General features: G+C 65.7%; 105 protein-coding genes and 1 other RNA gene (2 of these 106 running past the window's edge). 65 read left to right on the forward strand and 41 right to left on the reverse strand.

From position 1 onward, the window contains the following. The 4 genes from VFB33_10710 to VFB33_10725 all read right to left on the reverse strand — a co-directional run. Positions 1–535 carry the 5' portion of an LLM class flavin-dependent oxidoreductase gene (locus tag VFB33_10710; GenBank protein ID HZO82151.1) on the reverse strand. The gene continues 503 nt to the left of window position 1, outside the view, so only the first 535 of its 1,038 coding nucleotides appear in the window; its start codon is at positions 533–535; the stop codon falls past the left edge of the window. An 87-nt stretch (positions 536–622) separates the two neighbouring features. Continuing rightward, positions 623–2,437 (reverse strand): hydantoinase B/oxoprolinase family protein, encoded by a 1,815-nt coding sequence (locus VFB33_10715; protein HZO82152.1) that lies wholly within the window; start codon positions 2,435–2,437, stop codon positions 623–625. A gap of 36 nt (positions 2,438–2,473) precedes the next feature. Further along, complete coding sequence (locus VFB33_10720) at positions 2,474–4,516, reverse strand: hydantoinase/oxoprolinase family protein (GenBank protein ID HZO82153.1); 2,043 nt, start codon at positions 4,514–4,516, stop codon at positions 2,474–2,476. A 101-nt stretch (positions 4,517–4,617) separates the two neighbouring features. Then, positions 4,618–6,648, reverse strand: coding sequence for a molybdopterin-dependent oxidoreductase (locus tag VFB33_10725; protein ID HZO82154.1), 2,031 nt, complete (start codon positions 6,646–6,648; stop codon positions 4,618–4,620). A gap of 107 nt (positions 6,649–6,755) precedes the next feature. Here VFB33_10725 and VFB33_10730 point away from each other — a divergent pair, with 107 nt between their 5' ends. From VFB33_10730 to VFB33_10745, 4 genes are all read left to right on the forward strand, one after another. Then, entirely contained in the window at positions 6,756–7,727 is a 972-nt protein-coding gene (locus tag VFB33_10730) for a DUF3445 domain-containing protein (GenBank protein ID HZO82155.1), read from the forward strand. Positions 7,728–7,933: 206 nt separating this feature from the next. Further along, entirely contained in the window at positions 7,934–9,394 is a 1,461-nt protein-coding gene (locus VFB33_10735) for an AAA family ATPase (GenBank protein HZO82156.1), read from the forward strand. A gap of 222 nt (positions 9,395–9,616) precedes the next feature. After that, positions 9,617–10,399, forward strand: a complete 783-nt coding sequence (locus VFB33_10740; GenBank protein HZO82157.1) for an alpha/beta hydrolase — start codon at positions 9,617–9,619, stop codon at positions 10,397–10,399. Between the two features lie 26 nt (positions 10,400–10,425). Then, complete coding sequence (locus VFB33_10745; protein HZO82158.1) at positions 10,426–11,754, forward strand: LLM class flavin-dependent oxidoreductase; 1,329 nt, start codon at positions 10,426–10,428, stop codon at positions 11,752–11,754. A 112-nt stretch (positions 11,755–11,866) separates the two neighbouring features. On the opposite strand, the gene VFB33_10750 is transcribed toward VFB33_10745, so the two are convergent. Further along, positions 11,867–13,093, reverse strand: coding sequence for an LLM class flavin-dependent oxidoreductase (locus VFB33_10750; protein ID HZO82159.1), 1,227 nt, complete (start codon positions 13,091–13,093; stop codon positions 11,867–11,869). A gap of 115 nt (positions 13,094–13,208) precedes the next feature. Between VFB33_10750 and VFB33_10755 the strand changes: the two genes are divergently transcribed. The 21 genes from VFB33_10755 (at position 13,209) to VFB33_10855 (ending at position 36,708) form a co-directional block, all read left to right on the forward strand. After that, on the forward strand, positions 13,209–13,700 hold the full coding sequence (locus VFB33_10755; protein HZO82160.1) for a phosphate-starvation-inducible PsiE family protein: 492 nt from the start codon (positions 13,209–13,211) through the stop codon (positions 13,698–13,700). 110 nt (positions 13,701–13,810) lie between these two features. Next, positions 13,811–14,410 (forward strand): hypothetical protein, encoded by a 600-nt coding sequence (locus tag VFB33_10760; protein HZO82161.1) that lies wholly within the window; start codon positions 13,811–13,813, stop codon positions 14,408–14,410. 1,114 nt (positions 14,411–15,524) lie between these two features. After that, positions 15,525–16,346 carry a polysaccharide biosynthesis/export family protein gene (locus VFB33_10765; protein HZO82162.1) on the forward strand — a complete coding sequence of 274 codons (822 nt, stop codon included), beginning with the start codon at positions 15,525–15,527 and terminating at the stop codon, positions 16,344–16,346. Positions 16,347–16,377: 31 nt separating this feature from the next. Then, positions 16,378–17,892: a hypothetical protein gene (locus VFB33_10770; protein HZO82163.1), complete on the forward strand. Its 1,515-nt coding sequence runs from the start codon at positions 16,378–16,380 to the stop codon at positions 17,890–17,892. 37 nt (positions 17,893–17,929) lie between these two features. Continuing rightward, the gene (locus VFB33_10775; protein ID HZO82164.1) at positions 17,930–19,387 is read left to right on the forward strand and encodes an AAA family ATPase; all 1,458 of its coding nucleotides are present in this window, start codon (positions 17,930–17,932) and stop codon (positions 19,385–19,387) included. Next, entirely contained in the window at positions 19,363–20,118 is a 756-nt protein-coding gene (locus VFB33_10780; protein HZO82165.1) for a hypothetical protein, read from the forward strand. Before VFB33_10775 ends, VFB33_10780 begins: the two co-directional genes overlap by 25 nt. Then, positions 20,115–21,251, forward strand: a complete 1,137-nt coding sequence (locus VFB33_10785; protein HZO82166.1) for a Gfo/Idh/MocA family oxidoreductase — start codon at positions 20,115–20,117, stop codon at positions 21,249–21,251. Before VFB33_10780 ends, VFB33_10785 begins: the two co-directional genes overlap by 4 nt. 31 nt (positions 21,252–21,282) lie before the next feature. Then, on the forward strand, positions 21,283–21,759 hold the full coding sequence (locus tag VFB33_10790; GenBank protein HZO82167.1) for an acyltransferase: 477 nt from the start codon (positions 21,283–21,285) through the stop codon (positions 21,757–21,759). Then, entirely contained in the window at positions 21,752–22,945 is a 1,194-nt protein-coding gene (locus tag VFB33_10795) for a DegT/DnrJ/EryC1/StrS family aminotransferase (GenBank protein HZO82168.1), read from the forward strand. Before VFB33_10790 ends, VFB33_10795 begins: the two co-directional genes overlap by 8 nt. Before the next feature lie 5 nt (positions 22,946–22,950). Continuing rightward, positions 22,951–24,384 (forward strand): exopolysaccharide biosynthesis polyprenyl glycosylphosphotransferase, encoded by a 1,434-nt coding sequence (locus tag VFB33_10800; protein HZO82169.1) that lies wholly within the window; start codon positions 22,951–22,953, stop codon positions 24,382–24,384. A gap of 44 nt (positions 24,385–24,428) precedes the next feature. Continuing rightward, on the forward strand, positions 24,429–25,883 hold the full coding sequence (locus VFB33_10805; protein ID HZO82170.1) for an oligosaccharide flippase family protein: 1,455 nt from the start codon (positions 24,429–24,431) through the stop codon (positions 25,881–25,883). Between the two features lie 275 nt (positions 25,884–26,158). Further along, positions 26,159–26,968 (forward strand): GNAT family N-acetyltransferase, encoded by an 810-nt coding sequence (locus VFB33_10810; protein ID HZO82171.1) that lies wholly within the window; start codon positions 26,159–26,161, stop codon positions 26,966–26,968. Continuing rightward, complete coding sequence (locus VFB33_10815; protein HZO82172.1) at positions 26,965–27,822, forward strand: glycosyltransferase family A protein; 858 nt, start codon at positions 26,965–26,967, stop codon at positions 27,820–27,822. Before VFB33_10810 ends, VFB33_10815 begins: the two co-directional genes overlap by 4 nt. Further along, entirely contained in the window at positions 27,819–29,030 is a 1,212-nt protein-coding gene (locus tag VFB33_10820) for a hypothetical protein (GenBank protein HZO82173.1), read from the forward strand. The genes VFB33_10815 and VFB33_10820 overlap by 4 nt, the downstream gene beginning before the upstream one ends. 13 nt (positions 29,031–29,043) lie before the next feature. After that, the gene (locus VFB33_10825; GenBank protein HZO82174.1) at positions 29,044–30,279 is read left to right on the forward strand and encodes a glycosyltransferase family 4 protein; all 1,236 of its coding nucleotides are present in this window, start codon (positions 29,044–29,046) and stop codon (positions 30,277–30,279) included. Beyond that, entirely contained in the window at positions 30,263–31,018 is a 756-nt protein-coding gene (locus VFB33_10830) for a DUF262 domain-containing protein (GenBank protein HZO82175.1), read from the forward strand. The genes VFB33_10825 and VFB33_10830 overlap by 17 nt, the downstream gene beginning before the upstream one ends. A gap of 149 nt (positions 31,019–31,167) precedes the next feature. After that, positions 31,168–31,992, forward strand: coding sequence for a methyltransferase domain-containing protein (locus VFB33_10835; GenBank protein HZO82176.1), 825 nt, complete (start codon positions 31,168–31,170; stop codon positions 31,990–31,992). A gap of 7 nt (positions 31,993–31,999) precedes the next feature. Then, a complete protein-coding gene (locus VFB33_10840; GenBank protein HZO82177.1) occupies positions 32,000–32,797 on the forward strand; it encodes a hypothetical protein in 798 nt (265 codons plus the stop codon). 151 nt (positions 32,798–32,948) lie between these two features. Beyond that, positions 32,949–34,160 carry a hypothetical protein gene (locus VFB33_10845; protein HZO82178.1) on the forward strand — a complete coding sequence of 404 codons (1,212 nt, stop codon included), beginning with the start codon at positions 32,949–32,951 and terminating at the stop codon, positions 34,158–34,160. A 7-nt stretch (positions 34,161–34,167) separates the two neighbouring features. Further along, positions 34,168–35,571 carry a hypothetical protein gene (locus tag VFB33_10850; protein HZO82179.1) on the forward strand — a complete coding sequence of 468 codons (1,404 nt, stop codon included), beginning with the start codon at positions 34,168–34,170 and terminating at the stop codon, positions 35,569–35,571. A gap of 21 nt (positions 35,572–35,592) precedes the next feature. After that, complete coding sequence (locus VFB33_10855) at positions 35,593–36,708, forward strand: ATP-grasp domain-containing protein (GenBank protein HZO82180.1); 1,116 nt, start codon at positions 35,593–35,595, stop codon at positions 36,706–36,708. Here VFB33_10855 and VFB33_10860 read toward each other — a convergent pair. The 3 genes from VFB33_10860 to VFB33_10870 all read right to left on the reverse strand — a co-directional run bounded on the left by VFB33_10860 (position 36,679) and on the right by VFB33_10870 (position 41,654). Continuing rightward, entirely contained in the window at positions 36,679–38,061 is a 1,383-nt protein-coding gene (locus tag VFB33_10860) for a right-handed parallel beta-helix repeat-containing protein (protein HZO82181.1), read from the reverse strand. The two genes, VFB33_10855 and VFB33_10860, sit on opposite strands and share 30 nt — an antisense overlap. 98 nt (positions 38,062–38,159) lie before the next feature. Further along, positions 38,160–39,602, reverse strand: coding sequence for an O-antigen ligase family protein (locus VFB33_10865; protein HZO82182.1), 1,443 nt, complete (start codon positions 39,600–39,602; stop codon positions 38,160–38,162). 15 nt (positions 39,603–39,617) lie between these two features. Continuing rightward, entirely contained in the window at positions 39,618–41,654 is a 2,037-nt protein-coding gene (locus VFB33_10870; GenBank protein ID HZO82183.1) for an alkaline phosphatase family protein, read from the reverse strand. Between VFB33_10870 and VFB33_10875 the strand changes: the two genes are divergently transcribed. Together VFB33_10875 and VFB33_10880 are read left to right on the forward strand one after the other, a co-directional pair. Beyond that, positions 41,647–41,976: a hypothetical protein gene (locus VFB33_10875; protein ID HZO82184.1), complete on the forward strand. Its 330-nt coding sequence runs from the start codon at positions 41,647–41,649 to the stop codon at positions 41,974–41,976. The genes VFB33_10870 and VFB33_10875 overlap by 8 nt on opposite strands. Before the next feature lie 102 nt (positions 41,977–42,078). Next, entirely contained in the window at positions 42,079–42,561 is a 483-nt protein-coding gene (locus VFB33_10880) for a hypothetical protein (GenBank protein ID HZO82185.1), read from the forward strand. A 688-nt stretch (positions 42,562–43,249) separates the two neighbouring features. Here VFB33_10880 and VFB33_10885 read toward each other — a convergent pair. Beyond that, on the reverse strand, positions 43,250–44,029 hold the full coding sequence (locus VFB33_10885) for a Crp/Fnr family transcriptional regulator (protein ID HZO82186.1): 780 nt from the start codon (positions 44,027–44,029) through the stop codon (positions 43,250–43,252). A 780-nt stretch (positions 44,030–44,809) separates the two neighbouring features. Here VFB33_10885 and VFB33_10890 point away from each other — a divergent pair. After that, positions 44,810–47,902, forward strand: a complete 3,093-nt coding sequence (locus VFB33_10890) for an alkaline phosphatase family protein (GenBank protein HZO82187.1) — start codon at positions 44,810–44,812, stop codon at positions 47,900–47,902. A 214-nt stretch (positions 47,903–48,116) separates the two neighbouring features. Here the strand turns inward: VFB33_10890 and VFB33_10895 are convergent, their stop codons facing one another. From VFB33_10895 to polX, 3 genes are all read right to left on the reverse strand, one after another. Beyond that, positions 48,117–49,124, reverse strand: coding sequence for an alpha/beta fold hydrolase (locus VFB33_10895; protein HZO82188.1), 1,008 nt, complete (start codon positions 49,122–49,124; stop codon positions 48,117–48,119). Then, positions 49,121–50,245, reverse strand: a complete 1,125-nt coding sequence (locus tag VFB33_10900; GenBank protein HZO82189.1) for an LLM class flavin-dependent oxidoreductase — start codon at positions 50,243–50,245, stop codon at positions 49,121–49,123. Before VFB33_10900 ends, VFB33_10895 begins: the two co-directional genes overlap by 4 nt. A gap of 120 nt (positions 50,246–50,365) precedes the next feature. After that, complete coding sequence (polX, locus tag VFB33_10905) at positions 50,366–52,081, reverse strand: DNA polymerase/3'-5' exonuclease PolX (GenBank protein HZO82190.1); 1,716 nt, start codon at positions 52,079–52,081, stop codon at positions 50,366–50,368. Positions 52,082–52,452: 371 nt separating this feature from the next. On the opposite strand from polX, the gene VFB33_10910 reads away from it, so the two are divergent. Continuing rightward, positions 52,453–52,938: a CBS domain-containing protein gene (locus VFB33_10910; protein ID HZO82191.1), complete on the forward strand. Its 486-nt coding sequence runs from the start codon at positions 52,453–52,455 to the stop codon at positions 52,936–52,938. 68 nt (positions 52,939–53,006) lie between these two features. Further along, the gene (locus VFB33_10915) at positions 53,007–54,380 is read left to right on the forward strand and encodes an NAD(P)/FAD-dependent oxidoreductase (GenBank protein ID HZO82192.1); all 1,374 of its coding nucleotides are present in this window, start codon (positions 53,007–53,009) and stop codon (positions 54,378–54,380) included. Positions 54,381–54,588: 208 nt separating this feature from the next. Here the strand turns inward: VFB33_10915 and dnaJ are convergent, their stop codons facing one another. From dnaJ to VFB33_10935, 4 genes are all read right to left on the reverse strand, one after another. Further along, positions 54,589–55,719: a molecular chaperone DnaJ gene (gene dnaJ / locus VFB33_10920; GenBank protein HZO82193.1), complete on the reverse strand. Its 1,131-nt coding sequence runs from the start codon at positions 55,717–55,719 to the stop codon at positions 54,589–54,591. Between the two features lie 107 nt (positions 55,720–55,826). After that, positions 55,827–57,752, reverse strand: a complete 1,926-nt coding sequence (gene dnaK / locus VFB33_10925; GenBank protein HZO82194.1) for a molecular chaperone DnaK — start codon at positions 57,750–57,752, stop codon at positions 55,827–55,829. A gap of 38 nt (positions 57,753–57,790) precedes the next feature. Then, complete coding sequence (gene grpE, locus VFB33_10930; protein ID HZO82195.1) at positions 57,791–58,489, reverse strand: nucleotide exchange factor GrpE; 699 nt, start codon at positions 58,487–58,489, stop codon at positions 57,791–57,793. 114 nt (positions 58,490–58,603) lie between these two features. Beyond that, the gene (locus VFB33_10935; protein ID HZO82196.1) at positions 58,604–58,921 is read right to left on the reverse strand and encodes a hypothetical protein; all 318 of its coding nucleotides are present in this window, start codon (positions 58,919–58,921) and stop codon (positions 58,604–58,606) included. 72 nt (positions 58,922–58,993) lie between these two features. On the opposite strand from VFB33_10935, the gene VFB33_10940 reads away from it, so the two are divergent. The 3 genes from VFB33_10940 (at position 58,994) to VFB33_10950 (ending at position 61,973) form a co-directional block, all read left to right on the forward strand. After that, positions 58,994–60,169 (forward strand): thiolase family protein, encoded by a 1,176-nt coding sequence (locus VFB33_10940; protein ID HZO82197.1) that lies wholly within the window; start codon positions 58,994–58,996, stop codon positions 60,167–60,169. Positions 60,170–60,194: 25 nt separating this feature from the next. Then, entirely contained in the window at positions 60,195–60,617 is a 423-nt protein-coding gene (locus VFB33_10945) for an OB-fold domain-containing protein (GenBank protein ID HZO82198.1), read from the forward strand. Positions 60,618–60,701: 84 nt separating this feature from the next. Continuing rightward, positions 60,702–61,973, forward strand: coding sequence for a CoA transferase (locus tag VFB33_10950; protein HZO82199.1), 1,272 nt, complete (start codon positions 60,702–60,704; stop codon positions 61,971–61,973). Between the two features lie 100 nt (positions 61,974–62,073). On the opposite strand, the gene VFB33_10955 is transcribed toward VFB33_10950, so the two are convergent. Continuing rightward, positions 62,074–62,733, reverse strand: a complete 660-nt coding sequence (locus VFB33_10955; GenBank protein ID HZO82200.1) for a DUF1329 domain-containing protein — start codon at positions 62,731–62,733, stop codon at positions 62,074–62,076. A 189-nt stretch (positions 62,734–62,922) separates the two neighbouring features. Between VFB33_10955 and VFB33_10960 the strand changes: the two genes are divergently transcribed. Continuing rightward, positions 62,923–63,591 carry a cupin domain-containing protein gene (locus VFB33_10960; protein ID HZO82201.1) on the forward strand — a complete coding sequence of 223 codons (669 nt, stop codon included), beginning with the start codon at positions 62,923–62,925 and terminating at the stop codon, positions 63,589–63,591. A 28-nt stretch (positions 63,592–63,619) separates the two neighbouring features. On the opposite strand, the gene fsa is transcribed toward VFB33_10960, so the two are convergent. From fsa to VFB33_10975, 3 genes are read right to left on the reverse strand one after another with little or no spacing between them, the layout of a single operon-like run. Then, positions 63,620–64,270: a fructose-6-phosphate aldolase gene (gene fsa / locus VFB33_10965; GenBank protein ID HZO82202.1), complete on the reverse strand. Its 651-nt coding sequence runs from the start codon at positions 64,268–64,270 to the stop codon at positions 63,620–63,622. Then, positions 64,267–64,824, reverse strand: coding sequence for a 2-amino-4-hydroxy-6-hydroxymethyldihydropteridine diphosphokinase (gene folK, locus VFB33_10970; protein ID HZO82203.1), 558 nt, complete (start codon positions 64,822–64,824; stop codon positions 64,267–64,269). The genes fsa and folK overlap by 4 nt, the downstream gene beginning before the upstream one ends. Positions 64,825–64,832: 8 nt before the next feature. Continuing rightward, a complete protein-coding gene (locus tag VFB33_10975; protein HZO82204.1) occupies positions 64,833–65,999 on the reverse strand; it encodes an LL-diaminopimelate aminotransferase in 1,167 nt (388 codons plus the stop codon). A gap of 466 nt (positions 66,000–66,465) precedes the next feature. Between VFB33_10975 and VFB33_10980 the strand changes: the two genes are divergently transcribed. From VFB33_10980 to VFB33_11025, 10 genes are all read left to right on the forward strand, one after another. Next, complete coding sequence (locus tag VFB33_10980; protein ID HZO82205.1) at positions 66,466–66,990, forward strand: cytochrome c3 family protein; 525 nt, start codon at positions 66,466–66,468, stop codon at positions 66,988–66,990. A 20-nt stretch (positions 66,991–67,010) separates the two neighbouring features. After that, positions 67,011–69,926 (forward strand): molybdopterin-dependent oxidoreductase, encoded by a 2,916-nt coding sequence (locus VFB33_10985; GenBank protein ID HZO82206.1) that lies wholly within the window; start codon positions 67,011–67,013, stop codon positions 69,924–69,926. Then, on the forward strand, positions 69,927–71,285 hold the full coding sequence (gene nrfD / locus VFB33_10990) for an NrfD/PsrC family molybdoenzyme membrane anchor subunit (protein HZO82207.1): 1,359 nt from the start codon (positions 69,927–69,929) through the stop codon (positions 71,283–71,285). Next, the gene (locus VFB33_10995) at positions 71,282–71,791 is read left to right on the forward strand and encodes a DUF3341 domain-containing protein (protein HZO82208.1); all 510 of its coding nucleotides are present in this window, start codon (positions 71,282–71,284) and stop codon (positions 71,789–71,791) included. Before nrfD ends, VFB33_10995 begins: the two co-directional genes overlap by 4 nt. Positions 71,792–71,836: 45 nt before the next feature. After that, positions 71,837–73,039: a hypothetical protein gene (locus VFB33_11000; GenBank protein ID HZO82209.1), complete on the forward strand. Its 1,203-nt coding sequence runs from the start codon at positions 71,837–71,839 to the stop codon at positions 73,037–73,039. Next, positions 73,039–74,085 (forward strand): cytochrome c oxidase subunit II, encoded by a 1,047-nt coding sequence (gene coxB / locus VFB33_11005; protein HZO82210.1) that lies wholly within the window; start codon positions 73,039–73,041, stop codon positions 74,083–74,085. Before VFB33_11000 ends, coxB begins: the two co-directional genes overlap by 1 nt. A 10-nt stretch (positions 74,086–74,095) precedes the next feature. Continuing rightward, positions 74,096–76,585, forward strand: a complete 2,490-nt coding sequence (gene ctaD / locus VFB33_11010; GenBank protein ID HZO82211.1) for a cytochrome c oxidase subunit I — start codon at positions 74,096–74,098, stop codon at positions 76,583–76,585. Continuing rightward, positions 76,582–76,923 (forward strand): cytochrome C oxidase subunit IV family protein, encoded by a 342-nt coding sequence (locus VFB33_11015; GenBank protein ID HZO82212.1) that lies wholly within the window; start codon positions 76,582–76,584, stop codon positions 76,921–76,923. Before ctaD ends, VFB33_11015 begins: the two co-directional genes overlap by 4 nt. A 48-nt stretch (positions 76,924–76,971) precedes the next feature. Further along, the gene (locus VFB33_11020) at positions 76,972–77,784 is read left to right on the forward strand and encodes a cytochrome c oxidase assembly protein (GenBank protein HZO82213.1); all 813 of its coding nucleotides are present in this window, start codon (positions 76,972–76,974) and stop codon (positions 77,782–77,784) included. A 257-nt stretch (positions 77,785–78,041) separates the two neighbouring features. Beyond that, a complete protein-coding gene (locus VFB33_11025; protein HZO82214.1) occupies positions 78,042–79,010 on the forward strand; it encodes a hypothetical protein in 969 nt (322 codons plus the stop codon). Positions 79,011–79,178: 168 nt separating this feature from the next. On the opposite strand, the gene dapB is transcribed toward VFB33_11025, so the two are convergent. The 9 genes from dapB to VFB33_11070 all read right to left on the reverse strand — a co-directional run bounded on the left by dapB (position 79,179) and on the right by VFB33_11070 (position 86,113). After that, a complete protein-coding gene (gene dapB / locus VFB33_11030; GenBank protein ID HZO82215.1) occupies positions 79,179–79,976 on the reverse strand; it encodes a 4-hydroxy-tetrahydrodipicolinate reductase in 798 nt (265 codons plus the stop codon). Positions 79,977–80,082: 106 nt separating this feature from the next. Then, complete coding sequence (locus tag VFB33_11035; GenBank protein HZO82216.1) at positions 80,083–80,334, reverse strand: hypothetical protein; 252 nt, start codon at positions 80,332–80,334, stop codon at positions 80,083–80,085. A gap of 24 nt (positions 80,335–80,358) precedes the next feature. Next, a complete protein-coding gene (locus VFB33_11040; protein HZO82217.1) occupies positions 80,359–81,372 on the reverse strand; it encodes an NAD(P)H-dependent glycerol-3-phosphate dehydrogenase in 1,014 nt (337 codons plus the stop codon). A gap of 32 nt (positions 81,373–81,404) precedes the next feature. Continuing rightward, complete coding sequence (locus tag VFB33_11045; protein HZO82218.1) at positions 81,405–82,025, reverse strand: DUF1054 family protein; 621 nt, start codon at positions 82,023–82,025, stop codon at positions 81,405–81,407. 50 nt (positions 82,026–82,075) lie between these two features. Further along, positions 82,076–82,462 carry a GFA family protein gene (locus VFB33_11050; protein HZO82219.1) on the reverse strand — a complete coding sequence of 129 codons (387 nt, stop codon included), beginning with the start codon at positions 82,460–82,462 and terminating at the stop codon, positions 82,076–82,078. A gap of 85 nt (positions 82,463–82,547) precedes the next feature. After that, the gene (locus VFB33_11055) at positions 82,548–83,168 is read right to left on the reverse strand and encodes a CDP-alcohol phosphatidyltransferase family protein (protein ID HZO82220.1); all 621 of its coding nucleotides are present in this window, start codon (positions 83,166–83,168) and stop codon (positions 82,548–82,550) included. A 32-nt stretch (positions 83,169–83,200) separates the two neighbouring features. Beyond that, positions 83,201–84,493 (reverse strand): GTPase HflX, encoded by a 1,293-nt coding sequence (hflX, locus tag VFB33_11060; protein HZO82221.1) that lies wholly within the window; start codon positions 84,491–84,493, stop codon positions 83,201–83,203. 71 nt (positions 84,494–84,564) lie between these two features. Next, positions 84,565–85,716, reverse strand: coding sequence for a (E)-4-hydroxy-3-methylbut-2-enyl-diphosphate synthase (gene ispG, locus VFB33_11065; protein ID HZO82222.1), 1,152 nt, complete (start codon positions 85,714–85,716; stop codon positions 84,565–84,567). 25 nt (positions 85,717–85,741) lie between these two features. Continuing rightward, entirely contained in the window at positions 85,742–86,113 is a 372-nt protein-coding gene (locus tag VFB33_11070) for a carboxymuconolactone decarboxylase family protein (GenBank protein HZO82223.1), read from the reverse strand. Positions 86,114–86,478: 365 nt separating this feature from the next. Here VFB33_11070 and VFB33_11075 point away from each other — a divergent pair, with 365 nt between their 5' ends. From VFB33_11075 to VFB33_11085, 3 genes are all read left to right on the forward strand, one after another. Then, on the forward strand, positions 86,479–86,940 hold the full coding sequence (locus VFB33_11075) for a hypothetical protein (protein HZO82224.1): 462 nt from the start codon (positions 86,479–86,481) through the stop codon (positions 86,938–86,940). A 253-nt stretch (positions 86,941–87,193) separates the two neighbouring features. Continuing rightward, positions 87,194–87,802, forward strand: coding sequence for a hypothetical protein (locus tag VFB33_11080; protein HZO82225.1), 609 nt, complete (start codon positions 87,194–87,196; stop codon positions 87,800–87,802). A gap of 150 nt (positions 87,803–87,952) precedes the next feature. Continuing rightward, entirely contained in the window at positions 87,953–88,531 is a 579-nt protein-coding gene (locus VFB33_11085; GenBank protein HZO82226.1) for a hypothetical protein, read from the forward strand. Positions 88,532–88,619: 88 nt separating this feature from the next. Here the strand turns inward: VFB33_11085 and VFB33_11090 are convergent, their stop codons facing one another. The 8 genes from VFB33_11090 to VFB33_11125 form a co-directional block, all read right to left on the reverse strand. Beyond that, entirely contained in the window at positions 88,620–89,693 is a 1,074-nt protein-coding gene (locus VFB33_11090) for a hypothetical protein (GenBank protein HZO82227.1), read from the reverse strand. Between the two features lie 562 nt (positions 89,694–90,255). Beyond that, positions 90,256–90,678, reverse strand: coding sequence for a MaoC/PaaZ C-terminal domain-containing protein (locus VFB33_11095; GenBank protein ID HZO82228.1), 423 nt, complete (start codon positions 90,676–90,678; stop codon positions 90,256–90,258). A 14-nt stretch (positions 90,679–90,692) separates the two neighbouring features. Continuing rightward, positions 90,693–91,136 carry a MaoC family dehydratase N-terminal domain-containing protein gene (locus tag VFB33_11100; protein ID HZO82229.1) on the reverse strand — a complete coding sequence of 148 codons (444 nt, stop codon included), beginning with the start codon at positions 91,134–91,136 and terminating at the stop codon, positions 90,693–90,695. After that, entirely contained in the window at positions 91,129–91,821 is a 693-nt protein-coding gene (locus VFB33_11105; protein HZO82230.1) for a PHP-associated domain-containing protein, read from the reverse strand. Before VFB33_11105 ends, VFB33_11100 begins: the two co-directional genes overlap by 8 nt. A 16-nt stretch (positions 91,822–91,837) precedes the next feature. Then, positions 91,838–92,266: a Zn-ribbon domain-containing OB-fold protein gene (locus VFB33_11110; GenBank protein HZO82231.1), complete on the reverse strand. Its 429-nt coding sequence runs from the start codon at positions 92,264–92,266 to the stop codon at positions 91,838–91,840. 15 nt (positions 92,267–92,281) lie between these two features. Next, positions 92,282–93,442 carry an acetyl-CoA acetyltransferase gene (locus VFB33_11115; protein ID HZO82232.1) on the reverse strand — a complete coding sequence of 387 codons (1,161 nt, stop codon included), beginning with the start codon at positions 93,440–93,442 and terminating at the stop codon, positions 92,282–92,284. A gap of 14 nt (positions 93,443–93,456) precedes the next feature. Continuing rightward, on the reverse strand, positions 93,457–94,266 hold the full coding sequence (locus VFB33_11120) for an alpha/beta fold hydrolase (GenBank protein HZO82233.1): 810 nt from the start codon (positions 94,264–94,266) through the stop codon (positions 93,457–93,459). Between the two features lie 189 nt (positions 94,267–94,455). Beyond that, complete coding sequence (locus tag VFB33_11125) at positions 94,456–94,692, reverse strand: helix-turn-helix domain-containing protein (GenBank protein ID HZO82234.1); 237 nt, start codon at positions 94,690–94,692, stop codon at positions 94,456–94,458. A 357-nt stretch (positions 94,693–95,049) separates the two neighbouring features. Here VFB33_11125 and VFB33_11130 point away from each other — a divergent pair, with 357 nt between their 5' ends. From VFB33_11130 to pfp, 7 genes are all read left to right on the forward strand, one after another. Continuing rightward, complete coding sequence (locus VFB33_11130; protein ID HZO82235.1) at positions 95,050–95,865, forward strand: enoyl-CoA hydratase-related protein; 816 nt, start codon at positions 95,050–95,052, stop codon at positions 95,863–95,865. Positions 95,866–96,004: 139 nt separating this feature from the next. Further along, positions 96,005–96,670, forward strand: coding sequence for a dienelactone hydrolase family protein (locus tag VFB33_11135; GenBank protein HZO82236.1), 666 nt, complete (start codon positions 96,005–96,007; stop codon positions 96,668–96,670). A 53-nt stretch (positions 96,671–96,723) separates the two neighbouring features. After that, positions 96,724–97,686, forward strand: a complete 963-nt coding sequence (locus VFB33_11140) for an MBL fold metallo-hydrolase (GenBank protein ID HZO82237.1) — start codon at positions 96,724–96,726, stop codon at positions 97,684–97,686. A 195-nt stretch (positions 97,687–97,881) separates the two neighbouring features. Then, positions 97,882–99,399: a glucose-6-phosphate dehydrogenase gene (gene zwf / locus VFB33_11145; protein HZO82238.1), complete on the forward strand. Its 1,518-nt coding sequence runs from the start codon at positions 97,882–97,884 to the stop codon at positions 99,397–99,399. 41 nt (positions 99,400–99,440) lie between these two features. Continuing rightward, on the forward strand, positions 99,441–100,451 hold the full coding sequence (glk, locus tag VFB33_11150; protein HZO82239.1) for a glucokinase: 1,011 nt from the start codon (positions 99,441–99,443) through the stop codon (positions 100,449–100,451). Between the two features lie 45 nt (positions 100,452–100,496). After that, entirely contained in the window at positions 100,497–101,420 is a 924-nt protein-coding gene (locus tag VFB33_11155) for a class I fructose-bisphosphate aldolase (GenBank protein HZO82240.1), read from the forward strand. Between the two features lie 113 nt (positions 101,421–101,533). After that, positions 101,534–102,802 (forward strand): diphosphate--fructose-6-phosphate 1-phosphotransferase, encoded by a 1,269-nt coding sequence (gene pfp, locus VFB33_11160; GenBank protein ID HZO82241.1) that lies wholly within the window; start codon positions 101,534–101,536, stop codon positions 102,800–102,802. Positions 102,803–102,957: 155 nt separating this feature from the next. Here pfp and VFB33_11165 read toward each other — a convergent pair whose 3' ends face one another. Then, the gene (locus tag VFB33_11165) at positions 102,958–103,344 is read right to left on the reverse strand and encodes a VOC family protein (GenBank protein HZO82242.1); all 387 of its coding nucleotides are present in this window, start codon (positions 103,342–103,344) and stop codon (positions 102,958–102,960) included. A 101-nt stretch (positions 103,345–103,445) separates the two neighbouring features. Between VFB33_11165 and VFB33_11170 the strand changes: the two genes are divergently transcribed. The 7 genes from VFB33_11170 to VFB33_11200 all read left to right on the forward strand — a co-directional run bounded on the left by VFB33_11170 (position 103,446) and on the right by VFB33_11200 (position 110,525). Next, positions 103,446–105,479 carry a carbon starvation CstA family protein gene (locus VFB33_11170; GenBank protein HZO82243.1) on the forward strand — a complete coding sequence of 678 codons (2,034 nt, stop codon included), beginning with the start codon at positions 103,446–103,448 and terminating at the stop codon, positions 105,477–105,479. A gap of 165 nt (positions 105,480–105,644) precedes the next feature. Then, an RNA gene (ffs, locus tag VFB33_11175) (signal recognition particle sRNA small type) lies at positions 105,645–105,743 on the forward strand. 38 nt (positions 105,744–105,781) lie between these two features. Then, positions 105,782–107,812 carry a DNA polymerase III subunit gamma/tau gene (gene dnaX, locus VFB33_11180; GenBank protein HZO82244.1) on the forward strand — a complete coding sequence of 677 codons (2,031 nt, stop codon included), beginning with the start codon at positions 105,782–105,784 and terminating at the stop codon, positions 107,810–107,812. Positions 107,813–107,816: 4 nt separating this feature from the next. After that, on the forward strand, positions 107,817–108,152 hold the full coding sequence (locus tag VFB33_11185; protein ID HZO82245.1) for a YbaB/EbfC family nucleoid-associated protein: 336 nt from the start codon (positions 107,817–107,819) through the stop codon (positions 108,150–108,152). A 17-nt stretch (positions 108,153–108,169) separates the two neighbouring features. After that, positions 108,170–108,796 (forward strand): recombination mediator RecR, encoded by a 627-nt coding sequence (recR, locus tag VFB33_11190; GenBank protein ID HZO82246.1) that lies wholly within the window; start codon positions 108,170–108,172, stop codon positions 108,794–108,796. 326 nt (positions 108,797–109,122) lie between these two features. Continuing rightward, complete coding sequence (locus tag VFB33_11195) at positions 109,123–109,704, forward strand: superoxide dismutase (protein ID HZO82247.1); 582 nt, start codon at positions 109,123–109,125, stop codon at positions 109,702–109,704. 98 nt (positions 109,705–109,802) lie between these two features. Continuing rightward, positions 109,803–110,525, forward strand: coding sequence for an SDR family NAD(P)-dependent oxidoreductase (locus tag VFB33_11200; protein HZO82248.1), 723 nt, complete (start codon positions 109,803–109,805; stop codon positions 110,523–110,525). Between the two features lie 138 nt (positions 110,526–110,663). Here the strand turns inward: VFB33_11200 and VFB33_11205 are convergent, their stop codons facing one another. Further along, the gene (locus VFB33_11205; protein HZO82249.1) at positions 110,664–111,101 is read right to left on the reverse strand and encodes an Rrf2 family transcriptional regulator; all 438 of its coding nucleotides are present in this window, start codon (positions 111,099–111,101) and stop codon (positions 110,664–110,666) included. A gap of 131 nt (positions 111,102–111,232) precedes the next feature. Here VFB33_11205 and VFB33_11210 point away from each other — a divergent pair, with 131 nt between their 5' ends. The 3 genes from VFB33_11210 to VFB33_11220 all read left to right on the forward strand — a co-directional run bounded on the left by VFB33_11210 (position 111,233) and on the right by VFB33_11220 (position 114,291). Beyond that, positions 111,233–112,873 (forward strand): nitrite/sulfite reductase, encoded by a 1,641-nt coding sequence (locus tag VFB33_11210; GenBank protein HZO82250.1) that lies wholly within the window; start codon positions 111,233–111,235, stop codon positions 112,871–112,873. A gap of 64 nt (positions 112,874–112,937) precedes the next feature. Beyond that, positions 112,938–113,807: a phosphoadenylyl-sulfate reductase gene (locus VFB33_11215; protein ID HZO82251.1), complete on the forward strand. Its 870-nt coding sequence runs from the start codon at positions 112,938–112,940 to the stop codon at positions 113,805–113,807. After that, positions 113,800–114,291: a hypothetical protein gene (locus VFB33_11220; GenBank protein HZO82252.1), complete on the forward strand. Its 492-nt coding sequence runs from the start codon at positions 113,800–113,802 to the stop codon at positions 114,289–114,291. Before VFB33_11215 ends, VFB33_11220 begins: the two co-directional genes overlap by 8 nt. A 21-nt stretch (positions 114,292–114,312) precedes the next feature. On the opposite strand, the gene VFB33_11225 is transcribed toward VFB33_11220, so the two are convergent. After that, positions 114,313–114,675, reverse strand: coding sequence for a DUF4870 domain-containing protein (locus tag VFB33_11225; protein ID HZO82253.1), 363 nt, complete (start codon positions 114,673–114,675; stop codon positions 114,313–114,315). Between the two features lie 217 nt (positions 114,676–114,892). Between VFB33_11225 and VFB33_11230 the strand changes: the two genes are divergently transcribed. Then, positions 114,893–115,078, forward strand: coding sequence for a (4Fe-4S)-binding protein (locus VFB33_11230; GenBank protein ID HZO82254.1), 186 nt, complete (start codon positions 114,893–114,895; stop codon positions 115,076–115,078). Positions 115,079–115,098: 20 nt separating this feature from the next. Here VFB33_11230 and VFB33_11235 read toward each other — a convergent pair whose 3' ends face one another. Then, a protein-coding gene (locus VFB33_11235) for a response regulator (protein HZO82255.1) crosses the window boundary here: on the reverse strand, positions 115,099–115,343 show its 3' portion. The gene runs 199 nt beyond the window's last position; 245 of the gene's 444 nt are visible here — the last part of the coding sequence; the start codon falls outside the window, past its right edge — the gene reads right to left on this strand; it ends in the stop codon at positions 115,099–115,101.

Genomic DNA, 115,343 nt, shown 5'->3' on the forward strand with positions numbered 1-115,343 from the left:
CCGCCATGGCAGCAATCCAGATCGGCGGATGCGGCTTTTGGACGGGCTTTGGCGTCAGATTCACATGTTCGAGTTGGAAGTGCCTTCCCGCAAATGAGAAATTTTCCTCGACGAAGCAGCGGCGGATCAGATCTACCCCCTCCTCGAGTCTGCTGCCGCGCTCGTTGCGGGGAATTTTGAAGCTTTCGAATTCGCTGACAACGTATCCTTGACCGACGCCCAGGTCCAGCCTTCCTTTCGACAGAATATCGACCGTTGCTGCGTCTTCCGCGACCCGCGCCGGATGATGAAACGGAAGAATTATAATGAAGGTGCCCAGGCGGATGCGGCTGGTTCGCTGCGCGATCGCGGCAAGTATGGGCAACAATGAAGGAGACCAGGCGTCGTCGTAAAAGTGATGCTCGGTGGTCCACACATGATCGTAGCCGAGCTCCTCAGCCAAGACGGCTTCCGCGATATGTTCGTCATAAAGTGTGGTTATCGGAGCGGCCCACTGAGCTGGATTTCGAAAAGGAAGAAGAATGCCGAAGTCCATGGGCCTGGCCTCCTCCGCATAGCGCTGAGAAGAAATCGACGGTCCACAGATCGCCTGACTCGCGGCGGCTTTCTTCGCTCGCTGGCGTCAGCGGCCGGCGGCGGCGAGTCCTTCGACTCGCGCCTCTCGGCGGCGCCGCGCGCGCTCGCGCGCGGTCGCTTCCTGGTCCACCGTCTTTGATACCGGGTCGATTACCACTCCGTATAGCTCGTGAGCCTGGATGACGCTTACATAGTCGTCGAGGAAATCCTCCAGCACGCGCGCCGGTTCGCGCAGCAGCGGGTCGCCCCATCCACCGCCGCCGGTGGTAAGGACTTCGAAACGGTCGCCCGCTTCGAGCCGCTTGCCGCGCAGCGGATTGTGCCACTGGCCGTCGGGCGAGATGCCGCCGATTACGTCGAGGCTGCCGTCGGCGGCGACCCGAGCGACTCTTTGCGCAACGCTCTCGCGGCCCCCGTTGACCCCTGGGCTGCCGGTCCGCGTGCGTGCGGTTTCGATCGACACCTCCGCTTGACCGAGCATCGTGATCGCCAGGCGCGAGCCGAGCCCACCGCGATGGCGGCCGGCGCCCGCCGAGTCGGCCCGCAGGTCGAAGGCTTCATAGCGGATCGGGAAGAGCAACTCGGCGACCTCGGCTGATAGATTGGCGCAATTGCCGAGCGGATCCTGTGTGACGCTCATGCCGTCATGGCGCGGCGTACCGCCCCATCCGCCCGCGGGCAGATCAGAAAATACGAAATTCTCGCCGTTGAGCGGGTCCTTGACCGAGCATACGAACCAGTTGCATTCGGCGAAGGTCGGTGCGACAGCGCGCTCGGGAATCGCGTCGGAGAGCGCTTTCCAGATCGCCGCGGTTATCTTGGAGGACGTGAGGGTGGTGCAGCCGATCGTTGGCGACGGCCACTTGGCATTGAGCCAGCTCCGTTCGGGCAGCCGAATCTCGATCGGACGGAAGCTGCCCGAGTTCGCCGGCGCGTCGGGCGAGAGGAAAAATTTCAGCGAGTAGTAAACTGCCGAATAGGTATTCGCCATCGGCGAGTTTATTCCGCCGGCGACCGGCGGGTCGCTGCCCTCGAAGTCGACTATAATGCGGTCGTCGTCCACGCTGAGCGCGACTTCGATCCGCACCGGATCGTCGGAGATTCCGTCGGTGTCAGCGTAATCGACGGCCCGATAGGTGCCGTCGGGAATCTCGCGAATCGCCCTGCGGGTCAACCGCTCGGTGTAGTCGAGCACTTCGCGCATCCCCTCTCGCACGGTTTCCAGCCCGTAGCGCGCGGCGATTCGCTGGAGCTCCGTTTCGGCCACGCGCAGGGCGGCGAAGTGCGCCTGGAGGTCGCCTTTGATATATTGCGGGGTGCGAGTGTTGTTGACGATGATACGCAGCAAATCCTCGTTGACGCGGTAGTTCTCGTACATCCTCAGCGGCGGCAGCCTGAGACCCTCGCCTGCGATATGGGTTCCGAAGGCCTGCCCACCCGCGGCGCCGCCGCCGACGTCGGTCCAGTGCCCGCGGGAAACTGCAAAGCCGAGGATATCGCCGTCATGGAAGACCGGCATCGTGAAGGTCATGTCGTTGAGATGCGTGCCGCCGCTGTAGGGATCGTTGAGCACGAAGATGTCGCCCGGGCGGAGGCTCTCGAAGCCGAAGTGCGCCACTGAAGCCTGCGCGGAGAAGTGCATCGCGGCAATATGCACTGGACAGTTAGCGGTCTGGCCGAGCAACTCAAGGCGTTCGTTGTATATCGCGTTGGAAAAATCGACCATGTCGTAGATGATCGGGGAGAAGCTGGCCTTCTGGAGCACCGTACTCATTCGGCCGCAGATGTATTCGAAAGAGCTGCGCAGGACTTCGAACGTCACCGGGTCCAGTCGCTTGTGGGTTTCCTTCGCGTTGCTCATCGGCGCCTCCCCTTGTTCACCGTAATAGAGATTCGGCTACACGCTGATTAACAGATTGCCCTGGTCGTCTACTTCGGCCGCGCTACCCGGCGGAAGCACGGTACAGGAGTGCTCGTGCTCGATGATCGCCGGGCCCGTGATACGGTCGGCCGGGCGCAGCGCCGCCGCGTCGTAAAGCGGCGTCGACACCGCCTTGCCCTCGAATACAACTTCGCGCTCGCCCTTGATTGTTTTGCCCGCGCCCTTGGCCTTTGCGTCGGAGGTTGCGGCCGACTTCGCGCCGTCCGCCGAGCGCCCGGAGACCAGGCCGATGGCGGTTACGCCGAGACTCACGAAGGCCGGTTCGAAGTCGTCGGAGGCGACGCCGTATTCACGCAGATGTGCGGAGTGAAAATTCGCCCGCACTTCATCGAGCCGCGGCCCGATTCGGTCGGGAATGGGCGTCAGCACTTCGTAGCTCTGACCGACGTAGCGCATCTGCGCGGTGCGCCGCAGCCGGATCGCCGAAAGCGCGAGGCCTTCGCGCGAGAGCAGCGCGCGTGCCTCGTCCTCCAGCGCGCGGTAGCGCTGCTCGATTTGCTCGGGATCGGCGCCGGCCAGCGGCGCGTAAAAAAAGCGCTCGAGGTCGTAGCGCAGATCCATCCGGGTCGCCCCATAGGCCGAGGCGACGCCGGCGTAGGCGGGCACGATCACGGTGGGAATGCCGAGCGAGCGCGCGATCCAGCAGGCATGCATCGCGCCCGCGCCACCCGCGCTTACCAGCGCGAAGTCGCGCGGGTCGCGTCCGCGCTCGGCCAGCGCGAGGCGGATCGCCTGCGCCATATTCTCTGTGCAGATCGAGACGATACCCTCGGCGGCCGCGACCGGGTCAAGCCCGACCCGCCTGCCGATCTCGGCGAGCGTGCGACGCGCCGCATCGCGATCAAGCAGCATCTTCCCGCCCAGCGTCGGCTCGAGCCGGCCAAGCAGCAAATTGGCGTCGGTGACGGTGGCCTGTTCACCGCCCCGCGCATAGCACGCCGGCCCGGGATCCGAGCCCGCACTGCGCGGCCCTACGCGCAAGGAGCCACCGTCGTCGATCCACGCGATCGATCCACCGCCGGCGCCGATGCTGCGGATGTCGAGCATAGGAGTGATTATTGGCATCTCCCAGCGCAGCTCATAGGAGCTGGTGACCAGCCCTTCGCCGTCCTCGACGATCGCGACGTCGAACGACGTGCCGCCCATGTCGGTATGAATTACCCTGGGCCGGCCGCGTGTCGTGCGCGAGAGGGCGCCGGCGTACGCCACGCCGCCGGCCGGTCCCGATTCGATGAGCTCTTCGGGCCGTTCGATAGCTGCGCGCACGCCCATCACGCCGCCGTTGGACTTGATGATGAGCAGCGAGCCCTTAAAGCCCCACCTCGTCAGTTCCCGCTCGAGGTCGCTCAGGTAGCCGGCCATCACCGGTAACAGCACGGCGCGCACGACCGTGGTCATGAAACGGCCGAGCTCGCGGAACTGCGGCCGCGTCTCGCTCGAGAGCGCGACCGCGACCTGCGGCGCCATCTCGCGTATCAACTCGCGCACCCGCCGCTCGTGGCGCCCGTCAACGTATGCGTTGATGAAGCATACGGCGATGCTCTTTGCGCCGGCCGCGAGCGCCTTCGCTATAACCGCGCGCGCCTCGCCCTCGTCCAGCGCGCGCACGGTTTCGCCGCTGGCCGACAGCCGCTCGCTGAGCGTGAAGCGCAAGCGGCGCGGGATCAGCGGCCGCTCCTTTACCTGGTAAGGGTCGTACAGCCGCTCGCGACGCTGGCGGCCGATCTCGATCGTGTCTCGAAAGCCTTCGGTGGTGATCAGAGCAGCGGTGGGGAAGGTGCGTTCGATAAGAGCATTGGTGGCGGTCGTGCTACCGTGGATTATCTCGGCGACGGAGGCCGGCTCAACTCCGGTGCGCGCGAGCGCCGCCAGCACGCTCTCGACCAGGCGATGGCGGGTTCCCAGGACCTTGGCGGTGCGCGTTTCGCCGCTGTCGTCGTTGACCGCGAAAAGGTCAGTAAAGGTTCCCCCGACGTCGATTCCGATACGCCAGCTCACGGCGCGATCCTAGTCGGCAACCCTCCGGGAGAAAAGCCTAACTCGCCCCCGTGGCTCACGATGCCCGGGCCGCACTCCCGACCGAGGGGCCCGCGCCGGTGTTAGCCGGCAAGCGGGCCGACCGTCACTTCGATCCCGTGCACGCTGGTGCTCTCGCCCATGTCGGCCTTGCGCCCGGGGTTGAGGACGTTGACGTTGCGCCGCCCTTTTTCCTGCTTGGGCCAGCGCCCCTTATGCGAGAGCGCCACGCCGCGCGGCACCGCGTCGGTCAACGCGACCCGCAGCACCAGGCGTCCTGCTTCGTTAGCGACCAGCGCCTCGCCGCCCTCGACCAGGCCGCGCTCGGCGGCGTCGTCCGGATGAAGCGCGATAGTTGCCGGACCGACGTGCGCGGCAATCTTGGCCACGTTGGAGAAACTGTCGTTCAGGCTCCATGACGAGGACGGTGAGAGCAGACGCAGGCGGCCGCCGGCCGGGCGCTGGTCGGCGAGCGGCTGGGGAACACGCGGATGGCCGTCGGCGGCGGCGCGCGCGGAGGCGATTTCGATTCTCCCGCTGGGCGTGGCGAAGGTCAGATTGCGAAACTGGATAACGGGCTCGGGCGGGACATGAACCGGAGCCTTCGCGGCGAATTCGTCGAAGCTCTCGGCCAGGCGCGCGCGCTTAAGCAGCGCCGTCAGGATCTCGCTGTCGCTTTCGTAGAGCTCGGGCTCGGTGTAGCCCATCGCACGCGCCAGCCGGCGGAAGATTTCCTGGTTGGGCAGCGACTCGCCCATCGGTTCAGCAGCCCCGACCTGCGCACCCAGCGTCAGATGAAAGTAACTTGCCACGAGGTCGTCGAACTCTAGGAAGCTCGCCGCTGGCAGCACGAAATCGGCAAAGTCGGTGGTGTCGGTCGGAAAGAGGTCGAGCACGACCGTCAACAGGTCCTCGCGCGCGAGCGCTTGGCGCAGCCGTTCCTGGCGCGGGCTCGAGGCAGCGATATTGATGTTCCAGCACAGCAGCGCGCGCGAGCGCGCGCTGTCTTCGAGGCATCCCGCCAAATCCATCTGGCTGATGCCGCTGGGGGTGCCGGCACACAGATGCGGTGCCATGAGGTATTCGGCGTCGATGCCGCGCTGCGCGAGGTCGAAGTTCAGGTATACGAAGCCCGCGCCCGGCTTGCCCAGGTTGCCGGTGACCGCCGGGAGCAGCGAGCACGCGCGCATCACGTTGCCGCCGGTGGGCTGGCGCTGCAGCGCTTGCCCCATCCACAGCAGCGAAGGCCCGCGCCCGTACAGGCGCGCGGCCTGTTCGATTAGCCGCCCGGGTACCCCGGTCTTCGCCTCGCCCCACGCCGGAGTGCATCCTGCGAGCAGCGGCTCGACTTCGTCCCACCCCACCGTGTGTCGTTCGATGAAGCCGCGATCGACAAGCCCTTCGCGGCGCATCACGTGCATCATCGCGAACGCCAGCGCGGCGTCGCTGCCCGGGAACGGCTGAAGATGAAGATCGGCGGTCGCGGCGGTCGCCGTTCGGACCGGGTCGATCACAATGACCTTGCCCGGCAGCGTCGCCAGCCAATGCTCGTGGACGTGCGGACCGGAGGCTGAAGGATTCGCTCCCCAGACTATGATGCAGGCGGCGTCGGTGCCGGTGCGCGGATCGAAGCCGTTGACCGAGGTCCCGTAAACATAGCCGAGCGCGACGTGCCCGGCCATGTTGCAGATCGTGTCGGGAATGACCTCGGTGGCGCCCAGGCGGTTGAAGAAGCGCGTGGGGAAGAGGTAGGCGAGGAGCGAGATCGTGCCGCTGTAGTGCGCATTGAGAATCGCTTGCGGGCCCTTCGATGCGACAATCTCCTTGAGCTTGCGCGCGATCTCGGTCAATGCGGCGTCCCATGACACCTGCTCGAAGCGGCCATCTCCCTTGGGTCCGACGCGGCGCAGCGGCCGAGTCAGGCGCACGCGCGGGTCCAGCCATTCGCGGTTGTAACCGATCGAGCACTTGACGCAGAGCTGGCCGCGGCTTACGAAGTGCGCGGGGTCGCCGCGGACGTGACGGATCGCCCCGTTGCGCCGGACCACGGCGACTCCGCAGGTGTCGTAACAGTCGCGCGGACAGGTCGTTCGAATGACTTCGTCGGCGTTCACAGTCGCGCCTCCTGTGAGACCCGAGTGTTATCGTTCGGCGCGCACGAGGGAAGGGCAGCCAGATACTCGACGAGTGCGCGGAATGGCTCTAGACTCGGACTCCACCGATGAGCGAAACCACAAAGGCGCCGCGCTCCGCGCTGCTCGGCAAGCACATGGGTTATCCGTTTGCCGACGGCAACTATAGCCTCGCCCTCGGCCTGGTGCCGATGAGCGAGGAGACCTGGCTGGATATCGATGACGACTACGCGACCGAGATGCGCGAAAAGGCGCGCCGCCTGCGTGAAGAATACGCCGACGTGTTCATCGCGCTGCCCGGCAGTGAACGCGGCCAGGCCGAGACGCTGGAGATTCTGCTGGAGCACTTGATCGCCTACTATCCGAATTTCTTTCGCATCTCCGGGCGAAAGAGCGCCTCGGGTACCGATAATGGCCTCGATCCCTCAGGGAGGGTCGAGAATCTCATCAACGGCGAGACCTGGCGCGTCGACGACTTCGCTCATGCTCCTTTGGATCTGGCGGCGCGGCTGGTCCAGGAAGACCTCTGTTTGATGAGCCCCGACGGCACCGGCACCTATGTGCTGACTGCCGGTTCCGTTTGCTTTCCGCTCCGATGGGAACTGCGCGACAAGATCGGGCTGCCGATGGCAGCCATCCACCATCCGGTCCCCGGTTACGACGCCAAGCTTGCCGCGCCTGCCGACCGCTACATGGCCGGGCTCAAGCCACACAAGCCGTCGTGGCGATGCAACTGGAGCATCGTTGACGCTCCCGACCTCTATCTCAAGCAGCGGCGCCACAAGCAGGGGCTCGACACCAGCATCACCGCCGACAACGCGGGCGCCAAACTATGGATCAGGTCCGAGCGCCAGACCCTGCGCAAGCTGCCGCGCTCGGGCGACGTCCTGTTTACGATTCGCACCTACATCAGGCCGCTGTCGGTACTCGAAGGCCTGCCCACGGTCGCCGCAGGGCTGGCGCAGGCGCTGGACAAGCTGCCATCCGAGATGCGGAGCTACAAGAACCAGCTGCCCATCCGCGACGCCTTGCTCGGCTACCTCAGCCGCATTGCCGGCTGACGCCTTCCGCCGGCGATCCGGGGAAATCCACTATCTATTGCGGGGTTAGCCGCTTCGGCATGATCTTTTGGCCGCCGCTTCTCCGGTTTCCCTACCAAGGGGTTCCTCCGGCCAAGGGGAACTCAGCGTCGTCCTGCGCCGGAATCGACGCCGGTGCGGTTTACTTTTGGTCGTTTTTGACCAAAAATATGACGGCTGGGGGGAGTATGACCTACTATCAGTGGTTCCGCCTCAAGGGCCCGCCGTTCCAGCCCGCCTCACCCGACGCCGCCGTGTACTTCAGCCCGACCCATCTCGCGGGTCTGACGACCCTCGAAGCGGGACTGTCCGGGGAACTGACCGGCCTGACCATGCTGACCGGCGAAGCGGGAACCGGCAAAACGACCCTCATCTACGCACTGCTCCAGCGCGACTACAAGCGGGTCCGGATCGCGCACATCGATGATCCCTCGTTGTCGTTCCTTGAGATCATGCGGCTGATCCTGACCCAGCTGAATCTCTACTCCATCGGCTCGACCAAGCTGGATTACCTCGAGGCCCTCGACAAGTTCCTGAGAGCCCACGGCCAAGAGGAGCGGATCGCGGTCGTGGTCGACGAGGCCCAGATGTTAAGCGACGAGGTCCTGGAGGAACTCCGGCTTCTGTCGGGCCACAACCAGCGTCACAATCGCAACCTCCAGCTCATCCTGGTCGGCCAGCCGGAGTTGGCCGAGCGGCTTAAGAAGCCCGAACTGCGCGCCCTCAATCAGCGAATCTCCACCCGCGGAGTGCTCAAGCAGCTCAACCTCGACCAGGGTGTCAAGTACGTTGAGTGCAAACTGAGCGCTCAAGGCGGCAAGTGCGCGACGGTCTTCGAGAATGGCGCGCTCAAGCGTCTGCTCAAGCGTAGCGACGGAATTCCCCGCAAGATCAATATGTTGTGCCACACCGCGATGCAGGCGGCGTTTGAGGCGGGGGAAAAGAAGGTCAGCGTCAAGACTGCAAAGAAAATCGCCGAGGCGTATCACGAGTCAGTCGCCACTCCAAAGAGCGGCCTGCGCGCGCGGCTCATCCAAGCACTGCCGCCGCTCGTCGTGGGCGCGTCGCTGGTACTGCTAATCGGCCTCATTTTCCCGAACTTCTGGTCGAGCCTGACTCGTTCGGGATCGTCAGGCCCGTCCGTCGAGCGGTCGGCGCAGCAGACGCGAGTGAGCAAACAAACCAAGGTCGCCGAGGCATCAAAGGCAGTCGAGCAGTCCAGGCCGGTCCGGCAGGCGAGCATTGAGAGTGTTGCTGCGAAGCCCAAAGCCGACCCGTCCTCCGCTTTCACGCAGCCAGCGGCGTCAGCCGCCCGCGCGGCCGCGGAGCCTGCGGCGGCCGGCAGCAAGGCGGTGAAGTCACCGGCGACCAGTGATATGGGGCTGATCCCGAGCGCACATGCGGAGGCCAATCTCGGCGCCGCGACCCAGAAGCCCGCCGTGACGCCGGCTGCTGCATCGCAGCGCAGCCAGGTTACCGTCCAATATGGCGACACGCTGGAGAAAATCGCGATTCGCTACCTGGGATCCAGCTCGGGAATCAATGCGCTCGTCAAGGCCAATCCGCAAGTGACCGACATAAATCAGCTCAATGTCGGTGAGGTCATTTACCTTCCGCCCGGCGTCGCTGCCAAGGCCAAGCACGATTAGACGGCACGGTCGGCGGCGAGCGCCGACGACTTCTGCAGCGACCGATAGCGCGCGCGAATCGGGCACCGCATCCTGTTTCTTTCCCGGCCTCCTTGAACGGAGCCGGCTGAGCGAGCTCGTGAGCGCGGCGCGTTGACACTAGCGCTCGATTCCTGCGAAAGAAAACTTGGAACGGCGTCCGGACGGCCCGGGCATCCGCTGACGAGCCCGAGGAGGACGATCTTGGCAGAGTACATCGAAGAAACCCTTATCACTCCCGACGGCGAACTGGTCGTGGTGCGCGGCGGCGCAGGCAAGCCGCTGCTTATCCTGCACGACGAGCTCGGCTATCCGGGGTGGATGACGTGGAACGAGCGGCTCGCGCAGGAGCGCACGCTTTTGATTCCACTTCAGCCCGGCTTCGGCAAGACTTCCCGCATCGAGTGGATTCGCAGCTACCGTGACCTGGCGGGGTTCTATTCGCAGGTTATGCGCGAGCAGCGGTTGCAACCGATCGACGTGATCGCGTTTTCGGCTGGCGGCTTTATCGCGGCCGAGATGGCGGCCGCCGATCCGGCGATATTCTCGCGTATGGTGCTGGTCGCCCCAATGGGAATAAAGCCGGCCGAAGGCGAGATCATGGACTTCTTCGCGCTGACCGTGATCCAGCATCTGCTGGCCACTGTCGAGGACCCCGGCACCCCCGAGTACGGCAAGATTTATGGTGGCCAGATGACGGCCGAGCGATTCGAGGCCTTCGAGGACGCGCGCAGCGAGACGGCGCGGCTCGGATGGGAGCCGTTCATGCACAACCCGAGCCTCCCGTACCTGTTGCGCGGCGTCAAAATTCCGACCTTGCTCGTCTGGGGGACACGCGACCGGGTGGTCCCGCGCGGATGTATTGAGGCTTATCGCGCCGCGATCGCGGGCGCGCAAGTGCTCGAAATCGAGGGAGTCGGCCATCGGCCGGAGATCGAGAACTTCGGCGAGTTCGAGCGCGCGGTCAGAAAATTCCTCGCCGCCTAAGGCCGAAAAATCCAGAGGTATCGGAAATGCAGGTAGGTTATTTCACCGAACGTCCTTATCGATGGTTACCGGAGGAAGAGGTTCTGCGGAATCGCGCCTTCTTCGCGGTCTCCAATCGCTACTACGACCGCGAAAAGGCATCCGACGATTACCACTACTATCTCGACGAATATTGCTACGCTGAGGAACTCGGCTTCGATTTGCTCGCTCTCAACGAGCATCACGGCAACCCCATCTGCATGGGCTCGGTGATGAACGTCGAGGCGGCGATTCTCGCCTGGCGCACGCGACGCGCGCGGCTGGTGCTGATCGGCAACCCCCTGCCGGTCATCAAACATCCGTTGCGGATGGCCGAGGAGCTGGCCGAGATCGACCTGATCTCGCGCGGGCGGCTGGTCACCGGATGGGTGCGCGGCGCCGGTTCCGAGCAGTACTTCAACAACGCCAACCCGGCGTACAACCGTGAGCTGTTCAACGAGGCTCACGACTTCATCGTGCAGGCCTGGACGCGCCCCGGCCCGTGGCGCTACGAGGGCAAGCACTTCCATTATCGCCACGTCAATCCGTGGGCGCTGCCCTATCAAAAGCCGCATCCGCCAATGTGGATTCCGGGTGTCCTCAGCCCGGAGACCGTGCAGTGGTGCGCCGCGCATCGCTATCCATACATCGCGCTCGGCACCCAGCTCGGTCCGACCTGCGACCTGTGGGACTACTACGCTGACGAGGCGGCGAAGCACGGCTATCAGGCGGGCCCGGAAAACTTCGGCTATCTGATCGCGACCGTGGTTGCCGAGACCGAAGCCAAGGCGCAGGAGCTGGCGGAGGGATTCGTGTGGGGAGGCGGGCAGAATGCGTTCTCGGCTCCGCAATACACGGTGCCACCCGGATATAATTCCAAGAACGCGATCCGATTGATGGCGAAGCAACAGACCAGCGCGTGGCTCGGCGTCAGCGGAGCGAAACTGCGCGAACAGATGAAGACCGAAGACGGCGAAATCGACTACGCTGAGATCCGGCGCAAACTGCACGGGGCGCTCTTGCGCGGGCAACAGAGCCTGCAAGTGCTCGCCGGCACGCCAGGTTCGCTGATCCCGAAAATCAAGACCATCCTGAGTGTGCTGCGCCCTGGCATCTTCATCATACTTAGTATTCAGGGGCCGGTCGGCAATGACGATCGCCGTGCCAGCATGCGCCTGTTCGCCGAGGAGATAATTCCCGCGATCAAGGAGCACGCGCAGGCGATCGACCTGCGTGACCCCTTCGAGCGCACGCCCGGCTCGGTCAAACTGACGGCGGGAACCTCGCGAATACCGGTCGCCGATCGCGGCCCCATCGCAGCGCTCGGGCTGCGCTAGTCTTCCGAGCCCTCTTCCACGGATGACGCATGCGAGGGCTCGGGGGCCTTGCGAGAGACGCTTCGCGCAACCACACGCACGCGCCTCGTCGGCTGCTCGCGCGCGCCGCTCACTACTTGTAGCGCGTCAGCAGGTGTTTGCCGAAAGTTTCGATCTGCCTCCTGACGACGTCGGTGGGCAGCAATCCCTGGTCGCCCTGCCAGACGAACCACTCGGGATGGACGTTCTCCACCATCGCGTCGAGCTTGCGCCGCACGTCGTCCACCGTGCCCATGTAAGCGAAGTCCGCCCTCTCCATCCGCGCCGTGGTCGCCTCCTCGACCGGCAGCATATTCTTGCCATAGCGCGCCTCGTCCTCCGCCTCACGCCAGGCCTCGAAGAAGCCGAAGTGGTAGAAGAACCTGCGGAAGGCGAGTCCGCATACGCCGTCCTCGGCTAGCTTCTGGGCCTGCGCATGGCTGTCAGCGAGATACACCGCGCGCAGGACGCCCACGCTTTCGCCCAGATTCAGTTGGCGGCCAGCCTTGGCCGCCTCGTCGCGGTAGGCCTCGACCAGCTTGCGCAGCAGTGGCGGCTGCGAGATCAGGATGGTCGGCGTGATTCCCTCGCGTGCGCACCAGCGCACGGTTTCCTCGCTGATCGAGAAGGCCTGGAACAGCGGCGGATGCGGGCGCTGATAAGGCTTGGGCACGACGTTGATCTTCTGGATTCGCCCGAGCTCGTCGACTTCGCCCGGGAAGCCGAACTCGCGCGTCCATTGGTGCGGCGGCCACTGAATCCCTTCCTGGGGCGAGGGATACTCGTAGTACTTGCCCTTGAAGCGGAAGGGCTCATCGCCCCACGCGAGCTTTAGGAAGCGAAAGACCTCCTCGAAAGCCTCGCGGTTGATGCGGTCGGTTTCGCTCTTGTCGCTGGCAGTGGCGGTGACATGGATCTTCTGCGCCATCTGGTTAAGCCAGCGCGCCTGGTAGCCGCGCGCGAAGCCGACGAAGGTTCGTCCCTTGGTGAGCTGGTCAAGCCACGCGATTTCCAGCGCCAATCTGAGCGGATTCCATCCGGGCAGCACGTAGCCGATGGGGCCGACTTTGATTCGCTTGGTGTTGTGAATCACGTGCTGGGTGAGCACCGGCAGGCTACCCATCTCCAACCCCTCGCTGTGGAGATGGTGTTCGGGGAAGCACACCGCGTCAAAACCGACGTCCTCGGCGAGCTGCGAGATCTCGACCACCTCGTCGATCATCCGCTGCCAGCGCTCGGTGCGGCCGGCGATCGGACGCAGTGCACGCCGCTCCTCGATAGTGGCGGGAATGGTGGGCAGAAAGAAGAACATGAACTTCATCGCAGCTTGCCTCCGGTTAAAGGTCTCGCGGCCGGGCTGAGAATACCGCCTTTGCCCCGAAATGCCACCCCCCGCGGCGCTTTAGTTGCGCCGGGCGACGAGTATGATGCACCGGATGGGGCGCTCCATCGACGAACCGCAGCCGACCGGTACGCGGCACGTTCATCAGACGCTGCTGCCTGCACTCGAAGCGGCCGACGCGATCGTTTACGCCCTGGTCGGCGTGGTGTTTCTGCTCGCCGCGCTGGGGATGCTCGGCTACAGCCTGCTCGCCTTTCCGGCGAGCCTGCGCGCGAGCGGGTTTGCCCTGGCGGTGGTGACGCTGGTCAACGATCTGCTGCTGGTGATGATCATCATGGAGGTGCTGCGGACGGTGCTCTCCTACCTCCAGGAGCGCGCCTCATCGCTCCAGCCGTTCCTCTTCATCGCAGCGATCTCCGCGACCCGGCGCATCCTGGCGATCGGCGCGCAGATGAGCGTGACCGGGGAAAATCTCTCGCCCGACAAATTCCGCGAGATCATGATTGATCTCGGCGCCAATGCCGGAGCGATTCTGGCGATCGCCGTCGCGCTTTACCTGCTCAACCGCCGTCCCGCCGAGCCCTGAGCGGGCCGCGGCGCGCCGCTTTCGCGACGGATCTTCGCGCCACGAACTGCTCTGGCCCTCCCGCGAAATCTCTTTGACGCAGGCGCGCCGCCGCTGTATGGAAAAGCGGCTTGGTCCCCGACGACGACATTGCGCAGCGCTTCGCGGCCGCCGTCAAGCTCGCGCTCGATCACCTGCCCGCGTGCGCCGCGGCGGCGGCTGCGATTCCAGTCGGCCTTGTCGCCGAGATAGCCGCGGTCGCGGCGAGCCTTTCGAAGGCGCGCGCAGCGCAACGTGCGGTGATGGTGGCGGCGCCTGACCACCGCGCGTTCTGGGTCTTTCAGGATTCGGGCGTAATTCATCATTCGAGCGACCGCAGAATTTGGGTTTGTCAGCCGAGTGGGACCGAGCACGATCTCCTGGCCGGTGCCGCGTTGTCGAGTCGGGTATGCTGGGCGGTGGGACGCGCGGGGACGATCTTACTTACCATCGACGGTATCTCCTGGGCTCAGGTCGCATCGCCGACCGAGACGGATCTTATCGGCGTAGTCGCCTCCGGCGCGGATATGGTGACGGTTGTCGCCAGGGACGGCCGGCGCTACACCACCTGCAATGGCGGTCGTAGCTGGCGGATGTGCGCGGGCGCCAGCGGCGGATGGCAGCAGTTGGGAAATGGTCGGCGCGCAATCCTTATCGGCGGCCGCCTCGTCAAAGAGGACAGCGGCGGTTGAATGTCACGCCTGGGCCGGCCCCGGGTCTGAAGTGATTGTAACCGCCGACCGCCAAATTCGTCTTTGTCCAGCCGAGGGCCGATGATTCGCCGAAGGGCCGAGCCTTTGCAGGGAGATATCGAATGATGAAAACCGCGATCACATTCGCAGCGGCCATTCTTTCGTTCGCATTCCTCGCATCTGCAGCAATCGCACAGGACGCGGGCGCGGGCCTCGCCGGCCGCCGTGCGGGCTGGCGCGCGATGCGGCAGGAGAGGATCGCCGTCTGCGCAAACAAGTCGGCCGGGACGCCGTGCTCGTTCGAGCGCCGGGGCAAAAAGGAGAGCGGCGTCTGCCAGACGACGCGACGCGGAGAGCTGATCTGCCACAGCGCGACGGGTCGCCGCCGACGAATGCGCGGCATGGGCGGGCCAAGTCCGGCGCCTTCGGTCGCTGGCCCGGCGGCGCCGGGCGTATCCCGACCATGACACTCGCACCGTCGCCGACGCCATCTTAGAACTCCTCGCCACCAGATGACCAAGGCGAGACGCGACGAAACCCCAGGCGCGATCCGACTCGCCGGCATCGCGCGCGCTTTCACGATCCTATAGAACACGCTACGCATCCGTTGGCGGCAGGCGACAGGGCGGAGACCGACACCATTGGCGTCGTCAGCCCGGCCGCAGACGCTTTCAGAATCTCCCGCTCCTGACGCAATTAGCCCCGCGCCGGCAGCGCGGCGCTCCAAAGGCGCTTCTTTTATCTGCTCGTCAACGAGATCGGGCAGGCGCTCGACGATGCCATAGGCGTGGCCATGCAATGGGCAGCTCCGCGGATAATCCTGACCAAGGGTACGCCGGCAGCTCCCTGAGCGTGCGGCTGCTAATTCCGCAGCTATCGTGGACCGCCGCGGCGGCCGCTGGCGCGCAGTTCTGTCGTTTCGCTGTTCCTAATAACTGGCGCGCGCCGTCCACGCGATATCATTGCCGACTCAATGCTCGTTCCTAGTTATGCATCGCGCCGTCTCCATAGTCTGTGCTTAAGCCCATGGATATCGTTGATGGCGAAGCGAAGATGAACAGGACGGCATATACCGGCCTCTGGATATGTTTCGACGCATCGGCGGCGACGACAGATGTTTAACCAAGTGATGATTGCTGGATGGACGGCGGAGCGGCGGGTGGCAGCCGGAATTCTGAACCCGAGCAAGTGTGCATGGGATCTTCGGACAACCCTGTGCATCGCCATCACCGCTTTGGTCGCCGGTTGCAGCGCGTCTGCCGCCCGGGGCGATCTCGCAGGAATAAACCGCCCGCAGTTGTCGGCACAGCAATGTGCGGCACAAGCCGACATCGAGAACGCCGCTCTCAACGCGGCAGCCGCCGACAGTGCCTACATCATCCAGCCGGGTGACGACCTCGTGATCAGTTTCTATCTCAATTCCGAGTTCAATGACTCCGTGGTGGTGCGGCCAGACGGGCAGATCAACCTCCAGCTCGTGGGTGATGTGCGGGCGGCCGGACTCACTCCGCAGGCCCTCGCGGCGCGCCTTAATGAAGCCTATTCCAGCGAGCTGCGCTCACCTGACGCCTCAGTCCACGTGAAGAACATGCCGAGCCGCCAAGTGTATGTCGAGGGCGAGGTATCGAAGCCCAAGGCGATCGTACTCGAGCCGGGAATGACGCTGCTTCAGGCGATTGCAGATGCCGGCGGCCTTACCGACAACGCCAGCAGCGACGCAGTAGTGATCCGACGCGACGCGTGCGGCACGCCACAGGGATCAGTAGTCAACTTGAGCCAGGCGATGGAACAGCCGTCGAGCGGCGAGGACGTGGCGCTGCTGCCGCGCGATATCGTCGTGGTCCCGCGCAGCACGATCGCCAATATCAACCTGTTCATCAAACACTACATCCGCAACAACCTGCCGATCCAGCCGTACGCGAGTTTTCCGCTGTGATGGCGCCGCGACGGCGGAGGAGAATGCATTGATGGATTCCGGCAAGTTGCAGACCTGGATCGAGATAATCATCCGGCGGCAAAAGACGGCGCTGTGGGTGGCCTGCGCCGTCTTCGCGACGGTGCTGGTCGTCACAATTCTGTGGCCGCCGATCTACCAGTCGAGCGCCGAGATCCTCGTCCAGGACAATCGGGCTCAGTTGCTGGTATCGCCGGACCTGCGCGGAAGCGCCGATCCCAGAGCCGTGGTTGCGAATCCGGTCAACGAAGAGGACATGAATTCGGAGCTCGAGATTTTGACCAGCCAGCATCTGATACTGAAGGCGCTGGATGGTTTGCAACCAACTCAGCAATACGCGGGGTTCGGCGCGGCTTTGATAAGTGCGGTCGGCACCGTCGCTAAACTGCCGGGCACCGGTTATCGCGCCCTGCATCAGATGCCAGAACTTACCACGAGGGAGCAGTGGGCCCTTCAAGTGGCTGGCGCGCTTAGCGCAAACGTCGTCAATCGTTCCGACATAATTGAAATCGATTTTCGAGCAAACGATGCGCAGTGGTCAAAGGACTTCCTGTCCCGATTGCTTAATCAGTACCTCGAATATCACGCCCACATATCTCACGACCCGGTGGCGCGGAAGGTGTTCGCGGCACAGGCACGGCTGCTCAAGTCCCGGCTTCATCATTCCGAGGATCAACTCAAGGCGTTCGAAGTCGCGACAGGGATCGGAAGTCTGCCCGATCAGAAGACCGAGCTCGTCAAGCAGTTGTCGCAGATGTCGATTCAGTATGCCACCGGAGCCGCACAGCTCGCCTCGGCCGAACAGCAGGTGAGCGCTCTCCAGGCGCTGCGCAGGCAAACGCCGGAGCGGATTGGCAAGGAGACGCGCTCGGTGCAGAACGCCGCACTGCAGCAGCTCAAGCCGCAGGTCATGCAACTGCGCGCCGAGCGCGCCGAGCTGTTGAGCCGCTACAAGCCGAACTCCAAGCGGATCAAGGAAATCGACGCCAAGCTCGAAGCGGCGCAACAAATCCTCGACCGCGAAAACAAACTCGAAGTTGAGGAAGTCAGCACGGATCTGAATCCACTGTGGGTGTCGCTGGGCTCGAGCCTCTCCGAGAGCGAGGCCAACGCCGCCGCACTGCGCGCCGGACAGCAGGCGCTGCAACAACAGATCGCGCAGGCGCAGGAGAGCCTCAGGCTGCTGGTTACCAACGGCGTGCAGGTCGATCGGCTCCAGCGCCAGGTAGAGGCCGACAAGGAAGCCTACATGTCCTACCTGCGCAAGGCCGAAGAGGCGCGCGTCGCGCAGGCGCTCAACCAGAGCAAACTGCTCAGCGTCAGCGTCGTGCGGCCGCCGGCGATGCCGCTCAAGCCGGCATTCCCGATTCTCTGGCTCAACCTGCTGGCCGGGCTTGTGATGGGCACTGGTGCGGGTCTTGCCGCCGTGCTCTGGGACGAGCAGAACGATCCGAAAATCTACTCGGCGGCATCGATCGCGGCGGTCGGCGGTATCAGGACAATCGCCGTAGTTCAGACCGAGCAGTAAGCGGGCGATGTACGCTAAGCACTTCAGATTGCACGGGATGCCGTTTGAGTTCACACCGTCGCCCGCGGCGTTCTTCGCCGGCGCCTCTCATCGAGAGGCCCTCGCCGCGCTCGAGTGGGGCCTGCTGCACGAGCCGAGCGGATTCACCCTGCTGGTCGGCCGGACCGGGATGGGCAAGAGCACCCTCATCGCCGCCCTTCTCGAACGCCATCGCAACCACCTCCGCATCGTACACCTGAGCAACCCGCAGATCGGCGCCGGACAGATGCTTCCATTCATCGCGCAGCAGCTCGGCATCAAAACCGCCGGCGGAGCCTCGCGGCGCGAATTGCTTGACGCCCTGCAAAAGTTTCTGGGCGCGCTCAAGCCGGGCGAACGGGTCGCGGTGCTCATCGACGAGGCGCAGGCGCTCAGCGAGGAATCGCTCGAAGAACTTCGCCTGCTCTCGAATTGCGGTCGCGTCGAAGAGCAGCAGCTCTGCTTCATCTTGGTGGGGCAGCCGGAGCTGCTGCGGCGGTTGGCGGAGGAACCGATGCGGTCCCTGAACGAGCGCATCGGTGCACGAGCGATACTCACTCCGCTGGGCGACGCAGAAGCTCGTGATTATGTCGCGTATCGGCTCGCTGTCCAAGGCGGACGTGTCGAAGCGATATTCGCCAGGCGTGCACTCAGGCATCTGATTACTCAAAGCCTCGGAGTGCCTCGACTGATAAATGTGCTTTGCCATAACGCGATGCTGTTCGCATATTCGCGCGATGCCAAAAGGATCACGTTGGGCATGGCGCGCAGGTCGGTCAGGGAGCGTGAGGAGTCCTTCGTCGCCGCCGCAGCGGCGGGGCGCGCGCCAGCTGGCCGCGCGGCGGCGAAGGTCATGCGCCCGGCGGCCGCACTTGCGGCGCTGTGCCTGGCGGGCGGGCTGGTCGTCTACGGATGGCCGCCCGCCCGCCAACCGGCCGGGGCCGTAGTCGGCGATGCGCCGCAGGCGCGCCCGGCCCACGCGATCGGATATCTCGAGCCGCCGGCGGTCGCCACTGAGACCTCGGTAGCTGTCGCCCCGGCTGCGACGCAGGCGCAAACGATCGTACCTGGCGCAGACGATCCGCGCCGCGATAACTTCCCGGTCGCTTTGACTGAGCGGCTCGAGGAGCCACGACTTGCAACGACGTCAAACGCCGCGGCTAAGCCTGGTGACGCGGGCGTGCCGCATGAAACAGGCGCGTTCCATGGGACAGCAAGCGATATTCAGCCGGCGGAGGCTACAGCGAAGCGCCGCCAGGATTCAACCCGGCGCGTAAGGGTAGTAGCGGGAGACACACTGGGAAAGATCGCACAACACTATCTGGGCTCGGAAGACGAACTCCCGCGTCTCGTCAGTGCTAATCCGCAATTTCCGGATATCAACCTAATCTATCCGGGCGACATTGTAGTGCTGCCGCTCGGCGCCGGTTCGGCGAGGAGCCAAGGTAGCTCGTGGGCAAATACTACGAAGCGTTGAGCCGCGGCGTCGAGCAGCGCAGCGGCGACAGTATGGAGGCAGGCGGCACTCCCGCGGGAAAGCTGCTTCAAGCGCCGAAGTCCGCCGCGCCGCTGGTGGTGCTGCCCGCGTTTCGCGAAGTGCCGGCCGCGATCGCGCGAGGAGAGCAGATTCGACGCCTAGCAGAAACGCTCGCGCCGGCGGCGGCCAGGAGCCCTATGCGGCTGCTGGTGAGCGGATGTCGGCCCGGCGACGGAGCGTCGACAATCGCAACCGCGCTCGCAATCGATCTAAGCCAGCGGCTGGCCTTGCGCACGCTGCTGCTTGACGCGCACCTGTCGAGGCCTGGTCTCGAACGCCTGTTGCCGGCTCCGGGGCCAGTTCCACTGAGCGCGCCGTCCAGCAGCCCGATCCGCTCCCGGCCAACAGGATGGCCGCGCCTCGAGCTCGGAGTGTGCGCGGCCATTGACGAGCCTTCATCTGAATTCTTCGAATCCCTTGACGACAATCTGACTGAGTATCAGGCGGTGATAATCGATCTCGGGGTGGTCAGGCTTGATCCGAGGATGTTGCCGGTTGCGCGGCCGAGCGACCCGATCGTACTGGTCGTGCGCTACGGACACACTGAACGTAAGGAACTGGCCACCACCGTCGCCGCTCTCAGGTCGGCCGAGCGCGCTCCCGCAGGAGCAATTCTCAGCGGAGTCAACCTTCCTCCCCCGGGCAGGCTGCGGAGATTGATGCATATATGAGTCAACTTCTGAAAGCGGAAATCCATCAGACAAACGGCCATCATTTCAACGGATCGAATGGCCATCCGGCGAAAACGCCGCAGCGGGCGCGAGTCGCCGGAATCGGGGTCGTCGGACTCGGGTATTGGGGGCCCAACTGGATACGCAATCTGCATCAGTTGCGCTGCACGGGCAAGATCGTCGCCTGCGATTTGGATGCCGCGCGCCGCGACTATGTATCGGGACTATATAGCGGGCTCCAAACCAGCTCCAGTTTCGAGAATCTTTTGGACGATCCGGAGATCGAGGGAGTGGTAATCGCCACACCGGTCAGCTCGCATTACCGGATGGCGCGCAGGGCGCTTGAGTGCAACAAGGCGGTGCTGGTCGAAAAGCCGCTGGCGACCTCGGTGCGGGAAGCCGCCGGTTTGATCGAGATCGCGCGCGAGCGCGGACGCACTCTGATGGTGGGGCACACGTTCGAGTACAGCGCGCCGGTGCTGAAGGCGAAGGAGATTATCTCCGCCGGCGAGGTCGGCGAGGTGCTCTATCTCAGTTCCGTGCGCGCTAACCTCGGGCTATTTCAGCACGACGTGAACGTGGTGTGGGACCTGGCGACGCATGACGTATCGATCATGCTCAAGCTGATGGAGCGTCAGCCGGAGTCGATCAGCTGCCAGGGGCAGAGCCACTATGGAAACCGGGTCGAAGACGTCGCTCTGCTGACGCTGCGCTTTGCACACAACGTTATAGCTTTCATCCACGTCAGTTGGCTGGATCCGAACAAGATACGGCGAACCACGATCGTGGGCTCGCGCAAAATGCTGGTGTACGACGATACCGCGGCGCAGGAAAAGATCAGGATCTATGACAAAGGCGTCAGCGTAAGCCGCTACTACGATACCTTCGGCGAATTCCAGTTTTCGTACCGTTACGGCGATATCCAGATTCCACGCATCGAGGAATACGAACCGCTGCGAGCGGAGTGCGAACACTTCGTCGACTGCATCGCGACTGGCCGGATCCCGGAGACCGACGGCGTCAACGGCCTGCGGGTGGTCGGAATTTTGGAGGCCGCCAACCGCTCGCTCCGCGAAGGCGGGCGCGCGGTGGCTATCGAAGAAGTAAGCGGGGGAAGCCATGCAATGCCGTGATGTCTCGGAACTCGCGTCCATCGCGCCGGATGTGAGTCTGGCTCCCGGCGTGCGGGTGAGCGCGTTCGTCAATCTCTACGGCTGCGAGATCGGCCAGGACTCGCGCATCGGCGCTTTCGTGGAAGTCCAGCGCGGCGCCTCGATCGGCAGCCGCTGTAAAATCTCCAGCCACAGCTTCGTTTGTACCGGAGTCGTGATCGAAGACGAAGTCTTCATCGGGCACGGCGTGGTGTTTATCAACGACCGCCATCCACGCGCCACCCGGCCCGACGGCGCCGCGCAAGAGGAAGGCGACTGGCAGCTCGAACGCACTTGGGTCAGGCGCGGCGCTACGGTGGGCAGCGGCGCGATCATCATGTGCGGCGTCGAGATCGGCGCCGGAGCGATGGTGGGCGCGGGCGCGCTGGTCACCCACGACGTGCCGCCGGGCGCGGTCGTGGCCGGCCATCCGGCCAGAGTCCGACGCATTGAATATGTAGCCCGGGAGGGAAGTGTCGCACGTGATTAAATTCGTCGATTTGCCGTCACAGAACCGCGAAATCCGCGAGCGTGTCGAGCGCGAGCTCGGTGAAATCCACCGCAGCGCCGCCTACATCGGGGGCCCGGCCGTCGACGCGCTGGAGCAGGAATTCGCCGCCTACCTTGGCGTGCGCCAGGTGGTCGGGGTCGGCAGCGGCACCGACGCGCTGCGGCTTGCGCTGATGGCGGCCGGCGTCAGCCCGGGAGATGAGGTGATTACGTCGCCGATGACCTTCGTTGCAACCGCCGAGGCTATCTGCCAGAGCGGGGCGCTGCCGGTCTTTGTCGACGTCGATCGGGCAACCGCGAATCTGGATCCCGAGGCGCTGCGCAAATATCTCGCCGCGGGCCGCTGGCGCTCGGTCAACGGCCCGCGAGCCATCGTGCCGGTGCATCTGTATGGCTTGCCGGCGCCGATGGATGAGGTGCGGAAAGTCGCCGAGGAGTACAACCTCGTGGTCATCGAGGACGCCTGCCAGGCCCACGGCGCCCGACTACGTGGCGCGGCGGGCTGGGCGAAAGCGGGAAGCTTCGGCGCGGCCGGCTGCTTCAGCTTCTATCCGGGCAAGAACCTCGGCGCGTGGGGCGAGGCGGGCGCCGTAGCGACCAACAACGAGTCGCTCGCAGCGCGGATCCGAACGCTGCGCGATCACGGCCGCATATCGCATTATGCGCATCAGGAGTACGGCTACAACGCGCGGCTCGACGCAGTGCAGGCGGTGGTGCTGCGTGCGAAGCTCGCACGCCTGGAGGCGTGGAATGCGCGTCGGCGGCGGGTGGCCGAGCTCTATCGTCAATTGCTCGCGGGCTGTGAAGTCACGCTGCCCACCGAGCCCGAGGGTACGCAGTCGAGCTGGCACCTTTTCGTGATTCGGCATCCCAGGAGAGACGCAATTCGGCGCGCGCTCCTGATGAGCGAGATAGAATGTGCAATCCACTACCCTGTCCCATTGCATTTGCAGCCAGCCTGCAAGGCGCTCGGTTATCAACCCGGCGACTTCCCGGCCAGCGAGTCGATCGCGGACACTGTTCTTTCGCTTCCCATGCACCCTCATCTGAGCGATGACGATGTGGCGCGGGTAGCGGAAGCTGTACGCAGAGCGATCGATAGTGAAAAGCCTGTTCGCCGGCGGACCCTTGCAAAACACTATCACGTTTCCCCCCCTACGTGGTGAGTGCGATGTTCGCCGGCGAACTACAACGTCAGAGCACGGTATTCGCGGCCGCCGACACGGCGGCGATTGCCGGCGGCTTTGCGGCCGCGTTTGCCTTGTCAGAGCCAGAAGCCGGCGTTGGCGCGGTCGGGCCGGCGCCGATGCCGCTCGCCGCCGCGGCGATCGCGCTGGTAGCGCTGTGGATGACGACCTTCCGGTTCGTCGAGGACCGGCGCGAGAGCGCAAGCGGCATCAAGCAAATCATGTCAGTTGCGGTGGGCTGCCTCGTCGCCATCGCCATCGCATTCACCGCCGCGGCTCTGTGCGGCGTGCGGATCCCCAACAGAGTACTGGCGCTTGCGCTCGCAGGAAGCATAGCGTGCGCGCCGCCGGCTCGGCGCGCAGCGCTCTGGTGTCTGAAAACAGCCTATGCAGCGCCGCAAATCCGCACCCCGCTCGTCGTTTTCGGATTCACGCCCGCCGCCCAATCCCTGGTCAATGGAATATTGACGCAGCCGACTGCGTATTCGCCGATCGCCTTCATCGACGATGGGCCGGGTGGCCGACAGTATCGAGGGCTGCCGGTGCTGCCGGAAACGGCGTTCGCCTCTCTGGCAGCCGCGTGTTCGGGCCTCGAGGCCGCGATTGCGGTTGCCGACGAGAGCCGCGCGCTTACCGAGCGGATCCTCGACATGTGCCGGACGCGTCGCGTGCGCTGGTGGTTGGTGCCATGGATGCCCGGCTCGTCTGCCAGGGCGCTGGAGGTACAGCGGATCGGCGAGCTTGCGCTGGTTTCGGTGCCGGGCCGCCGGCTCGAAGGCCTCAACCTGGCGGTCAAGCGGATGTTTGATCTCGCTGTGGCGACGTTGTTCCTTGGGTTGGCGGCGCCGGTGATGGCAATCGCGGCGGCGGCGATTTGGCTGTGCGACGGCTCACCGGTGCTCTTCCGCCAGACGCGGGTCGGCATCCATGGCAAGCGGTTTGAGATTCTGAAGCTGCGCACGATGAGCCGCGGGACCGCGGACGAGCCGCATCGCGAATACGTCGAGCACTGGATTTTGCGTAACGGCAGCGCGCCGGTGGCGAACGGCAAAGGGCATCATGCGCCGGTTTTCAAGCTCGCAGACGACGAGCGTGTGACCTCCGTCGGCCGTATCCTGCGCCGGTTCAGCGCAGATGAGCTGCCGCAGCTGATCAACGTCCTGCGTGGGGAGATGAGCCTGATCGGGCCCCGTCCGGCGCTGCCCTACGAACTCGAACTTTATCGCGACTGGCACTGGCAGCGGCTCGATGCGCCTCCAGGGATCACCGGCCTCTGGCAGGTGAGCGGACGCAACCGGCTGCCTTTCGATGAGATGGTGCGCCTCGATCTCCACTATATCCGCGACTGGTCGCTCGCCGGCGATCTCAAGATCCTCCTGAGAACAGTGCCGGTCCTGCTCCAGGGAGACGGCATGTGAGCGCGGCCTGTTCACCACCGCGGCCCACGGAGCCGTACCGTGGCTTGTGGACTGCATTCGCGCGCAGCGTGCGCGACAACGTGATGGGCGAATTCGCGGTCCAGGTGATCCGCATCGGCGGAATCGTGATACTCGCCCGCCGTCTGCATCCCGAGGACTTCGGCCTGCTCAAAGTGCTGCTGGTCGTCAGCGTCTTTGCGACTCTATTCTGCGAGGCCGGGATTCCCGAGGCGCTGGTCCAGCGCAAAGAACTCAGGGACGATCACGAGTCCACCGCGTGGTGGATGAGCCTTGGGCTTGGAATGCTCAGCGCCGCGTGCCTGTACGTCGCAGCGCCGCCACTGGCGGCTGCGATGGAGATGCCGCGGCTGGAATTCGGCGCGCGCCTGATGTGCGTGCCGGTCCTGCTCGACGGACTGGCGGCGACGGCCAACGCGCGGCTGCGCAGGCAGCTGCGCTTCGGCGCGCTGGCGGTGGCTGAGACCTTGGGTGAGGCGGCCTTCGTGGCGGTTGCGCTCCTCGTTCTGCGCGCGGGAATGCCTGAATGGAGCCTGGCCGGCGCGCTCGCCGCGCGCATCGGCGTGCGTGCGCTGGCGACCTGCGCCGCTGGCCGCCATCTGCCGGTCGGCTTGCCGCGGATCGCGGCCGCGCGCGACCTCGGCCGCTTCGCGCTGAGCGTAACCGGGGCCGAGGCGACGATCGCGGTGTCGGCCAACGCCGATTATTTGCTGGTGGGCCGGCTGCTCGGCGATCGCGCCCTCGGCCTGTACTCGGTTGCGTGGGACCTCCTGCGCTTCGTTCCCTACAGGCTGCATCGCGTGGCCGTGCGAGTGACGTTGCCCGCGTTCTGCCGTCTGCAGGACGACGATCGCGAGCTCGCGCGCGCCTACCGCGGCCTGTTCAACTATCTCGCCCGTATCGTGCTGCCGATCATCGCCTGCGTCGCCGTCGCCGCCCCCGAACTGCTGCATACGCTTTACGGGGCGCAGTGGGCGGCGGCGGCGACGCCGCTGCGCCTGATGGCCGCGGGGCTCGCGGTGGCCGGACTGCGCGAAGGGATTGGTTCGATCTACTACGCCAAGGACCATCCGGCGTTCGACATTTATCTCAACGCCCTGCGCTTCATCCTGATCGTAGCCGCGGTCCTTTCGCTCGCCGGCGGAGGGCTGTTCGCAATCAGCGCCGGCATGAGCGTCGTGGAAGGCCTGACGAGTGTGATCGGCGTCCGTCTCGCCTGCGAATTGCTCAATCTGAACCTGCGCGGGCTCATCGCCGCCGCAGTTCCGGGTCTGCGCCTGGCGGTCGCGTGCGCCATCGTGAGCGCACTGGGCAAGGCCGGCGCGCGCGCCGCCAACCTCGACACTCCGGCAGTCGCGGCGATCGCCGCGTTCCTCCCGGCGATCGTCTTTTGCTGGGTTGAGTCGGCGGCGATGAGCGAGATCTTGGCGCGCGCGTTCGGCCGCACCCGCCTGGCAACGCTCCAGGGAGCGACGCGATGAGCGGCGGATCGCAACGCGCTGTGAGCGCGGCGCCCGACAGCAACGGGGGCCTCCACTTCGACTTGCGCCCATTTGCCGAGAACCGGGCGGCTTGGCGCCGGTTTGCTGAGAGCCACCCCGATGCCGTCCTGTACCATCGCGACGAATGGATCGAGCTCCTGCGCCGCGCCTACGGATTCGACATCCAGCTTGCGACGCTGGCGGAAAAAGGCGAAATCCGCGCAGCCTGCCCGTTGGCCCGCTCCAAGCGGCCCTTCTCGCGCAGGCTTATCGCGTTGCCGTTTTCCGACTTCTGTCCGCCCCTCGCTGCCGATCCCGCCGCCGGCGCGCACTTGCTGGCTCATCTGGCGGAGCATCCGCAAGCCGCGGGCGGCGTTGAAGTCCGCGGCAGTGCGGCCGTATCGCCTTGGCAGCTCTCCACGTGTTTCGAAAACTGGACGCTCGACCTACGCCGTCCGCTCAGCGCGGTCGAGCGCGAGCTGGGTGGTGTGCTGCGGCGCAAGCTGAATCGCAACCTGCGTCACGCGATGGTCTCGGGCATTAGCATTGCACGGGGTTCGGCCGCGACCGATGCGCAGCATTTTTGTGAACTTCAATTCGACGCGCGCCGCCGGCTCGGTTTGCCGTCCCAGCCCGCCTCCTTCTTCCGCCTGGCGCATTCGATTTTCGCTCCCAGCGGCGCGTTCGAGGTGTGGCTGGCGCGGATGTCCGGGCGTGTCGTAGGCGGCCTGGTGCTCCTGCGCGCGGGTGGCCAACTCTATGAGAAATGGAGCGCGCGCGCGGCCGACGCTCCTTTCGGTGCGGCCCACCTGCTGCTGTGGAGCGTGATCGAGGAATTCGCGGGCAAAGCTGAAATGCTCGACCTCGGCCGCGCCGATGTTCGCAACCAGGGCCTGGGCCAATTCAAAAAAGCGATAGGCGCGGTTGCCGCACCTCTTCCCTATTCATTTTTCCCGCGGTCGCCGCGCACCGTCAGTTCCGAAGCGCCGGGCGCGATGCAACGCGTGTTGTCAACGCTGTGGCGCCGGATTCCATCACCGGCCAGCCGTCTGCTCGGCTCGGCGATCTACGGGTACCTCGCATGAGTAACTATCTCTCAATCACTCCGGTCCGCGATGAAGAGCGCTTTCTGCCCGGGCTGATCGCCTCGATGGTGTCGCAGACCCGCAGGCCCGAGCGCTGGCTGTTGATCGACGACGGCTCGGCTGACGCCACGCCCGCGATCATTGAGGAGGCGGCGCGCGTGCATCGATGGATTGAGCCGCGCCATCTTCCCCGCGAGCGCGTGCGCCGGCCCGGCGGTGAATCGGTGATTATGCAGTTCCTGCCGCCCGAAGCGTGGCGCGATGTAGACTTCATCGCGCGCTTCGACGCCGATCTCACCTTCGATTCCGACTACATAGAGCGGTTGCTGGCGGAGTTCGCTCGCCAGCCGCGGCTGGGTATCGCCAGCGGCACGTTGCTCGAACCCGGTTCCGATGGCGCGTGGCGCGAAGTTGTCACTCCCACATTCCACACCCGTGGCCCGAGTAAGCTGTACTCGCGGCCCTGCTTCGCGGCCATCGGCGGGCTGGAGCCCGGCCTTGGATGGGACACGATCGACGAAATCCGCGCCATCATGCACGGCTTCGTCACTCGCAGCTTCCGCCACATTCATGCCTGGCATCATCGGCCCACCGGCAGCGCTCGCGGGATGAGCCGCGGACGGTTCAACGCCGGCCGTGCCGCCTACCAGGCCGGTTATTCGCCCGTCTTCATGGGCGCGCGTGTGCTGCGCCATCTGGTCATCGGGCGGCCGCTGCAGGGCGTGGCGATGCTGGCGGGGTTTGCCGATGGTTATCTGCGTCGCGCCAAACGGGCCGCTTCGCCTGACGTGGTCAGGTTCGTGCGCACCCAGCAGATGCGCAGGCTGTTCGCGATGGAGAGCCGCTGGCGATGATACACCAATCGCAATCGCCGCCGCCGCCTCCGGCGGCGGCGGCGCTGGGCCGCTGGCGCGCGCGCAACGACGCTTTCACGTTCTGGAAGCTGTCCGAGAACTGGCGCGAGCCGCTGCGTGCCGGTATCGGGGCCTCCGAGCCGTTGATTGAGCACTACCTGTGGGAGAACTACCTACCGCTCAAGCGCCGCCGCCCACCCGCCGCGATGCGCGCTTACTATGCGGTCAAGCAACTGATTCCGGAACGCCTGCGGCATCGCCTCAACGGGATGATAGTGCGTAGCCGCAGGCGTGCGGAATTTCCCGCCTGGCCGTGCGAAAGCGTCCTGCTCGAATTCTGGCGCGAATGGCTCCGGCAGAGCCTTGCGACTCTCGGGGTCAGCGACGGCTGGCATATCAGCTTCTGGCCGGGCGGACACGACTGCTGTGTTGTCCTTACGCACGATGTCGAGGGCCCGGCGGGACAGCGCCGGATGGAAGCGATGGCCGATTTGGAAGAGCGCTACGGCTTCCGTTCGGCGTGGAACCTGCCGCTCGCGCAATATCCGATCGACTGGAACCTTGTCGAACGTCTGCGCGCGCGCGGATTCGAATTCGGCGCGCACGGGCTCAGCCACGACGGCAAGCTGTTCCGCAGCCACGACGATTTCGTTCGCCTTGCTCCTGAACTCGAGCGGCGAGCGCGCGAGCACGGCTTGCGCGGCTTCCGCGCGCCCTCGACGTTGCGCCGGCCGGAGTGGATTGCCTCGATGTCGTTCGATTTCGATTCGAGCTTCGCTGACACCGATCCTTGGGAGCCTCAGGCCGGCGGCACCTGCGCGGTTTTTCCCTTCCATCTGGAACATCTGGTCGAGCTCCCCTACACGCTGCCGCAGGACCACACAATGCTGCATCTGCTGCGGCGCAGCCCGTTGGAGGTCTGGATCACAAAGCTCGAGTGGATCGCCGCGGTAGGCGGGATGATCCTCGCGCTGGTTCATCCCGATTACTGCGGCGCGGGATGGCAGCTCGCCGAGTACGAGGAATTGCTCAAGCGGCTGAGCGCGCTCGAGTCGAGCTGGCGGGCGCTGCCCTCGGAAGCCGCCGATTGGTGGCGGCGGCGAGCCGCTTTCAAGTTGCTGGTCAAGGACGACAAGCCGCTGATCACTGGTCGCAACACTGCGGGCGCGGTGGCGCGCCGCTTGAGCACAACGCGGCTCGCCGCGTGAGGTTGATGGCGCAATGACACGGGCACTGATCATTGCCTACACCAGTTACGCGCATGATGCGCGCGTGCGCCGTCACGCCGAAGCGCTCGCCCAACGCGGCGACGAAATCGACGTGATCTGCCTTGGCGGCCGCCCGGCGGCCGGATTCAAGGGCGTCAACGTGATCGAGGTCCCCGTCGCGCGCTACCGCGGTGCGAGCCGCCGCCGCTACCTCGGCAGTTACCTGCACTTTTTCAGCCGCGCCGCGGCGATCGCGGCGCGCCGCGCCTGGGCGCGACCATACGACGTCGTGATCGTATGCACGATGCCCGACGCGGCGGTGCTGTGCGCGCTCGGGCCGAGGCTGCTCGGCAGCAAGGTGCTGCTCGATATCCACGACACGATGCCCGAGTTGTACCGCGACAAGTTCTCCGGCGCCTGGCGCGGGGCGCTCGGGGCGCGCCTGCTGATGTTCGAGGAACGCCTGAGCGCGCTGCTCGCCCATCGCGTGGTTGCCGTTCACGAGCTGCATCGCCGCCGTCTCGAAGCGGCAGGAGTCGCGCCGGAAAAGATCCGCGTGGTTCTGAACTCGCCGGATCCCGCGATTTTCGCCGCCGGCGAAATCTCCAGCGGCGCCCGTCGCGGCGGCGGCGCATTTACGCTTGTGTGCCACGGAATGATTTCGCACCGGCTCGGACTCGACGTCGCCTTACGCGCGGTGCAGCGCCTGCGCTTCAGGATTCCGGGCCTGCGCCTGAGGATCGCGGGCGGCGGCGAGTACGTACTTGCACTGCGTCGGACTGTCGAACGCCTGCGGCTGGAAGCGTGGACTGAGTTCGTCGATCGCGTGCCGCTCGACGAGCTTCCCTCGGTATTGCGCGGCGCCGCGGTCGGCCTGGTGCCCAATCACGCGAGCAGCGCGACCCATCTGATGCTGCCGGTGAAGCTGCTCGAGTACGCGATGCTTGGCATCCCGGTGATCGCGGCGCGCCTGCGCACCATCGAACACTACTTTGACCCCGACGCGGTCGAGTTTTTCACACCCGACGACGCTTGCGACCTCGCACGCGCGATCGACCGTCTCTACCGGGAGCCCAAGCGTCGCGCTCAGCTTGCGCGCAACGCGCGTGGGGTCGCCGAGGGTCTGGGCTGGGCGGCCCAGCGTTCCAGCTTCTACGACGCGATTGACTCGCTGCTGCGCGAGCCGACAGAGAGGGCGCTGCCCACGCGGCTTGGCCGAGAGGATGTGGTCGATGCCAGCCGCAACTGAAACACAGTGGGCCGCCAGGGTTATGAAGGGCGCCTCGGGGGCCTGCGGCTACCGGATGCTAACGGTCCATGACGCGGTGCGCAGCGTGGTCGAGCGCCGCTGGGACATCCCGCGTTTCCAGCGCGCGTTCAGTTGGAGCCCCCAGCAGGTGCGCGATCTCGCCGATTCGCTTTGGCGCGGATATCCGATGGGCCTGCTGCTGCTGTGGCGTGCGGCTGAAGGAGCGGGCTCGCCCCTGCTGATCGTTGACGGTCAGCATCGGCTCACCGCGATGTGCATCCTGCTGGGCGAGCGGCCGGCCTGGTGGAACGGCGCGCGCGCCGCCGCATGGCGCGAGCTGCTGCCACGATATGATGTCCGGTTCGATCTCCTTGCACCCGGTGTTTCGCCGTTCAGGTTGGGCGGACCGGGCCGCGGCGACGCGGCGCCGCCGCTTTCGTCGCTGCTTGCGATCGATCCCGACGGCGCCGACGGCCGCCAGCAACTGCAACGAATCGCCCACGAGGCTTGCGCGCGCGCGACGAATAAAAGTTTCGACGAAGTATATGCGCGCCTCGAGCGCCTTTGTCGGATCGCCGAGCAGCCTTTGGTTGCCAGCGTCGCCGAGCGCCCGATCGACGACGTGCTCGAGATCTTCGCCCGGCTCAGCGGGCATGGGATCCGGTTTCGGCGCCTTCTGTTGCGCACCGCGCTGCGCGCTTTGAAGGGAATGTGGGTTTCACAAACTGTGCACGGCTAGGTGGGTACATGGTGGGAATTAAAGGCAGTCACAATGATCGCGCTCCGGGCTGTCCGATCTGCAAGAGCTCTTCCCGGCACTGCGCCGACGCGCCCGGGTGGGGCGAGTGGCGGGCGTGCGTAAAGTGCGGGATCGAATTCGTTCAACCGATGCGCCTGCCCGAGGACGCGCGGACGATGTTCGACGGTGCCTATCGCGGCCAGCGCCACGAAGCCGCCTTTTACGACTTCAATCGCAATCTCAGGCGCCGCGCCGCCCTCGTCAACGACCCGGCGCTGGGTTTCTGGACCCCGGCCTACTCCGCAGTGCTCGAATGGCTGGTCGGCAGATTCGCGCGCGGTGCAACTGTGCTCGAGCTTGGATGCGGCCCGGGATTGTTTCTACACGCGCTCAGGAACCGCGGCTTCAATGCGGTAGGTCTCGACGTCGCCCGCGAGGTGGTTGAGCTCAACCGCCGCGACGGCTTCACCGTGTGGCACGGCGGAGTCGAGAGCGTGTCGGCCGATTGGGTGCGCCCCGATGCGGTGGTTTCGTTCTTTATGCTCCACCACCTTGAGAATCCGATGGGTTTTTTCGCTGCGATCCGCTCCCTATGGCCGTGGGCGCCGCTGGCGGTCGCGCAATACGGGCCCGGGCGCCGCAGCCCTTTGCGCTCGGCGCCGCCGCGAAACCTGACGCATTGGAACGCAGGCTGTTTGCGCACCGCGCTGGAAATCTCGGGTTATCGGCCTGCGGTCAGCGATTTGCCGAGCAGCGGCGTCGAGCAGCCTTTCCTCGTTCCATTGCGCAGGATCCTGAAGCCGACCGTCGGTGTTCCATCGCTGTTCCGACTGAATAAGCGGATCGAGCGCCAGCTTCTGCCCAGGCTTTTGCAACCCTTGCGGGTGAATGCCGAAGTGGTGCTCGCCCTTGCCGATCCAGCACAACCGGGACTCAGAGACGGGCCCCAAGAGGACGCGGAAAGCAGGGCCTGAGATCTCCGTGCAGGTGAAGCTTGTGAATAGCGATTCAACCCTGGTGATCGGGATTGGCGAAGTGGGTAGCGCGCTTGCCGACGTCCTCGAGCAGCGGATGGGACCGGTGCTGCGGCTCGACCTGGCGCCGCAGGAAGTTTCACGGCGGATCGCCGTGATGCATGTATGCATACCATTTCACAGTCCCGACAGCTTTCAACGCACCGTAGCTGGTTATATCGGCCGATTTCAGCCCGCTCTTACCATCCTCAACAGCACGGTGCTGCCGGGCACCACACGCGCTTTGCTCCGCGCGACCGGCGCCGCCGTTGCCTATAGCCCGGTTCGCGGCAAGCACGCGAAGATGACGGCGGACCTCAAGCACTATCGAAAATTCGTCGCCGCGCTCGACGTCGAAACAGCCCGCGCAGCGGAGCGCCACTTCCGGGATGCAGGAATGACAACGCAGCGTGTGTCGCGTCCTGAGACGCTCGAGCTCGCGAAACTTGCCGAAACCAGTTACTTCGGCGTGCTTATCGGGTTCGCCCAGGAGCTCAACCGATACGCCAATCGGGTGGATGCCGATTACTCAGAAGCGGCGGAATTTTTCGAGGAAGTGGAGTTTCTGCCGCGGCATCGTTATTTCCCGGGATTCATCGGTGGCCACTGCGTCGTCCCGAATCTGAAGCTCCTGCTGCGACTCGCACCCTCGGCGCTCTTCGAGGCGGTGCTGACGTCTAACGAGCAGCGGGCCGACGAGTTGCGAATGGCCGCCGCTGGTACCGCCGCAATTGGTGACGGGCCCCGGTGCGATGGAAACAAATAATGCGACCTGCTGGGTGGTAGCCGATCCCGGATGGGGCTCCGCGGTCGTGGCGGCCCAGTTCGCCGCGCTGCGCGGAGCGCGCGTGCGCGTGTGTGCGCAAGCCGATTCGCTCCCCCAGGAGGTACTGGCTGGCAAGGGCACGGTGATTGCGATGACGGCAGCCGCGCTGCGGCGCTGCGATTGGCGGTTGCTGAAGAGATGCGTGGAAGCCGGCGCGACCGTCCATGTCAGCCGCTTCGAGCAAGCGCTCGAACATTCGCTTCAACCTTTCGTTGACGGCCGGTTTCGGATTGAGAGCCGCACCGACATTCGCAGTTTCCGTCTGTGCGACGCGGCGACGCTCCCGCAAGCGTTGCGGGGCGAAGAACTTCCGGCGGGCGGCGCGGCGGCAGTGGCGGTCGGACTAAACGGTCACTGCCGGACGCTGATGGCGGCGGAGCAGGGCGGGTCGCGGGCGCCCGCGCTCTTTAGTCTCGAGTGTGGCGCCGGCGCCGTCATCTATGATCCGAACTCCGGGGCGGACGAAACCGGCAACCCAATTGTTGAACGTCTTGCGACGCCGCGCGGGATCCTTGCCGGCACCGGCGCGTTGGTCGCCGCAAACCTTGCGAACCAAAGGCGCTGGCAGGCCCCTACCAGTTTCAACATCACCATCGACGATCGCCCGGCCAATTTCGATTATCTCGGGCCGTTCAGGCTCAAGGCTCTGCTTGAGCACTTCAACGCGCATTATCCTGGAGTCCATCTCGATCTGGCGTGGACGCCTGAACACGTGCACGTCAGTCGGCGCTACGTTGACCTCGTCCGCCGGTGCGGCGGCGGATTCGTCTGGCATGGATTTCACCGGCACGTTGATCATCGTACGCTCGCCGATCCAGCGAACGAACTTCGGCGCGGCCAGGCACTGGTTGAGGAGATCGCGCGGCGCTTCCGCGTACAGTTCCAAAAAGTGATGGTGTTTCCGTACGAGCGGACCAGTTGGGACTTGCTCGCGCGATTGGAGAAGGCGGGTTTCATAGCAGTCACCGAGTGCGCGGCGGCGCGTCCGGAGGCGGAGTTGGGCGTGCCTCCATTTATGCGTCGCTCGATCCCGACCCACTTCGTGCCGGGACTCGGCATACCCGTCCTGAGGCGATACCCGGTAGCGGCACTAAACAGGTCAACACTGCTCGCGCTCGCCGCGCTCGGCCACCCGATTATTGCGATGGCACACCCGCTGGACCTGGCGTTGCGCCGCTTTGCGCTGGGCCAGGGCCCAGGACGCGCGCTCGGGCATTTCGAACGTCTGCTTGAATTTGCGTCGCACAAAGGACTGCGCCCGGCATCACTTGAGGAAATAGCAAGCGGCTTGCCGCAAGCCTAAGGGTGTGATGCTCCCACAGGAGACCTTGGCGTTTCGTCGCATCGCGGCCGCGCTGCAGGAGAGCCGCGCGCCGTACTGCGTGCTTCACGGCTGGCGCGATCTGGGAAACCGCGAATCGACCGATATCGACATTGCAGTGTCGCCGGGCGCACTGGCGGTGGTTGAAGATGCGCTGAGTCGCGACGGCTGGCACATAATACAGCTCATCAATTACGAGATCGGAGGCTACTTCTTTGTAGCCACCAGCAGCTCACACGAGCGGCGCGATCTTCTGTGCATCGACGCGATAACCAGTTTTCGTCACAACGGGCGTCTCTATCTCGACGCCGACGACCTTCTCTCCGGTATCCACACGCACCAGGGTCTGTCGATCGCTGCGCTGGGCACCGAATTCGGCTATCTGCTGGTGAAGAAAATCATTAAGGGTGCGTTTCCTATACATCAGCGCGTGTTGCTGACGGAGTTGTCCTCGCAGCTTGAGGAGCGGGCGCTTCGAATATCCATTCGGCTTTTGGGCTCTCGCCTCGGAAAGGAGATGCACGAGTGGATCAAGGGCGCACGGTGGAATGCCGTACAGGGGAACTTGGGGCGGTTGCGTCGCGCGCTGCGCCGCCAGGCGGCGCGGCGCTATCCGGGTAACCGCCTTGGCTATTGGCCAGGCGAGTTGAAGCGGCTGTGGGGCCGATTTCGCCTCCACACGGGGCTTGCGGTGGCGCTGCTCGGCCCCGACGGAAGCGGAAAGAGCGCACTGATTGAGCGGATGCGAACCGACCTTCGCGCCGCCTTCCGTGAGTCAGCCGTGTTTCGGCTGCGCCCGGACATCTTTGGACGCAACTCAGCCGGGGTCAATCCGCATCCCCACGGCGCGCCCAGCCGATCGGCCTCGGCTTCAATCGTAAAGCTGGCGCTTCTGCTGGTCGACTACATTGCAGGCTACGCGTCGTTGGTCAAGCCGCGCCTGGTACGAAATGACCTTGTACTGTTCGATCGCTACTATCACGATCTGCTCGCGGATCCCGTGCGCTATCGATTAAGGGGCCTGTCGCGATTAGTGCGCCTGGTCAGTGGCTTTATACCCGAGCCCGATCTCTTTCTGATACTTGACGCTCCGGAAACAATTATACTCGGGCGCAAGACTGAGCTTCCATGTGAGACGCTTAACGCTCTTCGCGGAGTCTATCGCGATCTTGCCCAATCCCTGGGACAGGCGGTGGTAATCGACGCTTCAATTGACTGTGCAGGCGTGGCGCGAGCCGCAGAAACGATAGTCTGCGACTATCTGCATAGCCGCTACCTGGCGCGCCGGCACGAGTGGTTCAGGCAGCCGGCACGCGCAGACCTCAAGAGCGACGGAGCGCTGCTGACGCGGGCGCCGGAGCCCGGTGTCGAGTCGGCGCTGCGAGTTCAGTAACGCAGCGCCGGAGGATGCGTGATGCGACGCGCGCTGATTCTGGACAAGCGAGCCGGGTCGTTGTCGATCCAATTGTGCCGCGCGCTCGCACGCAGGGGCTATCAGGTGGACCTCTTCGGGCAGGCGGGCTCGGCTGCTTTCTGGTCAAGGCATTGTGCCAGGGCTCTCGAGGCCCCGCCTTGGCGTCCGGACGCCGTCGCACCGGCGTTGCGGCGGATAATCGACAGAGGGACGTACGATGCGGTTTACTTGTGCAATGAAGAGATCCTGGAAATGCTGCATCACGTTCCGCATTCGGCCGCATGGAACGGGCTCCCGCTTTCGGAAACTGCAACGATCGAGCTGTTACTGAGCAAGCACGATACGCTGTCACAGATGGCGCGCGCCGGGGTGCCCGTGCCAACTACCATAATTCCGGCCAATGAACAGGAAGTGGAGCATGCAGGGCGCGAGCTGCGCCTGCCGTTGCTGGTGAAGGGCGAGCGGGGTGACGGCGGCAGAAACGTTCGGCTGGTGAAACGGCGCGGGGATCTGCGCTCGACGTACGCGCAGATCGCGTCCTGCGAGGCGGCTTATGGCGGCCGTCCCGCGCTGCAGGAAGTCATCCGCGGCGATGCCTATTCGGTCGGGGGGCTCTTTGTCGAGGGCCGCGCGCTGCGCATCTGCGCCCATCGCAAGCTGCTCACCTATCCCCCGAAGGGCGGATGGACCGTCAAGGGTGTCACGGAGCGGCCGAAGGGGTTGTTGGAAGAGAGTATGAAAGTGTTTGCGGCGCTGCGCTACACGGGCCTCGGACACGTTGAGTTTATCCGCGACCGGCGCGACGGCCGCTACAAGTTCATCGAGCTGAATCCGCGGGTATGGGGAAGTATCGGAATTGTCGAGCACGCCGGCGTCGATCTGTATCAGGCCTACCAGGCGGTGGCGCAAGGGCTGCCAGTTGAGCCGGATCTGAGCTACCGCGAGGGCGTGCAGTACCATCGGTTCTCAGGCGAGATCCGTACGATCCTGCAACGGCCGGCGCGGCTGCCCGGCTTTCTAAAGGACGCTCTGGATCCGCGGGTGCGCTCCGACTTCGATTGGTCGGACGCCAAACCGCATCTCTTCTCACTGAGCTGGAGTACGCGTCACAACTGAAGGACTGCCGATTACCGGCAATGCCGAGAAACGCGGCGAGCGGCCCGCGGCTCCTCGGAGGCGCCATTGTCCGAGATCAAGCGTGCGGCGGCCGATACGAAATATGGCCTGCGGCTCCCAATCAGCGTCCTGGTCGCGGACAGTCCCGTTACCGTCAGTTTCAAAGAAGAGGCGTGCGGATCGAATCAGGTTGTGCGACAGGACTATCTCCGCGGCGCGCGGTCCGAAATAGATTCCCGTACCAACATCATGAATTGAGTTGTGACCGAGCGACGCGGTCGAGCCCAGCGCCGCCTGAAAGCCATTGCTCGCCCGATACACTGTATTGTCCATCCAGACGATGCCGGTGGCGTGCTCCGAGTAAAAGGCCGCGCCGTGGTTCGGTCCATCGTGTGCAACATTACGTGTCACTGTTACATGTGAGGAGTTCTTTACGTCGATCCCGTTGTGATTCCAATAGGAAACGTTGTTGGCGGCGATCAAAGCGTGGTCAGCGCCCTGGCAATTTATCCCGTTGCCATGGCCTCCGGTGTAGGAGATCGTATTGGCGGCGATCACCGGCGCAGTATCGAGGGTGGGTTCTTGGAGATACATTATGCCGTTGTAGTAACGGTGATCATCGATGGGGCCGGTGCCAGTCTGAGTAACGGTGTTGCGTTCTATAATTACTCCCGTCAGTCCGCGGCGTCCGCGGTAGGAGTGGAAATATATTCCATACCCGGCGGTGCGTTCGATACGCAGGCCGCGTATTACGATGTTACTGGCCTGGTCGTCGCTCACGTTCGCGTAGAAGCCGGCCGGCCGCACGGCGGCCTCAACGGCGCGCGCCGAAGGGCTGCCACCGTCAGGCAGCCATACGTAAAGGGCGGCCTGCCGGGAATTGAAAAACCAGCTTCCAGGCCTCATCTCGGCGACCGAACAAGAGCGGGAGGCTGAGCACTGGGCACCCGGCAGACAGCATGCGCGAGCAAGCCCCCAGGATGGAGCCCCGTCGACGTACACGTTGCCCGGCTGCGCGCCGAGCGCAGCGCGATAAATCGGCGGACGCCAGGGCGACCAGCCCGTCACGACGTCGCTGCCGCTGATGACCGGCTGGTCGCCGTGGCCGTAAGAGGTGAAGGTCAGGGGATGCCTGGGCACGCCGCCGCGCTTTGCCACCAGCATTTCACGCCACGTGCGTCCCCTGCGCAGATGCACGGTGTCATCGGCGCCGAGGCGGGCAGAGTTAACGCGTGCGAGTGTCCTCCACGGCGCATGCAGTGTGCCGGGGCTGGAGTCGTTGCCTAGCATGGAATCGACGAAGAAATCGCTCGCACGGGCCGAGATGTTCGCAAGCGCTATGCTGAAGGTCATCAGGGCAAGCGCAAGAATGGCGGCTGGCCGGACGGGTCTCTTCCAAGCGGCGCGGCCGGCGGAACAAACGGGCAATGTCGGCGCCCGCTCGGGCCGGTTCAGGCAGTGGGGAATAATTGGATTGTCCTGAAAAGCGGATTCTCAGTCGGTACCACCGATGCCGCGCGCTCTCGTTCGAGCAGTCGGAAGCGCTCGGCTGCCATCCAACACGCGCACAGGAGCAGTCCTTTCGGATAGCGGATCGGATCGAGGGGGCTTTCGACCAACGCAAGGGTAAGCAGCGGCACGACCACGAGCAGTGCCATGCTCTTGAGCTCCCAAGGGTCTTCATCGCCGGCAAAGAGACTTAGCCAGGGCCGGATGAACGCCCATAACCAGAGTAGCGTTGCCGGAATTCCCACTCCGATCGCGATGCCGAGATAGCCATTATGAAGCGAGGTATTTGCGCCCCGCAGCCAGTAAGCGCCCCAGTCCGGGAACAGACGATCCTGAAAGATCTGCCCTTCGACGTCGTAGCCGTATCCGGTAAGTGGACGCCGCTCTATCTGGTGCACCTCGAAACGCCACGCCTCCGTGCGCCCGGACAGATTTGCCGCGCCCCGGTTCAGATAAACGCGGGCGCCGCTACTCAGGCTGATCCATATCGCACCCGCGACGAGCGCCGCCGCCACGCACGCGAGCAAGCCCTTCAGTCTATATCTCCAGATTGCATAAAGAGTTCCTCCGATGCCGAGCGCCACGAAGCCGGAGCGCGAGTCTGCGACCGCCGCGAGCGCGGCGGAGATCGCGATGAGTCCGCCGAGCGTCGCCTTGCGCCATCCGCTGACATGGGGCCAGCAAACCGCGCCCGCGCCGACCACAACGACCAGCAGCTGCCCTAACACGTTGGGGGTATTGAAGATGCCGCTGAATCGCGGCGGAAGCCCGGGTTCTTCGGCGCTCCACGACATCGCGGAGGGCAGGGCGACCGCCGCCACCATCTGCAAGGCGAGGATAACGCCGCAACAAACGAGAAACCGAAGGAGGATGTTTCGAACCTCCACGCCTGCGCTTATATCAGCGATCATGGCGCTCAGCCCCACGAACAGCAAAATCGCGGGGAGAAGACGGCCGACCGAAGCCGCCGGCGCGAGCGAGTAAATCGTGGTTGCTGCGGCCCACGCATAATACAGGGCGAAGGCCTTGAAATTCCCGCGCAACAAAATCCCCGACCGCCACGCCGCCGGCACCATCGGGATACACAGCGCGGCCAGAATCGGGTAGCGAAAGATCCAACGCGACTGCGGATCGTAAGGAATGACGTTCGCGTAGGGCAGCAGTTCCTCGAGCACGAGCAGGCCCAGCAACCACGCTCTGTGCGACGAGACAAACCGTGATAGCCATATGAGCCCGCCTACTCCGACGACGGCAGCCAAACCCGCGCCCAGCGCCTTGCCCGGCAAGCTCATAAGAGCGATCATCGCGGCGGTCGTGACAGAGGCGACGGCCAGAGCCTGTCCGGCTGCTCCCGCGTTAGCTCCTTCGTGAGTATCTATCTCCATCAAGCACGCTCCACCTTATCGAATCGACGGCGCATCGCTCCGGAACCGGGTAAAGTCGAACATGTTCATCAAATCACCCACTGCGGGCCGATTCGCGGGCACGTAGGGGTCGCTCGACGCTTGCGGATTCGGCAGGTTGTCGCGCGTGCGTGAGGAAAGACGAGGCAAACCCCAATTGGCCTCGATAAATTTCAGCACCGAGGCGTGATCATAATAAGTGTGATCCACGTATCCGGCTTTAGCGTATGGGGAGATGATGACCGCCGGCACTCTGGGGCCGTCGCCGAAGAAGTCGATCGGTTGGATGTATCCGATATCGAAATAGCCACCGCTTTCGTCCATGGTGATCAGGATCGCGGTACTGGAGAAGAGCGTAGGATTGTTGATTATCGCGTTGACCACGCCGGTCGTGAAGGTTTCGAAGGCGGTCAACGTGGACTGCGCAGGATGGCCGGAATTCGAGGTTTCAGGCGCCAGGTATGCGACCGCCGGCAGCCAGTTGTTCGACACGTCGGTGATGATTTGGCTTGCGTTTGGCCCGCCCCAGTTCGTTCCGTACAGCTTCCAGCTGATCTTGTTGGCCGTGAGTCTCTGCGTGATGGTGGGGCTGCGGCCCACGGGCGCCGACGTCCCGACCGGCACGTTATTTAAGAGATAATACGTGTTGGGCGCGCAGTCACCGCCATTGAATGGCGGGTACGGCAGCGAATTGAGATAGTTCATGATCGCAGCGACCCCCGGCTGCGTCGTGTCCGAACAATTGACATAGCTGCCGCCCGAATTGCCGTCCTGCGCGTAGAAATTGTTGGTGCCAGCCTGCGGATCGGGAATGTCGATGAGATTTGAAGGCGGTACCGTGGGGGTGCCGGAGCTGTCGTTGTAAAAGAGCACGTCGGCATGCGTCAGGTAGAAGAACTCCGGATTGGTCCCGCCCATCACGGCCTGATGATAATTGTCGGCCAATGCATAGTTCTGCGCCATGAACAACAGGTGTGGCGCGTCTGCATTGATGTCGTAGTACCCCATCGAAAGGGCGCCCTGGTAAGTGCCGCTTGGTGAGGGCGCCGGGCTGCTTTGGATTCCGTTGCCCACGGTCTGCGCAACCCACACGAACAGGTCCATCGCGTTTTGCGCGACCTGCTGCCACATCTGGTAAAAGCGATGGACCGGGTCGCCAACCGGCTGATCGGGCGCAACATAGGCGCTGATGCGATAGGGCCCATTCGCCAGGTCGCTTGGAAAGCGGTTGTCATTGACGTATTGGGGCTGGCCGAAGGCGTAGGTTGTATTGGGCTGCGGCAGCGCGCCGTAGGGGCCGGTGCGAGTCGGGTTGATCGAATAGACGTCGGTGTCATTGGCCTGCTGCTGGGCGGCCAGCGCAAAGTTGGGGCCCGGGGCGTTGGAAGAGGTTATGATACCCTGCGACAGCAGGTTGCGCACCGTCTGCCCGGAGGGCGGCTGGTAGGTCGCAAACAAATTATCGAAAGAGTGATTTTCGGCAAAAATCACCAACAGGTGCTTGATCGGCGTGGTGGTCGGAAAGGCGGTGGCGTCGTTGGCGGTCGACACGCTGATGGAGCTGGTGCCGATTTGGTTCTGGCCGCTGTCATAGCCGTTGGCCGTCAGCGTGTGCGTGCCGTCAGGCAAGGTAGTCGTATTCCAGCTGTACGTCGAGGGAGCTCCCGAGGCCAGGAGGGCGCCATCAACGTATAGATTGAGCGACTGCACCGCAGAGGTCGTCGAGGTGGTGACATTTACGATGCCCCAGAGGGTTGCGCCGTTCTGCGGAGCCGTGATGCTGACGGTGTTTTCAACACTGACCGCTATCGAAGTGGTCGCGATGGTTCCGGTCGAGTTCTTTCCGTCGACGCGAATCGTGTGACTGCCGTTGGTGACGGTGGCGGAGTTCCAACTGAAGGTATAGGGCGGCGATGACGCGATGTACTTGCCGTCAACGTAAAGATTGACCCACGACACCGGCGGCGAGGCCTGGGTTGCGATGCTTACGGTGCCGAACACGGCGGCGCCGTTGGCCGGAGAAAGGATGCTCACCAACGGGGTTGGAGTCGGAGTTGGAAAAGGTGTCGGCGACGGCGTTGGCGTCGGGCTTGCTGTGGGCGCCGGGGTCGGAGAGGGCGACGGCGTGGGCGTCGGTGACGAAGTCGGCAACGGCGTTGGCGTGGGCGAGGCAACCGGCGTCGGTGTGGAAGCGGGAGTCGGGGTCGGCGAAGAGGCCGAGTTGGCCACGTTAACGGTTATCGAGGCGGTGGCAATCACGCCCGTGGAGTTTTTTCCCTGGGCGGTGAAGGTATGGCTGCCGTTGGCCACCTTGGTGGAATCCCACGTGAAAGTGAAGGGCGGCGACGACGCGTAATATTTGCCGTCGATTACGAGATTGATCCACGACACCGGCGGTGATGCGGTCGTAACTATACTCACTGTGCCCGAGACGACAGCCCCATTGGCAGGTGAAGTGATGCTCACCAGCGGAGCCGGCGTAGGCGATGGCGCCGGAGTGGGCGTCGGTGTGGAAGTCGGGTTCGGCGACAGCGTGGGAGTCGGCGTCGGGCTGGAGGTTGGAACCGGCGTCGGGCTCGGCGAATCTGTTGGCATCGGCGAGGGCGTGGCGGTCGGTGCCGGGGTGGGCGAGCTGGTCGGAATCGGTGACGGCGTCGCCGTGGGAATCGGCGTAGGCGTTGGTGTTGGTGCCGGGGTCGGACTCGGAGTGGGAACGGGAGTCGGGGTCGAGGCGGGCGTTGGGGTCGGCGTCACCAGCGGACTCGGAGTTGGCGTCGAAATTGAATTGGCAACCGTTACGGCTATCGAAGCGCTGCCGACAACGGTTCCCGAGGAGCTTTTGCCGTCGGCGCGGATCGTATGGCTGCCGTTGGCAACGGTGGTCGAGTCCCAGGTGAAAGTATACGGGGGTGAAGACTTGAAGTACTTGCCGTCGATATAAAGGTTGATCCAGGATACCGCGGTGCTCTTCTGAGTTGCGATGCTGACGGTGCCGGACACGCTCGCTCCGTCCGCAGGCGAAATGATAACGACCGCCGGTGTGGGAGTAGGAGTCGGAGTTGCGCTTTGGGCATCGGCGGCGGGAGCGAGGCCCGCAATCACTAAGACAACCATCATGGCTGCCGCGCCGAGCGCACGCGCCGCGCCGAGCGCGCGGTTGCACCATCGCAGCAAATCAAAGTGGGAAAAAGCAGTCACTCGGTGCTCCGTCCCATTCGGCTGGCGATGCCGTTGTCTGGGTTGCCACGATGGTAACGTGCGCGTGCAACTCGGCCTACTCACTGGCGGCAATATGTAACGGAGAGGGCGGTTACACAGTGACCAGTCACCGGCAGGGAACCGCCAACCGTCAATAGTCACTTCGTCATGTGATGCGTCGCCCCGGCCTAGCTTGAAGGCTCTCCCTCCGAGCCCGGGGGGCGGGTCAGTCGCCACTCGTCAATCTTGCGCAGGTCGAAACGCCATCGATTGCCCACCTTGAATGCGGGCAATTCGTCCCGCTTGAGGAGGCGGTAGACGGTGGTCGGATGCACATGCAGATAGCGTGACAGTTCCTTCACCGTCACGAGGCGCGGACGAGCCGCCTCATCCTGTTGAGCAGGTGGCACGGGAACCCGCGCGCGGGCAGCCTAGTTGGCGTGCGACTGCGACTGGTAGTGTTTTGCAAACCCGTTCTGCGCGACGACTCCCGTATTGCTCGCCGGCACGATCTTCGTCGGGATCCGACCGTCGAGAAGAATGTACTGTTTGCCGTGGCGCGCGAGCTCCCGCCGCGCGACCATCTGCCCGATCAGCCTGCTCACCATCGGGCGCGAGCTGCCAATCATGTCAGCCAGCTCGCCATGGGTGAGCTCCGGGGTCAGAATAATCCCGCGCTTGTCCTGGACCCCGAAACGCTCGGCGAGGTCGCCCAGTACGGCTTCGAGGCGCCGGCGGAAGGACAGATTGAAGAGTGCCGCGTACCAGTAGGCGAGGGCTGACCAGCGGGTGTTAACCTGTTCGAAGAGCTTGAGCAAGGTCGCGTGATCGAGGCCGTGGAGGACCTTGAGCGCGCGCTCGCGGGTGAGCACGCCCACCGAGCAGCGGGTCAGCGCACGCGCCTCGAAGGCCTGGTTGCGGCGCCCTTTGACGTCGACGAAGTCAACGTGACCGAGCAAATCCCCGGGCCCGGCGAGCCGCACGAGTCGGCGTTGTCCTTCAGGCGTCACGAAGCAGAGCTTGGCGATGCCGGTAAAGATCCAGAACATCAGGTCGGCGGGCGAACTTTGCTCAAAGATCACCGCCTCCTTTGGATAGAGGATCGAAGTGTGGTGGTCGAAAAGTTCCTCGAGCAGCTCCGGCGGCAGCGAGTCAGCGAGCTGCGTTTGCAGGCGGCGATGGGTTTCTTCCGAAAGCCGGTAGGAGAACATTGCGCCTTTACCCCCTAAAAACCGTTGGGGCCGGCTCCCGCGCTTCCCCTCCTGCCAGCTGCGAGATACGACCGTAAGCAGAATGTAACGTCTGCCCTTTGATGAAGATAGAGAAAAATTGAGGCCTAAGAGTTATTTCAGGCGGAATTTTGAAGTGCGTGCGGTGAATTAAAACCGCGTGCGCTTGACGCTCTTCTGGTTCGCCCTGTGAGTTAGGCGAAGATCCTCTCCGGAAATAATCGAGACCGGAAATTTTTTAGGTTCTGCTGAAATTTGTTCATTTGCGACTAAGGGAAACAAAACCTGACAACAAGACACTTGATCGAGAGACTTCCGATCGCTGACGAGCTTCGCTTGTTCACGTTTTTCTTTTTCGTGACACCTGTCGCGCACTTCGTCAGGGTGCCCACGTTCTTCCTGCACGAGAGATCGCCGCGGCATTTTGCGGCTTCCGAACGATCGCCGACTTGATCAGTTTGCCTCCTCTGCGGCAACATCCAGCGCATCGAGGTTGGGGGGAGCCCTCGCAATACCTGTGAAGTTCCTGTTCCGCCTGAGTCCGCAACCTTCGTAGAGTCTCCCCTTAAGACCAACTGGCGTAGTGCTCCTTGGGAGGCGGCGCGATGCGCGCCGAAACCGGGGATGGTGAGGTGCGGTGGGGGCCTCGACTACGTTCTTCGCAAGCTCAGTTTGTGCGGCCCACCAGACAATTGACGCGTGTCAGTGTGCGCCGGGCTTGTCGCGACAGAGCGGTGTGGTGCGGCGCGGGAGGGAAGAACCATGCGAACGCGAGGCGCCCAAGTGTGTGGGCTAGCGGCCGCGATGGCCGCGCTGGTGTGGCTGGCCGCATTCGCCGATGCGGCGACGAGCTCGGCTGTCAGCATAACGTCGCCGAGCGACGGGGCGACGGTCTCGGGCACAGTCACAATCACGCTGGCCCAAGGGCCGCACGTGAAAACCGTCAACGTGTATATCGATAACGTCGAGCTGGCGACCGCACCGCCCGACACCATTTCGTGGAACACCGTCACCGTCGCCAACGGTTCGCATACGATAGTTGCCAAGGCATATTCGGCTAAAGGCAACCTGCAGGGCACGGACTCGGTGACAGTGTCGGTTGCCAACCCGACGACTGCGACGCCCGCGCCGCCGCCGGCGACGCCGGTTGCAACGCCGTCATCCACGCCCGCGGCGACCGCCACGCCGATCGCAACTGCGTCGCCGACTCCCGCACCCACGCCTGCGCCGGGCGCGCACGCCTACTACGTGGATCCCGCCGGCAACGACACCAACTCGGGCACCAGTCCGACCACTCCCTGGCGCACGGTTGCGCGCGTGAACGCCGCCAGCCTGCAGCCCGGCGACGTGGTTTATTTCAAGGCCGGCGGGCTGTGGCGGGAAACTCTTGCACCGGCCAATGGCGGCGCGGCGGGCTACCCGATCACGTTTACTTCCTACGGCAGCGGGGCCAAGCCGATAATCAGCGGCAGCGACGTAGTCAGCGGATGGACGCTGAACAGCGGCTCGACCTATCGGGCGGCGTTGGCCGTCCAGCCCAACAACGTCTACGTCGACGGCGGTCCTGGATGGGGCCTCACGCGCGCCGGATCGGTCTCCGCGATGACCGCCGGAAGCTGGTTCTGGAGCGCCTCGGTGCTCTACGTGCGGCTCGCCGACGGCTCCAACCCGTCCACCCATCTGATCGAGGCGGCGACCCGCGTGTACGGCTTCAGGGTCAATACCGGCGCCGGCTCAAGCTTCAGCTACATCACCATCGACGGGCTCGAGTTTGAGCGCACTGGCGGCTACGGAATTTACTTCCACGACTACGCGACGCCCGGCCATGCCGGCCTCGCGGGCATCGTGATCAGCAACAACACCGTGACCCAGACCGGCACCGGCACGGTGGATGGCGGACAGTACTACAACGCGGTGCATTTCCTCGACGAGACGCACTCGACCGACAGCGTCAGGATTCTCAACAACGTCATCAGCTACTGCGGCGGGCACAACTGCCTCGAGGCGCAGGACGCCAACAACGTCGACATCGTGGGCAATGACGTCTCCCACTACAATCACAACGGAATCGACACCAAGGGCGGCTCGGGAATCCTCGTCCGCGCCAACTACGTCCACGACCAGCCGAGCATCGGCGCCGCCTTCTATATCGAGGACACCACCAGCTACAACGCCGACGTGACCTGGGAGCAGAACACCGTCTACAACGCCTCCAACGGGTTCCAGTGCGCGGGCGGCGCGGCCGCCGCTCATGTCAGCTGCACCCTGTACAACAACAGCATGCTGAACGCTGCGACCGGGATCTTCCTCGGGCCCTCGGGCACCGACGCGGTCTCGATCAACGTCAAGAACAACGTCACTTTCGGCAGCAGCATCAGCTTCGAGAATGACGACGGCAAGGGAACCTATTCGATCGACTACAACGATTGGGGGTCGAACCCGCGCCTGATGCTGGGCGGCACGAGCTACAGCTTCAGCCAGTGGCAGGCGCTGGGCGGCCACTCGCACGACATCGCGGCCGACCCGCTGTGGGTGGACGCGCCCGCCAACTTCAGCCTGCAATCGACCTCGCCCTGTATCAACGCCGGCGTCAACGTGGGACTGCCGTACAGCGGAAGCGCGCCCGACATGGGTGCGGTCGAATGGCAGGCGGGCGGGGCGACCCCGACGCCCACAGCGACGGCGCCGAGCGCAACTGCAACGCCGACCACGACGCCTGCGCCGACGCCGACGCCTGCCGCCGCGGTGAGCATCACGACCCCAGCCGCGGGCGCGACCGTCTCGGGCACCACCAGCATCGCAACGGTGGTGAGCCCGCAGGTCAGCTGGATTAACGTTTTTATCGACAGCACCTACCTGGCCTCTTCGCCGCCGTATACCTTCGCATGGAACACCACCGCCAGCACCAACGGCAGCCATATCGTGATGGCGCAGGCGAAGAACTCCAGCGGCACCGTGATCGGCACCGATTCGATCAGCGTCACCGTCCAGAACGGTGCGGCGACGCCGACTCCGGCGGCGACTCCGACGCCGAGCCCGCTGGCGACCGCTACCCCGGCGCCGCGCGCCTTCAGCCACGTCTTCGTCGTGGTCGAGGAGAACCACGGCTACACCGACGTGGTCGGCAATACGGCCTCGATGCCGTACCTCAACTCGCTCATCGCCAAATACGGGCTCGCCACCCGGTACTACGCGAATACGCATCCGTCGCTGCCCAACTACCTGTGGCTGACCACCGGCAGCGCCGACGGGATCACCGCCGACGTCTGCGGGGTGACCGTCACCGCTGACAACGTGGTGCGCGAGCTCAACGCGGCCGGGCTATCCTGGAAAGCGTACGAGGAGAGCCTGCCCTCGCCAGGTTACCTCGGATGCAGCTCTGGCGAGTACGTGGAGAAGCACGATCCTTTCGCGTACTTCAGCGACGTGATCAACAGCAGCGCGCAGCAGCAGAACATCGTGCCGTTCAGCCAGTTCGCGGTTGACCTGGCCAACAACACCCTGCCGCGCTACAGCTTCATCACGCCCAACCTGCTCGACGACGCGCACGACGGCACCTTGGAGCAGGCCGACGTCTGGCTCCAGACCAACATCGCGCCGCTGCTGAGCACCCCGCTTTTCCAGCCGGGCGGCAGCGGACTGTTGATCATCGTTTTCGACGAGGGAACCGACAACACCAACGGCGGTGGACAGGTAGCCTGGGTCGTCGTCAGCCCGCTGGCCAAGGCCGGCTACCGCTCCACCACCTTCTACCAGCATCAGAGCACGCTGCGTCTGATGCTGGAGGGATTGGGGGTGACCAGGCTGCCGGGCGCAGCAGCCACCGCGCCCGACATGTGGGAGTTCTTCAACTAGGCGCAAGCGGGGAGGCGGCCCGGCGCACTCTCGGCAGGCCACGGGTGGAACTTCGTGGTGGTGCGGAGGGGGCCCACCGGGGGGCCGATGGTGGGGCGCAGGGTTGGATGCGCCGCGGCTCGCCTCTCCGCCCGCAATTGGATTCTCGCTGCATGGCCCGCCGCCACCACCTCGCCCGTGGTCGCGGCGGGCCAGGGATGCTGCTGAAGGGCCGTCAGTCCGCGAGCAGCTCGCGCAGCGCGCTGTCGATCGCCGGGATGTCCTGCGGGTTCATCGGAGCCATGTGGCCCCAGATCGAAGCGATAACGCGGCATTCGGCGCCCGCGATATGCCGCGCCTCGTATTCACTGTCCGCGGGCGGGAAGTAGCGGTCGTTGTCCACCGGCAGCACGATCGTGCGCGCCCGGATCGCGCCGAGCGCGGCTTCGAAGTCGCCGCCGTAGAGCGGATTGTCGCTGATATCGGCGTGCTCCCAGGTCCAGAGCTGGGAGAGCAAATTGTTCGCGTCGCATCGCAGAAAGAACGGTTCCCAGAACGACCACACGTGCTCGGCCCAGTCGCGCGCGCCAAGCACCCGATATGCCTCCGTGCGATAGAACGCCGCCGACGTTCCCCATCCGGCGTAAATCGCGGCGAAAGCCTTCAGGCCATTGACCGGCGGCCGCTCGTAAAAGCCGTCCGCAAATCCCGGGTCCAGCTCCAGCGCGCGGCGCAGCGAGAGCAGGAAGACCTTGTTGTAGGCGGCGGTGCGGGCCGAGCCCGCGATCGGGCAGGCGGCGCGCACCATGTCGGGGAACTGGGCCGCCCACTGGAAGGTCTGGCAGGCGCCCATCGACCATCCGGTCACCAAATGCAGGCGCGCGATGCCGAGCTTCCGGGTGACCAGCAGGTGCTGCAAGCGCACGTTGTCGAAGATGCTGACCTTGGGAAAGCGGCCGCGCTCGCTCGGCGCCGGCGCGTTGCTCGGCGAGGACGACAGGCCGTTGCCGAGCAGGTTTGGCATCACGATGAAGTACTTGCGTGGATCGAGCGCGCGCCCCTCGCCGACCATGAAGCTCTGGATGTCGGTGTGAGTACCGGTGTACCAGGTCGGCACCAGCACCGCGTTGTCGCGCGCCGAATTCAAGGTGCCCAGGGTCTTGTAGGCGAGCCGGGCCGTCGGGAGCATCCCGCCCTTTTGCAGGAGAAGGTTCGGAACTTCGAGGACGTCGTAGTCGGTCATGGCCTTGACCGGTTGCCGATCGTTCCGAGCTGGCGGAGCAGCGGCATGATCTCGCGCGCGAAGCGCAGGGTGTCTTCGTAGTACGACAGGAACACCATCAGCACGCCGTCGATTCCGCAGCGGTAAAGCCGGTCGAGCTTTTCCGCCACCTGCTCGCGGGTGCCGAAGATCGGCAGCGCGCCGGCGCCCAGCGCGAACATTTCGAGAGTAAAGTCGTCGAACGATCCGCTCTGCGGAAGCAGGCCGCGCGCCCAGTTCTCCGCCGCCTCGCGATCCATGTGGTCGACGATGCGGCGGCGCTCGGCCTCGGCCTCGCGCTCGGTCTCGCGCCACACCACCAGCGGATAGTTGGCGCACTTGACCGAACGGCCGTAGTGGCCGGCGCGCGCGCGGATATCCGCAGTCACCTGCGCGGTCGCTTCCAGCGAGGGCAGCGCGATGAAGGCCCAGTCGCACAGCCGGGCCACCATCTCGCGCGCCTCATCCGACACGCCGGCGTTGGCGATCGGCGGATGCGGCTTGCGCGTCGGCTGCGGCATCACCGACCCGCCGCGGATGCGGTACCACTTTGACTCGTGTTCGAACGTTCCGGGCTCGCAGGTCCACAGCCCCTTGACGATTTCGATGTAGGCCTCGGTACGCTGGTAGCGCTCGGCATGCGGGAGCACCTCGATTCCCATCATCCCAAACTCCCGCTCGCTCCATCCGCTGACCACGTTGAGGCCCCAGCGTCCGTTGCCGATATGGTCGAGCGTCGCCCCCATCTTGGCCGCGACCAGCGGGTGAAAGATCGGCACATGGACGGTGGAGAAGACGTTGATGCGCCGGGTGATGGCGAGCAGCGCCCCGGCCCAGGTCATCGTTTCCAGCGAGATGCCGAGGAAGTCGGTTTTGCCGCCGTAGCCTTTCCATTTGGCGACTGGAAAGAGGAACTCGAAGCCGGCGACCTCGGCCGCCCGCGCGATTTGCGCGTTCGATTCGTAGGTCCAATCATCGGGCACCGGCTTGTAGGTGCTGATCGAATAGGCGTTGCTGCAGTTGGGCATGAAGAGGCCGAGCGCGAGCGGCGCGCGCGCCTCCTCCTCTGGTGCGCTGCGTTTTGTAACTGGTGAATGCGCCACCCGGATATCTCCGCTGGACCGAATTCCCGGGCCTGATCTGGCCATTGCGCCGGATTCGACGCAAGGGCCGCGTGTGGGTCCTTCCGCCGCGGCGCGCCCAGCGGCGCCGCCGGCGCCGGGTCACGCGCTGCGGCGATTGCGGCGCAGCGCGGCCAACGGCTGCGTATTGAGCACGTCCACCGCCTCGACCCATCCGCGGCGCGCCTGCGCCACGCCAAATTCGAGCAGGCCGAAGCCGCTGGTGTGATGGGAGTCGCTGGAGATGACGAGCCTGACGCCAGCCTGACACGCCGCGCGGCACGCGGTGTCGGTCAGATCGAGCCGCTCGGGCTGTGAATTGACCTCCAGCGCGCATCCCTCCTCGCGCGCCACCTTCATCACCTCGCCCATCTCAAAGTTGCTCGCCGCGCGCTCGTGGAGCAGGCGGTTGCTCGGGTGGCCGACGACATCGACGTGCGGGTTGCGGAGCGCCTTGACAAGCCGGCGGGTCATCTCGCGCGCTGGCTGGTTGAGCTTGAAGTGCACTGAGGCGACCACCCAGTCGAGCTCGGCCAGCGCGTCGTCGGGCAGGTCGAGGCTGCCGTCGTCGAGGATGTCGACCTCGATGCCATGGAGAACGGCGATGCCGTGAACGGCGGCGCGCACGCGCTCGAGTTCGCGCGCCTGCTGGCGCAAGCGCTGCGGGTCAAGCCCGTGCACCATCGTCAGATGGCGCGAGTGGTCGGTCAGCGCCAGATATTCGAGCCCGGCGCGCTTGGCCGCCCGCACCATCTCCTCGACCGAGGAGCGGCCGTCGGTCCAGGTCGAATGAGTATGCAGATCGCCGCGCAGGTCGGCGCGCTCGATGAGCTTGGGCAGGCGGCCGTTCTCTGCGGCTTCGATCTCGCCGCGGTCTTCGCGCAGCTCAGGCGGAATCCACGGCAGTCCTAGGGCACGATAGATGCCCTGCTCGTCTTTGCCCGCGATCGGCTTGTCGCCGCGGAACAGACCGTATTCGTTGAGCAGCATCCCGCGCGCCTGCGCGATACGCCGCAGATGGACATTGTGCGCCTTCGAGCCGGTGAAGTAGGCGAGCGCGGCGCCGTAACTGGCGAGCGAGACCACCCGCAGGTCAACCTGGAGGCCGCCCCTGAGCACGACCGTGCTCTTGGTTTCGCCGCTGCCCAAGGTGCGCGCGATCCGGTCGAATTTAAGAAAGTGCGCGGTCACCCGCGCGGGCTCGGCCGAAGCGGCGAGCACGTCGAGGTCGCCGATCGTTTCGCACTTGCGGCGGAAGCTGCCGGCCACCTCGGCCTTTTCCACCGCGGGTGACTTTCTCAAATGCTCTTCGAGCGCGGCGGCGATTCCAGCCGCGTCCCGATAGAGCATCCGCTTGGGGGCCTCCGCTTCACCCGCCGATAGCGCGCGCAGGATCTGCTGTTCCATCTTGGGGCCGAAGCCGCGAATGCCCTTGAGCTGCCCCGCCTTGACCGCCTTGAGCAGGCTAGCGCCGTCGCGCACTTTGAGCCGCTCGGCCAGAAGTTTGACCCGCTTGGGGCCGAGCCCCGGCACGTTGAGCAGTTCGAGCAGGCCGCTTGGAACCTTGGCGACCAGCTCGCGATGGAGGTCGAAGTCGCCGGTCTTGACCAGGGTGACGATTTTGCCGGCGAGGTCGGCCCCGATGCCAGGAATCTCCTGGAGCGCTTCGGCGTCGAGCTCTGCGACGGCCGTCGGATGGTCACGGATGGCGCGAGCGGCGTTGCGGTACGCGCGGACGCGGAAGAAATTCTCGCCCTGGACCTCGAGCATCTCGGCCACCTCGTCGAGAACCTTTGCGACTTCCGCGTTCTGCATCATTGCTTGGCTATCAGCACGGTGAGTCAGTGCGCAAAATGCCGGGCGCTCCCGGTGTTTGCAAATTTCCCGCCGGCCGCGGACCGGCGTGAAGTTCGGCGGTTGGCGTCATACGTTTGCCGCGCTGCTTCCGGGAGAGTTCGTCGATGTCTCAAATGGATACATCAACGCTCTCCCAAAACCCGAGCCTAGACAAAGGTTCGACCAATTTCACGAAAAATTGCAGCGGGTCGCAAATTTCCTTCACTTTGGCACGCTCGCTGCTTGGATCGACAAGGACAAGTTTAAACGGCGACAGCCGGTCGGCGTACGGTGCCCACCGCGTGCGGGCTGCCGGTAAGCGTCGGCCCAGCGCCATGGCGCGGGAGGCTCTTATGCAGGTCGAAAGGATTATGATTCGCGACGTCAAGACGTGCAGTGCGAACGACACGCTCAATCGCGCCGCCCAACTGATGTGGGAGAACGATTGCGGCTGTATCCCGGTTATCGCGGCGGACGGCGACGGCCGGGTGATCGGGATAGTCACCGATCGCGATATCTGCATGGCGGCGTACACCCAAGGACGGCCGCTGTTCGAGATCCCGGTGGCGAGCGCGATGGCGCGTAAGGTCATCGCCTGCTCACCCACCGACGACCTCAAGCGCGCAGAGACGCTGATGCATGACAACCAGATCCGGCGGCTGCCCGTGCTCGACGAGCGCGGCCGCTTGCTCGGCATCATTTCGATCAACGATATCGCGCGCGAGGCCGCTCGCGAGCGCGCCTCCCGCCGCGGCGCGGTCGAAGTGTCCGACGCCGAGATCGGCTACACCTTCGAGGGTATCTGTCAGCCCCATCGCCACGATGGGCCCGCCGCTTGAGGCGGCGGGCCGTTGCTCGTTAGTTCGCTGCGCAGGCGCCGGGCGTATGATCGCTTCAGGAGCGCGCCATGTCCTCAAAAAGCGTCATCGTGCTGGGCGCTGGTCTGGCCGGTCTGGCCGCAGCCTACGAACTGAGCGAAGCCGGCCACACGGTATGCGTCCTGGAAGCGCGTAGCCGGCCCGGCGGCCGGGTGCATACGCTGCGAGACCCCTTCGCCGAAGGGATGCATGCCGAGGCGGGCGCATTCGCCTTCGTCCCCTCCGCGCCTGACTATGTGATGAACTACGTCAGACGCTTTGGCTTGGCGATAACGCCCGCCGTTCCGAACGAAGTGAGCGGGCTCGGAGTCGTGTATCACTTTCGCGGCCGGCGTGTGCCCGAGTCCGTGCAGATGGACTGGCCGCTCGGGCTTTCCGACGAGGAGCGGCGGATCGGATTGCCCGCGATGCGCAGCCGCTATCTGCGCTCCGCCGTCGATGAGGTGATTCGCGCCGCCGGCGCCGGCGATCTCGAAGGCGTCCTCCGAAAGTATGACCGCTACTCGTTTGCCGAGTTCCTCGACCAAGTTGGAGCGTCGCCCGAGGCGGGTGAACTGATGGCGGTCACCGACTGGGACCCGGTGGGCGAAAAGCTCGACGAGCGTTCGGCGCTCGACGTTCTGGCGCAGACCGCCTGCTACGGCGCCTTTCGCGGCCAGCGCTATTCGATTGTCGGCGGCAACGACCGGCTGCCCCGGGCGTTCGCCGAGCGCCTCGGCGAGCGCGTGCGCTACGGTGCGGCCGCGGCGCGGATCGAGCAAAATCGCCGCGGCGTGCGCGCGGTGTACATCCAGGGCGGCAGGGAAGCGGCGGTCGAGGCGGACTACCTCGTATGCAGCCTGCCGTTGCCCGCCCTGCGTGCGATCGAAACCTCGCCCCCCTTGGCCGCGCTCAAGCGCAGAGCGATCGAGGAGTTGCCGTATTCTTGCGTGACATCGATCGCGCTTCAGTGCCGCACCCGCTTCTGGGGCGAGGCAGGGCTCGCCGGCAGCGCCTTCACCGATCTGCCGATAAGCCTGCTGTGGGACGGCACCGACAGCCAGCGCACCCGGCGCGGAATTCTCCAGGGAGTGATGACCGGCGCGCGCGCGCGGCACGCGCTCGCACTCCCGCACGAGCGGCGGGTCGAGTTGATCCTCGATAGCGCCGAGAAGGTCTTCCCGCCGCTGCGAAGCTGGTGCGAAGGCGTGGAGTACCGATGCTGGGACGAAGAGCCGTGCTCACGTGGAGCCAACGCCTGGTTCAGAACTGGGCAGATGACCGCGCTGATGCCGGCGCTGGCGCAGGCCGAGGGGCGCTTTTACTTCGCTGGCGAGCACGGCGGCTCGCTGCTGCTGCATGGCTCGGCGCAGGGGGCACTGGAATCCGGCCTCCGCGCTGCCCGCGAGATCATCGCCGCGTAAGCTTCGTTTTCACGCAGCGGATTGTGCCGCTTGCGCAATTGAGAGCTGACCTTTGATCAATTTTGCATGCTCGGGCCGGAACCACAGGACAATTCGGTCCCGTCTCTTAGCGGCCCGACAGCTTCAGCCTGTGAAATTCCCAAAAAACGAGAGCGCCGATTCTTCGTCGGCGCTCGGGTTGGGCTAGGTCGGCGGCACGCGAAGATCGTTACCCGAACATCTCCTTGAGCTTGTCTACGAAGCCCTTGGAGAGTGGATGGTTGACGGCCTCGCCGTCGATGCGCGCGAACTCCTCAAGCAGCTCGCGCTGGCGCGGGGTCAGCCGCCGCGGAGTCTCGATCACCACGCGCACGAGCTGGTCGCCGCGGCCGTAGCCGTGGAGGTCCGGGAAGCCCTTGCCCTTGAGCCGGAAGACCTTGCCCGACTGCGTGCCGGCCTGGATTTTCAGCTTGACCTTGCCGTCAAGCGTGGGGACCTCGATCTCGGTACCGAGCGCGGCCTGCGGAAAGCTGACCGGAACCTCGATAATGACGTCGTTTTCCTGGCGCACGAAGAGCGGATGCTCTTTGACGTGGACCACGACGTAGAGGTCGCCCGCCAGCCCGCCGGCCCATCCTGCCTCGCCCTCGCCGCGCAGCTTGAGCCGCGAGCCATTGTCTACCCCGGGCGGAATCCGCACCGAGAGCGATTCCTGGCGGCGCACCCGTCCCTGCCCCTGACACTTGGGACAGGGATCGGCGATGATCATTCCCTCGCCGCGACAATTGCCACAGGTGGTCGCAATTGAAAAGAATCCCTGTTGGGTGCGGACCTGGCCCGTTCCACGGCAGTTGGGGCAGGTGCGCACGCCTTCGCTGCCGCCGCCCCGCGCGCGCGTCCCGCGGCAGGCGTCGCAGGTCGCCAGGCGCTGGAATTTGATGACCTTCTCGGTGCCGCGCGCCGCCTCCTCGAACTCGATCTCGAGGTCGTAGCGCAGGTCGTCGCCGCGCCGCGAGCGCGAGCGGGTGCGTCCGCGCCCGGTGCCGAAGAAGTCGCCGAAGATGTCGGAGAAGACTTCCTCGAAGCCCTGGGTGAACTCGAAGCCGAAGCCGCCGCCTTGCGGACCCTGGAAGGCGGCGTGGCCGTAGCGGTCGTACTGCGCGCGCCGCTCGGGATCGGAGAGCACTTGGTAGGCCTCGTTGATCTCCTTGAAGCGCTCCTCGGCGGCCTTGTCGCCCGGATTACGGTCGGGATGGTACTGGATGGCGAGGCGGCGGTAGGCTTTTTTGAATTCCTCCTCGCTGGCGCCGCGCGCCACGCCGAGGACTTCGTAGTAGTCGCGTTTGGAGGCGGGAGGCATTGGCGCGATTTTAAACCAGGGCGCGGGCAAAAGTAAGCGGACCGCGAACGTTGCGGTTAATCCGGGCGCTCGCGGTCCGCATCAGGGCCATTCTGCTCGGTCACGCCCTACTTCACTTCCTTGAAGTCGGCATCGACCACGTCTTCCTTCTTTTCTTCGCCACGCGCCGTCGCGCCCTCGGCCCCGTGGCCGTCAGCGCCCGCCTGGGCGCCGCCCGCCGCACCCTGACGGGTCTTGCTGTACATCACCTCCGCCAGCTTGTGCGACGCGTTGACCAGCGCCTCGGTGGCGCGGTTGATCTCGTCGAGATCCTTGGATTCGATTTTGCTCTTGGCCGCCGCGAGCGCGTCCTCGACCGACTTGCGCGAGCCCTCGTCCAGCGCGCCACCGTGCTCCTTGAGCGTTTTCTCGGTGGTGTAAACAAGGTTGTCCAGCTTGTTGCGCGCCTCGGCGAGCTGGCGGCGCTGATGGTCGTCAGCCGCGTGCTGCTCGGCCTCGCTCACCATCCGCTTGATCTCCTCCTCGGTCAGGCCCGAGGAGGCGGTGATCCGAATCGACTGCTCCTTGTTGGTGCCGAGATCCTTGGCGTGGACGTTGACGATGCCGTTGGCGTCGATGTCGAAGGTGACCTCGATCTGCGGCAGGCCGCGCGGCGCCGGCGGAATCCCGATCAGGTCGAACTGGCCGAGCAACTTGTTGTCGGCCGCCATCTCGCGCTCGCCCTGGAAGACCCGGATCGTAACCGCAGTCTGGTTGTCCTGGGCGGTCGAGAAGATCTGGCTCTTGCGGGTTGGAATCGTGGTGTTCTTCTCAATGAGCTTGGTGAACACGCCGCCCAGCGTCTCGATCCCCAGCGACAGCGGGGTAACGTCGAGCAGCAGAACGTCCTTGACCTCGCCCTTGAGCACGCCGCCCTGAATCGCCGCGCCCACTGCGACCACTTCGTCCGGGTTGACCCCCTTATGGCCTTCCTTGCCGAAGAGCTTGCGCACGCGCTCCTGCACCGCCGGCATCCGGGTCATCCCGCCCACCAGCACGACCTCGTTGATGTCGCTGGGGCGCAGGCCCGCGTCCTTGAGCGCGGTGATGCAGGGCTGTTCGAGCCGGTCGAGCAGGTCGGCGCACAGCGCCTCGAGCTTGGCCCGGGTCAGCTTGATGTTGAGATGCTTGGGGCCGGACTGGTCGGCGGTGATGAAGGGCAGGTTGATGTCGGTCTCCATCACTGTGGAGAGCTCCATCTTGGCCTTCTCGGCGGCCTCCTTGAGCCGCTGCAGCGCCATCCGGTCCTTGCGCAGGTCGATCCCCTGGTCCTTGCGGAACTCGTCGGCGAGATAGTCGATGACACGCTGATCGAAGTCCTCGCCACCGAGGAAGGTGTCGCCGTTGGTCGCCTTGACTTCGAAGACACCGTCGCCGATCTCGAGGATCGAGATGTCGAAAGTGCCGCCGCCGAGGTCGAAGACCGCGATCTTCTCGTCCTTCTTCTTGTCCAGCCCGTAGGCGAGCGACGCCGCCGTGGGCTCGTTGATGATGCGCAGGACGTTGAGGCCGGCGATCCGCCCGGCGTCCTTGGTCGCCTGGCGCTGGCTGTCGTTGAAGTAGGCCGGGACGGTAATGACCGCCTCGGTGACCTTCTCACCAAGGTAGTCCTCTGCGGTCTGCTTCATCTTCTGAAGGATGAAGGCCGAAATCTCGGGTGGGCTGTACTTCTTGCCGCGAATCTCGACCCACGCCGCGCCGTCGTCGTTGCGCACCACCTTGTAGGGCAGCACTTTGAGCGCCTTCTGGACCTCGGCGTCCTCGTACCGCCGCCCCATCAGACGCTTTATCGCGAAGACCGTGTTAGTCGGGTTCGTGATTGCCTGGCGGCGGGCGATTTGCCCTACCAGCCGCTCACCCGCATCCGTAAAGGCGACGACCGAAGGCGTGGTCCGGCTGCCCTCAGAATTGGCGATGACTACGGGGTCGCCACCCTCCATCACGGCCACGCAGCTGTTGGTCGTGCCGAGATCGATTCCGATTACTTTTGCCATGGTTTCAGGAAACCTCTAATTCTCCAGATAATCATTATTTATTGGCTTTCAACGCTGCCGTCTCCGCCTTCGCCATCTTTTTGCTCCCCTGAGCCGTCGCTGCGCCCCTTTGCCACCACCACCCGCGCCGGACGCAGAACGCGCTCGCCGATTTGGTAGCCGCGGTGGAACTCGCGGATGACCGTGTTGGGCGCGTACTGGTCGCTCTCGATGTGGTCGGCCGCCTCGTGGAATTGTGGGTTGAAGGGTTGACCGACCGCCTCCTGCGGCGTGACGCCGTGGCGGCGCAGAAGGTCGAGCAGCGAGCGAAGCACCATCTCGACTCCCTCTACGATCGGCTTGCCGTTGCCGCCGCCGCGCGCCGCGTCCACCGCGCGTTCGAGGTTATCGATTATGGGTAACAGCTCGCGCAAGAGGTTCTCGCGCTGAAGCCGGATGTTCTCCTCGCTCTGCTGGCGGATGCGCTTGCGGGCGTTTTCGCCGTCAGCCAGCGCGCGAAGGTACTTGTCTTTGAGCTCAGCGATTTCGCGCTCCTTTTCGGCAACTTGAGCGCGCAGGGCCTCAAGCTCGGAGTTGGGTGCGGCCTTCGCGGCGCCGTCGCCGCCCGCTTGCCCTCTGGGGTCGGCAGCGCCTTCAATCGCAGCCTGTTCCTCGCCGAGCCCCTGCGACTCGGAGGCTCCGGGGTCGGAAGCGCCCGCGGTGGGGACGCGATGCTTGTCATCTTTAGTTTTGCTCATCGATCGGAAATGCACAGCTTCGAAATACCTTCCACTTAAGATAAGCACGATTTCCTCGCCCGCCAGCATCATGGCCGGCTTTTCTCAGGATCCCCGAAACTGTGCCCCCATTCGCTAGCCCACCGCGCGAAGACGGCGCGGATTGCCCGCCATTATCGACTCGATCTGTTCGGTGGACGCGCTGAGCGACCTCAGCCGCGGGATGATGTTTTCGTAGATGTGCGAGTAACGTCCGCCGTAGGCCTTGTGACAGATCTTTATCGCGACCTTGGCCGACAGCAGGATCTGGTCCGCAAAACCAGCGTTGAGCAGCTCGACGATGCAGCGCACCTCCTCTTTGTCGGTCGAGTAGCCCAATCCGGTAGACAGGGTTGCCGAACAACTCCTCGTGCCCGCGCTGGTCGAACGGGGCTGCGGGTGCTCGATCCGCAAATCTAGCCGGCGCAAGGTCGTGGACGGCGAGGAGGAGAGTTTTGTAGGCTCGCGAAGGAACGGGTCGGGCCGATGCAGGGTTGGCAATTCAAAGACAGTGCCGCTATCGCCGGCGTCGGCAATTCCGCCTACGGCCGCAGACTCAACCGCAGCGCGATCGACCTCGCCGCCGAGGCCATCCGCGCCGCGCTCGCCGACGCCGGCATGGGCCGCGACGATCTCGACGGCCTGATTGTCACTTTCGGCTCGCCGATCGGCGCCGACGCCGACACGCTGGCGCAGGTGATGGGGCTAAGGCTGCGCGCCTACAACCAGACCTGGGCGCACGGCCGCTTCACCGCGAGCGCCGTGCAGTGGGCGGCGATGATGGTGGCGGCGGGGTTAGCCAACGCGGTCGCCTGTCTGGCTGCGGTTAGCTTCTCCGCGATGCGCCGGCCGATGATGGGCGGCGGCGGCGACCGCGAAGGCGCACGCGAGGCCGGCGGCGGCCACGGCGAGGACCCGGTCTATGGGATGACCTCGCCGGGTGCGGGCGCCGCGCTGGTCGCCCGCCGCTACTTCGAGCGCTACGGGGCGAGCAGCCGCGAGCTCGCCGCCGTGGCCGTCGCGATGCGCCGACACGCCGTGATGAACCCGGCCGCGATCATGCGCGAGCCGATCACCGCCGACGACCATCAGCGCTCGCGTTTGGTGTGCGAGCCGCTCCACCTGCTCGACTACTGCCTTATCAACGACGGCGCCGCCTGCGTGATCGTGACCAGCGCCGAGCGCGCGCGCGACCTGCGCAAGCCGCCAGTTTATATCGGCGGGATGCAGGCGCTGCCCGCCGGCCATCACGAGTTCATCTGGGCCTACCCGGGCTTCGGCGTCGGCCAGCAGGAAGTCTTCGACTACGCGGCGGGTGAGCAGCCGGTGTACCGGATGGCGGGAATTTCGCAGCGCGATGTCGACGTATTGTTCACCTACGACGCATTTTCGATCCTGGTCTGGATGGCGCTCGAGCGGTGGGGCTTCTGCAAGCCCGGCGAAGCGGCAGCCTTCACCCAGGGCGGGCAAATCGAAGTCGGCGGTGCGCTACCGATCAACACCAACGGCGGACTGCTTTCCGAGGCCCACATCATGGGCTGGAACCATCAGGTCGAAGCGGTACGCCAGCTACGCGGCGAATGCGGGGAGCGCCAGGTCAAGGACGCCAAAGTCGCGCAGTGGGCCAACGTATATGGCGACTCGTTGATCTACCATCGCTAGGCGCGTCCCGCACTGAGGAAGATCGATGGCGCAATACCCGAAGCCGCTGCCCGCCGTGACCCCGCTCAACGCGCCGTTTTGGGAGGGTCTTAAGCGGCGCGAGCTGCGGCTCCAGCGATGCGACGGATGCAGCCGGATGTGGTATCCGCCGGGGCCGCTGTGTCCGTACTGCTGGTCGGACAAGTTCACGTGGAGGCGGCTTTGCGGGCGCGGGCGAGTGAACTCCTGGGTCGTTTTCCATCAGGCCTACTTCAAGAGCTTCGAGGCCGAGCTGCCCTACAACGTCGCCGAGGTCGAGCTTGAAGAGGGGCCGCGGCTGCTCACCAACCTGGTCGGCGTGCGCAACGAGGAGATCCGGGCTGGGATGGCGGTCGAGGTCGTCTTCGAGGACGCGACCGAGGAAATCACGCTCGCCAAGTTCAAACCCGCCGCCGCTGATCGCAATTAGCAGGTTTTACAGCGTCGGCCGGTTTTTGTAATCTGGCGGCAACCAGCCTGTGCGCTGCGGCCATACGGATGGAGGACTCGCCAGATGCCGAACAATCCGCGGATGCTCGAAGGTTACCGGGTGCTCGACTTCACCCAGTTCGTCGCCGGCCCCACCTGCACGCGCGTGCTGGGCGAGATGGGTGCCGAGGTGATCAAGGTCGAGCTGGCCCCGGCCGGCGACCGCGTGCGCGCCGGCGGGCTCAAGCCGTTGACTCCCGAGTACAAGGACTCCAGCCAGAGCACCTATTACCTCCAGCATAACCACAGCAAGCTCAGCTTCGCCGTGGACATGAACAAGCCCGGCGCCCGCGAGCTCATCTACGCACTGATCCCGAAGATCGACGTCGTGGTGGAGAACTACGCGCCCGGGATTATCAAGAAGATGGGCTTCGGCTACGAGGAGCTGCGCAAGCTCAACCCGCGGATCATCATGTGCTCGATCTCGGCGCTCGGGCAGAGCGGCCCGCTCTCGCACAAGGTCGGCTACGACTACATGGGCCAGGCCTACGCTGCAGTCACCGACGGCATCGGCGAGGCCGACCGCGCGCCGGCGGTGGTGACGATGGCGATCGGCGACGTCTCGACCGGGATGTCGGCGGCGATGGCGGTGGGCTTCGCCCTACTGCATCGCGAGCGCACCGGCGAGGGCCAGTACCTCGACGCGTCGATCCTCGACACCTACTTCCACATGCACGAGGCGAACGTGCCGATGGTTTCGCTGCGCGGCAACAAATATCGCCCGACGCGCAACGGCTCGCAGCATCCGGGCGGCGGTCCCACCGGAATTTTCCACTACCGCGACGGCCAGTACATTTATCTCGCCGTGATGCCGCATCAGTGGCCGCAGCTGGTGCGCGCGATGGGGATGCCTGAGCTGGCCAGCGACCCGCGCTTTCGCAGCGCGCGCGGCCGGCGCGACAACAACGACGCGCTCAAGGATATTATCGAGAACTGGCTCGCCACCTTCCCCAGCCGCGACGACGCGCTCGCCGCGCTCGACAAGGAGCGCGTGGCCTGCGCGCCCGTGCTCACGCTCAACGAGGCGATGGAGCATCCGCATCTGCGCGCGCGCAAGACCGTGCGCCGGGTCAGGGACCGGTTCCTCGGGGACGTGGATATCCCGGGCCTGCCGGTGAAGTTCTCGGCGTGGCCCGACAAACTCGACGTGCGCGCGGCGCTGCTCGGTGAGGACAACGAGCGCGTGCTGCGCGAGCTGCTTGGGATGGACGACAGCCGCATCCGCGAGCTCTACGCGCAGGGCGTGCTGGTGCGCGACCCGGTGCTCGAGGCGCAGCCGCAGATCCAGGCCTCGTAGACGAACGAAGCGGGAATTGAAAATGAAGCGGGCGGCCGTGCGGCCGCCCGCTTTTCTTTCGAGGGCGTGCGGCTGGCTCGGGCCGCGGGCCGCTGCGCGCTCAACGCATTATCTGCATCAGGCCGCCCGGCGTCGCGTACTTGCTGAAGTTGTGATACTCCGAGGGCGCGTCGCTGTTAAACACCGCTTCGTGGCCGTATTTGTCCATGCTCGAAAAGCAGGTTTCGTGATCATTCTGGATGTCGATGCCGCATCCGCTGTAGGAATTGGTAACTACTTTTCCGATCTCCGGCACGCTAACCACATGCGCCCCCGGGCCCATGAAGATTTTCCACAGCTTCATGTTGGCGCCATAGACTTCCTCCCAGATCGCGTACCAGAATGCGTTGTCGACATACATGATCCGGCTCCCATAGCAGTAGCCCGGTCGCTCTGAGGGTGCTCGTCGGACATCGATTACGTTGACATCGCGCAATTCCCACTTGCCCCAGGCGGGCGTCGGCAGGCCCAATTGCAGGATTTTTCTCTGGCCGAGGAATTTTGCGTCAAACAGCGCGAGGCCGCCGTTGAAACCGGTGGTCTTGTAGTCGTCCTGCACGAAGTCGCTGCCGACCACCGGCGCGCATCGTGCGGTCACCGACAGCCGCAACGAGCGACGCAGCGGGGGCACGAAGACGTAGCTGTCCTGCGGAAGCTCGTTGTTGCGATGGAAGACGATCAGATTGGCCGTGTACTTGGACTGCTCAGGCTCCTCGACCATCAGCGCTTCCGTAAACCATGCGTCGCCAGCTCGCGGATCGTCGCGCGGCACTCCCGGGTAGGTGTTATAGCGCTCCTGGCGATAGACAACGGCGTTTGACAGTGCAGACGTGGCGGAGCTACATCGCCGATCAGCCGCGCGCGGTATCAGGTGATCGAGCGCTGGTCGCGCGCGCGGAAGGAGGACGCCATGGCCGACGGTCCGCGCTCGCAACTCATCCAGGTCACCGATATCCCGTGGCAGCAGGCGCTGCCGGGCGTGCGGCAGAAGCCGCTATGGTCTGATCCGGGGACCAAGCGGCGCGCCGTGCTGAGCCGCTTCGAGCCGGGCGCGCACCTGCCGATGCATCGCCACGTCGGCGACGAGATCCTCTACGTGATCGAGGGCTCGATCGCCGACCGGTCCGGCACGATCACCGCGGGCAACCTCGGCTACCGCCCCGACGGCTGCGTGCACGACGTCAGTAGCAAAAACGGCGCGACGGTGCTGGCCGTGATCACGGGCGGCGTCGAGCCGGCCAAAGAGCTTGGCGGCGCGCCGCGCTCACAGATAATCGCGCTCAGCGAGCTCGAGTGGCACGACGCGCTTCCCGGCGTGCGTCAGAAGCGCATCTGGGAGGACAAGACGACCAGACGCAGCGCCGTGCTCGCGCGGTTCGAACCGGGCGCCCAGATCCCGCGCCATCGCCACAGCGGCGAGGAGCTGCTCTACGTCATCGAGGGCTCGCACGCCGACGAGAGCGCCGAGGTAACGGTCGGCAACATGAGCCTGCGGCCGACCGGATGCACGCATGCGGTGAGCTCGCACAATGGCGCGATCACACTCGCGTTTTTGTGGGGGCCGATCGAGCTAGTCTAGCGGCCAAGCGCCGCCGCCACCAAGGGCGTCAGATCTTCTGCTTGGTGGCGCGCCAGTCGGCGAGGAACTTTTCCAGTCCGCTGTCGGTCAGCGGATGATGCAGCATCTGCTTCATCACGTTGAACGGGATGGTGGCGACGTGGGCGCCGCTTTCGGCCGCGCGCAGCAGGTGGGTCGGATTGCGGATCGACGCGACCAGCACCTGGGTCGGGTAGGCGTAGTTGTGCAGGATGCGCACGAGCTGCTCGACCATCCCGATCCCGTCGTGCCCGATGTCGTCGAGGCGGCCGACGAAGGGCGAGACGTAGGTCGCGCCGCACTTGGCCGCAGCCAGTCCCTGGAGCGGGCTGAAGGCGAGCGTCACGTTGACCTTGATGCCGCGCTTGCTCAGCGCGCGCGTGGCCTTTAGGCCTTCGACGATAAGCGGGCACTTGACCACGATGTTGGGATGCAGGCGGGCGAGGCGCTCGCCCTCTTCGAGCATCGCGGCGGCCTCGGTGGCGACCACCTCGGCACTGACCGGACCGTCCACCGCGTCGCAGATCTCGCGCAGGACGTCGGCGTAGGGCCGCCCGGTCTTGGCGATCAGGCTGGGATTGGTGGTGGCGCCGTCAACCAGCCCCCAGGAGACGGCCTCGCGGATCTCGTTGATGTCGGCGGTATCGATAAAGAATTTCATCGCGAGGCTACCCCTCCCCCTACGGCGGACGGCGGCCGCAGCAGATCCGCCCGCGCCAACGTGACCCGGTACGGCGACTTGAGCGCGGCGAGCAGCTCCGAAATCGAGGCGTTGAGCTTCGGATGAATGAGCGCCGGCGCCAGTTCACTCATCGGCGCCAGCACGAAGCGCCTCTCGTGCAGGCGCGGATGCGGCACCTTGAGCGTCCGGGTGTCGATAATCTCGTTGTCGAAAAAGAGCAAGTCAAGATCCATGATGCGCGGGCGGTACTTGCCGCGGGCCGGCTTGCGTCCGCGCACCCGCTTGCGCCCCATGATTCGTTCGATCGCCAGCAGCCGGCGCATCAGCGCGTCCGGGCCCAGCTCGGTCTCGACCTCGACCACGCCGTTGAGGAACGGCCCCTTAAGCTCGCCCACCGGCTCGGTTTCATAAATCGACGACTGGCGCACGACCCGAGTGCCGGGCAGTGTCCCGATGCGTTGGACCGCCTCGCGGTAATTGGCCGCCCTGTCGCCGAGATTCGTTCCTATTCCGATGAAAGCCCGATGGGGCATCCTCTGAGCTAGAGCCGCAGCGTCTGGATTCTTTGCACCGCCTCGTTGAGCCGCTCGCTGGACACCGTCAGTGAGAAGCGAACGAATCCTTCACCGCCCTTGCCGAATCCTGAGCCTGGAGTGATCACCACGCCGGTTTCCTTGAGCACGCGCTCGGCGAACGAGGCCGAAGTGTAGCCCCTGGGAACCGCGGCCCAGACGTAGAAAGTAGCGCGCGGCCGCTCGCATTCCAGCCCCAGGCGCTGGAGCGCGCCGACCATCAGGTCGCGCCGTTGCTGATAAATTGCGCAATACCGCTGCAGCGTCTCTTCGCCGCCCTCGAGTCCCGCGATCGCCGCCTCCTGCACCGCCTGGAAGACGCCCGAGTCGATGTTGGTCTTGACCTTGCCCAGCGCCGCGATCAGCTCGGCGTTGCCGACCGCGAACCCAACGCGCCATCCAGTCATCGAGTAGGTCTTCGACAGCGAATGGAATTCGATCGCGCACTCGCGCGCGCCGTCCACTTCGAGCACGCTGGGCGCGCGGTAGCCGTCGAAGGCGATCTCGGAGTAGGCGAAGTCGTGGGCGAGGATGATGTTGTGCTTGAGGCAGAAGTTGACCGCGTCTTGCAAAAAGGCGCGCTCGGCGGTCGCCGCGGTTGGATTGTTCGGATAGTTGAGCCACATCAGCTTGGCCCGCCGTGCGACCTCGGCCGGAATCGCGCCGAGATCGGGCAGGAAGCCGTTGGGCCTGCGCAGGGTCATGAAGTACGGCTCGCCGCCGTTGAACACGCATCCCGAGTAATAGACCGGATAGCCGGGATCGGGGATGAGCACGATGTCGCCCGGATCGACGACCGCGGTGGGGAAGTTGGCGATTCCTTCCTTGGAGCCGATGAGTGCGCAAGCCTCGCGCCGCGGGTCGAGCGCGACCTCGAAGCGTCGCCGGTACCATTCGGTGGCCGCCGCGCGGAAGCGCTCGAGCCCTTCGTAATCGGGATAGCGATGGTTGACGGGTTCGGCAGCGGCCTGCTGCAGGCGCGCGACGATATGGGCGGGCGTCGGTAAATCGGGGTCGCCGATGCCCAGGCTAATTACGTCGACACCTTTTTGCTGGACCTCTTTTTTCAGCCGGTCGAGTTCGGCGAACAGATATGGCGGCAGCAGTCCAAGTCTGGCGGCGGGCTTAATCTGCACCTTGTTGGCTAGATCTCCAGTCTCTTGACTGTACCGGTAATTACCACACTTTGCCCAGCGCTCAAATATCGTCTTCCGCGCCTGCCCACAGGCGCCGGGCGCGGGCTGTGGGGAAGCGGGGCGCACGGCGAAGCGCAGCGCGTCGGGCCGCCCGGCACGGGCGAAGTTTGCCAACCCAGAGCGATGCGAAGCTTCCAAAAGCGCCCGCCTTAAGGGAGAACGAAAATTCTTCCGCGGCCATTACTTTCTCTTGATGAACACCAAGCGCAATGTTAGTTCTCTTGGCGTTTGTAGTTTGGAAACCCCGGTTCGTCTGGCGCCTGCGAGGTGAGGAGCGAAGCGCGCGCGAGCCGGTTGATTTCGCGTGCGAAGGCTGCTTAGTTGGCACGCGCCGCGCCGGTACGTAGGCGGCTGCGGCAGCGCTGGGCTGCGTCAGAGCCTCGGAGAACGCTGAACCGGATTTGAAATGAACCTCAATCTCAACCGCACCTTGCTCACGCTGTCGCTGCTGATGTTCGTCGGCGGGCTCAGCGTGATCGCTTTTTCCCAGCGGCCGTGGGCGCCGCGCTACGACGTCGACCAGCCGATCCCGTTCAGCCACCGCATCCACGCCGGCGTCAACAAGATCCCCTGCCAGTACTGCCATGAGTACGCGCGGCGCTCGCAGACCTCGGGCGCGCCGCCCGTCCAGCGCTGCGTGGGATGCCACGGCAGCCAGAAGACTGGCGGCCTGCTGCCGGTAACTCGGCCGTGGACCGACGATACCCAGCCGTCGTTTGAGATTCGCTGGAACCGGGTCTATACCCTGCCCGATTTCGTGCGTTTCACCCATCGCCCGCATATCAACGCCGGGCTGGCCTGCCAGACCTGTCACGGCCCGGTGGAGACGATGGATCGAGTGCAGCCGGTGCACGAGATCAACATGGGCTTCTGCATCGACTGCCACACCAAGCGCGGAGCCACCCAGGACTGCTACGTCTGCCATCACTGAGCGAGAAGGGACCATCCACAATGTCAGAGGGTTTGTCCAGGCGGTCGTTTATCAAGCTGGCCGCCACCGCCGGCGCGGCGGCGGCTATTCCGGGCTGCGAGCCGGCCGCCCGCCAGCTGATTCCCTACGTCGTCCCTGACGAAAACGTCATCCCGGGCGTCCCGTCCTTCTACGCCACGGTATGCAATGAATGCCCTGCGGGTTGCGGCGTGGTGGCGCGCGTGCGCGAGGGCCGGGCAATCAAGCTGGAGGGCAACCCGGCCGATCCCATCAGCCAGGGTTCGATCTGTGCGCGTGGCCAGGCCGCGCTCCAGGGCCTCTACAATCCCGACCGGCTGGCGCGACCGGAGCGCCGCGCCGAGGGCGGGACGTTCCAGACGCTCAACTGGGAGGAGGCGCTCAAGCAATTCAACGACCGGCTCGCCGCCGCCGCCAAGGCCGGCAGGAACCGGGTCGCCCTGATAGCCGCGCCGCTGGGGCCGACCCAGACCAAGATCGCGAAGATGTGGCTGGCCGCCTATGGTTCGGAGCGGATGGTGACCTACGAGCGGGTCGGCGGCGAGCACGCCGCGCGCGCTGCCGCCAAGGCCTGCTTCGGGCGCGACGAGCTGCCAATTTACAGGATCGACCAGGCGCAGGCGCTGCTCTCGTTCGACGCCGATTTTCTCGGCACCTGGGGCTCGCCCGTCGAGTACCATCGTCAGTACGCGGCCTTCCGCACGCCCAGGCGCCGGCGCGGACAACTGACGCTGGCGCGCGCGACCTACGTCGGCCCGCGGATGAGCATGACCGCGGCCAAGTGCGACGAATGGGTGGCCGCGGCTCCCGGCAGTGAGGCCGCCATCGCGCTAAGCGTGCTCAACGTGCTGGTCAAGCAGGGGTGGGTGTCGCACGACTCGGGTGTTGACCTCGACGCGCTGCGCCAGTTCGTCGCCGACTACGACCCCGCCACCGTCGCGCAGAAAACCGGCGTGCCGGCTGAGGCGATTACCCGGATGGGCGAGTCGTTCGGCCAGGCTGAGAGCGCGGTGGCGCTCGCCGGCACCGACGATCCAGCGCTGCATACCGCGGTCTTCATCCTCAACGCTGTCACCGGCAACATCGGCAAGACCGTAGTCTTTGCTGAAGGCGCACCTGCGCCCGCGGCCAGTTCGCCCGAGGAAGTCGAGGCGCTGATCAAGGCGATGGCGGGCGGCGAGATTGACGCGCTTGTGATCGCCGGCGGCAATCCGGCATTCTCGATGCCGGCGGCGCTGAAATTCCAGGAAGCGCTAAAGAAGGTCGGCTTCGTGGCTTGGCTGGGCGACATGCCCGACGAGACCGCCGCGCTGGCCCATCTGCGCCTGCCCACCGACCATCCGCTCGAGACCTGGCGCGATACGCAGCCACGCGCAGGTATCCATGGATTGGGCCAGCCGGTGATGGCGCGCGTGTTCGATACCCGCCCGTTGGGCGATATCCTGCTCGCGTCGGCGCACGCCGGCGGCGCAAGCTCCCAGCAAGTGCCATGGGAGAACACGGCCGACGCGGTGAACGCCACCTGGCAGGATCTCGCCAAGGCGAGCGGTGCAGCCAACTTCCCTGAGTTCTGGGAGAAGACGCTGCGCGATGGTGGCCTGTTCGCCGAGGCCAAGCCTTCAGCGGTCACGCTGGACAAGGCGGTCTTCCAGGCCAAGCCGCAGGTGGCGGCGGCGGGCGGGTTGGTGCTGGCGGCCTTTCCGCACATGTTTTTCTACGACGGTCGCGGGGCCAACAAGCCGTGGCTCCAGGAAATTCCGGAGCCGGTCGCGCAGTTCGTCTGGGACGCGTGGGTGCAGATCCATCCGGAAACCGCGCGCAACCTGGGCGTTTCGCAGAACGGGATGGTCGAGTTGAGCACGGCGGCGGGAGCGATTGCGCTGCCCGCCTATGTCTCGGAGCACGTTCGCCCGGGCGTGCTGGCAGTGCCCACCGGCCAAGGACACACAGCTTACGGGCGTTATGCCAACGGCAAGGGCGCCAACGCGTGGGCGCTGCTGGCGGGATGGGAGAAGAGCGCGACGGTGAAGGCGCGACCCACCGGCGACGTGCGCAAGCTGATCTCGCCCCTGTACAGCGCGGACCAGATGGAGCGCGGAATCGTTCAGACCGTCAGCATCGACGACCTCGCCAAGGGTGTCGTGCCGGCATCCGACGAACCCAAGCCGCCGCAGCCCTATGAGTTCTACGCGCCGTTTGAATACCCCAAACACAAGTGGGGGATGACGATCGACGTCAACGCGTGTACCGGATGCAGCGCCTGTGTGGCGGCTTGCTACGCCGAAAACAATCTGTACGTCGCGGGCAAGGACGCCATCGAGCGCGGGCGCATCATGTCGTGGATCCGCGTCGAGCGCTACTTTCCCAAGGAGCAGGGCGAGGGGCCGTTGATGTACGTTACGCCGATGCTCTGCCAGCAGTGCGACCGTGCGCCCTGTGAGCCCGTGTGTCCGGTGTTTGCCTCGGCGCATACCAACGAGGGGCTCAACCAGCAGATCTACAACCGCTGCGTCGGCACCCGCTACTGCAACAATAACTGCCCTTACAAGGTGCGCCGCTTCAACTGGTTCGCGCCGGAGTGGGACGAGCCGCTCAATCTGCAGCTCAACCCCGACGTCTCGGTGCGCGGCGCGGGCGTGATGGAAAAGTGCTCGTTCTGCATTCAGCGCATCACGCACGCCGAGATCACCGCGCTCATCGAGAAGCGTCCGGTGCGCGATGGCGAGATTCAACCGGCGTGCGTGCAGGCCTGCCCGTCCAAGGCGATGACTTTCGGCGACGAGAACGATCCGCAGAGCGCGATGATGCGCCGGCGGGTCGATAACAATCTGCGCAGATACGTGGTCTTCGAGGATCTCAACGTCGGTCCCAACGTGGTCTATCTGCGCGACATCTACCAGGGGAAAGGAAAAGCGTGAGTGGCTGCCGCAGTCGACATTAATCTGGAGCCGACCTACGCCGACATCGATCGCAGCGTGCGCGCGATCATGGCGCCGCCGGGCTACAAGTACTGGATCTGGGTCGGCTTCCTCTCGGCCCTCGTGGCGCTCGCGATAGCGCTATGGACCCGCCAGATCTACGAAGGCTTGGGCGTCACTGGGATGGGGAACCCGACGATGTGGGCGGTGTATATCACCAACTTCGTCTTCTGGGTCGGTATTGCTCACTCGGGCACGCTGATCTCGGCGATCCTTTACCTGTTCCGCACTCGCTGGCGCACCGCGGTCTACCGCGCGGCCGAGACCATGACAATTTTCGCGGTGGCCACCGCCGGGCTGTTTCCGATCATCCATCTTGGCCGGCCCTGGTTCTTCTACTGGCTGGCGCCGTATCCCAACGAGCGCTATCTCCAGCCCGACTTCCGCTCGCCGCTGGTGTGGGACTTCTTCGCGATCAGCACCTACTTCACGATCAGCGCCTGCTTCTGGTTCACCGGCCTGATCCCCGACGTCGCCAACGCGCGCGACGTCGCCACGGGCTGGCGCAAGACCCTTTACAAGATCCTGGCGATTGGGTGGCAGGGGACCGACCGCCAGTGGCGCAACTTCTCGATGGCGTACCTGCTGATGGCAGGGTTGGCCACCCCGCTGGTGCTCTCGGTGCACAGCGTGGTCAGCTGGGACTTTGCGATGGCGCAGCTGCCGGGCTGGCACAGCACCATCTTCGCCCCCTACTTCGTTGCCGGCGCGATCTTTTCAGGAGTGGCGCTGGTCATCACGCTGCTCATCCCGATGCGCTGGATCATGGGAATCGAGGATCTGATTACGCCGTGGCATCTTGACAATCTGGCCAAGGTCGTCCTGCTCACCTCGCTCATCATCAGCTACTCCTATGGCGTCGAGTCGTTCATTGCGTGGTACAGCCACGATCCGATCGAGATGGCAACCTTCCACATGCGCTATTTTGGGCCCTGGGGATGGATGTTCTGGGTGATGGTGTTCTGTAACTGCGTCGCGCCGCTCGCCCTGTTCTCGCCGCGTGTGCGTACCACTCCGATTCCGCTCTTCATCGTCACCATCTTCGTCAATATCGGGATGTGGTTTGAGCGCTTCGTGATCATCGCGGGCTCGCTTGCGACCAACTTCGAGCCCAGCACCTGGCGGTTTTGGCACCCCTCCTTCACCGAGATAATGATCACGGTGGGCGCCTTTGCGTGGTTCCTGTTGTTGTTCTCGCTGTTCGCGCGTTTCATGCCGATCATCTCGATGACGGAGCTCAAGGAGGGCATTACCTGGCTCAAGCAGGCGCTGCGCCTGGGGTATGCGAAAGCGGCATGAACGGAGAAATCGAACTGGTAGGAGCCTTCGCCGATGAGGAGCAGCTCGTGCACTGCATCGGGCAGCTCCGGCAGACGCGCGCGCGCTTTCGGGTCTTCTCACCGATCCCGAGCGAGAAGATCAACGAGGCGATCTACGAGCGCCCGAGCTTCGTGCGCTGGTGGGTTCTGCTCGGCGGCATCAGCGGCGCGATTAGCGCCTTCGCCCTGACCATCGGCACTTCGCTGGAGTGGAACCTGGTTGCCGGCGGCAAACCGATTGCCTCGCTTCCGCCTTACATCATCATCGCCTTCGAGATGATGGTGCTGTTCGGCGGGCTGTCGGCGCTCGGCGGCTGGATTCTGCTCTCCAACCTGCCGTCCTTCGAACCGTTTGCTGGTTACCGCGAGCGCTTTTCGGGCGACGAGTTCGGCCTAGTGGTGCGCTGCGCCGAGGCCGACGCGGCGCGGATGGAGTCGATGCTGCGCGAGGCCGGCGCGCAGGAGATCAGCCGCGAGGCGGCCTGACGCAAACCTGATGACGGCGCGGATCACACGAGCCCTGGAATAACGATGAGCCCCAATTCTCATTCTTCGCATCAGCCCGCGGCGCACCGGCCCGCCTTCGAGCTGCCCGCGCAGCCGATGAGCACGGTCGCCGTGGTGCTGGTGATCGCCGGCATAATCGGCTTCGGCACCGCGCTCAGTTACGGCCTGAGCGCGCGCGCGTGGGAAGCCTACCTGGTCAACCTGCTGTTCTGGATGGGTGTGGCGCAGGGCGGAGTGGTCGCCTCAGCCGCGTTCTACCTGACCCAGGGGCGCTGGGCCGGCCGTGCGCATTACCGGCTGGCCGAGGCCTTTTCGGGCTTTCTGGTGCTCGGCTTCATCCTGTTCTGGGCGCTGTATTTCGGGCGCGACGCGATCTTTCCCTGGATCAAGCATCCGGTGCCCGCCAAGGAGGGCTGGCTCAACGTGCCCTTCCTGTTTGCCCGCGACGGTATAGCGCTGTTCGTGATGACCGTGCTGAGCCTATGGTTCGTGGCCGCCTCGCGCAGCGATGAAGCGAGGAAGTGGGCCGAGACCTCCGGCAACATCTATATGCCGCCCAAGGCGGTGCGCCGCCTCGCGCCCGCGGTCGCGATCTGCTTTGCGCTGGTTTACACACTGCTGTCGTTCGACCTCGTGATGTCGCTCTCGCCGCTGTGGCACTCGACGCTGTTTGGATGGTGGTTCTTCGCGGGCACGTTCTGGAGCGCGATCGTGACGATGTCGCTCAGCGCGGTGTGGCTGCGCCGGGTGCTGCCCGCGGGCAATGCCTTCACCAACAAGCGGGTGCTGCACGACTTCGGCAAGATGGTTTTTGCGTTCTCGATTTTCTGGGTTTACACGCTGTTCGCCCAGTACATCGTGATCTGGTACGGCGACATCCCGATCGAGACCTTCTTCGTGGTTTTGCGCACCCAGTATCTGCCGTGGGCCTTCGTGTCGTGGCTGACGCTAACCCTGGTCTGGATAATCCCGTTCTTCGTGCTGCTCGGCCAGCGGCCCAAGCGCACGCCGCGTATCCTGGGCACGGTGGCGCTGCTCGGGATGATCGGAATCTGGTGCGAAATTTACGTGCTGGTGGTGCCTTCGCTGTCGCCGCGCACGGTGCCCTTCGGCTGGGTTGAAATCCTGGTCACCGCGGGCTTCGCGGGCGCCTTCTGGCTGTGTTCCTACCCTGGGCTGAAGCTCGCGTCAGTGGCCGCGGCCGAGCCAATCGGAGAGTTGCACTGATGAAGCCCCCGCTTCGCTTTATGACCAAGGCTTCGCTTGCCTCAGCGCTGCTCGCGCTGGCCGCGGCGTTGGCCGGCTGCGCCAAGCAGTATCCGATGGATACGCTGAGCAACGGCTCGGACTACGCGGTCAAGATCCATTCGCTGTACGTCTTCGTCAACTGGATCGACGCCGTGATCATGCTCATCGTGCTGGTCACCGCGTTTCTCGCGCTGTTCTGGTTCTCGACCCGGGTGGGCGAGCCGGGCGAGCCCAGCTCGGTCACTTCCGACCTGCGGCTGGAAGTGGCATGGACCGCGATCCCGGCACTCATCCTGGTGATGATCTCGGTCCCCACCATCCGCACCATCTGGCAGACCCAACCCGACAAGTGGCCGGCCGACGCCCTGACCATCAACGTCATCGGCCATCAATGGTGGTGGGAGTTCCAGTATCCGCAGTACGGGATCGATACTGCCGACGAGGTTCATTTCCCGGTCGGGCGAGTGATCCACTTCACCCTGCGCTCGGGCGACGTGATCCACAGCTTCTGGATCCCGGCGATGGGCGGAAAACGCGACGTTATCCCGGGGCAGATCAACGAGATTACGTTCACCGCGCGCGAGACCGGCGAGTTTCCCGGCCAGTGCGTGGAGTTCTGCGGCACTTCGCACGCCAACATGCGGTTGCGCGCCTTCTCCCAGACGCCGGAGGATTTTGCCAAGTGGGTCAAGGCGCAGCAGGCGCCGCCGGTGACGCCCAAGGAAGGCACGCCGGCCGCCGCCGGAGCGCAGGTCTTCGCCGACGCGCCGTGCGCGATCTGCCACACGGTCAAGGGGCTGTCGGGCTTCTCCAAGGAATACGCCGGGACCTATAAAGGCCCCGACCTCACGCATTTCGGCTCGCGCACCACGCTGGCCGGAAGCATTCTGACCAACGATCCGCACAACGTGGCGATGTGGATCCAGGAGCCGGACCGGGTCAAGCCGGGCGCGATGATGCCGACGCTGGGCGTCAAGGGCAAGGACCTCAACGATCTCGTCGCTTATCTCGAGAGCCTGAAGTAGGTAGGGGCCAATGGCTGCGCAACCAAAAGAGCTGGCGCTGGAACACGCGAACTATCTGACGAGCGAGCGCGGGATCTACAGTTGGTTGACCACTGTCGATCACAAGCGGGTGGCCGTGCTCTACGGCATCGCCTCGCTGTTCTTCATGCTGATCGGCGGCATCGAGGCGATGCTGATCCGGACCCAGCTGGCAGTGCCCGACAACACCGTGCTCTCGGCGCAGGTCTATAACCAGATGTTCACGATGCACGGCACGACCATGATCTTCATGGTCGTGATGCCGTTAGAGATGGGGTTCTTCGCCAACTTCCTTATCCCGCTCCAGGTCGGCGCCCGCGACGTCGCCTTCCCACGCATCAACGCGCTGAGCTTTTGGGTCTTCCTGTTCGGCGCGCTGTTCATGAACGTCGGCTGGTTTACCCTCTCGCTGCCTGACGCCGGATGGTTCGGCTACGCCAACCTGACCGAGCGCTACTACACCCCCGGGATCAACATCGACCTCTGGAACATCGGCCTGCTCATCCTGGGCGTTTCGACGCTGCTGAGCGGCCTCAACTTCTTCGTCACCATCGTCAACATGCGCGCCCGCGGCATGACGTTTATGCGGATGCCGATGTTCATGTGGGCGATGCTGGTAACGACAATCCTGATCCTGCTCGCCTTTCCCTGCCTGACTGTGGGGCTGATCTTCCTCTTCCTCGACCGTTTCGTCGGCACCCATTTCTACCGGGTCGCGATCGGCGCCACGCCGATTCTGTGGCAGCACCTGTTCTGGCTGTTCGGCCATCCCGAGGTTTACATCATGGCGCTGCCGGCTTTCGGGATGATGTCGGAAATCATTCCGGTGTTCGCCCGCAAGCCGTTGTTCGGGTACGCCGGCATGGCCTATTCGATCGTGCTGATCGGCTTCCTGTCCTACGGCGTGTGGGGCCACCACATGTTCGCGACCGGGATGGGGCCGGTGGCCGACTCGACGTTCGCCATCACCACCATGCTGATCGCGCTGCCGACCGGGGTCAAAATCTTCAGCTGGATTGCGACCATCTGGGGCGGCTCGCTGCGGATGAAGACCGCCTTCCTCTTCGCCGTCGGCGCGGTGCTCGAGTTTACGATCGGCGGGCTGAGCGGGGTGATGCACGCCACGGTGCCGGTCGATCTCCAGCAGACCGATACTTACATCGTGGTCGCCCATTTCCACTACGTGCTGTTCGGCGGGATGATGTTCGCGATCCTGGGCTCGTTCTTCTACTGGTGGCCCAAGATCACCGGCCGGATGATGAGCGAGACGATGGGCAAATGGCAGTTCTGGCTAACCATCATCGCCTTCAACGGCACATTTTTCCCGATGCATTTCCTCGGCGTGTGGGGGATGCCGCGGCGCATCTACACCTACGCGCCCGGGATGGGCTGGTCGTTCTGGAACATGTTCGAAACCCTTTCCGCCTACCTGCTTTTCCTGACCTTCGTCCTGTTCGGAATAAACCTTATCTGGAGCCTGTTTTACGGCGAAAAGGCGGAGGCCGACCCTTGGGACGGGCGCACTCTGGAGTGGGCGATTCCCTCGCCGCCCCCGCCGTACAACTTCGAAACCCTGCCGCTGGTTCGCGGCCGCGACGCGTTTTGGGTTGACAAGTACGGGGTGATGGTCGAGGAGGGGCACGGCCACGGTAGTGCGCCCGCCTATGGCGAGACCTCCGGCGCGGCGCCGGCGGCGGAGCATGCGCCGAGCGAACACGGGCCGATTCATATGCCGGCGCCCTCGCTCTATCCGCTGCTCTTCGGGCTCAGCCTGACGCTGGGCGGGATCGGTGCGCTGATGGACTGGTACCGCATCGACATCCTTGCCGCGCTGTTCCTGTTCCTGTCGATCATCGGTATGGCTTTCGAGTACGCCGACCACGGCGAGGAGCACGTCCACGCCGATCCGCCGACCTACCGCGGCATCGACCACCGCAAAGCCGGGATGTGGGCGTTCCTCGGCTCCGAGTGCGTGTTCTTCGCCTGCTTGATCTCGACCTACCTGGTTTACAAGCCGCGCAACGTTGGCGTGGGCGCCGAGGTGCTCAACATCCCGCTGACCTCCTTCAGCACCTTCATCCTGCTGATGTCGAGTTTCCTGATGGTGCTGGCGTTGGCGGCCACCCAGCGCGGCGACCGCAAGTGGTCAACCATCTGGCTGTTCGGCACCGCCTTCTTCGGTCTGATCTTCCTCGGCGGCCAGGTTTACGAGTTCAGCACCCTCTTCCTGGACGAACACCTCTCGATGCAGGGCAGCCTGTTCGGCCAAACCTTTTACACCCTGGTCGGCACGCACGGATGCCACGTCGCGATCGGCGTAATCTGGCTGTTCGTGATGGCGGTCGCGTCGCTGGGCGGCAGAGTTGGCAAGTCGCGCGCGCTGTCGGTCGAGATCGCCGGCCTGTACTGGCACTTCGTTGACGTGGTGTGGATCCTGATCTTCACCTTGATCTACCTGATGAGGACGGTGAAGGGCGCATGAGCGAGAACGTGGCAGTCGCTGGGCACGCTCCCGGCGCGATGGAACATGGCGGACATCCCGGACCTGGGGTGTATGCGATCATCGCGGTCATCCTGGTCATCCTGACCCTGATGGAGCTGACCGTCTATTACGTGCCGGCATTGCAGCCGGTGCTGGTGCCGATTCTGATCCTGCTGGCGATCGCCAAGTTCATCCTGGTCGCCGGCTTCTACATGCATCTGCACTACGACCAGAAAATCTTCAGCATCTTCTTCGTCTTCCCGTTGGTCCTGGCCTGCTTCATCGGCGCGGCCCTGATGATGATCTTTTCGGCGCTGGGGACGCATCTGGCGCTCTGAAGTATGTTTGGCGGCCGGTGTGCGTCGCGCGCCAGCCGCATCGGTACTATGTTCGAAATCGATCCCTCCTCGGCGGTTGGCATTGCTTTTCTCGCGCTCCTGTACGTCGCGCTCGCGTGGCGGCTGGGGCGCCGGCCGACCCAGCGTCAGATCTTTTTCTTTGGCCTGTTCATCTTTTCGATGCTGCTTACGTTCGGGCCGCTCGACGAGCTTTCGGACGACCGCTCGTTCTGGGCCCACATGCTCGAGCACTCGCTTCAGAGCTGGGTGATCCCGCCGCTGCTGTTGCTTTCGGTGCCGGATTGGATGCTGCGGCCGTTCCTGACGAGCAAGCCGGTCGCGCCGCTGGCGCGCTGGTTTTCCAATCCGCTGGTCGCCTTCGTCACCTTCACCTTCGTTTACGTCTTCGCGCACGACCCGCCGATCTTCGACCTGATGACGGCCAACGAGAATTTCCACATCGCGGTCCACGTCGCTTTCATGGTCGCCGGCACGATCCTGTGGTGGCCGCTGCTTAGCCCGATGCCGGAGTTTCCGCGCCTGAGCTACCCGATGCAGATCCTGTACATCTTCCTGCTGATGGTGCCGATGACGGCGGTGGCGGCGCCGCTCACGCTGTCGGAGAGCGTCACCTATCCGTGGTACCTCGGTGGGCCCCATCCGTTCGGACTGACCCCGCATCAGGACCAGGTGATAGGCGGAATCCTGATGTGGGTCGCCGACAGCTTCTACCTGATTCTGGTTACGACGCTGATCTTCTTCCGATGGGCGCGCAGCGACGAGATCGAGGAGCCGCCCGTCAACTTCCGCCGCCCGCCCGAGCTGCGCGTCCTGCGCCCGCATCATCGCGCTCGCGTCTGAGCCTGGATCGCAGCGTCCGCCTTCGCCCATCGTACCGAATTCCTATATCCGGTGAGGGTTTACGGCGCCGGCGCCGGAGGTGGCTTCCATCACCCCGCAACCTGGCCTAATACTGAAAATAAGGCGGCACCCTGACGCGCGGGCCGCAGGAGGCCACGTCATCATTCACAGAACAGCGGGCCGGCCCGGTCCGCGACGCTCGTACTTGAGTTTGCGGCGCTCTCCGCTCTTAGCGCTACGCCCGGAAGGAGGATGCGATGATTTCCCGAGTGCGCATGCTGATCGACGGGGCGGTGGCGGGAGTAATCGGTGCGGTCGTGATGGCGCTGTGGTATCTGATCTTCGACGCGGCGCGCGGCGCGCCGCTCAACTCTGCTGAGGCGCTCGCCGGCACGCTCTTCGCCGGTTTCGGTCCCGGTGTGCAGCATGCCCAGGTCGGGACAGAAATCCTGGGGCATGTCGTCTTCTACTTGTGCGTCTTTGCCCTGATCGGCATCGCGGCGGCGGTCCTGCTGGAAGCCGCCGAGGCCGACACGGCGTTGTTTGCCACGATGCTCGTGTTCGTGATCGCTTTTGAGATTTTTTCGATCATGATCATGATGCTGCTCGGGCCGTCGAGCGCCGTGTCGCAGCCGTGGTGGAAGTTCATCATCGGCGACCTGATGGCGACTGCGGCGATGCTCGCGTTTTTCCTCGAACGCCATCCGACCCTGGCCCGCCAGCTCGAGGGCCCGTGGATGGGCGTGGCCGACGAGGGCGCGATCGCCGGTGTGATCGGCGCGATCGTTGTCGCCGTGTGGTTCCTGATTTACGACGCCGCGGCCGGCCATATGTTCCTGACCCCTGCGCTGCTCGGCGCTGCCATCTTTCAGGGCGTGTTCGACCCGGGCCAGGTGGCGGTGACGCTGCCGCTGGTGCTCGGCTACACGGCGCTGCACTTCTTTGCCTTCATTTTGTTCGGGATCGCAACCGCGATCCTGCTGCGCGCGGCCGACGCCGAGCCGGCGTTCGCCGTCGGCGCGCTGTTCCTGCTCGCGATCTTCGAGGTCTTCTTCGTCGGCGCTTTGGCGGCGTTCGACCGCGCGGCACTCGACGCGCTGGGCTTTTGGAAGATCCTTGCGGGCAACGTGGTCGCGATAGCCGCGATGCTGGTGTACTTCAGCCGGCGGCATCGAGGATGGATACCGCGCCTGTTGGAGCGCTGGGAATCGTTGCAGCGCGTGTGAATCTCCCGACCGCTTCTTGTCCGAGGGAGACCGCCATCAGCAGCGCAAACGAGGGAGCGAGGTCACCAGGTTCGCCTTTGTGCCATAAGCGCTCGGGCCACTGCCTTGCGGGCGCATGACCTCTTCCCAACCCTCCTCTTGGGCAAACGAGGGGAACGGAAGGGCGCTCTACAGCCCGAGCACGTCACGCATCGAGTACAACCCGGGCGGACGCTTTTCCAGCCATGCCGCCGCACGCAACGCGCCGCGCGCGAGGGACTCGCGGCTCTGTGCGCGATGCACCAGTTCCAGGCGTTCGCCCTGGCCGCCGAAGATCACCGTATGGTCGCCGACGGCGTCGCCCGCCCGCAATGCCATCACCGCGATCTTCTCTGCCGGCCGCACGCCGGTTATCCCTTCACGCCCGTAGATCGCGGCGGCGGCGAAGTCCTGCCCGCGCGCCTGCGCGATCAACCTTCCCAGCGCGACCGCAGTGCCGCTGGGCGCATCGATCTTCGTGCGATGGTGGATCTCCATCACCTCGGCGTCGAAGTCGGGCAGGATCGCGGCGACTTCGGCGACGATCTTCATCAGCACGTTGACGCCCACGCTCATGTTGGGCGCGATCACGGTACGCGTGCGCGGGGCGATCACGCGCGCGCGCGCCTCCATCTCAGGTGTGAAACCGGTGGACCCGACGACGATCGCGGCGCCGTTGTTGGCCGCGATTTCCAGATGTTCGAGCGCGGCGCCGGCGTTGGTGAAATCCAGCGTGACGGTGTCAGGACGGGCGAGCGCGGCGTAGTCGGTGGTGATCGCGACGCCTAACCTACCTGCGCCTGCGACTTCGCCCGCGTCACGGCCGAGCGCGGCGACGCCCGGCGCCTCCAGCGCGCCGGCGAGGTGATGGGTCTTGTCGGCGGCGACCAACGAGACCAGCAGCCGGCCCATCCGGCCAGCCGCTCCAGCCACGATAAGGTTAGCCATCGTCGCCTCCGTCGCGTCGGCCCTTTCCAGTTGCGAGCGGCCCAGCCCCCAACCGCCTTAAGGGCGGGTCAGGATTGCTCCGCGTGTCGCCGTGAGGGTACGGACCTCAGCTTGCGGGGGCCGCGGGCGCGGCGGCGCCACCGCCGGCCGCGGCTGCCTTGCCGTGGGCGGCCTTCCAGTGCTCTTCGCACAGGCTGCCGCGAAAGCGCCGCTTGCGGCACTTCTCCGTGGTGCAGGTCTTGTAGCGCGGCTTGGGCATCTCGCCCGCGCGCCACAGCCGGTAATGTTTGCGGCAGTAGTGCTTCGCGATCGCCTCGCGGTTGCAGTCCTTGGCTTTGCAGGTTCCCTTGTTCGCCATCAATGTTTCTCTTGAGGGCCGCGCCTAAAATTCGGCTTTCAGCTCGCGGCTCAGCAGTTCCTCGACCATAGCGTTTGCCGCCGCGCCTTCATAGAGGACCCGGCAGACCGCGGCGACGATCGGCATCTCGACGCCCATGCGCTGGGCGAGGCGGCGGATCGCGCGCGCGTTGGACATCCCTTCCGCCACCGGGCGCCCGCCCGCTGCGCCGTGTTCCGACTCCGTGCTTGCGCCGGCGGGCTCGCCACGTCCGATCCTGAGCCCCAGCGCACGGTTGCGCGAGAGTTCGCCGGTACAGGTCAGGACGAGATCGCCCAATCCCGCCAGCCCCGCCATCGTTTCCGCACGTCCGCCCGCGCTCGTCGCAAGCCGCCCGACCTCGGCCAGGCCGCGGGTTATCAGCGCGGCACGCGCGCTGGCCCCGAGCTCGAGCCCGTCGCAGATGCCAGCGGCGATCGCGATCACGTTCTTGGCCGCGCCCGCCAGCTCGACACCGACGACGTCGGTGCTGCGATAGACCCGCAGCGAGCGCGAGGCGAACAGCTCCTGCACGTCGCGCGCGACCGCATCGTCGCGGGCGGCGGCCACCACCGCGGCCGGTTTGCTGCGCGCCACCTCGGCCGCGAACGAGGGGCCGGAGAGCACCGCGACGCGGCTGACAGCGGGCGCCGCCTCGGCCAGCATCGCGCTCATCGTTTTGAGCGAGCCGTCTTCGATCCCCTTGGCGACGCTGACCAGCGTGGTATGCGCGCCGAGGGCGGCGCCGACCGGCGTCATCGCGGTCCGCGCGAAACCCGACGGCACCGCCATCACGACGACCTCGGCCGTGCCCGCCGCTTCCACCCATCGGTCGCTCAGGGCGAGCGCCGCGGGCAGCGGCACGCCCGGTAGGTAGGCCTCGTTCTCGCGCCGCGCGCGCATCGCGGCCGCATGCTCCGCGCGGCGCGCGCACAGCGTCACGCGATGGCCTGCGCGGGCCAGGCCGACGGCGATCGCGGTACCCCATGCACCGGCGCCGAGGACCGCTATTGCGCTCATATCCCGATTGTGCGCCGCAGTCGGCGCGCACGCTACGCGACCGAGCGGACAGCGCGGTACAGCGGCTCCAGCTCGCGGTAGGCGTCGAGCAGCTCGGCGCGATCCAGGCGCAACGCCTCGCGCACGTTCCAGCCGAAGCCGAGGTCGATCCCGCCGGTTTTCTTGCTCAGCGCCTGCGCAAGCTCATCGAAAAGCTCCTGGCCGGCGGTCGCGGAGGAGGGTAGGGTGCTGAAGTCCCACTTGTCATAGCGTGCGATCGCAGTGCCACGCAGCGCACGCGCAAGTTCGCCGGCGCGGCTTCTGATCGCGCGCGCCATCTGCGGCCGCCGGTCGGCCTCCGACTTGACCACCACGCGCGCATGGAGTCCGGCGCCCGACACGCACAGCGCAAGATAGCCGTAGCGCTTGTAGCCCTTGGGCGAGGGACCGAAGGCGGCCCACGTCTCGGGCGGCGGATTCACGGTGCGGCGCGCGTGCTTGGCGACATGCGGGAAAAATTCGAGATGGAGCTTGCGCGCCAGCTCGGGCGCCAGTTCCTCGCCCAGTCGCAGCAGCTTGGGCCGCACATGCGCATAAATCTGCTGCATCCGCTCGTTGAAGCCCTCGACCTTGAAGACCGCGAAGTCGGTCGGAGTGAACCCCAGGCCTGCCATGTCTCCACCGTTCCCGATAAAAGGTTTGATTCGGCGCCAGGCGCGGGCGGTTAGCCGCGCGCCGCGCGGTAGCCCACGATCGCGGCCTCCCAGTTGCGGCCGTCGAAATGATCGCGCGCGAGGCCGGTCAGGTCGAGGCCCTCCAGGCAGCGCGCGTTGACGTCAATCTTGTCGGGGTCGGAGCGCGGGATGTAGAACGGTGCGCATCCGCACGTCGGGCAGAAGTGGTGGCGGGCGACGCCGGTGTTGAAGGTGTAGGTGGCGAGGTGGGACTCCGGCGTCCGCAGGCGGAAGCGCTCGCGCGGGACAATCCAGTGCAGATAGCCTTTCTTCGCACAGATCGAGCAGTTGCACTCGCTCACCCGCTCGGGACGCCCCTCGACCTCGAACGCGATACGTCCGCAATGACATCCGCCGCGCGAGACCTCCGCGCTCATCGATCGTCCTCCGCCGCTCGCTTTCTTTTATGGAATCGGAACCAGGGAGAGCTTAGCCCGTTTTGCGCCGGGGCCCAAACCCGCCTCAGGAGAAGAGCTCGGGGACGTGCTGGCTGAGGAAAACCAGCCCCTGGTAGGAGTAATGGACGCCCGCGATCGCGGTCACCCCAGCCGTCAGGTACAGCAGCGCATACCAGCTAGTGACGCCGAGACCGAAGTTCCCGGTGAGCGCGCCGATCACGCATGCGATCTGGAGCACAGTAGTCAGCTTGCCGAAGATGCTGGGGCGCACCGGGAAGCGCTCGCTTGAGGTGAACGAGATCATCAGGTAGCCGAGCAGCAGGACCACGTCGCGCATCCCGGCCACGATCAGCAGCCACGGCGGCAGGCGATGATTGATCGTCAGCATCACCAGTCCACTCAGCAGCAGCATCTTGTCCGCGAAGGGGTCGAGGATCGCGCCCAGCTCGGTGCGGATGTCGAGGTAGCGCGCCACCGTGCCGTCGAGCGCGTCGGTCAGCGCGGCGATGCCGAAAACGTACAGCGCCCCTCGGTCGCGCTCCTTGCTCATCAGTACAAGGAACACCGGCACCAGGCCCAGGCGGCACAGGGTGATGATGTTGGGGGCCTTGAGCAGCTGCCCCAGGCGCACACGGGCGAACGTGGGCGGCGCCTGCTCCGGCCTTGGCGAGGGCGTAGTAGTCATCGCGCCCCCCTATTGTTGGACGTGCAGATAGCTCAGGCAATCGCCGCCTTGCGCAGCCGCCCGGCCAGCGGCGCACTGACCCGCGCATGCAGGGCGACCGTGCCGTCTCGGTACTCTTCGCCCAGCACCTCGCCGTCGCGCCGCGCCATCGCGATCAGGTCGCCACGTCCGACGGGCAGGGTGACCGCGATCTCCTCGCGCCAGCCGGCAAAGCGGCGCGCCAGCGCGCCGCGCAGCGTGTCGAGTCCGCGGCCGCGCAGGGCAGAAATCGTGACCACCTCGGCGTCTGGTGACGGCCGGATCGTGTCGGCCGGCAGCAGATCAACCTTGTTCATTACGACGATCCGCGGCCGCCCGCCCGCGCCGATTTCCTCCAGCACGCGATCGACGACTTCCATCCGCTCCGCCGCCAGCGGCGAACTGACGTCAACCACGTGCAGCAGGAGGTCCGCCGTGCGCACTTCCTCCAGCGTTGCCTTGAACGCCTCGACCAGCATGTGCGGCAGGCGATGGATGAAGCCAACGGTGTCGGCCAGCATCACGGTCGCGCGGTTAGGCAGGCGCAGGCGGCGGATGGTCGGATCGAGGGTGGAGAACGGGCGGTCGGCGGCCTCGACCCCGGCCTGAGTCAACGCGTTCATCAGGGTGGATTTGCCGGAGTTGGTGTAGCCGACCAACGCGACGGTCGGATACGGGACTTCGATTCGGCGCCGGCGCTGGACCGCGCGCGTGCGTTCCACCTCGCGCAGACGCGCGCGCAGCCGGGTCAGCCGCTCGCGTACGCGCCGGCGGTCAACTTCAAGCTGGGTCTCACCGGGGCCGCGGGTGCCGATCCGTCCGCCGCCGGCGCCCGCACCCGCGGCCTGGCGCGAAAGGTGGGCCCACTGGCGGGTCAGGCGCGGCGCGAGGTAGCTGAGCTGCGCGATCTCGACCTGGAGCTTGCCCTCCAGCGTGCGCGCGCGCTGGGCGAAGATGTCGAGGATGAGCTGGCTGCGATCGAGCACGCGCAGGCCGAGTTCCTTCTCGAGGTTGCGCGCCTGGCCGGGGCTGAGCGCGTCGTCGAAGATCGCCAGCGTCGCGCCGCGCTCGCGCGCCAGCTCGCGCAGCTCGGCGACCTTGCCGCGCCCGATGAAAGTGCGCGGGTCGGGGCTTCTAAGGCGCTGGCTGAGCGTGGCCGAGACGTCGGCGCCGGCGCTATGCGCCAGCGCGTCGAGTTCGGCGAGTGAATCTTCGCTGGTGATCGCGCCGTTCGCTCCGGCCAGCTCGATGCCGACCAGGACGGCGCGCTCAGCTTCTTCGACGGTGGGGGTCGGCGTGAAACCCAGAAGGCAAACCTCGTTCGATTTCCGCTACCAGTCTATCAGAGATCGCCGTCTCAGGGGCAGGGCGGAGCCCTTCAGTTAGCGACGGCGCGCTCGGCGATCAACTTGTCCACTTCGAGCTTGAGCCGGCCGAGCACTTCGCCGTAGCGGAAGTTGCCCAGCTTGCGGTCTTTGCGCTTGAGGTTCACCGTGGTCGGGCCGCACCACAGGCCGAGGTCGGCGTCGTCGGTTTCGCCCGGCCCGTTCACCCGGCATCCCATCACCGCGATCGTGATCCGATGGCGCGCGGCGTATGCGGTAATCTCCTTGACCTGCTGCGCCAGCTCGACGAACTTCTCGTTCTCCACCCGCGAGCACGACGGGCACGAGATGATGTTCAGCCCGGTGCCGAAGTCGGGCACCGAGATGAAGCGGCCCTCGGCGACGTCGCTGATGATCTGATGGCCGACCACGACCTCCTCGTGCTTGCGCTCGTTGGGCAGCGTGAGCGAAACGCGCAGAGTGTCGCCGATGCGTTGGGCGAGCAGCTTCTCGAACGCGATGCGGGTCTTGATGATGCCGTCGGGCGGCAGCCCTGCCTCGGTGACACCGAGATGGAGCGGGACGTCGGGACGGCGCGCGGCGAAGCGGCGGTTGGCTTCGAGCACTTTGGCCGGGTCGGAGTCCTTGAGCGAGACCACGAAGCGCTCGAAGCCGAGCTCGTCCATCAGCTCGCAGTGCCAGACCGCTGATTCGACCAGCGCGGTCAGCTGGTCGCCCGGATACCTTTCCACAAACGCCGGCGCGACCGAGCCGCAGTTGACACCGATGCGGATGGCGAGGTTGTAAGCGCGCGCCACCTCGACCAGCCATCGCACCTTCTGCGGGATGCTCTTGGACTTCTCGATATGGTGCAGGTGGCCCGGGTTGTAGCGGATCTTGTCGACGTACGGACCGACCTTGTCGGCGATCCGGTAGTTTTCCTGGAGATCGACCGAGAGCACCACGCCGGCGGTCTGCGCGCGAATCTCCTTGAGTGCGGCGACCTCTTTTTCGTTGTCGAGCGCGATGCGCACGATGCCGGCGCCGGCGCGCGCGAGCTGATGGGTCTGGGCGATGGTCTGGTCGACGTCCATCGTGCGCGTCGCGCACATCGACTGCACCACCAGCGGCGCGTCGCCGCCCACTTTCAGTCCGCCGATATCGATCTGCCGCGTCGTGCGGCGGCTTGTCCCTGCCTGCTCCATCGCGCCGATTCCGCCTCCACCCGCTCTAGTGATTGTGGCCCTCGTGGCCGTGCGCTTCGGCGATCGCCTTGCGCTGCTCATCGCTCACCGCCATCGCGATCGACGAATGGGCGAACGGCGCGCCCGCGCGCAGCGCCATCGCGACGAACGCAGCCTCGGCGATCTCCTCGTCGGTCGCGCCCTGCTTGATCGCGCGCTTGACGTGGTCCTCGATGCACCACGGGCAGGCGGTGACGTGCGCCGCGGTGACTGCCATCAGCTCCTTGGTCTTGGCCGGCAGCGCGCCGTCCTTGAACACCGCCTGGTCCCAGTCCATGAAGCCCTTGAACAGATCGGGCTTGAGTTGGCGCAGCTTGCGCAGGCTCTTGATCGTTTCCTTGGCAAAGAAGTCGGGCATGACGTTCTCCCCGTGCGAGCGCGGATTCTCCGGCGACCTGAAGCCGGACAGCTACCCCCCGAACTATAACAGGAATCCCGCGGCTTTTGCTCACCGCGCGCTCGATCCTGCTGCGACCGATGTTGCCACGCCGCCGCTGGCCTCGCATAACTCGCGGGCGTAGGCTCTGCGCGTTAGAGGCGGTTGCTAATCCATTAGGCGGTGATTCTCTTGCAATGCTTCATTGGCGTCACTATGGTCGGCTAGAGCGCCGTGAGCTACAGGGGACGTAACTCGCGGCCATCGGGGAGACAGGCGGCTTAATTGGGGGAGCCTCCGCCTCGGAGCGGCGTCCGCCGCGCCGGCAGGGGCGAGGAGTCGCAGCTATGCGCCAGCGCAATCAGGCGGTTGACCCGTCAGATTCGTTCAACGCGTCGGACCTCATCCTGCCCAGCCAGTTCTTCGAACTCGTCGGCAAGACCCGCTTCAGCTGCGAGCAGCGGCTGATGCTCGCGGTGCTGGCCGACGCGATCAATATCCTGCACGATTGGCGTGCCGCGGCGAGCGTTCGCAAGCGGCGACTGTTTGCCGAAGCGGCGCGCTGGGTGATGGCGCATGGGAGCAATGTCCCCTTCAGCTTCGACAACGTCTGCGACGCGCTGGAGATCAATCCGGATGCGTTGCGCCGGCGCCTTACCGCGATGATCACCGACGGAGGCGCCAATTCGCGTCTGCCGCTTGGCCGTTTGCGGCTTAAGGAAGCCGGCCGCCTCCAGCATATGACCGTCAATCGGAGGCGGCGGCTGCGCGCGCGCGCCCGCGCCGCGCTGCACGCCCGCCGCGCCTAGCCGCAGCCTGTTGCGTCCCCGCCCCCGCTCCCTCCGTCTTGCGGCCGAGCGGGAACGACCGCCGCGGACCGTCCGCGCAAGCTAATCTTAAGGAAAATGAGGTTCTTTTAGGGTTTTTGCGCCTCATTTGACTGCGGCGCCATGACCTTCCTATGATGCTGGCGGGAGAGGGCCGGAGCACCGGCCGTCCGGAACGTCCGGGCGCGACCGCGCTGCAGGGGAGGGGATTGGGAATGCGGATGCCGGCTCTGTCGTGAGCTCCCATGAGAAGTCGTCGGAGGTTTTTGCGGCCGTGCGAATGATCGTTCCTCCCATTGTCCATCGCAGAGCGATCGATCGCGACTTCGTAACGTTTTTCCGCGAGCATCGCGCCTCGGCTTTTCGCCGCGCCCTCGCGGCCTTCTGCAACTACTACGGCGTCAGGCGCCCGACTATCGAGTGGTACGAGTACCTCGACTGGGGCAAGACCGCAGGCAAGACCTTCGAGGACGGGCGCATCCACCTCGTCCATCCCGAGAACTGGAAGCGCGGGCGCATCTACAACAGCGAGCGGATGTGGATCCAGATGGTCTATCACGAGATGGGCCATTACCTGTTCTGGACCGACGCCGAGCGCAAGGCCGACGCGTTTGCGCTCCGGATGGTGCGCGGATTGCGGCGCTCCGCCGAGCGCCGCGCGCGGCCGCGCGGGTTGACTCGCGTGATGCGCCGCATCGGCGCTGCGCGCCGCCGAGCCGCATCATTTGCCCAGCGCGCGGCGGGCGCAGCGATGCGCCGCGCGGGCTCGTCCTCGGCGCGCCGGCGGCGGACGCGGCTACGCGCCGGCGGCGCGCGCGCGGGGCGTCGGATGCGCCGCGGATAAGCCTCTTCGCGCCCGACAGGTCGGCTGCGACGCACGTTACTCCGCGGTTCGCCCTCCACTTCCTCGAACTCAGTGGGGGCGGACTCCCCCGCCCGCCGTCCGCAAACACCTCGCACAGGCTGCGCTCTGGCGGCTAAGATAGGGCCTGCGATGGCGCACAAGCCGAACGTGGAGAATCGATGGTGGGTCGAAACCACCGTCAAGCGGCCGCGGCAGACCAGACCCGAGGCGGCGCAGCCTGCTGAGGAACAGACGATTGAGCACGCCCCCGACTCTGAATTAGTCGCTCGCTTCTATTCGGTGGCAAGGGGCTATGAGCAGGAGCGGGCCAAGGAAGACCTCACCGATAACAACCTCAGGATCGCGCGCGCGGCCAACCCGCAGCCTGGCCAGTGGGTCTACGTCCCAATGACCGAGGAGCATTACCCCGAGCGGCTGATCAAACGGGTCAAGGACGAATTCCGCCTGCCGCGCGAGGCGCGCGGCGTGTTGCTCGACCACGGCCGCCTGGTGCGCCTGCTGATCTGCGGCCCGCAACTCGAAGACTGGATGATCGACGTGACGCTGGGCGAGGAGCCGTCGGTGGACGTTTACGTGTGGAACACGATGCAGCGCGAGCGGCTGTTCCGGCGCGCCGAGGAGGCGCTGCGCCAGGCGCGGCGCTGGGCGCTCAGCCTGCTCCAGCATCCGCCCCAGCGCGACGACCCCTTCCGCGGCGCGCTGCTGTAGGGGGCACCTACGAGAATTGAAGCATAGAGGGCGGAATCTCAGGCTCCGCCCTCGGAGATTACCGAGGGCGGAGCCGTTCCGGAGTGGCTCAGGGGTTTAGTGAATTGGCGTGTACCTTCGTAGCGGTGCTGGAATCGGTATCGATGGAACAGGTTTCTGTGCCGCCGGAGACCAGCGCGCAGGGGGCCGGCGTTGCGTAACCTTTGCCGGAGATATCGTTGTTGATAATCTTGTCGTTGACTCCGCTGTCCAACACGCCGGCCTGGTAGCCATCGGGAGAGCCGTTGCCGCTGACATTGGTGATCTGGCCGTTAGTTATGGCGTTGTTGATCGCCTTGTTGTTGGTCGCTGTGGTCGGGACGGTCGTACAGGTTGGGTTGTAGTTCGCGAGCGCGACACCGATGTCGTTTCCGTCGCCGGACGTCGAATCGCCGACGATGTTCTTGACGATTTGCACACCGGTGGTTAGCAGGGAATTCTCGAAGAAGTCCTGGCAGCCGCCGAATATCAGGATCCCTGCCGACGACGCGTCGTTTGCCCCCGTATACGCATTACCAGTGACGGTGTTGCGCGTCACCTGTCCGGTCGCACCAAAGGCGATCTCGATCCCGTTCTGAGCGATGCGGTTGGTCGGTCCCTCACCCTTTACCGTGTTGCCGCTGATCGTGGCGGCCGCGCCCGGACCCTTAACCGAGATTCCGTTCTTCTGGTACTGGGAGACGTAGTTGCCTGAAACCGTCCCGGTCGCGCTCGCTCCGGGTGCGAAAGCGTAGTAGGTGATAGCGTCGCCGTGCTGGCTACCGCTTAGCGGATTGTCGCCGATCTCGGACACGGTGCTGTTCGTCACGTCCACAGCGGTGGCCCCCGGCGTGCACGTGGCGCCCCCGCAATCGCCCGCGACGAGCACGCCATAATAGGTCGCGCCCGAGATCGTGGCGCTATCCACAGCCCCGCTGGCGCCGGGTCCATAATAGACGCCGATGTCGCAGCCCGTTGCGTCGAGCGGGCCGGTGACCGTGCCGGGCGGATTGACTACCGCCGCTGTGAGTTCGTGGCCATCCTGGTAGAAGCCGGTGTTTGCGCAGGCGGCGTACGCGCCCGACGCGGCCAGCGTCAGCGTCGCGATCGCCGCGAGTACCGGCGAAAGATTCTTCTTCATCATGGTTGTTTCCCTCCAAGTACCTGTGCGATGCGTGGCTGGCTGCCGATGAGCCCATGGGAGGCTTCGGCAGGCCGAATTTTCGCGGAAATTTCCGTACCACTCGCAGCAAAAGGAGGGGCGCGCTTTCCAGAATGCGACACCTGTGATCGCATCTTTCACCCAGACCCGTTAGCGATCGCTAGGCACAGCCAAAAATCTCTATGTTAAGGTTGAAAAAGACCAGAAGAGATCAGCAATACACGTACAGATAAGAGAAACCTGGCTGAGCATAGCTATGCTATTATGGAGTCTTAAGGAGAGTTTCTGCAAGCTAAAAGTGCGTCAATGCCAATATCCTCGCAAAGGCGCGCACGGGCGGGATGCGGCGGAATCTTTGCTGCCTGCCGCAGCACCGGAAAGTCCGACGGGGCAGATAAGATGGCGGGCGCAGAGGCCCGCCCCACTGGAAGGGAGACCTATCGCGCGCACGGCGCCCGCCCCACTGAGGTAAGGCGCACGGGCGGCAGGCCCGCCTCAGTTGGACGAAGAGCCCTTCGACGGCCGTGGAAGCCGCTTCAGCGAATCAGGGGAACTCGACGCTGGCGGTGCCGATCACCAATCGATCGGCGTCTTCGTTCTCGATCCACACGTCGATCTCGACTCGTTTCTCCTTGGGCTCGACGTGGGTGACGAAGCCGTTGAGCGTGATGGTGTGGTCTGGCTGCACGGGCTGGCGGTAGGTGGTCCCCAGCCGCGCAAGGCGCGCGCCGCTGTGGCCGATCCAGTCGGTGACCAGGCGCGAGAGCAGGCCCAGGCTTAGATTGCCCGGAGCGATCATCCCGGGCAGCCCTTCTTTGCGCGCGCCCTCGTCGTCGGTGAATCGCGGCACGTCCATCCCGCACGTGCGCGCGTAGGTCCGCACCTGGTCCTTGCTCAGGTAGAGCTCCTGCGGGCCGAGGGTATCGCCGACCTGGACGGCGTCGAATGTGGTGGCAGAATTGGGCATCTTCGATTGTCGATTCAGGGCCGGTTCATGAAGCGATGGTCGATGTGCGCGACGACTTCGCCCCGCTGGTTCTGCACGGTCGAGCGCACGACCACGAACACCATCGAGCCCGAGCGCCCGGTCTTCTCGTAGATCTCCTTGACGTGGGAGCTGAGCGTGATGCGGTCGCCGGGACGGATCGGGGCGTGGAACTCGACGTCCTTGCCGGCGTCGAAACCGGCGCGCCCGAAGCGCGGCACGTGGGTGAAGAAGTGGCGGCCGTTGCGGAAGGTGACCGCGTAGGAGGGCGGCGCCACGAGGCCGCCGAACGGACCGCGCTGCGCCGCCGCCTCGTCGGTATAGAGCGGATTGCTCTCGCCGAGCGCGGCGCAGAATCTGCGGATGTCCTCGGCGCTGACGTGGACCGGGTCGGTCACTTCGAAGACTCTGCCGATCAGTGCCGGATCGTAATCAACCATCTTCCCTCGCTTCGACCGGCACCGCCGCCGCCACCGGCTTGCGCCGGGGGCGGAAATCGACCGGTTCGTACTTGCCCTCGCGCAGCTCGCGCACGAGGTCGTCCATCGAGCGGAGGTCAGCCTCGAAGCGCGTCGCGCACAGCGCGATGAGGCTCACCAGATGGCTGTCGGAGCCGCCGATCGCGCGGTAGCCGTAGCGGCGCACCAGCTCGTGACTGCGTTCGTCCTCGCCCTTGCGCGAGCCGCCGTTGAGCACCTCGACCGCGACGACATTTTCGAGCGGCGGGCGCGTGCTGTAATGTTCGCACAGGCCGACGGTCGGGCGTCCGGGATGGCACGGCACGGCGATCCCGCCCATCCGCCAGACCTCGTCGATCAGCTCTTGGGCGGGCAGGCGGACGTTGGCGAAGTCGAAGCGCCGGGTCATCTCGTCGTTGACGCCGAAGACCAGCACGTGGCCGTAGTCGGTTTCGACTTCCGAGGCCTTGAGCACCATCAGGCCGAACTTGTCCTCGAGCGCGCGGTAGTCCGCGCCCTTGTTGAACTGGCGATGCTCGGTGAGCACGATGCCATCCACCGGACGCTCGGCGCGGCGCAGTCGGATCCAATTGAGGTAGGCCTCCAGTGGCGCGCGGCTGTCCTCCGAGGCTTCGCTATGACTGTGCAGATCGAGGATGGTGGCCACTTAGCCGATGTTCCTCTTACCTCGCCGGGCGAAACTTAAGCAGTGTCACTTCGGGGGTGACGTCCTCAAACACCGCCTCGACGGGCATCCCTATTTTAACCTCATCGGGCTTGCACTCCACAAGATTGCTCAGGACCTTGAGCCCCTCGGCGAGCTCGACGTAGGCCATGATGTAAGGCAGCGACTCGCGAAAGCCCGGCGCCTGGTTCTGGTAGGTAGCGGTGAAAGTATAAACCTTGCCGCGCCCCGTGCAGCGCACCCATTCAGTGCGCGAGCTGAGGCAGCTGGTGCACAGCGCGCGCGGATAGTAGCGCAGGTCGCCGCAGTCGCGGCACTTCTGGACGTAGAGCTCGTGGCGCGCCAGCGCCTCCCACCACGGGCGGCTCTCCTCGTCGATGCGCGGCAGGGGCTTGGCGTACTTCTTCCTGTCCTTGTCGTCGGCCATGGTCGGATTCCCGCCTCACTGGTTGGTCAGGATGAGCGTGGCGCCGGAGTGGCGCGTGCCCAGCGCGCCGCCGGTGCCGTGGCACAGCGCGATCCTGCAGTCCTTGACCTGGCGTGGGCCGCATTCGCCGCGCAGCTGCTTGACCGCCTCGATCACCAAAAAGATGCCGCGCATTCCCGGATGGTTGGACGACAGCCCGCCGCCGTCGGTGTTGATCGGCAGCGCGCCGTCGTAGCGCAGGCGCCCGCCGCTTACGAAGGCGCCGCCCTCGCCGCGCTTGCAGAAGCCCAGGTTCTCCAGCGTCATCAGCACGGTGATGGTAAACGAATCGTAGATCATCGCCATGTCGATGTCGGCCGGAGTCAGCCCGGCGCGTTGGAAGGCGAGCCGGCCCGACTGTGCTGCGGCCATCTCCATGAAGTCGCGCTGGCCGCGCGCCGGATGGCGCACGGTCTCGCCGCAGCCGAGGATGTAGGCCGGCTTCTTCTTCAGATCGCGCGCGCGCTCGGCCGAGGTCACCACCAGCGCGCCGCCCCCGTCGCTGATGATGCAGCAGTCGAGCAGGTGCAGCGGCGAGGAGATGATGCGCGAGGCGAGCACGTCGTCTACCGTGATCGGGTCGCGGTACTTGGCCGCCGGGTTCATCGAGGCATGCAAACGCATCGTGACTGCGATCTCGGCGAGCTGCTCCGAGGTGGTGCCATAGTCGTGCATGTGGCGCTGCGCCATCATCGCGTACGCGCCCACCGTGGTCGGGCCAAAGGGGACCTCGTACTGGTCGCACGGGTCGCCGCCGCCGCCCGCCCCGCCGGTGCCGATCGCGAAGCGCTGCGAGGCGGCCGTCGAGCCATACACCACCACGCACACCTCGCACAGCCCGGCGGCGATGGCGGCGGCCGCATGCGCGGTCTGGGCGACGAAGGACGAGCCGCCGATCGAGGTTGAATCGACGAAATTGGGGGTCAGATTCATGTAGTCGCAGAAGCCGACGATCCCCATCCCGCTCATCCCCATGCCGGTGGTGCAGACGCCGTCGACGTCGCCGATCTTGAGGCCGGCGTCGTCGAGCGCGCCGCGCACGCTCTCCGCCATGATCTGAAACATGCTCTTGTTCGGCGCAAAACGGGCGGGATGCTCATAGACGCCGGCCAGCGCGGTCTTGCGGCTTAGGCTCATCACACGCTCCTGGCTTATTGGGCGAGAAAACTCTCCAGCGCCGCGCTGGTCTCGGCCGCCTGCTCGTTGGGCAGATGATGGCCGGCGTTGGCGACGACGCGGAGCTGGGCGCCGCGGATGCGGCTGCGGATGAACTCGGCGTCGGCGGGCGGCGTGATCGGATCGTCGGCGCCGGCGAGAATCAGGGTGGGCTTGTCGATGCGCGCGATCTGCTCGCGCAGGTCGCACGCGTTGCAAGCGAGGATGTCGGTGTAGCGCACGCGCGGGTCGGTCTGGATTTGCTCCATCCAACCCTCGCGGATGATCTCAAAGTGGTCCTTGATCGTGGCCGGCGAATAGCCGTCGGTGACGAAGGCCTGCGGCGCGCGCCCCATCGCGACCGCACGCAACCCTTCGACGCGCGCGGCCGGGATATTGAACTTGGCCGCGGTCACCACCGGCACGATCGCTTCGACCCGTGCCGGGTAGCGCAGCGCCATGTCCATCGCGATCGCGCCGCCCATCGAGCGCCCGCCGATCACCGCCGAGCGGATGCCGACGGCGTCCATGAAGGCGACGGTGAAGTCGCTGTAGTCCTGGATGGATTTCAGTCCCTCGACGCCGGAGGAGCGGCCGTGCGCGGGGAAATCGATCGCGAGCGGGCTGTGCGAGCGGCCGAGATGTGCGAGCTGATTGTGCCAGGTGTGGCCGTTGGAACCCGCGCCGTGGAGCAGGATAAGCGTGCGCCCGCGGCTGAAGTCCGGCGCGACGTCGGGCAGGGTGGTCCGGCCCACATAATAGTAGTAGGTGGCGCAGCCCTGCACTTCCACGTACTTGGTCGGCATCGTTGCGAGCACTCTCCGGGGCTTGTTTGCGCTTAGCTATTCGCAACCGCGAGCGGTTGTCAAACCCGCGGCGGGCGCGCGCACAGTCGAGCGCCTGCGCGGAGCATCGGCCGTAAAACGTTCAATACCACATCACTGCGCCGGCCGACGCAGGAATACGTCCGCAAGTTTGGTTGGCCCGGAAGGTCTCTAACGACGGGCGCGACGGCGGGCGCGGCGCGCCCGGCGGCGAGGCGGAACGCCGGCGGCGCGGCCGGCCTGTTCGCGCTCCCACTGTTCGATCGCTTCACGACTGAACCGCCAGTTGCTGCCGACGCGGAAGCCGGGCAGCCGACCTTGCCTGAGCAGGCGATAGATGGTGGTCGGATGGACGCGCAGGTGCTCGGACAGTTCTTTGATCGTGAAGATCTGGTCTGCTTGCGCCATATGTTGGCTCTTCCTCAGTGGCAAACCCCCTTTGCCAGCGCGCTCATGCGGAGCCGCAACTTCGTAAGCACAGCCTCTGCCGCAGAATTAGGCGAGTCAAGCAACTTCTGATTGAAGCCGCTTTGAAGCGCGCATCAGAACTTTAGCCTGCAACTGCGCAGAGGCATCTTTAGGTCGTTTTTGAGGTGATTTAGCCCGCTAATCGTTGAGCGACGGGAAGCGAAAAATGTTCTGCGCCGCCCGCTCCGGTCGGGCCTGCGACGGTTGGCGCGCCGGCACGCCCTTCGGCTAACTTGAGGGGCGCACGGGCCAGCAGCGGCCTGCGCCCAACCTCTTCGCGACACGGGTGGCAACGCGATGGCGTACGAGATGATCGAGGTCAAAGACGAAGGAGCGATCGCATGGCTTACGCTCAACCGGCCGCGCTCGCTCAACGCGCTTAACTCGGCGATGGTGGAGGAGCTGCACGACTACTTCGGCCGGCTGGCCGCCGACCGCAATACTCGCGTGGTCGTTATGCGCGGCGCCGGGCGCGCGTTCTGCGCCGGACTCGACCTCAAGGAGCACAGCGGCGGCCGCCCGGGCGACGATTCGCTGGGCGGTTCCACCAGCGCCACGCTCGAGGTCCAGCGCCGGATCAGCAACCTGGTGATCGCGATGCGCCGGTTGCCGCAGCCGTTCATCGCGGCCGTGCGCGGACCGGCCAGCGGCGGCGGCTTCGCGCTCGCGATGGCGGCCGAGGTGCGAGTGGCCGGCGCGTCGGCGCGCTTCAACGCGGCCTTCATCCGCATCGGGCTGAGCGGCTGTGATATGGGGATCAGCTACACGCTGCCGCGCGCGGTGGGTACCTCGGTCGCGTGCGAGCTGCTGCTGACCGGCCGCTTTATCGACGCCCAGCGCGCGTTGCACACGCGCCTGGTTTCGGAGGTTGTGCCCGATGCCGAAGTCGACGCCGCCGCCGGGCGGCTCGCGCGCGAGATGGCCGAAACCTCGCCGCTGGGGCTCAGCCTGACCAAGGAGTGCATTCACGCCAACGTCGATGCGGCCGGGATCGAGCAGGCGATCGCGATGGAGGATCGCAACCAGGCGCTGTGCGTGCGCGCGGGTTACCTCGCCGAGGGCGCCCGCGCGTTCGTCGAAAAGCGCAAGCCCCGTTTTGCCGCACGCGCCTGAGCGCGCCAGGGCCGCCGCATGCGCGTTGCTGAGCTTGGCGCTGGTCGCCGCGGTGCTGGCGCGCGCCGTGGCCGCGCCGGCCGCGGAAACTCCGGCTCAAGGCACAGCCCGGTCGATCGCCGTGCAACAGGGGCAATTTTTGTCCGACGGCAAGCCGGTCGAGGATTTCTACTGCGCTCCCGCGGGCGCCGGCGCCCATCCGGCGGTCATCCTGCTCCATGGCGCGGTGCCGCGCGGCGCGGGCAACGCGGCGTTCGCGGCGACATGCCGCGCGTTGGCGGCGGCCGGCTACTACACGATGTTCGTCGAATACTACAGCCAGGCTGGACCCGCGCATCCGGGGGATCCGCCGGCCGGCGGGCGGCGTTTTGCTCCGTGGGTCAACGCCAACTTCGCGACCTGGACGCAGGAGATCGCGAGCGCACTGGACATGCTGGACCACGATCCGGCGATCGTTCACGGCCGCATCGCGATCATCGGCCACTCGCTCGGCGCGTTCCTCGCGCTGGCGACCGGCGCAACGGAGGGCGAACGGCTGGCGGCGGTGGTCGAGTACTACGGCGGGATGCCGGCAGGCTACGCCCGGCTGGCCGCAAACATGCCGCCCACACTGATCATGCACGGCGCCGACGATCGCTCGGTGCCGGTGCGCTACGCGCATGCGCTCGACGCGATTCTCACGGCGCGCGGCCGTCCGCACGAGATGCACATCTATCCGGGCAAGGGGCACGGCTTCGGGATGTTGCCGCGCGGCGACCCGTGGCTGACCACGCTCGCTTTTCTACGCCGCTATCTCGGAAAGTGAAGGGCCGCATCAACAGCGGCGGCTGACGCGGCTGCCTCGACGGAGCATCAACCATGGCCGAAGAACCGCTTTCGCTCAAAGAAGCCGAAATGGTCGAAATCACGACCGTTCTCGACAACACCTGCGACATGCTGCTGCCCTCCGGCGCGGGCGTGCGCCGCGTCAACCTGGGGCCCAGGTTCGGCGCCAAGGTGCTGCGCGCCGAGCACGGCTTCGCTGCGGTGGTCAAGGTCAGCGGCGCCGGCGGCGCGGAGTCCCTGCTGTTCGATGCGGGGCTCAGCCGCGACGGCCTGATGCACAATCTCGACGTGCTCGAGCTCAAGCCCGCCGAGATGCATGCGATCGCGCTCAGCCACGGACACGCCGACCACACCAACGGGCTGGCCGGGATGGTGCGCCGGCTGGGCGGGCGGCGGATGCCCTTGCTGCTCCATCCCGACGCCCTGCTCGAGCGCAAGGTGGTCCTGCCCGATGGCCACGAGACGCGCCTGCCGCCGCCCGACGCACGCGTGCTGCGCCACGACGGCGTCGAGCTCATCGAGGAGCGCGGCCCTTCCTACCTGCTCGGCAACCTCGTGATGATCACCGGCCAGATCCATCGCACCACCGACTTCGAGACCGGCTTCCCGCTTCATTTCGCCAAGGTCGGCAAAGCGTGGAAGCCCGATCCGTATATCCACGACGACCAGGCGCTGGTGGTCAACGTGCGCGGCAAGGGGCTGGTCGTACTCACCGGATGCGGCCATGCGGGAGTGATCAACACGGTGCGCCAGGCGCAGATTCTGAGCGGCGTCGAGCGCGTGCACGCGATCATCGGCGGCTTCCATCTCTCGGGCCCGCTGTTTGAGCCCGCGGTGGCGCCGACGGTCGCCGCGCTGCGGGCGCTCGCGCCGGCGATGATCGTGCCCGCGCATTGCACCGGTTGGCGCGCGACGCATCTTATCGCGCGCGAGTTTCCCGAGGCTTTTGTGCAGAACAGCGTCGGCACGCGCTTCGTGTTCTCTGCCGCGGCGTGATACCGGGCGCGCCGCATTTTCATTCTCCCGAGGCGGACCTCGGCGCCCGCCCGCGCGCGAATAACGGAGCGGCGAACCCTAGGAACGCTGCGCGGATTTCGTTAGCCTCAAAAGAGCGAGCCTCCGCCCCCGCACGCGAGGCGGGGGCGGACGGCCCTCGGCGCACGCCGCGCCCGCATGAAAGGCGGACCTCCGATGCCGCAGACGATCGAATTGGGCGCACCGCACGCGGCAGGACAAGCGCCGCCGTGCCTGGTGGTGATCTTCGGCGGCGCGGGCGACCTCAGCCATCGCAAACTCCTGCCCGCGCTCTACAACCTCAGCGTCGATCGCGGTCTCCCCGAGCGGATCGCCATCGTCGCCTTCTCGCTGGAGGAGCTCGACGACGAGCGCTACCGCCAATGGGCGCGCGGCGGAATCGAGAAATTTTCGCGCCGCCCGCTAGACGCGGCCCAGTGGCAGAAGTTCGCGCCGCTGCTCCATTTCGTGCGCGGACGCTTCGATCAGGCGGCCGATTTTCAGACGCTTAAGGCGCGGCTCGACGAACTTGACAAGGCCGTCGGCGCAGGTGGCAACCGGGTCTTCTACTTCGCGATCCCGCCCGGCTTTATCGATGCCTGCTGCGAAGGGCTAGGCGGCGCCGGGATGATTCGTCGGCCCGAGGAGCGCGGCGCGTTCACCCGCGTCGTGGTCGAAAAGCCGATCGGCCACGACCTCCAGAGCGCGGCCGAGATCAACAGCCGCCTCGCGCGCTACTTTCACGAGAGCCAGACCTTCCGCATCGACCACTATCTCGGCAAGGAGACAGTGGAGAACCTGATGGTGCTGCGCTTCGCCAACGCGATTTTCGAGCCGTTGTGGAATGCGCGCTTCATCGACCACGTCCAGGTAACAGTCGCCGAGAGCGAGGGCGTCGGCACCCGCGCCGCCTACTACGAGCAGGCCGGCGCGTTGCGTGACATGGTCCAGAGCCATCTGCTCCAGGTGCTGACGATGATCGCGATGGAGCCGCCGCGCACCACCGAGGCCGACGCCGTGCGCGACGCCAAGCTCGAAGTCCTGCGCTCGCTGCGGGCGCCCGACGCCGAGGAAGTCGCGCGCTGGGTGGTGCGCGGGCAGTACGGCGAGGGGCTGGTGGACGGCGACAAGGTCAAGGCTTACCGCGCCGAAGAGCATGTCGCGCCCGACTCCACGGTGGAGACGTTCGTCGCGCTCAAGTGCTATCTCGAGAACTGGCGATGGGCCGGAGTGCCGTTTTATCTGCGCACCGGCAAGCGGCTCCCCAAGCGGGCGAGCGAGATCGCGATCCAGTTCAACAGCGTGCCGCGCGTGCTCTACAACGCCAAGGCGCATCCGCCGCTGGAGGCCAACCGGCTCACCATCCGCATCCAGCCCGACGAGGGGCTCTCGGTGCACATCATCTCCAAGGTGCCCGGCGCGCAATTACGCCTTGCGCCAGTCAAGGTCGATTTCCACTACCTTGCGGCCTCGCCCGAGGCCTATGAGACTCTGCTGCGCGACGTGATGCTCGGCGACCAGACGCTGTTCATGCGGCGCGACACGGTGGAGGCCGCCTGGCGCTTCATCCAGCACATCCTCGACGCCTGGGAGGGCGCGCCGAGCGAGCCGTACCTTTACGCCGCCGGCTCGTGGGGTCCGGTGGAGAGCGCGTTGATGATCGCGGCGGACGGACGCGCGTGGCGCACGTTGTAGCGGGACGCGAAGTTGCGGACGATGACGGAGGGCTGACGACGATGGCGGCGCGGGCCACGGCGACGGTGTTGGCAGGCGACGTCGGCGGCACCAAGATCCATCTCGGCCTGTACCGCGTCGCCGGCGGCAAGCCCGAAATCGTGCGCGACCGGATTTTCCCGACGCGCGATTTCAAGAGCCTCGAAGACACGCTCGCCGATTTTCTCGGCGGACGCGCGACGATCGACGCCGCCTGCTTCGGCGTGCCGGGGCCGGTGATCGGCGGGATTGCACGTCCGGTCAACGTGCCGTGGACGATGGAAGAGCGGGCGCTCGCGCGCGTGCTCGGGGTGTCCGGCGCGCGGCTGATCAACGATCTCGAAGCCACGGCTTACGGGATGCTCTATCTGAAGGAAAGCGAGATCGTCGTGCTCCAGGCGGGTGAACCAGCCCCGGGGCGCGCCCCGATCGCGGTGATCGCGGCGGGCACCGGGCTCGGCGAGTCGGCGCTGCTTCCCATCGAGGACGGGCGGTGGCGTTCGGTGGCGACCGAGGGCGGGCACGTGGACTTCGCGCCGCGCGACCGCCTGCAAACCGAGCTGCTGGAGTTCCTCGCGCGCGAATTCGATCACGTAAGCTATGAGCGCGTACTCTCTGGTCCCGGCCTCGTCAACATCTATCGCTTCCTGCGCGCGCGCGGCCCGGAGCCCGAGCCGCGATGGCTGGCCGAGCGGATGGCGGGCGGAGAAGATGCCGCCGCGGCGATAAGCGAGGCCGCGCTTGCGCGGCGCGACGCGCGATGCGTCGAGGCGCTCGAGATGTTCGTCGCGATTTACGGCGCGGAGGCGGCCAACCTCGCCCTCAAGTACCTCGCGCTGGGCGGGGTGTATGTCGGCGGCGGCATCGCGCCGCGGATTCTGCCGATGCTGACTGCGGCAGAGGGCGGATTTGTGCGCGCCTTTCTGGCCAAGGGCCGGCTCAGCGAGATGCTGGCGAAGATTCCGGTGCGCGTTGCGCTCAACGAGGCGGCAGCGCTTTGCGGCGCGGCGCACTGTGCGATGGAGATGCTCTAGTGGCGCCGCAGCCGGCGCGGACCGTGATCACGATCGGAGGACGTTATGACCGGGCGTGTCAGGGAGATTTTGGATTTCTACCGCTCCGAAAATCCGGGCGTGCTCGCCAACCTGGCGCGGATGCTCAATCACGGCCGGCTCGCCGGCACCGGCAGATTCGTCATCCTGCCGGTGGACCAGGGCTTCGAACACGGCCCGGCGCGGAGCTTCGCGCCCAATCCGCCAGCCTACGATCCGCGCTACCACTTCTCGCTCGCGCTCGAGGCCGGATGCAACGCCTACGCCGCGCCGTTGGGCTTCCTGGAAGCCGGCGCGGCCGAGTTCGCCGGCGAAATCCCGCTCATCCTCAAGCTCAACAACCACGACCTGCTGTACGACGAGCGCGACCCGGCGCCTGCGGTGACCGGCAGCGTTCGCGACGCGCTGCGCCTGGGATGCGTCGCGGTCGGCTTTACCATCTACCCGGGCTCCGCGCAGCGCGGGCGCATGTACGAGCAGTTGCGGGGGATCGCCGAGGAGGCCAAGGCGCACGGGCTGGCGGTGGTCGTGTGGTCGTATCCGCGCGGCTCGGGGCTCAGCCACGACGGCGAAACCGCGCTCGACGTGGTCGCCTACGCGGCGCAGATCGCGGCGCAGCTCGGCGCCGACATCATCAAGGTCAAGCTGCCGAGCGCGCACCTCGAACAGGCCGAGGCGAAGAAGGCCTACGAGGCCGCCCGCGTGCCGCTCGAGCCGCTGGCCGCGCGGGTCAGCCATGTCGTGCAGAGCGCCTTCGACGGCCGGCGCATCGTGATCTTTTCCGGCGGGCCCAAGACCGACGACGCCACGCTGCTCGATGAAGTGCGCGCGATCAAGGCCGGCGGCGGCTTCGGCTCGATCATCGGCCGCAACTCCTTCCAGCGCCCGCGCGCCGAGGCGCTCAGGCTGCTCGGCCAGATCATGGAGATCTACGGTGCGCCGGCGCGCTGAGCCGCCGCGGCCGCGCGGCGAATCTGGGTAACAGCGCCGCCGCCCCGCGCATCGCCGACGAATCGCCGCGCGAGCTCCGGCGGCTGCGTCAACACATTAGGCGAGGTACCGCAATGCAGCACGGCGGTAACAAGCATGAGACGCTCGCGATCCTGGTCGGCGGCGGGCCCGCGCCCGGCATCAACGGCGTCATCGCCTCGGCCACCATCGAGGCGATCAAAAGCGGCCTGCGCGTGATCGGCCTGATGGACGGCTACCGATGGCTGGCCGAGGGCGACGGCTCGCACACGGTTGAACTCGGCATCGAGCAGGTCAGCCGCATCCACTTCAACGGCGGCTCGATCCTGCGCACCTCGCGCACCAACCCCGCGCGCGACGAGGCCACGCTCAGCCGCGCGATCGCGGCGCTCGAGGCGCTCGGCGTGCGCTACCTGGTATGCATCGGCGGCGACGACACCACTTGGGGCGCGGCCAAGATCGCCGAGCGCACCCGCGGCAGGCTCGGCGTCGCCACCGTGCCCAAGACGATAGACAACGATCTCCCGCTGCCCGAAAACGCGCCGACCTTCGGCTTCGAAACCGCGCGCACCGTCGGCGCCAGCATCATCGAGGCGCTGATGGAGGACGCGCGCACCACCCGGCGCTGGTACCTGGCGGTCTCGATGGGGCGCAAGTCGGGCTCGCTCGCGCTCAGCATGTGCAAATCGGCCGGCGCCACGCTCGCGGTAATTCCCGAGGAGTTCCGCGGCGAGAGCTTTGACCTCGGCCAGGTCGTTGACACGATCGTCGGCGCGATCATCAAGCGGCGCGCGGGCGGGCGCGACGACGGCGTCGCGGTGATCGCCGAGGGCATCGTCGAGCGCATGGACAAGAGCAGCCTGCCCACTTCGCCCCTCGCCCAGGCCGACGCCTACGGCCACCTGAGCATCGCCGACATCCCGCTCGCTATCGTGCTGCGCGACCGCGTGCGCGCCGCGCTCAAGCAGCTCGGCATCGACGTGACCGTGGTCGCCAAGGACATCGGCTACGAGCTGCGATGCGCCAAGCCGCTGCCGTTCGACGCCGAGTACACGCGCACGCTGGGCTACGGCGCGGTGCGCTATCTGCTGGGCGGTGGCTCCGGCGCGCTCATCGCGATCGCGGGCGGGCGGGTGACGCCGGTGGAGTTCAGCGACCTGGTCGATGGCGCCACCGGGCGCGTCCGCGTGCGCCTGGTCGACGTCTCGACCGAGTCCTACCAGGTCGCGCGCTCCTACATGATCCGGCTCGAGCCGCGCGACTTCGACGAGCCCGCGCTCTCGATGCTGGCGCGCCACGCCCATCTCTCGACCGACGAGTTCAAGGCGCGTTTTCTGCCCACGGTGGAATCGACGGTGCCGTAGCGCTGAGGTTCGACGATTCTAGAAAAACTCTCCTAACCCCACACAACCTAACTTCCGGCCTCTTCAAGGGAAGGGGGTAAGAATTTCTTGGAGGATTACCTGTTGCTAAAGCGGGCCATTTGCGGAGGCATGCGAAGCTCCTGGATAGGAAGAGGTCAATCGCGGTAGCTCACCATCTCGAGCAGGTTGCCGTCGGGATCGAGAAAGTACATGCAGTCGTGATCGCCCCAGTCGATCGGCGGCGCGCACTCGACGCCCGCCGCGGCGAGCCGCGCGGGCGCGGCGGCGAAGTCGGCGCGGCTTACGCGGAATGCGTGATGGCCGCGGCCAAGCGGATGCTCAATGCGCGCGCGGCGCTCGGCCGCGGCAAGCGGCGCGCGCGCGATACGGAAGAGCGCAAGGTTCTGCCCGCCGCAATCGAGCAGCACCTGGTCGCCCAGGTGCCGGACGACGCTGAGGCCGAGGACCTCGGTGTAGAAGCGCTCGGCGCGCCCAAGGTCGGTGACCTCGATGCCGAAATGATCCAGCCGCTCAAGTTTCATCACGCCGTCCGCCCTTTGCGCCGCCGCTTTGCTTGCCTCGCGGATGCGCTATACAGAGTCTTGCACAAAATGCCGGGTCGATTCTTTACGACGGGGGAGCCGTGAAGACACTACGCATCGTGGTCTGGAGCGCGGTCGCCGCGCTCGGCGCCGCCGGCCTTGCGCTGATCGCGCTGGCGCGCGGCGAGGAGCAGCCGGGCGCGCTCTGGTTCGTCATCGCCGCGGTCTGCATCTATGCCGTCGGCTACCGCTTCTACTCGCGCTTTATCGCCGAACGCGTGCTCGAGCTCGACGACGCCCATCCGACGCCGGCGGTACGGCTCAACAACGGGCGCGACTACGTGCCGACCCCGCGCTGGATCACCTTCGGCCATCACTTCGCCGCCATCGCCGGCCCCGGGCCGCTGGTCGGCCCTGTGCTCGCCGCGCAGTTCGGCTACTTGCCCTCGACGCTGTGGATCGTGATCGGCGCCGTGCTCGGCGGATGCGTGCAGGACTTCGTAATTCTGGGCTACTCGCTCAAGCGCGACGGTCGTTCGCTGGGCAAGATGGCGCGCGACGAGATCGGCCCCGTGGGCGGGCTGGTCGCGCTCGTCGGCGTGCTCCTGATCATGGTGATCTTGATCGCCGTGCTCGGCCTGGTCGTGATCAACGCGATGAAGCATAGCACGTGGGCGACCTCGACGGTGGCGGCGACGGTGCCGATCGCAATGCTGGTCGGGGTGTACATGACCCATCTGCGGCCGGGCCGCTTCGTCGAGGCCTCGGTGATCGGCGTCGCGCTCATCCTGCTCGCGGTAGTGGCCGGGCGCTGGGTGGGCGAGGCGAGCTGGGGCCACTACTTCGCGATGGACGCGCCGCATCTGGCGGTGTGGATCATCGGCTACGGCTTCGCCGCCTCGGTGCTGCCGATCTGGCTGCTGCTCGCGCCGCGCGACTATCTCTCGGCCTTCATCAAGATCGGCACTATCGTGGCGCTCGCGCTCGGCATCGTCGCGATGCATCCGCCGACCCTGATGCCGGCGCTGACCCGCTTCACCGACGGCAGCGGCCCGATCTTCGGCGGCAAGGTCTTCCCCTTCGCTTTTATCACGGTCGCCTGCGGCGCGATCTCGGGCTTCCATTCGCTGATCTCGTCGGGCACCACGCCCAAGATGCTCGAGCGCGAGGGCGACGCGCGGATGGTCGGTTACGGATCGATGATGATGGAGTCGTTCGTCGCGGTGATGGCGATGATCGCGGCGATCATCATCAAGCCCGGCGTGTATTTCGCGATCAACGCGCCGGCGGGCGTGGTGGGAACGGGCGCACAGGCGTGCGCGAAGATTTCGGCGTGGGGCTTCCCGGTCAGCGCCGCCGAGATGAACCGGCTGGCGGCCGCGATCGGCGAGCAGACGCTGTACGCGCGCACCGGCGGCGCGCCCTCGCTGGCGGTCGGGATGGCGCACATTTTCGCGCACTCGCTCGGCGGCGAGGCGGTGATTGCGCTGTGGTACCACTTCGCGATCATGTTCGAGGCGCTGTTCATCCTGAGCACGCTGGATGCCGGCACGCGGGTGGCGCGCTTCATGCTCCAGGACCTGCTCGGCCAGCTCCATCCGGCGCTCGCCAATACCGGCTCCTATCCGAATATCCTTCTGACCTCGGCGTTGATCGTCGGCGCGTGGGGCTATTTCCTGTACTTCGGCACGATCGATCCGCTGGGCGGGATCAACTCGCTGTGGCCGCTGTTCGGGATCGCCAACCAGATGCTGGCGACGATCGCGCTGTGCGTGGCGACCTCGGCGATGCTGCGCCAGGGCAAGGGGCGCTACGCATGGGTCACGCTGGCGCCGCTCGTCTGGCTGGTTGCGGTCACGATGAGCGCGGGGGTCGAGAAGATTTTCAGCGCCGCGCCCAACGTCGGCTTCCTCGCCCACGCCGCCGGGCTCGCCGCCCAGCGCGCGCTGCCGACGACCGGCGCCGCGCAGGCGGCCACGATGGAGCGGCTGATGTGGAACGACCGCATCGACGCCCTGATGACCGTGCTGTTCATCGCGGTGGTGCTGATAATCCTGGCCGACTCGATGCGGGTGTGGCTGGGCGTCGCACTCCGGCGCGCCGCCGCCCACCCGGCCGAGGAGGTGGCGGCGTAGGCGGCAGGGTTTGAAAATCTGCGCTGAAGGTCAGGATCCAGGTGTGCCTGCCGTGCAGGTCGCGCGGTCGAGTATGATGTCGTCGACGGTGGTTGCAACCCCGGCGGCGGGGGAATTTAATTGAAGCCTCAGCGGATAGGCGCCGACGGGCTGCCCGCCGAGGATAGCTGGGTCCTGCGCAAGGGAAGGCCGCGAACCCCGCCAGGTCCGGAAGGAAGCAACGGTACCGGTCCACTCCCTGTGCCGCAGGGGCGCCTAGCTATCACTCGACGGGCAGCGCGCGGCCGCTGCCGCAACCTCTGATGGCTCTCGACCCTTCATCGCACCTGGTGCTGGCGCGCAAATGGCGCCCAGAGCGCTTCGCCGAGCTGGTTGGCCAGGAGCACGTCACTCGCACGCTCAGCCAGGCGCTGCAAAGCGGGAGAATCGCCCACGCTTTCCTCTTCACCGGCATTCGCGGGGTGGGCAAGACGACCGCCGCGCGCATCCTCGCCCGCTGCCTCAACTGCGCCAAGGGGCCGACGCCCGAGCCATGCGGCGAGTGCGCCGCCTGCGTCGAAATCCGCGAGGGGCGCGCGCTTGACGTGGTCGAGATCGACGGCGCCACCTACCGCAAGATCGACGACGCGCGCGCGATCATCGAGAACCTCAGCTACCGCCCGGCGCGCGACCGTTTCAAGATCTACATCATCGACGAGGCCCATCAGCTCACCGACCAGGCCTTCAACGCGCTGCTCAAGACGCTCGAAGAGCCGCCCGCCCACGTCAAGTTTATCCTGGCAACGACCGAGCCGCAGAAGATGCCCGAGACGATCCTGTCGCGGCTGCAGCGCTACGACTTCCGGCGCATCCCGCTGGCGACGACGCTGGCGCGGCTAAACGAGCTGGCGGCGCGCGAGGGGGTCGAAATCGAGGAGTCCGCGATACGCCTGCTCGCGCGCGAGGCCGGCGGCAGTATGCGCGACGCCGAACGGATGCTCGAGACCGCGATCGCCGCGCTCGGCGACAAGATAACCGAGAGCGCGATCGCCGCCTCGCTCGGTGTGGCGGGGCGCAGCACGGTGTTCAAGCTGGCGCAGGCGATCCTCGAGCGGGACGCGGCGGCGGCACTCGCCGCGGTCCGCGAGCAGCATCGGGCGGGCGCCAATCTCGAAGCGCTCGGGCGCGACCTGCTCGAGACGCTGCGCAACCTGGCGGTCGCCAAGCTGCCGACGGGCGGCGACCTCGACCCGCTCGCCGACATTGCCGACCATGAGGCTGCTGAATTGCGCCGGATGGCCGAGCGGCCGAGCGGGCGCGACCTGATGCGGTTGTTCCGTCTGATGGCCGACGCGCAGGAGCAGATCGTGCGTTCGCCCTATCCCGATCTGTTGTTGGAGATGGCGGTGGTGCGAATGGCGACGCTGGCACCGGTGATGGACGCCGACGAGCTGCTGCGTGCGCTGGGCGCGGCAGGGGGCGCGGCGGGCGGAATTCCGCCCGCCGCGCCCCCTGCCGCCTCCGGCGGCTCCGGGGCGCGCGCCGTCTCGGCGCGCGCCCCGGAGCCGACTGGCGCCGCGCTGCCGGCCGGCGGCGCGCGCCTGCTGCGCGTCGAGGGCGAGGTGAAGGCCGACGCCCCGCGCCGCGGCGCGTCGGCCGCCACCGCGGCGGGGATCGCGACGCCCCCGGGCGCCGCGCGGCTCGCCGGTTCGCCACCGGCGGCCTTCTCGCGGCCAGTGGCGGCGCCGACGGGCGCCGACCTACCCGAGTTGCGCGACTTTATCCGCGCGCGGCGCGCCGCGCTCGCCGGCTTCATGGAGCAGGGCGCCGCGCTAGCGCTCGACGGCGACGTTTTGCGCGTCATCCCGCGCAACGACATCTACATCCGCTATCTCAGCGACAACCGCGGAGCGATCGCCGAGCTGGCCTCCGAGCTCTACGGGCGCAAGCTGCGAGTTGAGGTGTCGCTCGACGGCGAAGCAGGCGCAGCCGCCGCGGCGGCCGCAACCGCGCCAGTTGCCGAGGTGGCAGCGGGGCGGGCGTCGGCCGGGGCGGCGACCGCTGTTGCCGCGGACGCCGACGGTCCACCGGAGATCGGCGGCAGGGCGCGCGGCGAAGAGGCGCTGCCTTCGTCAGCGAAAGTGGAGGCGGAGGCTCAGCCGCGCCCGGCCCCCATCGACCGCCAGGCGCTCTACGCCGACCCCGTTGTGCGCCGAATCTTCGACGAGTTCCACGCTCGCCTGGTCGATATCCGTGAGCGCCCGGCCGCCGCCGCGCCCGCGCCCGGCACGACGCAATCGCCAGACACGCAGGAAGCCGCCTCCGCCTCGCCGGGGCGCGCTTCGGAGGAGTAATACCGTGGCCGACTTCGACCTTTCCGCCTTGTTCCGCCAGGCGCAGGCGCTTCAGGACAAGCTCAAACAGGTGCAGGAGGAGGCCGCGGCGAAGACCGTCGAGGCGCAGGCGGGCGGCGGGATGGTGCGTGTGGTGGTTGACGGCGCGCTGCGCGTACGCACGGTCGAGATCGATCCGGCCCTCGTTGGCTCGGGCGACAAGACGATGATGCAGGACCTGATCGTGGTTGCGGTCAACGACGGGATACGCCGCGCACAGGAGATGGTGGCCGAGGAGATGGGCAAGCTCGGGCCGCTGGCCGGACTCAAACTGCCGGGGCTGTTCGGCGGCGGCGACTAGCCGCCGCGTCGGAGGCGATGGCCGACAATAACCTCAAGCGCGCAGACGGGTTGCCGCCCGCGATGATGCGGCTGGTGCGTGAGCTCTCGCGCCTGCCCGGGATCGGCGAGAAGACCGCCTCGCGCCTGGCCTTCAACCTGCTCAACCGCCCGCGCGACGAGGTTATCGCGCTTGCCGAGGCGCTGCTCGAGATGAAGGAGCGGGTGGGGCTGTGCTCGGAGTGCTTTGCGCTCTCCGACGCGCCGCGATGCCGCATCTGTGAGGACCCGGCGCGCGAGCACGACGTGATCTGCGTGGTCGAAGGGCCGGCCGACCTGATGGCGATCGAACGCGCGCGCAGCTTCGCCGGCGTCTATCATGTCCTGCACGGCGCGCTCGCCCCGCTCGACGGCGTTGGCCCCGACGACCTCAAAATCAAGGAACTGCTCGCGCGGCTGGAGAATCCGGCGGCGGTGCGCGAAGTAATAATCGCGACCAACGCGACGGTCGAGGGCGAGGCGACGGCGCTCTACCTCGCCCGCCTGCTCAAGCCGTTGGGGGTTAAGGCGACGCGGCTCGCGCGCGGACTGCCCGCCGGCGGCGACCTCGAATACAGCGATACGGCCACGCTCTCCAGCGCGCTGACCAACCGGCGCGAAATGTAGCCGCGCGTCGGCCCTCTTCTGTCATCCTGAGGGAAGCGAAGCATCTCGCACGGCAGTTCCTTGCCGCGCGATATTTTCTGTCACGTCGATAAACGTCCTGGCTGTCGCAGCGACGGGCGGCGAGACCCTTGCCCGCGGCTCAGGAGAGCGAAGGAAAAAAGGCCGCACGCACTCCCCGCGAGCGAATCTTGCAACTCGCGCGATGGGCGGGTTATCTAAGAAGCGAACCTTTGCTGCGCGCGTGAGGCTTGTGCGTGCGCGGCGATCCCGGCCGGCGGCCGGGGCGGGCTCCGCAAGCAAAACCTCTAAAAGGAAGGTACCCGACGATGGCCTTTGAACTGCCCAAGCTGCCCTACGCGATGGACGCGCTGGCGCCCCATATTTCCGCTGAGACGCTTGAGTTCCATCACGGCAAACATCACGCCGCCTATGTCAACAACCTCAACAACCTGATCAAGGGAGGCAAGTTCGAGAACGCCAGGCTCGAGGAGATCATCAAGGGCGCAGGCCCCGGCGGACTGTTCAACAACGCCGCCCAGCACTTTAATCACAGCTTTTACTGGACCTCGATGAAGCCGGGCGGCGGCGGCGAGCCTGGGGGCAAGGTCGGCGACGCAATCAAGAAGGCGTTCGGCGACTTCGCCGCGTTCAAAAAGAAGTTCTCCGATACCGCCACCACCCATTTCGGCAGCGGATGGGCCTGGCTGGTGCAGAAAGCCGATGGCGCACTCGACGTTATCGCGACCCACGACGCTGACTCGCCGGTCGCCCATGGGATCACGCCGATCCTTACCTGCGACGTATGGGAGCACGCCTACTACATCGACTACCGCAACCTGCGCGCCAAGTACGTCGAGGCGTGGTGGAACCTGGTCAACTGGGACTTCGCCGCTTCCAACCTGAAATAGCGCTGTGAGCCGCCCGCGCCAATGAGGCGCGGGCGGCCGCGCATGCGCGAAGGGCGCCGCGCTTGCCTGGGCCGGGCGGCGGGTAGGAGGTCATGACCATGCAACTTCTCGGAGGCCGCGTCGCGATCGTTACCGGCGGCTCGGGCGCGTTGGGCCGCGCTGTCACAGAGCATTTCCTTGTATCCGGCGCTCGCGTCGCCGTGCCTTACATCATCGATGCCGAAGTCCCGCTGCTTGAGCGGCGCCTCGGCGGCCGCTTCCCGTCCTCGCAAATCATGCTCCGCAAGTGCGACGTGGGGGTCGAGGAGCAGGTCGCGGCGCTGGTCGAAGAGCTCGCTCGCGCCTGGGGCAGGATTGATGTCCTGGTCAACCTGGTCGGAGGCTTCTGGGGCGGCAAGCCGGTTGCCGAGACTACGCTCGCCGAATGGCAGGCGATGTTCGACCTCAACCTCAGGCCGACGTTCCTGTGCTGTCGCGCGGTGGTGCCGGTTATGAAGCGCAACGGATGGGGGCGGATCGTTTCGGTCAGCTCGCGCAGCGGGCTCATGGGCGCCGGCGATTTCACCGCTTACGCGGTGGCCAAGGGCGCGATCAAGACCTTCACCGCCTCGCTCGCCGAAGAGGTGCTTGCCGATAACATCATGGTCAACGCGATCGCGCCGAGCACGATCGACACCGAAGCCAACCGTAAGGCGATGCCCAAGGCGAAGCACGAAAACTGGGTCAAGCCCGAGGACATCGCGCGCACCATCGCCTACCTCTGCTCGGAGGAGTGCCGGGTAACTTCTGGCGCGGTCGTTCCGGTTTACGGCAAGGCGTAAGCGCGCACGCCATCTGAGCGGGCGGACGGCGAGATTCCTCGCTGCGCCTGGAATATCTAAACAAGCGTCTCTTACGTCGTCACCCTGAGCCGGAGGCGAAGGATCACCCTGCCGTCGCTGCGACGGCTGCGATGCGCCTTAGATCTGATACATCAGCGCGGATTTGCGCCGCTCTGCGAGTGACTGGAGCGTTGCGCGGCGCAGAATCGCAACCACGCTCTCACGTACCTCGCGCCATACGTCGCGCATCGCACACCCGCCGTCGCGCGGGCAGACCGAGTTCGCGCCTTCTTCCAGACATTCGACCGGCGTGTAATCGCCCTCGATAATCTCGACCACGTCGGCCATCGTGATCCGCGCTGGCGGACGCGCCAGCATGTATCCGCCGCTCGGCCCCTTCTGGCTGACCACCAGCCCGCCGCGCTTGAGCTCGATCAGCAGCCGGCGCAGGTAGTTCTCCGGCACCCCCTGCACGGCGGCGATCTCTTCGACCCGGAGCGGCTGCGCGCTCGGGTATCTGTCGGCCAGCATCAGCAGCGCCTTGAGCGAGTAGTCGACCCCAACGCCGAATTTCATGCTGTTTACCCGCACCTTTTCTAGCACGCGCGAGGGTTTGGTCAAATAGCTGACCAATTTAGTCATCTAATTATTTGACTTAGATGATTTGATAAGTCATTTTCCATCTTCGTCGATCAAAAGGAGCAGCGATGCCGCGACGCGAACCGCCAAATTGGGAAACTGTGCTCAAGCGCAACTCGGTCGAGCGCCTCAAGCGCGAGCTTTTCCCGACCGAGCTCGCCGGGCAGTGGCAGCGGCTGGTCGATACGCCTTACGAGCATTTGCCCGAAGAAGACATCGTACGCCTGCAATGGTTCGGCCTGTATCACGACAAGCCGAAGGTCGGCTCGTTCATGATGCGGGTCAAGATTCCGAGCGGGATCCTGAGCCCGGCCGGCCTGCGCACGATCGGCGAAATAGCCGAGAGCCACGCGCGCGGCCAGGGCGAGCTCACCACTCGCCAAAACATCCAGCTCCATTACGTAGCGTTGGAGCGTTTCCCGGAGATTCTCAGGCAACTGGAGGCGGTGGGGCTGACCACCATGGGCGGATGCGGCGACGTCGTGCGCAATATCACCGGATGTCCAGTGGCGGGCGTCGATCGCGCCGAGCTGTTCGACGCGTCCGCGCTAATCGCCAAGGCGGCGGCGTTCTTCTACGGCAATCGCGAGTACTCGGACTTGCCGCGCAAGCACAAGATCACGATCGCGGCCTGTCCCCTGCAATGCAACGCGCCCGAGATCAACTGCGTTGCGATGGTGGGTACGCGCGAGGGTGGACATGACGGCTTCGCAGTGCGCGTCGGCGGCGGACTGTCGTCCACACCGCGCCTTTCGCGCCATCTGGGCGCCTTCGTCCCGGTGTCGGAGGCGCTTGCGGTACTCCGCGCGATCCTCGACGTTTGGCGTTCAACCACCGAGTACCGGATGTCGCGGGTCAAGGCGCGGCTGAAGTTCATGATTGACGACTACGGCGTCGAGGAATTCCGCCGGCTGGTCGAGGCGCGCCTCGGCCATCCGCTCGAGGACCTTGCAGAGTTGCATCCGCCCAGTGCCGACGGCGACCACATGGGCATCCATGAGCAAAAGACGCCGGGCCGGTTCTACGCCGGCTTTCCGGTACGGCTGGGGATGATGACCGGAGGGCAGATGATCGAGCTGGCCGAGGTTGCCGAGAGCCTGGGCGGGGATATCCGGCTTACCCGTCGCCAGAACTTCATCCTCACGTCGATCCCGAAGGAGGGGCTCGACGAGGTTATCGCGCGCGTGGCCGAGATCGGCTTTCCGATCGACGCCAACGGGCTTTACGCCTCGTCGATTGGATGTATCGGCGATCCGCACTGCAACTACGCCGTCACTCCGACCAAGAGCAAGCTCGATTCGCTCATCGGGCGACTGGTAGCGGAGTTCGGCGAGCGGGCGGCGGGATTGAAGCTCAACCTCGACGGATGCCCGCACGCCTGCGCACAGCATTGGACCGGCGATATCGGCTTGCAAGGCACGACCGGGCGCGGCGCGCACGGCGAGCCGCTGGAGGCTTTCGACGTTATCCTGCGCGGCGGCCTGGGGCGCGACGCCGCGATCGGCAAGCCGCTTTTGCGCCGCGTGCCGTCGGCCGCGGTCGAGGACACCGTCGTGCGCCTGTTTGGCGGCTACCTAGCAAGGCGAGCGGCGGACGAGTCGTTCAGCGCGTTTTGCCGGCGGCTCGACGACGCCGAGCTGGTCACGCTGGCGACGGGAGCTGGCGCGGCAGATCGTCCGCACGGCGACTCGCAGAGCGCAGCGACCTGACTTCCGGCCCCTTCCCTGAAGAGAAGCGGAGTAAGCGAGGGCCCGGAAGGGGGAGAGGATCATAATGCGAGCTGAGAGCGAACACATTCTGATGGACGAATTGGAGGCGGGCGAGGCCGCCGTCGAGCTGGACGACAAGGAGCCGCAGGAGGTGCTGGAGTGGGCGCTCGAGCGCTTCGGCGGCCGGCTCGGAATCTGTTCGAGCTTTCAGGCCGAGGGTTCGGCGCTGATCGACATGGCATGGCGAATCGATCCTGGCGTGCGCGTCTTCACGATCGACACCGGCCGCCAGCCGCAGGAGACCCACGACCTGATCGACGCGGTCCGCGCGCGCTACGGCGTGCGCGTGGAAGTCTTCGCGCCCGACAGCGGCGTGGTCGAGGCGATGGTGACGCGCCACGGCAACAATCTCTTCTACCGCGACGTCAACCTGCGCCTGCTCTGTTGCCAGGTGCGCAAGGTGCTGCCGCTCCGGCGGGCACTGATGAACTTCGATGCCTGGGTCACCGGGCTGCGCCGCGACCAGTGGGCCACACGCTCTAATATTCGCAAGATCGAAATCGACCACGATCACGGCGCGATCGTGAAGTTCGCCCCGCTCGCCGACTGGACCGAGGAAGAGGTCTGGGACTATATCCGCGGCCACGACGTTCCCTACAACGCGCTCTACGACCGCGGCTTCCGCTCGATTGGATGCGCACCGTGCACGCGCGCGGTCGCGCCGGGCGCCGATCCGCGCTCGGGCCGCTGGTGGTGGGAGAGCGGTGCGCCCAAGGAGTGCGGGATGCACTGCGCGATCGAAACCGGCGGCTTCGAACACGAACTGGCGGCGCTGCTTGGCCGCGACCACGCGGTTGCAAAGGACGGTGCGGCGCGCAACGGCGCAAATGGTCACGACGGCAACGCCCCCGCAGGCGAGGGCGGCGATGGCTAAGGCGTCAATGAAAGCCGCGGGGCAGGTGTCGGCGCTGGCCCTCGACACGCTCGAGCGCGCGGTGCTCGCCGCGCCGGTCGCCGCCTTCGCCGAGGCCGCGCGCGAGCCGGCGGCGCGCGCCCGATGGGCCGAACTGGCCGCCGCGATAGACGCGCTGGAAGTTCCCGCGCCGCTCCTGGAGCAGTTCGGCGCGCTTGTGGAAGCCGCGCTTACCAGCGGACGGGTTCGCCGCGAGCACGGCCCGGGCGCCGAGCTTTCGCTGCGCGCACTCTACCTGAAGACTCCGCGCGGGCGCGCGGCGGCCGAGGCGGTCGAGGCGCTCAACGCGGCGCTCAGCGAATTTGCGGGCCGGCCGCTTGACGCTGTGAGCGTCGCGATACGCGGACCGGGCGCGTGGGCGCTTACGCTGCAGAGCGCCCGCGCGCGCATCGTCGTTCGCTTCGCCCACGACGGCGTGCAGGCGGAGAGCGTCGAGCTCGGCTGAGACGCGCCGCCGGGCGCCGATTCAAGAGGCGCCGGCGAAGCCGTCGGTGATGTCGGCGAGGTAGGGGATGCGGTAACGCTCGCCGCGGAGCGCCTTCCACATCAGGAAAATCCACATCACGGCCAGCGCCAGGTTGACGAGCTCCTGCAGCCCGCCCAGCAGCCGGCCCAGCGAGTAGGGCAGCACCGCGATGAAGACGCCAAAGATGACGTTGATCACTAACCAGGCGACCGAAAACGCGATCGACTGGCGGGCGTGGAACCGGACGTAGTCGTCCCTGTCGTACGGTTCGAGGTAGAGGAAGACGATACCGGTCACCAGCCCCAGGACATAGGCGAGCGCCGCAATCACCTGGTTTTGTGGGGTGCCGCTCTGTGCGTCCATCGCGCGCTGCCTCCTCCCGCTGCCGCCGGGGCGGCTGGCGCGCCCGGCTATCTTAGCGCATTCCGATAGCAACGCCCCGCGGTCCGCGCAAGCGCCTGGCCGCGTGCTTGCGGCCGATGGCAGATGCGTGGGAAAAGGGAATCCGCGATCCGTGCTGGCGTGCGCACGTGGCGGCGCGATCCGCGGGCAGCCGGCAAAATTGCGGGAGGTGGGTACGATGGCGCTTGAAGTGACCTGGGACCCCAAGGTCTGCATCCACTCGGGCAACTGCGTGAAGAGCTTGCCGCAGGTCTTCCGCGTCGAAAACGGCAAGTTCGTCATCGAACCGGCCAGGGCCGACGACGAGCGCGTGCGCGCCACGGTCAACGCCTGTCCCTCCAGGGCGCTGCGAATCAAGCAGTAAGGCGCCTTCGCGGCGCGCCGCTATTTTCTGGGATTGCCGCCCCCGAGCTGGTGAAGCACGGCCTCGTTGGCGCGCGCTCCGGCCGCCATCTCGAGTTGGGCGCGGATGCGTGCGGCGAGCTGACGGCGGAAGACCGGCTTGGCCAGAAAGTCGCCCACCCCCAACCGCATCCCTTCCGCGCGCGCGTCGAGGTCGTCGCGCGCCGTAATCATGATGACCGGGATTTCGGCGGTTACGGGGTTTTCCTTAAGCTTGCGGCAGACCT

This window comes from Candidatus Binataceae bacterium, assembly GCA_035650475.1.
GTDB lineage: Bacteria > Desulfobacterota > Binatia > Binatales > Binataceae > JAKAVN01.

Bases quoted from the DNA above. Each gene is read 5' to 3' on its own strand.
- VFB33_10985 (HZO82206.1), top strand. From the start codon at position 67,011: ATGTCAGAGGGTTTGTCCAGGCGGTCGTTTATCAAGCTGGCCGCCACC.
- VFB33_11095 (HZO82228.1), bottom strand. From the start codon at position 90,678: ATGCCCAATTCTGCCACCACATTCGACGCCGTCCAGGTCGGCGATACC.
- VFB33_11210 (HZO82250.1), top strand. From the start codon at position 111,233: ATGCCGCGACGCGAACCGCCAAATTGGGAAACTGTGCTCAAGCGCAAC.
- polX (HZO82190.1), bottom strand. From the start codon at position 52,081: ATGATGCAGAACGCGGAAGTCGCAAAGGTTCTCGACGAGGTGGCCGAG.
- VFB33_10890 (HZO82187.1), top strand. From the start codon at position 44,810: ATGCGAACGCGAGGCGCCCAAGTGTGTGGGCTAGCGGCCGCGATGGCC.
- VFB33_11045 (HZO82218.1), bottom strand. From the start codon at position 82,025: ATGGCAGGCCTGGGGTTCACTCCGACCGACTTCGCGGTCTTCAAGGTC.
- pfp (HZO82241.1), top strand. From the start codon at position 101,534: ATGCAGCACGGCGGTAACAAGCATGAGACGCTCGCGATCCTGGTCGGC.
- VFB33_10875 (HZO82184.1), top strand. From the start codon at position 41,647: ATGCTCACCAACGGGGTTGGAGTCGGAGTTGGAAAAGGTGTCGGCGAC.
- dnaX (HZO82244.1), top strand. From the start codon at position 105,782: ATGGCTCTCGACCCTTCATCGCACCTGGTGCTGGCGCGCAAATGGCGC.
- VFB33_11115 (HZO82232.1), bottom strand. From the start codon at position 93,442: ATGAGCCTAAGCCGCAAGACCGCGCTGGCCGGCGTCTATGAGCATCCC.
- VFB33_10820 (HZO82173.1), top strand. From the start codon at position 27,819: ATGATACACCAATCGCAATCGCCGCCGCCGCCTCCGGCGGCGGCGGCG.
- VFB33_10850 (HZO82179.1), top strand. From the start codon at position 34,168: ATGCTCCCACAGGAGACCTTGGCGTTTCGTCGCATCGCGGCCGCGCTG.
- folK (HZO82203.1), bottom strand. From the start codon at position 64,824: ATGCCCCATCGGGCTTTCATCGGAATAGGAACGAATCTCGGCGACAGG.
- VFB33_11215 (HZO82251.1), top strand. From the start codon at position 112,938: ATGCGAGCTGAGAGCGAACACATTCTGATGGACGAATTGGAGGCGGGC.
- VFB33_11225 (HZO82253.1), bottom strand. From the start codon at position 114,675: ATGGACGCACAGAGCGGCACCCCACAAAACCAGGTGATTGCGGCGCTC.
- zwf (HZO82238.1), top strand. From the start codon at position 97,882: ATGCCGCAGACGATCGAATTGGGCGCACCGCACGCGGCAGGACAAGCG.
- VFB33_10815 (HZO82172.1), top strand. From the start codon at position 26,965: ATGAGTAACTATCTCTCAATCACTCCGGTCCGCGATGAAGAGCGCTTT.
- VFB33_10715 (HZO82152.1), bottom strand. From the start codon at position 2,437: ATGAGCAACGCGAAGGAAACCCACAAGCGACTGGACCCGGTGACGTTC.
- coxB (HZO82210.1), top strand. From the start codon at position 73,039: ATGAAGCCCCCGCTTCGCTTTATGACCAAGGCTTCGCTTGCCTCAGCG.
- grpE (HZO82195.1), bottom strand. From the start codon at position 58,489: ATGAGCAAAACTAAAGATGACAAGCATCGCGTCCCCACCGCGGGCGCT.
- VFB33_11130 (HZO82235.1), top strand. From the start codon at position 95,050: ATGGCGTACGAGATGATCGAGGTCAAAGACGAAGGAGCGATCGCATGG.
- VFB33_11230 (HZO82254.1), top strand. From the start codon at position 114,893: ATGGCGCTTGAAGTGACCTGGGACCCCAAGGTCTGCATCCACTCGGGC.
- VFB33_10825 (HZO82174.1), top strand. From the start codon at position 29,044: ATGACACGGGCACTGATCATTGCCTACACCAGTTACGCGCATGATGCG.
- VFB33_11000 (HZO82209.1), top strand. From the start codon at position 71,837: ATGAGCCCCAATTCTCATTCTTCGCATCAGCCCGCGGCGCACCGGCCC.
- VFB33_11025 (HZO82214.1), top strand. From the start codon at position 78,042: ATGATTTCCCGAGTGCGCATGCTGATCGACGGGGCGGTGGCGGGAGTA.
- VFB33_10775 (HZO82164.1), top strand. From the start codon at position 17,930: ATGCCGTTTGAGTTCACACCGTCGCCCGCGGCGTTCTTCGCCGGCGCC.
- VFB33_11020 (HZO82213.1), top strand. From the start codon at position 76,972: ATGTTCGAAATCGATCCCTCCTCGGCGGTTGGCATTGCTTTTCTCGCG.
- VFB33_10845 (HZO82178.1), top strand. From the start codon at position 32,949: ATGACGGCAGCCGCGCTGCGGCGCTGCGATTGGCGGTTGCTGAAGAGA.
- VFB33_10885 (HZO82186.1), bottom strand. From the start codon at position 44,029: ATGTTCTCCTACCGGCTTTCGGAAGAAACCCATCGCCGCCTGCAAACG.
- VFB33_10880 (HZO82185.1), top strand. From the start codon at position 42,079: ATGCTCACCAGCGGAGCCGGCGTAGGCGATGGCGCCGGAGTGGGCGTC.
- ctaD (HZO82211.1), top strand. From the start codon at position 74,096: ATGGCTGCGCAACCAAAAGAGCTGGCGCTGGAACACGCGAACTATCTG.
- dapB (HZO82215.1), bottom strand. From the start codon at position 79,976: ATGGCTAACCTTATCGTGGCTGGAGCGGCTGGCCGGATGGGCCGGCTG.
- VFB33_10765 (HZO82162.1), top strand. From the start codon at position 15,525: ATGTTTAACCAAGTGATGATTGCTGGATGGACGGCGGAGCGGCGGGTG.
- VFB33_11220 (HZO82252.1), top strand. From the start codon at position 113,800: ATGGCTAAGGCGTCAATGAAAGCCGCGGGGCAGGTGTCGGCGCTGGCC.
- VFB33_11155 (HZO82240.1), top strand. From the start codon at position 100,497: ATGACCGGGCGTGTCAGGGAGATTTTGGATTTCTACCGCTCCGAAAAT.
- VFB33_11125 (HZO82234.1), bottom strand. From the start codon at position 94,692: ATGGCGCAAGCAGACCAGATCTTCACGATCAAAGAACTGTCCGAGCAC.
- VFB33_10980 (HZO82205.1), top strand. From the start codon at position 66,466: ATGAACCTCAATCTCAACCGCACCTTGCTCACGCTGTCGCTGCTGATG.
- VFB33_11055 (HZO82220.1), bottom strand. From the start codon at position 83,168: ATGACTACTACGCCCTCGCCAAGGCCGGAGCAGGCGCCGCCCACGTTC.
- VFB33_10745 (HZO82158.1), top strand. From the start codon at position 10,426: ATGCAGGTAGGTTATTTCACCGAACGTCCTTATCGATGGTTACCGGAG.
- VFB33_11070 (HZO82223.1), bottom strand. From the start codon at position 86,113: ATGCCCGACTTCTTTGCCAAGGAAACGATCAAGAGCCTGCGCAAGCTG.
- VFB33_10895 (HZO82188.1), bottom strand. From the start codon at position 49,124: ATGACCGACTACGACGTCCTCGAAGTTCCGAACCTTCTCCTGCAAAAG.
- VFB33_10940 (HZO82197.1), top strand. From the start codon at position 58,994: ATGCAGGGTTGGCAATTCAAAGACAGTGCCGCTATCGCCGGCGTCGGC.
- VFB33_10750 (HZO82159.1), bottom strand. From the start codon at position 13,093: ATGAAGTTCATGTTCTTCTTTCTGCCCACCATTCCCGCCACTATCGAG.
- ispG (HZO82222.1), bottom strand. From the start codon at position 85,716: ATGGAGCAGGCAGGGACAAGCCGCCGCACGACGCGGCAGATCGATATC.
- VFB33_11195 (HZO82247.1), top strand. From the start codon at position 109,123: ATGGCCTTTGAACTGCCCAAGCTGCCCTACGCGATGGACGCGCTGGCG.
- VFB33_10735 (HZO82156.1), top strand. From the start codon at position 7,934: ATGACCTACTATCAGTGGTTCCGCCTCAAGGGCCCGCCGTTCCAGCCC.
- VFB33_10945 (HZO82198.1), top strand. From the start codon at position 60,195: ATGGCGCAATACCCGAAGCCGCTGCCCGCCGTGACCCCGCTCAACGCG.
- VFB33_11200 (HZO82248.1), top strand. From the start codon at position 109,803: ATGCAACTTCTCGGAGGCCGCGTCGCGATCGTTACCGGCGGCTCGGGC.
- dnaK (HZO82194.1), bottom strand. From the start codon at position 57,752: ATGGCAAAAGTAATCGGAATCGATCTCGGCACGACCAACAGCTGCGTG.
- VFB33_11205 (HZO82249.1), bottom strand. From the start codon at position 111,101: ATGAAATTCGGCGTTGGGGTCGACTACTCGCTCAAGGCGCTGCTGATG.
- VFB33_11015 (HZO82212.1), top strand. From the start codon at position 76,582: ATGAGCGAGAACGTGGCAGTCGCTGGGCACGCTCCCGGCGCGATGGAA.
- VFB33_10950 (HZO82199.1), top strand. From the start codon at position 60,702: ATGCCGAACAATCCGCGGATGCTCGAAGGTTACCGGGTGCTCGACTTC.
- VFB33_11100 (HZO82229.1), bottom strand. From the start codon at position 91,136: ATGGTTGATTACGATCCGGCACTGATCGGCAGAGTCTTCGAAGTGACC.
- VFB33_10785 (HZO82166.1), top strand. From the start codon at position 20,115: ATGAGTCAACTTCTGAAAGCGGAAATCCATCAGACAAACGGCCATCAT.
- VFB33_10855 (HZO82180.1), top strand. From the start codon at position 35,593: ATGCGACGCGCGCTGATTCTGGACAAGCGAGCCGGGTCGTTGTCGATC.
- VFB33_10915 (HZO82192.1), top strand. From the start codon at position 53,007: ATGTCCTCAAAAAGCGTCATCGTGCTGGGCGCTGGTCTGGCCGGTCTG.
- VFB33_10960 (HZO82201.1), top strand. From the start codon at position 62,923: ATGGCCGACGGTCCGCGCTCGCAACTCATCCAGGTCACCGATATCCCG.
- VFB33_10770 (HZO82163.1), top strand. From the start codon at position 16,378: ATGGATTCCGGCAAGTTGCAGACCTGGATCGAGATAATCATCCGGCGG.
- VFB33_11140 (HZO82237.1), top strand. From the start codon at position 96,724: ATGGCCGAAGAACCGCTTTCGCTCAAAGAAGCCGAAATGGTCGAAATC.
- VFB33_11035 (HZO82216.1), bottom strand. From the start codon at position 80,334: ATGGCGAACAAGGGAACCTGCAAAGCCAAGGACTGCAACCGCGAGGCG.
- VFB33_10730 (HZO82155.1), top strand. From the start codon at position 6,756: ATGAGCGAAACCACAAAGGCGCCGCGCTCCGCGCTGCTCGGCAAGCAC.
- VFB33_11040 (HZO82217.1), bottom strand. From the start codon at position 81,372: ATGAGCGCAATAGCGGTCCTCGGCGCCGGTGCATGGGGTACCGCGATC.
- VFB33_10860 (HZO82181.1), bottom strand. From the start codon at position 38,061: ATGACCTTCAGCATAGCGCTTGCGAACATCTCGGCCCGTGCGAGCGAT.
- VFB33_11085 (HZO82226.1), top strand. From the start codon at position 87,953: ATGGCGCACAAGCCGAACGTGGAGAATCGATGGTGGGTCGAAACCACC.
- VFB33_11050 (HZO82219.1), bottom strand. From the start codon at position 82,462: ATGAGCGCGGAGGTCTCGCGCGGCGGATGTCATTGCGGACGTATCGCG.
- VFB33_11120 (HZO82233.1), bottom strand. From the start codon at position 94,266: ATGCCGACCAAGTACGTGGAAGTGCAGGGCTGCGCCACCTACTACTAT.
- VFB33_10835 (HZO82176.1), top strand. From the start codon at position 31,168: ATGCGCCTGCCCGAGGACGCGCGGACGATGTTCGACGGTGCCTATCGC.
- VFB33_11090 (HZO82227.1), bottom strand. From the start codon at position 89,693: ATGATGAAGAAGAATCTTTCGCCGGTACTCGCGGCGATCGCGACGCTG.
- VFB33_11165 (HZO82242.1), bottom strand. From the start codon at position 103,344: ATGAAACTTGAGCGGCTGGATCATTTCGGCATCGAGGTCACCGACCTT.
- VFB33_10830 (HZO82175.1), top strand. From the start codon at position 30,263: ATGCCAGCCGCAACTGAAACACAGTGGGCCGCCAGGGTTATGAAGGGC.
- VFB33_10755 (HZO82160.1), top strand. From the start codon at position 13,209: ATGGGGCGCTCCATCGACGAACCGCAGCCGACCGGTACGCGGCACGTT.
- VFB33_10800 (HZO82169.1), top strand. From the start codon at position 22,951: ATGTTCGCCGGCGAACTACAACGTCAGAGCACGGTATTCGCGGCCGCC.
- dnaJ (HZO82193.1), bottom strand. From the start codon at position 55,719: ATGCCTCCCGCCTCCAAACGCGACTACTACGAAGTCCTCGGCGTGGCG.
- VFB33_10865 (HZO82182.1), bottom strand. From the start codon at position 39,602: ATGGAGATAGATACTCACGAAGGAGCTAACGCGGGAGCAGCCGGACAG.
- VFB33_11110 (HZO82231.1), bottom strand. From the start codon at position 92,266: ATGGCCGACGACAAGGACAGGAAGAAGTACGCCAAGCCCCTGCCGCGC.
- VFB33_10910 (HZO82191.1), top strand. From the start codon at position 52,453: ATGCAGGTCGAAAGGATTATGATTCGCGACGTCAAGACGTGCAGTGCG.
- VFB33_10995 (HZO82208.1), top strand. From the start codon at position 71,282: ATGAACGGAGAAATCGAACTGGTAGGAGCCTTCGCCGATGAGGAGCAG.
- fsa (HZO82202.1), bottom strand. From the start codon at position 64,270: ATGAAATTCTTTATCGATACCGCCGACATCAACGAGATCCGCGAGGCC.
- VFB33_11075 (HZO82224.1), top strand. From the start codon at position 86,479: ATGCGCCAGCGCAATCAGGCGGTTGACCCGTCAGATTCGTTCAACGCG.
- VFB33_10955 (HZO82200.1), bottom strand. From the start codon at position 62,733: ATGGTCGAGGAGCCTGAGCAGTCCAAGTACACGGCCAATCTGATCGTC.
- glk (HZO82239.1), top strand. From the start codon at position 99,441: ATGGCGGCGCGGGCCACGGCGACGGTGTTGGCAGGCGACGTCGGCGGC.
- recR (HZO82246.1), top strand. From the start codon at position 108,170: ATGGCCGACAATAACCTCAAGCGCGCAGACGGGTTGCCGCCCGCGATG.